Annotated in this window: 117 protein-coding genes, 1 tRNA gene and 1 pseudogene (1 of these 119 only partly in view); 44 read left to right on the top strand and 75 right to left on the bottom strand. The window is 60.0% G+C overall.

All coding sequences use genetic code 11. The features are described from left to right. The 4 genes from ACLH0H_RS16655 to sctC all read right to left on the bottom strand — a co-directional run. Positions 1-270: the 5' portion of a transglycosylase SLT domain-containing protein gene (locus ACLH0H_RS16655; protein ID WP_411378832.1), read on the bottom strand. It extends 192 nt beyond the left edge of the window; only the first 270 of its 462 coding nucleotides appear in the window; it begins with the start codon at positions 268-270; its stop codon lies off the left edge, out of view. Continuing rightward, the gene (locus tag ACLH0H_RS16650) at positions 263-661 is read right to left on the bottom strand and encodes a winged helix-turn-helix domain-containing protein (protein ID WP_411382426.1); all 399 of its coding nucleotides are present in this window, start codon (positions 659-661) and stop codon (positions 263-265) included. The genes ACLH0H_RS16655 and ACLH0H_RS16650 overlap by 8 nt, the downstream gene beginning before the upstream one ends. A 155-nt stretch (positions 662-816) precedes the next feature. Beyond that, a complete protein-coding gene (locus ACLH0H_RS16645; protein WP_411378831.1) occupies positions 817-1041 on the bottom strand; it encodes a FliM/FliN family flagellar motor switch protein in 225 nt (74 codons plus the stop codon). 15 nt (positions 1042-1056) lie between these two features. Continuing rightward, entirely contained in the window at positions 1057-2496 is a 1440-nt protein-coding gene (gene sctC, locus ACLH0H_RS16640; RefSeq protein WP_411382425.1) for a type III secretion system outer membrane ring subunit SctC, read from the bottom strand. 273 nt (positions 2497-2769) lie between these two features. On the opposite strand from sctC, the gene ACLH0H_RS16635 reads away from it, so the two are divergent. From ACLH0H_RS16635 to cobA, 5 genes are all read left to right on the top strand, one after another. Further along, entirely contained in the window at positions 2770-3996 is a 1227-nt protein-coding gene (locus tag ACLH0H_RS16635; RefSeq protein ID WP_411378830.1) for a CmpA/NrtA family ABC transporter substrate-binding protein, read from the top strand. 13 nt (positions 3997-4009) lie between these two features. Then, positions 4010-4585 (top strand): ANTAR domain-containing response regulator, encoded by a 576-nt coding sequence (locus ACLH0H_RS16630; RefSeq protein ID WP_411378829.1) that lies wholly within the window; start codon positions 4010-4012, stop codon positions 4583-4585. Between the two features lie 243 nt (positions 4586-4828). Next, positions 4829-6040: a nitrate/nitrite transporter gene (locus ACLH0H_RS16625; protein ID WP_076949498.1), complete on the top strand. Its 1212-nt coding sequence runs from the start codon at positions 4829-4831 to the stop codon at positions 6038-6040. Beyond that, positions 6040-7710: a protein kinase domain-containing protein gene (locus ACLH0H_RS16620; protein WP_411378828.1), complete on the top strand. Its 1671-nt coding sequence runs from the start codon at positions 6040-6042 to the stop codon at positions 7708-7710. The genes ACLH0H_RS16625 and ACLH0H_RS16620 overlap by 1 nt, the downstream gene beginning before the upstream one ends. Before the next feature lie 26 nt (positions 7711-7736). Continuing rightward, positions 7737-8480, top strand: coding sequence for a uroporphyrinogen-III C-methyltransferase (gene cobA, locus ACLH0H_RS16615; protein ID WP_411378827.1), 744 nt, complete (start codon positions 7737-7739; stop codon positions 8478-8480). Between the two features lie 246 nt (positions 8481-8726). On the opposite strand, the gene ACLH0H_RS16610 is transcribed toward cobA, so the two are convergent. From ACLH0H_RS16610 to ppsA, 8 genes are all read right to left on the bottom strand, one after another. Further along, positions 8727-9707 (bottom strand): OmpA family protein, encoded by a 981-nt coding sequence (locus ACLH0H_RS16610; RefSeq protein WP_411378826.1) that lies wholly within the window; start codon positions 9705-9707, stop codon positions 8727-8729. A gap of 107 nt (positions 9708-9814) precedes the next feature. Then, entirely contained in the window at positions 9815-10405 is a 591-nt protein-coding gene (sigX, locus tag ACLH0H_RS16605) for an RNA polymerase sigma factor SigX (protein WP_076949502.1), read from the bottom strand. 85 nt (positions 10406-10490) lie between these two features. Then, on the bottom strand, positions 10491-11315 hold the full coding sequence (locus tag ACLH0H_RS16600) for a mechanosensitive ion channel family protein (protein ID WP_411378825.1): 825 nt from the start codon (positions 11313-11315) through the stop codon (positions 10491-10493). Positions 11316-11317: 2 nt separating this feature from the next. Next, a complete protein-coding gene (locus tag ACLH0H_RS16595; RefSeq protein ID WP_025854229.1) occupies positions 11318-11563 on the bottom strand; it encodes a hypothetical protein in 246 nt (81 codons plus the stop codon). Between the two features lie 86 nt (positions 11564-11649). Then, positions 11650-12645: a zinc transporter ZntB gene (locus ACLH0H_RS16590; RefSeq protein ID WP_411378824.1), complete on the bottom strand. Its 996-nt coding sequence runs from the start codon at positions 12643-12645 to the stop codon at positions 11650-11652. A 13-nt stretch (positions 12646-12658) separates the two neighbouring features. Continuing rightward, the gene (gene rraA / locus ACLH0H_RS16585; RefSeq protein WP_010208490.1) at positions 12659-13150 is read right to left on the bottom strand and encodes a ribonuclease E activity regulator RraA; all 492 of its coding nucleotides are present in this window, start codon (positions 13148-13150) and stop codon (positions 12659-12661) included. A gap of 188 nt (positions 13151-13338) precedes the next feature. Beyond that, positions 13339-14328 (bottom strand): alpha/beta fold hydrolase, encoded by a 990-nt coding sequence (locus ACLH0H_RS16580; RefSeq protein ID WP_411378823.1) that lies wholly within the window; start codon positions 14326-14328, stop codon positions 13339-13341. A gap of 106 nt (positions 14329-14434) precedes the next feature. Continuing rightward, entirely contained in the window at positions 14435-16810 is a 2376-nt protein-coding gene (gene ppsA / locus ACLH0H_RS16575; RefSeq protein ID WP_411378822.1) for a phosphoenolpyruvate synthase, read from the bottom strand. Between the two features lie 178 nt (positions 16811-16988). Here ppsA and ACLH0H_RS16570 point away from each other — a divergent pair, with 178 nt between their 5' ends. After that, positions 16989-17807, top strand: coding sequence for a pyruvate, water dikinase regulatory protein (locus ACLH0H_RS16570; protein WP_076949507.1), 819 nt, complete (start codon positions 16989-16991; stop codon positions 17805-17807). A 109-nt stretch (positions 17808-17916) separates the two neighbouring features. Here the strand turns inward: ACLH0H_RS16570 and ACLH0H_RS16565 are convergent, their stop codons facing one another. Next, on the bottom strand, positions 17917-19341 hold the full coding sequence (locus ACLH0H_RS16565; protein ID WP_411378821.1) for a PLP-dependent aminotransferase family protein: 1425 nt from the start codon (positions 19339-19341) through the stop codon (positions 17917-17919). Positions 19342-19501: 160 nt separating this feature from the next. Here ACLH0H_RS16565 and ACLH0H_RS16560 point away from each other — a divergent pair, with 160 nt between their 5' ends. The 5 genes from ACLH0H_RS16560 to ACLH0H_RS16540 are packed head-to-tail and all read left to right on the top strand — an operon-like array spanning position 19502 to position 24985. Then, a complete protein-coding gene (locus ACLH0H_RS16560; RefSeq protein WP_186693456.1) occupies positions 19502-20395 on the top strand; it encodes a DMT family transporter in 894 nt (297 codons plus the stop codon). A 35-nt stretch (positions 20396-20430) separates the two neighbouring features. After that, entirely contained in the window at positions 20431-22293 is a 1863-nt protein-coding gene (gene moeB, locus ACLH0H_RS16555; RefSeq protein WP_411378820.1) for a molybdopterin-synthase adenylyltransferase MoeB, read from the top strand. 16 nt (positions 22294-22309) lie between these two features. Next, positions 22310-23224 (top strand): PLP-dependent cysteine synthase family protein, encoded by a 915-nt coding sequence (locus ACLH0H_RS16550; RefSeq protein WP_411378819.1) that lies wholly within the window; start codon positions 22310-22312, stop codon positions 23222-23224. A gap of 37 nt (positions 23225-23261) precedes the next feature. Then, positions 23262-24254, top strand: a complete 993-nt coding sequence (locus ACLH0H_RS16545) for a serine O-acetyltransferase (protein ID WP_076949512.1) — start codon at positions 23262-23264, stop codon at positions 24252-24254. A gap of 2 nt (positions 24255-24256) precedes the next feature. Continuing rightward, entirely contained in the window at positions 24257-24985 is a 729-nt protein-coding gene (locus ACLH0H_RS16540) for an alanyl-tRNA editing protein (RefSeq protein ID WP_411378818.1), read from the top strand. Between the two features lie 156 nt (positions 24986-25141). Here the strand turns inward: ACLH0H_RS16540 and prpD are convergent, their stop codons facing one another. The 6 genes from prpD to ACLH0H_RS16510 all read right to left on the bottom strand — a co-directional run bounded on the left by prpD (position 25142) and on the right by ACLH0H_RS16510 (position 33704). Beyond that, positions 25142-26626, bottom strand: coding sequence for a 2-methylcitrate dehydratase (gene prpD / locus ACLH0H_RS16535; RefSeq protein WP_411378817.1), 1485 nt, complete (start codon positions 26624-26626; stop codon positions 25142-25144). Between the two features lie 212 nt (positions 26627-26838). Beyond that, the gene (gene prpF, locus ACLH0H_RS16530) at positions 26839-28029 is read right to left on the bottom strand and encodes a 2-methylaconitate cis-trans isomerase PrpF (RefSeq protein WP_411378816.1); all 1191 of its coding nucleotides are present in this window, start codon (positions 28027-28029) and stop codon (positions 26839-26841) included. A 9-nt stretch (positions 28030-28038) separates the two neighbouring features. Further along, the gene (gene acnD / locus ACLH0H_RS16525) at positions 28039-30633 is read right to left on the bottom strand and encodes a Fe/S-dependent 2-methylisocitrate dehydratase AcnD (protein WP_411378815.1); all 2595 of its coding nucleotides are present in this window, start codon (positions 30631-30633) and stop codon (positions 28039-28041) included. Positions 30634-30840: 207 nt separating this feature from the next. Continuing rightward, positions 30841-31968 (bottom strand): 2-methylcitrate synthase, encoded by a 1128-nt coding sequence (prpC, locus tag ACLH0H_RS16520; RefSeq protein WP_076949517.1) that lies wholly within the window; start codon positions 31966-31968, stop codon positions 30841-30843. Positions 31969-32100: 132 nt separating this feature from the next. After that, the gene (prpB, locus tag ACLH0H_RS16515) at positions 32101-32994 is read right to left on the bottom strand and encodes a methylisocitrate lyase (protein ID WP_186693330.1); all 894 of its coding nucleotides are present in this window, start codon (positions 32992-32994) and stop codon (positions 32101-32103) included. Then, the gene (locus tag ACLH0H_RS16510; RefSeq protein ID WP_076949519.1) at positions 32991-33704 is read right to left on the bottom strand and encodes a GntR family transcriptional regulator; all 714 of its coding nucleotides are present in this window, start codon (positions 33702-33704) and stop codon (positions 32991-32993) included. Before ACLH0H_RS16510 ends, prpB begins: the two co-directional genes overlap by 4 nt. 271 nt (positions 33705-33975) lie before the next feature. Here ACLH0H_RS16510 and ACLH0H_RS16505 point away from each other — a divergent pair, with 271 nt between their 5' ends. From ACLH0H_RS16505 to ACLH0H_RS16480, 6 genes are all read left to right on the top strand, one after another. Further along, a complete protein-coding gene (locus ACLH0H_RS16505) occupies positions 33976-34509 on the top strand; it encodes an ATP-dependent zinc protease (RefSeq protein ID WP_076949520.1) in 534 nt (177 codons plus the stop codon). 5 nt (positions 34510-34514) lie between these two features. Beyond that, the gene (locus ACLH0H_RS16500) at positions 34515-36044 is read left to right on the top strand and encodes an inactive transglutaminase family protein (RefSeq protein ID WP_076949521.1); all 1530 of its coding nucleotides are present in this window, start codon (positions 34515-34517) and stop codon (positions 36042-36044) included. Beyond that, on the top strand, positions 36044-37030 hold the full coding sequence (locus tag ACLH0H_RS16495; RefSeq protein WP_411378814.1) for an alpha-L-glutamate ligase-like protein: 987 nt from the start codon (positions 36044-36046) through the stop codon (positions 37028-37030). The genes ACLH0H_RS16500 and ACLH0H_RS16495 overlap by 1 nt, the downstream gene beginning before the upstream one ends. 192 nt (positions 37031-37222) lie before the next feature. Then, positions 37223-38566, top strand: a complete 1344-nt coding sequence (pabB, locus tag ACLH0H_RS16490) for an aminodeoxychorismate synthase component I (protein WP_411378813.1) — start codon at positions 37223-37225, stop codon at positions 38564-38566. Positions 38567-38794: 228 nt separating this feature from the next. Continuing rightward, positions 38795-39097: a type II toxin-antitoxin system HigB family toxin gene (locus ACLH0H_RS16485; RefSeq protein WP_411382424.1), complete on the top strand. Its 303-nt coding sequence runs from the start codon at positions 38795-38797 to the stop codon at positions 39095-39097. Continuing rightward, positions 39097-39453, top strand: a complete 357-nt coding sequence (locus tag ACLH0H_RS16480; protein ID WP_076949525.1) for a type II toxin-antitoxin system HigA family antitoxin — start codon at positions 39097-39099, stop codon at positions 39451-39453. Before ACLH0H_RS16485 ends, ACLH0H_RS16480 begins: the two co-directional genes overlap by 1 nt. Positions 39454-39583: 130 nt before the next feature. On the opposite strand, the gene thrH is transcribed toward ACLH0H_RS16480, so the two are convergent. Beyond that, positions 39584-40201, bottom strand: coding sequence for a bifunctional phosphoserine phosphatase/homoserine phosphotransferase ThrH (thrH, locus tag ACLH0H_RS16475; RefSeq protein WP_411378812.1), 618 nt, complete (start codon positions 40199-40201; stop codon positions 39584-39586). A gap of 154 nt (positions 40202-40355) precedes the next feature. On the opposite strand from thrH, the gene ACLH0H_RS16470 reads away from it, so the two are divergent. The 3 genes from ACLH0H_RS16470 (at position 40356) to ACLH0H_RS16460 (ending at position 43844) form a co-directional block, all read left to right on the top strand. After that, positions 40356-41090, top strand: coding sequence for a phosphoadenylyl-sulfate reductase (locus ACLH0H_RS16470; protein ID WP_076949527.1), 735 nt, complete (start codon positions 40356-40358; stop codon positions 41088-41090). 481 nt (positions 41091-41571) lie between these two features. Beyond that, positions 41572-43101 (top strand): NCS1 family nucleobase:cation symporter-1, encoded by a 1530-nt coding sequence (locus ACLH0H_RS16465; protein WP_411378811.1) that lies wholly within the window; start codon positions 41572-41574, stop codon positions 43099-43101. A gap of 14 nt (positions 43102-43115) precedes the next feature. After that, on the top strand, positions 43116-43844 hold the full coding sequence (locus ACLH0H_RS16460) for an aspartate/glutamate racemase family protein (RefSeq protein ID WP_411378810.1): 729 nt from the start codon (positions 43116-43118) through the stop codon (positions 43842-43844). Between the two features lie 97 nt (positions 43845-43941). Here ACLH0H_RS16460 and ACLH0H_RS16455 read toward each other — a convergent pair whose 3' ends face one another. Continuing rightward, a complete protein-coding gene (locus ACLH0H_RS16455; RefSeq protein ID WP_411378809.1) occupies positions 43942-44865 on the bottom strand; it encodes a LysR substrate-binding domain-containing protein in 924 nt (307 codons plus the stop codon). Between the two features lie 126 nt (positions 44866-44991). Here ACLH0H_RS16455 and ACLH0H_RS16450 point away from each other — a divergent pair, with 126 nt between their 5' ends. After that, on the top strand, positions 44992-45738 hold the full coding sequence (locus tag ACLH0H_RS16450; RefSeq protein ID WP_076949531.1) for a 3-oxoacyl-ACP reductase family protein: 747 nt from the start codon (positions 44992-44994) through the stop codon (positions 45736-45738). Positions 45739-45869: 131 nt separating this feature from the next. Here ACLH0H_RS16450 and ACLH0H_RS16445 read toward each other — a convergent pair whose 3' ends face one another. Further along, the gene (locus ACLH0H_RS16445; protein ID WP_411378808.1) at positions 45870-46562 is read right to left on the bottom strand and encodes an HAD-IA family hydrolase; all 693 of its coding nucleotides are present in this window, start codon (positions 46560-46562) and stop codon (positions 45870-45872) included. 244 nt (positions 46563-46806) lie between these two features. On the opposite strand from ACLH0H_RS16445, the gene ACLH0H_RS16440 reads away from it, so the two are divergent. Beyond that, positions 46807-47133, top strand: a complete 327-nt coding sequence (locus ACLH0H_RS16440) for a helix-turn-helix domain-containing protein (RefSeq protein WP_411378807.1) — start codon at positions 46807-46809, stop codon at positions 47131-47133. 87 nt (positions 47134-47220) lie between these two features. Next, entirely contained in the window at positions 47221-47799 is a 579-nt protein-coding gene (locus tag ACLH0H_RS16435) for a DUF4337 domain-containing protein (protein WP_411378806.1), read from the top strand. 212 nt (positions 47800-48011) lie between these two features. On the opposite strand, the gene ACLH0H_RS16430 is transcribed toward ACLH0H_RS16435, so the two are convergent. Next, positions 48012-48380, bottom strand: a complete 369-nt coding sequence (locus tag ACLH0H_RS16430; RefSeq protein ID WP_411378805.1) for a hypothetical protein — start codon at positions 48378-48380, stop codon at positions 48012-48014. 751 nt (positions 48381-49131) lie between these two features. On the opposite strand from ACLH0H_RS16430, the gene ACLH0H_RS16425 reads away from it, so the two are divergent. The 3 genes from ACLH0H_RS16425 (at position 49132) to ACLH0H_RS16415 (ending at position 51399) form a co-directional block, all read left to right on the top strand. Continuing rightward, positions 49132-49347, top strand: a complete 216-nt coding sequence (locus ACLH0H_RS16425) for a hypothetical protein (protein ID WP_411378804.1) — start codon at positions 49132-49134, stop codon at positions 49345-49347. A gap of 762 nt (positions 49348-50109) precedes the next feature. Beyond that, positions 50110-50406, top strand: a complete 297-nt coding sequence (locus ACLH0H_RS16420) for a hypothetical protein (protein ID WP_411378803.1) — start codon at positions 50110-50112, stop codon at positions 50404-50406. A gap of 69 nt (positions 50407-50475) precedes the next feature. Next, on the top strand, positions 50476-51399 hold the full coding sequence (locus tag ACLH0H_RS16415; protein WP_411378802.1) for a hypothetical protein: 924 nt from the start codon (positions 50476-50478) through the stop codon (positions 51397-51399). 64 nt (positions 51400-51463) lie between these two features. Here the strand turns inward: ACLH0H_RS16415 and ACLH0H_RS16410 are convergent. From ACLH0H_RS16410 to ACLH0H_RS16295, 24 genes and pseudogenes are all read right to left on the bottom strand, one after another. Then, positions 51464-52440: pseudogene (locus tag ACLH0H_RS16410) on the bottom strand (hypothetical protein). Beyond that, complete coding sequence (locus tag ACLH0H_RS16405; RefSeq protein WP_411378801.1) at positions 52413-53117, bottom strand: hypothetical protein; 705 nt, start codon at positions 53115-53117, stop codon at positions 52413-52415. Before ACLH0H_RS16405 ends, ACLH0H_RS16410 begins: the two are co-directional and overlap by 28 nt. Next, positions 53114-53671 (bottom strand): DNA-binding protein, encoded by a 558-nt coding sequence (locus ACLH0H_RS16400; RefSeq protein WP_411378800.1) that lies wholly within the window; start codon positions 53669-53671, stop codon positions 53114-53116. Before ACLH0H_RS16400 ends, ACLH0H_RS16405 begins: the two co-directional genes overlap by 4 nt. Beyond that, a complete protein-coding gene (locus tag ACLH0H_RS16395; RefSeq protein ID WP_411378799.1) occupies positions 53668-54591 on the bottom strand; it encodes a hypothetical protein in 924 nt (307 codons plus the stop codon). The genes ACLH0H_RS16400 and ACLH0H_RS16395 overlap by 4 nt, the downstream gene beginning before the upstream one ends. Next, positions 54591-55115: a phage tail protein gene (locus ACLH0H_RS16390; protein WP_411378798.1), complete on the bottom strand. Its 525-nt coding sequence runs from the start codon at positions 55113-55115 to the stop codon at positions 54591-54593. The genes ACLH0H_RS16395 and ACLH0H_RS16390 overlap by 1 nt, the downstream gene beginning before the upstream one ends. A gap of 10 nt (positions 55116-55125) precedes the next feature. Further along, the gene (locus tag ACLH0H_RS16385) at positions 55126-57234 is read right to left on the bottom strand and encodes a phage tail protein (RefSeq protein WP_411378797.1); all 2109 of its coding nucleotides are present in this window, start codon (positions 57232-57234) and stop codon (positions 55126-55128) included. An 8-nt stretch (positions 57235-57242) separates the two neighbouring features. After that, positions 57243-57767, bottom strand: a complete 525-nt coding sequence (locus ACLH0H_RS16380) for a phage tail protein (protein WP_411378796.1) — start codon at positions 57765-57767, stop codon at positions 57243-57245. Further along, entirely contained in the window at positions 57760-58935 is a 1176-nt protein-coding gene (locus ACLH0H_RS16375; RefSeq protein ID WP_411378795.1) for a baseplate J/gp47 family protein, read from the bottom strand. The genes ACLH0H_RS16380 and ACLH0H_RS16375 overlap by 8 nt, the downstream gene beginning before the upstream one ends. After that, positions 58932-59249, bottom strand: coding sequence for a DUF2590 family protein (locus ACLH0H_RS16370; RefSeq protein ID WP_411378794.1), 318 nt, complete (start codon positions 59247-59249; stop codon positions 58932-58934). Before ACLH0H_RS16370 ends, ACLH0H_RS16375 begins: the two co-directional genes overlap by 4 nt. Next, positions 59246-61231 (bottom strand): phage tail tape measure protein, encoded by a 1986-nt coding sequence (locus ACLH0H_RS16365; protein ID WP_411378793.1) that lies wholly within the window; start codon positions 61229-61231, stop codon positions 59246-59248. The genes ACLH0H_RS16370 and ACLH0H_RS16365 overlap by 4 nt, the downstream gene beginning before the upstream one ends. Before the next feature lie 7 nt (positions 61232-61238). Then, positions 61239-61379, bottom strand: a complete 141-nt coding sequence (locus tag ACLH0H_RS16360; protein WP_191626188.1) for a DUF6890 family protein — start codon at positions 61377-61379, stop codon at positions 61239-61241. Between the two features lie 23 nt (positions 61380-61402). Further along, the gene (locus ACLH0H_RS16355; RefSeq protein ID WP_093543004.1) at positions 61403-61696 is read right to left on the bottom strand and encodes a putative phage tail assembly chaperone; all 294 of its coding nucleotides are present in this window, start codon (positions 61694-61696) and stop codon (positions 61403-61405) included. A gap of 42 nt (positions 61697-61738) precedes the next feature. After that, positions 61739-62194 carry a lysis system i-spanin subunit Rz gene (locus ACLH0H_RS16350; RefSeq protein ID WP_411378792.1) on the bottom strand — a complete coding sequence of 152 codons (456 nt, stop codon included), beginning with the start codon at positions 62192-62194 and terminating at the stop codon, positions 61739-61741. Then, entirely contained in the window at positions 62194-62724 is a 531-nt protein-coding gene (locus tag ACLH0H_RS16345) for a lysozyme (RefSeq protein ID WP_411378791.1), read from the bottom strand. The genes ACLH0H_RS16350 and ACLH0H_RS16345 overlap by 1 nt, the downstream gene beginning before the upstream one ends. Continuing rightward, positions 62721-63017, bottom strand: coding sequence for a hypothetical protein (locus tag ACLH0H_RS16340; protein WP_065909425.1), 297 nt, complete (start codon positions 63015-63017; stop codon positions 62721-62723). Before ACLH0H_RS16340 ends, ACLH0H_RS16345 begins: the two co-directional genes overlap by 4 nt. Then, positions 63014-63226, bottom strand: a complete 213-nt coding sequence (locus ACLH0H_RS16335; protein ID WP_411378790.1) for a TraR/DksA C4-type zinc finger protein — start codon at positions 63224-63226, stop codon at positions 63014-63016. Before ACLH0H_RS16335 ends, ACLH0H_RS16340 begins: the two co-directional genes overlap by 4 nt. Next, entirely contained in the window at positions 63226-63675 is a 450-nt protein-coding gene (locus tag ACLH0H_RS16330; protein ID WP_411378789.1) for a phage protein, read from the bottom strand. Before ACLH0H_RS16330 ends, ACLH0H_RS16335 begins: the two co-directional genes overlap by 1 nt. A 6-nt stretch (positions 63676-63681) precedes the next feature. After that, positions 63682-64797, bottom strand: a complete 1116-nt coding sequence (locus ACLH0H_RS16325) for a DUF2586 domain-containing protein (RefSeq protein WP_411378788.1) — start codon at positions 64795-64797, stop codon at positions 63682-63684. A gap of 11 nt (positions 64798-64808) precedes the next feature. Beyond that, positions 64809-65489 (bottom strand): virion morphogenesis protein, encoded by a 681-nt coding sequence (locus ACLH0H_RS16320; protein ID WP_411378787.1) that lies wholly within the window; start codon positions 65487-65489, stop codon positions 64809-64811. Continuing rightward, positions 65479-65925 carry a phage tail protein gene (locus tag ACLH0H_RS16315; protein ID WP_411378786.1) on the bottom strand — a complete coding sequence of 149 codons (447 nt, stop codon included), beginning with the start codon at positions 65923-65925 and terminating at the stop codon, positions 65479-65481. The genes ACLH0H_RS16320 and ACLH0H_RS16315 overlap by 11 nt, the downstream gene beginning before the upstream one ends. Beyond that, positions 65922-66383, bottom strand: coding sequence for a head completion/stabilization protein (locus ACLH0H_RS16310; protein ID WP_411378785.1), 462 nt, complete (start codon positions 66381-66383; stop codon positions 65922-65924). The genes ACLH0H_RS16315 and ACLH0H_RS16310 overlap by 4 nt, the downstream gene beginning before the upstream one ends. Positions 66384-66479: 96 nt before the next feature. Then, positions 66480-67205 carry a phage terminase small subunit gene (gene gpM, locus ACLH0H_RS16305; protein ID WP_411378784.1) on the bottom strand — a complete coding sequence of 242 codons (726 nt, stop codon included), beginning with the start codon at positions 67203-67205 and terminating at the stop codon, positions 66480-66482. Then, entirely contained in the window at positions 67202-68221 is a 1020-nt protein-coding gene (locus tag ACLH0H_RS16300) for a phage major capsid protein, P2 family (protein ID WP_411378783.1), read from the bottom strand. Before ACLH0H_RS16300 ends, gpM begins: the two co-directional genes overlap by 4 nt. A gap of 1 nt (position 68222) precedes the next feature. Then, the gene (locus ACLH0H_RS16295; RefSeq protein WP_411378782.1) at positions 68223-69143 is read right to left on the bottom strand and encodes a GPO family capsid scaffolding protein; all 921 of its coding nucleotides are present in this window, start codon (positions 69141-69143) and stop codon (positions 68223-68225) included. 160 nt (positions 69144-69303) lie between these two features. On the opposite strand from ACLH0H_RS16295, the gene ACLH0H_RS16290 reads away from it, so the two are divergent. From ACLH0H_RS16290 to ACLH0H_RS16280, 3 genes are all read left to right on the top strand, one after another. Then, positions 69304-71361, top strand: a complete 2058-nt coding sequence (locus ACLH0H_RS16290) for a terminase large subunit domain-containing protein (protein ID WP_411378781.1) — start codon at positions 69304-69306, stop codon at positions 71359-71361. Next, positions 71273-72142, top strand: coding sequence for a phage portal protein (locus ACLH0H_RS16285; RefSeq protein WP_411382423.1), 870 nt, complete (start codon positions 71273-71275; stop codon positions 72140-72142). Before ACLH0H_RS16290 ends, ACLH0H_RS16285 begins: the two co-directional genes overlap by 89 nt. A gap of 74 nt (positions 72143-72216) precedes the next feature. Further along, positions 72217-72474 (top strand): ogr/Delta-like zinc finger family protein, encoded by a 258-nt coding sequence (locus ACLH0H_RS16280; RefSeq protein WP_083221499.1) that lies wholly within the window; start codon positions 72217-72219, stop codon positions 72472-72474. 38 nt (positions 72475-72512) lie between these two features. On the opposite strand, the gene ACLH0H_RS16275 is transcribed toward ACLH0H_RS16280, so the two are convergent. Then, the gene (locus tag ACLH0H_RS16275) at positions 72513-72698 is read right to left on the bottom strand and encodes a hypothetical protein (RefSeq protein WP_411378780.1); all 186 of its coding nucleotides are present in this window, start codon (positions 72696-72698) and stop codon (positions 72513-72515) included. 75 nt (positions 72699-72773) lie between these two features. Continuing rightward, positions 72774-73124, bottom strand: coding sequence for a helix-turn-helix domain-containing protein (locus tag ACLH0H_RS16270; RefSeq protein WP_411378779.1), 351 nt, complete (start codon positions 73122-73124; stop codon positions 72774-72776). A gap of 84 nt (positions 73125-73208) precedes the next feature. On the opposite strand from ACLH0H_RS16270, the gene ACLH0H_RS16265 reads away from it, so the two are divergent. The 8 genes from ACLH0H_RS16265 (at position 73209) to ACLH0H_RS16230 (ending at position 79481) form a co-directional block, all read left to right on the top strand. Next, complete coding sequence (locus ACLH0H_RS16265; RefSeq protein ID WP_411378778.1) at positions 73209-73421, top strand: DNA-binding protein; 213 nt, start codon at positions 73209-73211, stop codon at positions 73419-73421. 29 nt (positions 73422-73450) lie between these two features. Then, the gene (locus ACLH0H_RS16260) at positions 73451-73930 is read left to right on the top strand and encodes a YmfL family putative regulatory protein (protein WP_411382422.1); all 480 of its coding nucleotides are present in this window, start codon (positions 73451-73453) and stop codon (positions 73928-73930) included. Then, positions 73927-74292, top strand: coding sequence for a hypothetical protein (locus ACLH0H_RS16255; protein ID WP_411378777.1), 366 nt, complete (start codon positions 73927-73929; stop codon positions 74290-74292). The genes ACLH0H_RS16260 and ACLH0H_RS16255 overlap by 4 nt, the downstream gene beginning before the upstream one ends. Positions 74293-74366: 74 nt before the next feature. Continuing rightward, positions 74367-74600: a hypothetical protein gene (locus tag ACLH0H_RS16250; protein WP_032895725.1), complete on the top strand. Its 234-nt coding sequence runs from the start codon at positions 74367-74369 to the stop codon at positions 74598-74600. 3 nt (positions 74601-74603) lie between these two features. Next, the gene (locus tag ACLH0H_RS16245) at positions 74604-77402 is read left to right on the top strand and encodes a toprim domain-containing protein (protein ID WP_411378776.1); all 2799 of its coding nucleotides are present in this window, start codon (positions 74604-74606) and stop codon (positions 77400-77402) included. A gap of 15 nt (positions 77403-77417) precedes the next feature. Continuing rightward, positions 77418-77711, top strand: coding sequence for a hypothetical protein (locus ACLH0H_RS16240; protein WP_411378775.1), 294 nt, complete (start codon positions 77418-77420; stop codon positions 77709-77711). Between the two features lie 67 nt (positions 77712-77778). Beyond that, positions 77779-78027, top strand: a complete 249-nt coding sequence (locus tag ACLH0H_RS16235) for a hypothetical protein (RefSeq protein ID WP_411378774.1) — start codon at positions 77779-77781, stop codon at positions 78025-78027. 269 nt (positions 78028-78296) lie between these two features. After that, positions 78297-79481, top strand: a complete 1185-nt coding sequence (locus ACLH0H_RS16230) for an Arm DNA-binding domain-containing protein (protein ID WP_411378773.1) — start codon at positions 78297-78299, stop codon at positions 79479-79481. Here ACLH0H_RS16230 and ACLH0H_RS16225 read toward each other — a convergent pair. The 4 genes from ACLH0H_RS16225 to ACLH0H_RS16210 form a co-directional block, all read right to left on the bottom strand. Continuing rightward, complete coding sequence (locus ACLH0H_RS16225; RefSeq protein WP_411378772.1) at positions 79465-79704, bottom strand: hypothetical protein; 240 nt, start codon at positions 79702-79704, stop codon at positions 79465-79467. The genes ACLH0H_RS16230 and ACLH0H_RS16225 overlap by 17 nt on opposite strands. A gap of 2 nt (positions 79705-79706) precedes the next feature. Continuing rightward, a complete protein-coding gene (locus ACLH0H_RS16220; RefSeq protein WP_411378771.1) occupies positions 79707-79997 on the bottom strand; it encodes a hypothetical protein in 291 nt (96 codons plus the stop codon). Positions 79998-80157: 160 nt separating this feature from the next. Next, positions 80158-80394, bottom strand: a complete 237-nt coding sequence (locus tag ACLH0H_RS16215; RefSeq protein WP_411378770.1) for a hypothetical protein — start codon at positions 80392-80394, stop codon at positions 80158-80160. Between the two features lie 788 nt (positions 80395-81182). Continuing rightward, positions 81183-81272: transfer RNA gene (locus ACLH0H_RS16210), tRNA-Ser, on the bottom strand. A 333-nt stretch (positions 81273-81605) separates the two neighbouring features. Here ACLH0H_RS16210 and ACLH0H_RS16205 point away from each other — a divergent pair. The 3 genes from ACLH0H_RS16205 to ACLH0H_RS16195 all read left to right on the top strand — a co-directional run bounded on the left by ACLH0H_RS16205 (position 81606) and on the right by ACLH0H_RS16195 (position 84427). Then, complete coding sequence (locus ACLH0H_RS16205) at positions 81606-82298, top strand: crotonase/enoyl-CoA hydratase family protein (protein ID WP_411378769.1); 693 nt, start codon at positions 81606-81608, stop codon at positions 82296-82298. Positions 82299-82512: 214 nt separating this feature from the next. Then, a complete protein-coding gene (locus ACLH0H_RS16200) occupies positions 82513-83235 on the top strand; it encodes a 1-acylglycerol-3-phosphate O-acyltransferase (protein ID WP_411382421.1) in 723 nt (240 codons plus the stop codon). Positions 83236-83455: 220 nt separating this feature from the next. Continuing rightward, complete coding sequence (locus ACLH0H_RS16195; protein WP_076949539.1) at positions 83456-84427, top strand: magnesium and cobalt transport protein CorA; 972 nt, start codon at positions 83456-83458, stop codon at positions 84425-84427. Here the strand turns inward: ACLH0H_RS16195 and ACLH0H_RS16190 are convergent. Beyond that, positions 84424-85149, bottom strand: a complete 726-nt coding sequence (locus ACLH0H_RS16190) for an amidotransferase (protein ID WP_411378768.1) — start codon at positions 85147-85149, stop codon at positions 84424-84426. The genes ACLH0H_RS16195 and ACLH0H_RS16190 overlap by 4 nt on opposite strands. A gap of 695 nt (positions 85150-85844) precedes the next feature. On the opposite strand from ACLH0H_RS16190, the gene ACLH0H_RS16185 reads away from it, so the two are divergent. Beyond that, entirely contained in the window at positions 85845-86651 is an 807-nt protein-coding gene (locus tag ACLH0H_RS16185; protein ID WP_411378767.1) for a c-type cytochrome, read from the top strand. 131 nt (positions 86652-86782) lie between these two features. On the opposite strand, the gene ACLH0H_RS16180 is transcribed toward ACLH0H_RS16185, so the two are convergent. The 14 genes from ACLH0H_RS16180 to ACLH0H_RS16115 form a co-directional block, all read right to left on the bottom strand. Continuing rightward, complete coding sequence (locus tag ACLH0H_RS16180) at positions 86783-87586, bottom strand: transglutaminase family protein (RefSeq protein WP_411378766.1); 804 nt, start codon at positions 87584-87586, stop codon at positions 86783-86785. Next, the gene (locus ACLH0H_RS16175) at positions 87583-88533 is read right to left on the bottom strand and encodes an alpha-E domain-containing protein (protein ID WP_076949543.1); all 951 of its coding nucleotides are present in this window, start codon (positions 88531-88533) and stop codon (positions 87583-87585) included. The genes ACLH0H_RS16180 and ACLH0H_RS16175 overlap by 4 nt, the downstream gene beginning before the upstream one ends. A 4-nt stretch (positions 88534-88537) precedes the next feature. Further along, positions 88538-89947 (bottom strand): circularly permuted type 2 ATP-grasp protein, encoded by a 1410-nt coding sequence (locus tag ACLH0H_RS16170; protein ID WP_411378765.1) that lies wholly within the window; start codon positions 89945-89947, stop codon positions 88538-88540. A 459-nt stretch (positions 89948-90406) separates the two neighbouring features. After that, positions 90407-90748 carry a ribonuclease E inhibitor RraB gene (locus ACLH0H_RS16165; RefSeq protein WP_010208429.1) on the bottom strand — a complete coding sequence of 114 codons (342 nt, stop codon included), beginning with the start codon at positions 90746-90748 and terminating at the stop codon, positions 90407-90409. 214 nt (positions 90749-90962) lie between these two features. Beyond that, positions 90963-91223: a hypothetical protein gene (locus ACLH0H_RS16160; RefSeq protein ID WP_076949546.1), complete on the bottom strand. Its 261-nt coding sequence runs from the start codon at positions 91221-91223 to the stop codon at positions 90963-90965. A gap of 79 nt (positions 91224-91302) precedes the next feature. After that, complete coding sequence (locus tag ACLH0H_RS16155; protein ID WP_411378764.1) at positions 91303-91908, bottom strand: START domain-containing protein; 606 nt, start codon at positions 91906-91908, stop codon at positions 91303-91305. 41 nt (positions 91909-91949) lie between these two features. Then, positions 91950-92204: a YkgJ family cysteine cluster protein gene (locus ACLH0H_RS16150; RefSeq protein WP_411378763.1), complete on the bottom strand. Its 255-nt coding sequence runs from the start codon at positions 92202-92204 to the stop codon at positions 91950-91952. 162 nt (positions 92205-92366) lie between these two features. Next, positions 92367-92843, bottom strand: coding sequence for a translation initiation factor 2 (locus tag ACLH0H_RS16145; protein ID WP_411378762.1), 477 nt, complete (start codon positions 92841-92843; stop codon positions 92367-92369). Between the two features lie 108 nt (positions 92844-92951). Beyond that, positions 92952-94400 (bottom strand): PLP-dependent aminotransferase family protein, encoded by a 1449-nt coding sequence (locus tag ACLH0H_RS16140; protein ID WP_411378761.1) that lies wholly within the window; start codon positions 94398-94400, stop codon positions 92952-92954. Positions 94401-94681: 281 nt separating this feature from the next. Beyond that, entirely contained in the window at positions 94682-95497 is an 816-nt protein-coding gene (locus ACLH0H_RS16135; protein WP_411378760.1) for an OmpA family protein, read from the bottom strand. Next, positions 95494-95856: a DUF4398 domain-containing protein gene (locus ACLH0H_RS16130; RefSeq protein ID WP_076949552.1), complete on the bottom strand. Its 363-nt coding sequence runs from the start codon at positions 95854-95856 to the stop codon at positions 95494-95496. The genes ACLH0H_RS16135 and ACLH0H_RS16130 overlap by 4 nt, the downstream gene beginning before the upstream one ends. Before the next feature lie 9 nt (positions 95857-95865). After that, positions 95866-96681 (bottom strand): substrate-binding periplasmic protein, encoded by an 816-nt coding sequence (locus tag ACLH0H_RS16125; RefSeq protein ID WP_411378759.1) that lies wholly within the window; start codon positions 96679-96681, stop codon positions 95866-95868. Positions 96682-96757: 76 nt separating this feature from the next. After that, a complete protein-coding gene (locus tag ACLH0H_RS16120) occupies positions 96758-97687 on the bottom strand; it encodes an electron transfer flavoprotein subunit alpha/FixB family protein (protein ID WP_411378758.1) in 930 nt (309 codons plus the stop codon). 2 nt (positions 97688-97689) lie between these two features. Further along, positions 97690-98439, bottom strand: a complete 750-nt coding sequence (locus ACLH0H_RS16115; RefSeq protein ID WP_076949555.1) for an electron transfer flavoprotein subunit beta/FixA family protein — start codon at positions 98437-98439, stop codon at positions 97690-97692. Positions 98440-98956: 517 nt separating this feature from the next. On the opposite strand from ACLH0H_RS16115, the gene ACLH0H_RS16110 reads away from it, so the two are divergent. Further along, on the top strand, positions 98957-100621 hold the full coding sequence (locus tag ACLH0H_RS16110) for an electron transfer flavoprotein-ubiquinone oxidoreductase (RefSeq protein ID WP_411378757.1): 1665 nt from the start codon (positions 98957-98959) through the stop codon (positions 100619-100621). Between the two features lie 130 nt (positions 100622-100751). Here ACLH0H_RS16110 and ACLH0H_RS16105 read toward each other — a convergent pair whose 3' ends face one another. Continuing rightward, positions 100752-101645 carry an AraC family transcriptional regulator N-terminal domain-containing protein gene (locus ACLH0H_RS16105; RefSeq protein ID WP_411378756.1) on the bottom strand — a complete coding sequence of 298 codons (894 nt, stop codon included), beginning with the start codon at positions 101643-101645 and terminating at the stop codon, positions 100752-100754. Between the two features lie 181 nt (positions 101646-101826). Here ACLH0H_RS16105 and ACLH0H_RS16100 point away from each other — a divergent pair, with 181 nt between their 5' ends. Beyond that, positions 101827-102879: an NAD(P)-dependent alcohol dehydrogenase gene (locus ACLH0H_RS16100; RefSeq protein WP_411378755.1), complete on the top strand. Its 1053-nt coding sequence runs from the start codon at positions 101827-101829 to the stop codon at positions 102877-102879. On the opposite strand, the gene ACLH0H_RS16095 is transcribed toward ACLH0H_RS16100, so the two are convergent. From ACLH0H_RS16095 to ACLH0H_RS16070, 6 genes are all read right to left on the bottom strand, one after another. Next, positions 102880-103683, bottom strand: a complete 804-nt coding sequence (locus tag ACLH0H_RS16095) for an IclR family transcriptional regulator (protein WP_411378754.1) — start codon at positions 103681-103683, stop codon at positions 102880-102882. A 138-nt stretch (positions 103684-103821) separates the two neighbouring features. Next, entirely contained in the window at positions 103822-104787 is a 966-nt protein-coding gene (gene araH / locus ACLH0H_RS16090) for an L-arabinose ABC transporter permease AraH (RefSeq protein WP_411378753.1), read from the bottom strand. A 17-nt stretch (positions 104788-104804) separates the two neighbouring features. Next, a complete protein-coding gene (gene araG / locus ACLH0H_RS16085; protein WP_411378752.1) occupies positions 104805-106304 on the bottom strand; it encodes an L-arabinose ABC transporter ATP-binding protein AraG in 1500 nt (499 codons plus the stop codon). Beyond that, a complete protein-coding gene (locus ACLH0H_RS16080; protein ID WP_186693382.1) occupies positions 106301-107281 on the bottom strand; it encodes a substrate-binding domain-containing protein in 981 nt (326 codons plus the stop codon). The genes araG and ACLH0H_RS16080 overlap by 4 nt, the downstream gene beginning before the upstream one ends. Positions 107282-107316: 35 nt before the next feature. Beyond that, positions 107317-108138 (bottom strand): SDR family oxidoreductase, encoded by an 822-nt coding sequence (locus ACLH0H_RS16075; protein WP_411378751.1) that lies wholly within the window; start codon positions 108136-108138, stop codon positions 107317-107319. A 251-nt stretch (positions 108139-108389) separates the two neighbouring features. Beyond that, a complete protein-coding gene (locus tag ACLH0H_RS16070) occupies positions 108390-108869 on the bottom strand; it encodes a GNAT family N-acetyltransferase (protein ID WP_076949985.1) in 480 nt (159 codons plus the stop codon). Between the two features lie 190 nt (positions 108870-109059). Between ACLH0H_RS16070 and ACLH0H_RS16065 the strand changes: the two genes are divergently transcribed. Continuing rightward, on the top strand, positions 109060-110256 hold the full coding sequence (locus ACLH0H_RS16065) for an MFS transporter (RefSeq protein WP_411378750.1): 1197 nt from the start codon (positions 109060-109062) through the stop codon (positions 110254-110256). Positions 110257-110273 lie beyond the last annotated feature (17 nt).

Here is a 110273-nt window from a genome sequence, read left to right as displayed (position 1 = left end):
ATTGATCAAGCGCTCTTCGGTGATCCCCTGCTTGAGCAGGCGCGGCAGGTGGATGCTGTTGATCTGCATCAGACCAATGTCTCGAGTGCCGTTGCGGTTGGCGTGATTTATCGCTTGCGCGCGATAACCCGACTCCACGGCGGCAATCGCTTGCAGCAACTCCGGCTCGATATTGAAGCGACTCGCGGCGCTTTCCCAGCAATAGGCCAGTGCCTGGTGACTGACCATCAGCGCACTCAACGCCAGGCCCTTGCTCCAGAACCTAGCCACAATTTACTGAGCCCTGGCTGACTTGCCCGCAGACCGAACACACATATTCCCTGGGGGCATGGACGGCTTTATTGACCGTACACGTGAAGCGGTACCCCTGGCCGTAGATCGTCTTGATAAACCCCTTGTCGACGCCAAGCTGCTTGCGCAACGAGTAGATACAGCGCGTCAGCGATTCTTCGGCGACCTCCCCCTGTGGCCAGGCAAGCTCAAGCAAGCGATCCTTGGTCATCAACGCCCCACCGGAAACCAGCAGCAGCCGCAACACCTGCCACTCCTTGGGCGGTAGCTGGACGTCCGAACCCTCGCCCGTCAGGCGACCATGGTCATGCAAGGTCCAGCGTCCAAAAACCAGGGAAGTCGTCGTTACTCCATCATCCATGACGGCCATCATTACCTCGGCATCCGACTACTGACATTGAAGTCCTCGTTTCCATCACTGGCTTATGGGCCCATGTCACCACTATAAAAAACCGCCTCACCGCTCACGTTAGGAAAAAGCCCATACATGCGGCGGTTTCGGGAGCCGCGCTGTAAGACGTTTCGCTATTCACCTCCACCAGGCAGCCACGCCTGATACACCTCCTGCAACTCAACCCCCAGCCGGTCCTCCAATTGCACCAGCTCGCCCAAGGCCAGTAATTGCCCGTTTACCCGAACTTCCACGCAATGGATTATCTCCGGCGCCAGCGGCAACACCTTTCCGGGCGCAAAGGCTGCCAGGCGCCTACGGCTGATCAGTTGTTCCTGTAGAAGAATTTCCAGATGCATGGGTTAACGCCTTGTTTACGGTGGGAGATCGTGTTCCGGACGTACAAACGCACGTTGCACTCGCTCGTATTGCGCAGCCGTCAAGGGTGGCGGCCCTGCGTCCTGGTCCTGTCCCTTCAATTCGCTGCCCACCGCCCTGGCCTGGATCACAAACAGACGCACCTGAGCCGGACGTCCAGCCCCCCGTCCTTCAGGCTCCCGTGGAAACGCGCCCAGCCATAGGCGCCTGCCTTGCGGTACACGCACCACGCTGTTGATGCCCACTCGCCCCACCGCCGCGCTTTTTTCGCGACGCCCCGCCTCGGTTATCTGGCGGCCTTCTTCAACCTCAAGGCGCATCTCGACCTGGTTGGCCTCGACAAAACGCGGCAGTACGCTGACCTGGGTGCCATAACGCACCGGTTTCCAGTCAGCCTGGTCGCCTTCGGGCGGTGGCAGATAGAACGTGTGGTTATCCTGGAAAACTGCAGGCACATTTTCCTGGGTGAGGATGACCGGCAAGGTCGTCACCCTCGCGCGCCGACGACGCTCCAATGCGCCAACCCTGGCCATAAGGTGCCTGTCATCCAGGGGGGGCAGGATTCGCGTGGTCGACATCTGCCTGTCCCCATCCCCGTCCAGGCCCAGTTTTTTCAGTTCGTCGCGCTCCACATCCACCAGCCACAACGAGATCTCGATCGCTCGCTTGGGTAGGTCGAGTTCCGCCACCAGTTTCTGGACGAAATTCACCTGCGCCGGCTTGCCCTTGATCAGCAGGCTGTTGCTATCCGGATAGGCGATCACGCCAAGGCTCTTGTCGGCCAGCAGCCCCTTGTGTTCACTGGCCAGCAGGGCCTCGATCATCGAGGCCATCCCGGGTACGGTGACCGACCTGTCGCTTGTGCCGTACTGGCGATCCCCCACGTCGGTGTTGAGCACCTGGACGATGCCGAAAGCCTGCGCCCCGACCCGCAAGTCGGCCCGTTGGCGGTCCATCAACTGGGCCAGGCGCAGCACCTGGTCGACATAGTTGGGTGGGCCGGACACATAGAATGTTCGTCCGCCGCTTTCACGCAGCGGGTAGCGCGACTCGTCGAGGCCCGAGCGGCGCATGAGGGCGCGCAGCCTGTCGACGCTTATATGCCGCAAGGTCACTGCGGAGCTTTTCGCCTCGCCCGCGCCATACACATAGAGCGCTTGCCCGTCGCTGTACCAGATCAACCCTTGTTGCAACGTGAGCGCCTCCAGGGCCTGCTGCGGCGCATCGAAGTCGAGCGCAACGCTGAGTCGCTTGCGTGCTACTTCGCGGCTGACAACGATGGACAGGCCCAGTGGCTCCGAGAGTGCGGTAAACACGGTATGCAGGCTTTCGTCCTGTGCCACGTACAGCTCGCCCCAGGCAAGCGCACTTCCCGACACCAGCGCGGCAAACAGCGCAACAAGGAAAAGCCGGCGGCACGGCCAGAGACTGGGCATCGTTGCAAGAAAGTCGGCGTGCACCGTGGGGTTTCCTGGGCGGTCGAGCAATGAGAGTGCGGCCATACTGAAAGGCCGCCCGGTTTCAATCTTGATGGAAAGTTGACGGCCATCCAGGCCTTGCCATCCGTGGCATGTGCCTTGCTATGAACTCTGTATCAGAGCACGCGCCAACGGCGGAGCGGGCTACGGACAAAGGCGTCGTTACCCGCATTGGCTTGCAGCGCCATCTGAGGGAACGACGCTTTTTTTTGAAAGAAAAGGTAGGTGTTGATGAACGATTCGGTTGGCAACAGCCCGATGAACGACCCGCTGGCCTGGGTCAACGGCAGTGACGCCCCGGAAAAGAGCAGCCTGGACCTTGGCTTCATGGCCTTGAGCGACTGCGCCTCGATAGTAGTGGCCGCCACCCAGGGCTTCGCGCAATTCCATGGCCTGACCTTGAACCTCAAGCGCCAGTCGTCATGGGCCAACCTGCGCGACAAACTGGTCAGTGGCGAACTGGATGCCGCCCACAGCCTGTACGGGCTGATCTATGCCGTGCATCTGGGCATCGGCGGCGTCGCGCCCATCGACATGGCCGTACTGATGGGGCTCAACCAGAACGGCCAGAGCATCAACCTGTCGCACGGTCTGCAGCAACAAGGGGTGATCACTCCTGAAGCACTGGACCGCCACGTGCACCAAAGCCGAACAAAACTGACCTTCGCCCAGACCTTTCCCACAGGCACCCACGCCATGTGGCTGTATTACTGGCTCGCAAGCCAGGGTATCCACCCGCTGCAGGATGTGGACAGCGTGGTGGTTCCGCCACCGCAAATGATTGCGCACCTGCAAGCCGGGCGCATCGACGGGTTTTGCGTCGGCGAACCCTGGAGCGCCAGCGCGGTGCGGCAAAACCAGGGCTTTACCTTGGCGACGACCCAAGCGATCTGGCCCAACCATCCAGAGAAGGTACTCGGCTGCACCCAGGCGTTCGTGGACCAATACCCCAACACCGCGCGGATACTGGTGATGGCCATCCTGGAAGCCAGTCGGTTTATCGAGCAAAGCCGCGAAAACCGCCGCTCCACTGCGCAGTTGCTCAGTGGCCGCGAGTACCTCGACGCCCCGCTCGACTGCATCGAGCCGCGCCTGCTGGGCGCCTACGACGACGGCCTGGGCAACCAGTGGCAGGACCCGCACGCCCTGCGCTTTTTTGCCGGTGGCGAGGTGAACCTGCCCTACCTGTCCGACGGCATGTGGTTCATGACCCAGTTTCGGCGCTGGGGCCTCTTGCGCGAAGACCCGGACTATCTCGACGTTGCGCGCCAAGTGCAGCAATTGACGTTGTATCGCCAGGCAGCCGACGCGTTGGGTATTGCGGCCATAAACCAGAACATGCGCAGCAGCCAGTTGATCGACGGCAAGACTTGGGACGGTTCCGACCCTGCCGGTTATGCCCGAAGCTTTCGCCTGCACGCCCTGGCCGATACCACTCACCGCCAAGCCTGGCGCTGACAGGAGGACCTCCATGCTGCGAATCCTGCTGATCAATGACACCCCGCGCAAGGTCGGCCGCCTGCGCACGGCACTGGTCGAGGCGGGCTTTGAGGTGATCGATGAGTCCGGCTTGATCATTGACCTGCCCGCACGCGTCGAAACGGTGCGCCCGGACGTGATCCTGATCGATACCGAGTCACCGGGGCGCGATGTGATGGAGCAAGTGGTCCTGGTCAGCCGCGACCAACCCCGGCCCATCGTGATGTTCACCGATGAGCACGACCCGGACGTAATGCGCCAGGCGATCAAATCCGGGGTCAGCGCCTACATCGTCGAAGGCATCCAGGCCCAGCGCCTGCAACCGATCCTGGATGTGGCCATGGCCCGTTTCGAAAGCGACCAGGCCTTGCGCGCCCAGCTTCAGGCCCGAGACCAGCAACTGGCCGAGCGCAAGCGCATCGAGCTGGCCAAGGGCATGCTGATGAAGATGAAAGTCTGCAACGAAGAAGAGGCCTACACCCTGATGCGCCGCCAGGCCATGAGCCGCCAGCAGAAACTGATTCAGGTGGCGGAGCAGATTATCGCCATGAGCGAATTGCTCGGCTGATGATCGTTCCCACGCTCCCGCGTGGGAATGCCGCCTCGGACGCTCCGCGTCCCGCCCTCCACGTTATTGGCTCAGCTTTTGCTAAGTAAACATCACAGGTAGCCAACGGCGGTTGCCCCTCCACGACAAAGACGTCGCACACCCGGTTTGCCCTCGCGAACCCGGTGGCGGCGTTTTTTCGTTTTGGCCCCAGTCAGTGGGGCCCCAGGCCTTCTTACAAGACCCCAACCGTTGAGGTGCGTGATGAAATCAAGCTTCTGGAAATCCGGGCACACCCCGACCCTGTTTGCCGCGTTCCTGTATTTCGACCTGAGCTTCATGGTCTGGTACCTGCTGGGCCCGCTGGCGATACAAATCGCCGCCGATCTGCACCTGACCACTCAGCAGCGCGGGTTGATGGTGGCGACGCCTATCCTCGCCGGTGCGATATTGCGCTTCCTGATGGGCATGCTGGCCGACAAGCTGTCGCCCAAGACCGCTGGGCTGATCGGCCAGGTGATCGTGATTTGCGCGCTGTTCGGCGCCTGGAAACTGGGGATTCACACTTACGAGCAAGCCTTGCTGCTGGGCCTGTTCCTCGGCATGGCCGGCGCATCGTTTGCCGTCGCGCTGCCGTTGGCCTCCCAGTGGTATCCGGCTGAACACCAGGGCAAGGCGATGGGCATCGCCGGCGCGGGGAACTCCGGCACTGTGTTCGCCGCGTTGCTGGCGCCTGTATTGGCGGCCGCATTCGGTTGGAGCAACGTGTTCGGCTTTGCGCTGATCCCGCTGGTGCTGACCCTGATCGTGTTTGCCTGGCTGGCGCGCAATGCCCCTGAACGGCCAAAAGCCAAATCCATGGCCGACTATTTCAAAGCCTTGGGCGACCGTGACAGCTGGTGGTTCATGCTCTTCTACAGCGTGACCTTCGGCGGCTTCATCGGCTTGGCGAGCGCCCTGCCCGGTTACTTCAACGACCAGTACGGCCTGAGCCCGGTGACCGCCGGTTATTACACCGCCGCCTGTGTGTTCGGCGGCAGCCTGATGCGTCCCCTGGGCGGCGCGCTGGCGGACCGCTTTGGTGGGATCCGTACCTTGCTGGGCATGTACAGCGTGGCAGCGATCTGCATCGCGGCGGTGGGTTTCAACCTGCCGAGTTCATACGCCGCGCTGGCCTTGTTCGTCTGCACCATGCTCGGCCTGGGTGCCGGCAATGGCGCGGTATTCCAACTGGTGCCCCAGCGTTTCCGTCGCGAAATCGGCGTGATGACCGGCCTGATCGGCATGGCCGGCGGTATTGGCGGCTTCGCCCTGGCGGCGGGTATGGGCGCGATCAAGCAAAGCACCGGCAGCTATCAAATGGCGCTCTGGCTGTTTGCCAGCCTTTGCGTGCTGGCCTGGTTCGGCCTGCATGGCGTGAAGCGTCGCTGGAGAACCACCTGGGGCTCGGCTGCCGTGACGGCTGCGCGGGTCTGATGAGCCTGCAACTGAGCGTCGCCCAGGCCAGCGCCATCGGCCCGCGCACGGAAAACCAGGACGCGCTGCGGGTCGTCACCCCCGTGGCCGAACTGGCGGCGAGCAAAGGTTACCTGTGCGCCATGGCGGACGGCGTGAGCCAGTGCGCCGACGGTGGCCTGGCTGCGCGCTCGACCTTGCAGGCCCTGGCCCTGGACTACTACGCCACGCCGCAAACCTGGGGCGTGGCCCAGGCCCTGGAACGTTTGCTGCTGGCACAAAATCGCTGGCTGCAGGCCAATGGCGGTGGTCAACCGTTGCTCACTACCCTTAGCGCGCTGGTGTTTCGTGGCCAGCGTTTTACCCTGGCGCATGTCGGCGATTGCCGCGCTTATCGCTGGTTCGACGACCAATTGCAGCGCATCAGTGAAGACCACGTGTGGGAGCAACCGGGCATGCAGCATGTGCTCAAGCGCGCCCTCGGCCTGGACCAGCACCTGGTGGTGGATTTTCTCGATGGCCAATTGCGCGAAGGCGAATGTTTTCTGCTGCTCAGTGACGGTGTGTGGGCGACCCTTGGCGACCGCAGTATCCGTGGGATTTTGCGCGAACAAACGGACTTGGCGCTGGCGGTCAACACGCTGGTAAGCGCCGCACACCTGGCCGGCAGCCAGGACAATGCAAGCGCCCTGCTCATACGCGTCGACACCCTCGGCGCCGCCACGCTCGGCGATGCGTTGGTGCAACTGCAACAATGGCCCTTGCCACCGCTGCTCAAAGCCGGGCAGCACTTTGAAGGCTGGCAGGTGGAAAGCGTTCTGGCGCAAAGCCGGCAATCGTTACTGTACCGGGTGCGGGACGCCCAGCAGCAACCCTGGCTGCTGAAAACCCTGCCGTTGAGCCACGACGACGACCGCGAAGCCGGCCAGGCATTGCTGTCGGAGGAATGGTTTCTACGCCGGGTTGCCGGGCGGGCGTTTCCTGAAGTGCATGTGGGCAGCGGTCGCCAGCATTTGTACTACGTGATGCGTGAGTATGCAGGCCAGACCCTGGCCGAACTGTTCGAGCGTGAAGGTCCGTTGTCCCTGGCGCAATGGCAGTCGGTGGCCGAACGCTTGCTAAGGGCGGTGGGCATGCTGCATCGGCGGCAGATTCTGCACCGCGATATCAAGCCGGAAAACCTGTTGCTGGGCGACGATGGCGAATTGCGGGTGCTGGATTTCGGCCTGGCGTACTGCCCAGGCCTGTCGCAGGACCACGATCATGAGCTGCCGGGCACACCAAGTTTTATCGCACCCGAGGCGTTCAATGGCGACCGTCCTACGGCCCAGCAGGATTTATACAGCGTCGGCGTCACCCTGTATTACCTGCTGACAGGGCATTTCCCCTACGGTGAAATCGAGGCTTTCCAACGGCCAAGGTTCACCCAACCTGTCAGCGCCAGCCGTTATCGCCCCGATCTGCCGGACTGGCTGCCCCTCAGCCTGGAGCGCGCCTTGGCCGCCCAGCCTGGGCATCGCTATGAGACCGCCGAAGAATGGCTGCTTGTGCTTGAACAGGCTGACCGGCAGGAGCTGAGCGTGCGCCCCAGGCCACTGCTGGAGCGTGAACCCCTGAAGGTCTGGCGCGCGCTGGGGCTGTTCTCGATGCTGATCAACCTGGTGCTGTTGTACTCACTTTTTCACAGCTGACGTCATCCCTGGACGAGGAAAAACCCATGAACGCAAAAGTCTGGCTGGTAGGCGCAGGCCCCGGCGACCCGGAGCTGCTGACCCTCAAGGCTGTACGCGCCCTGCACGAAGCCGACGTGGTGCTGATCGACGACCTGGTCAACCCGGCAGTGCTGGAACACTGCGTTGAAGCGCGGGTGATCACCGTGGGTAAACGCGGCGGCTGTCGCTCGACCCCGCAGGATTTTATCCACCGCTTGATGCTGCGTTATGCGCGCCAGGGCAAGTGCGTGGTGCGCCTCAAAGGCGGAGATCCATGCATTTTCGGGCGTGGTGGCGAAGAGGCCATGTGGTTGCGCGAACGGGGCGTCGAGGTGGAGTTGGTCAACGGGATTACGGCGGGGCTGGCAGGGGCTACTAATTGCGCTGTGCCGCTGACCCTGCGCGGGGTAAGTCGTGGCGTGACGCTGGTCACGGCGCATACCCAGGACGACAGCAGCCTGAATTGGCGCGCCCTGGCAGAGGGCGGGACCACCCTGGTGGTGTATATGGGCGTGGCGAAACTGGAGGAAATTCGCCAGCAATTGCTGGACGGAGGGATGGCAGCGGACATGCCGGTGGCGATGATCGAAAATGCATCGCTGCCCCAGCAGAGGGAATGCCGTAGCGAGCTGTCGCGCCTGTACGAAGATGCGCAGGCGTTTGCCTTGAAAAGCCCGGCCATCCTGGTGATCGGCCGCGTCGCCGCACCTGGACAGGTCGCCTGCCTGGCGCAAGCCGCGAGCGCCTGAGGCACAGCGACTTTCACAGGCTGCCCAGGCGGCGTTCCCACGCTCCGCGTGGGAACGCCGCCTGGGACGCTTCGCGTCCCGCCATGGGTACAGGTGACGCAGAGCGTCACGGGATGCATTACCACGCGGAGCGTGGGAACGATCGATCGGCGCAATGCCACACACCAATCAATGCATGCACCTTGAGGCAAATTACAGACGAAAAAAAGCCCGGCCTGAGCCGGGCTTTTTTCTACTACTCAGTTATTACTGAGCTTGAGCTTCAACCGACGCTTCTACGCGACGGTTAACAGCACGACCAGCTTCAGTTGCGTTGTCAGCAACTGGGCGGGATTCGCCGTAACCTACAGCAGTTACACGGCTAGGAGCCACGCCGTCTTTAACCAGGACTTGCTTAACAGCGTCAGCACGACGCTGGGACAGCTTCTGGTTGTAAGCGTCTGGACCTACGGAGTCAGTGTGACCAGCCACTTCTACGTTGGTGGACGGGTACTGAGCCATGAAGTCGGCCAGGTTTTTCACGTCGCCGTAGCTGTTAGGCTTAACAACGGCCTTGTCGAAGTCGAACTTAACGTCCAGCTCAACACGTACAACCTGAGCAACTGGAGCTTCTGGCTCTGGAGTTGGCTCTGGAGCTGGTGCTGGGGTAGGAGCTGGAGCAGCTGCGCCAGCGTTACCGCCGAAGTTCACGCCCAGGCCGACCAGTGCGGAGTAGTCCCACTTGCCGTTGTCCAGACCGTAGTCAGCTTCAACACCGGCACGAGCGTACAGGTTGTTGGTGAAGTAGTACTTCACGCCAGTACCGACGGTAGCGAAGGTAGTGTGGTCGCGACCGCTGTGGCCGTCAGCCAGCACGTTGGTACGGCTCTGGTGACCGAAACCGCCTTCTACGTATGGACGCAGGCTGTCTACGCCAGCTTGACCGAAGTGATACTGGGCAACGAGGCTGCCGGTATCGCCTTTGATCTTCTGGTTACCAGTACCGTCGTTCGAACGGGTGTGGTTGGTTTTGTCGTAGGACAGGTTCAAGGACAGGTCGTCGGTCAGGAAGTAACCGATGCGAGCGCCAGGATTGAAGCCGTCTTCGATGTGCTTGACGCTATCGTTGTACTGCTTCTTGTAGAACAGCTCGCCTTCAACTGCGCCTTGGCCTTGTGCCAGAACGCCGAAAGAAGTAGCGGCAATAAGAGAACCAATGGCCAAGCCCAAGGTGTTTTTCAGTTTCATCCGTTAAATCCCCATCTGGTGATTGTAAAGCAGTCCCACAAACCGGGGGACAACTCGGCGACAAGTCTAACAGAACTTGCCTACACGTAAGAGATATTTGCCACGCACTAAGTTTCAGTCTCGCCCGCAAATTTCTCACGTAATTTATCTAGAGCACGCTTGTAGCGCATTTTTGTAGCACTCAAACCCATGTGCATGATGTCAGCGATTTCCTGAAATTCCAGCTCTGCGACAAAACGTAGCACCAGAATCTCGCGGTCAATCGGGTTCACATACACCAGCCAGCGATCGAGCCCGCCCTTGTCCTCGGGTGCCGGCGCCTTTTCTTCAGACGCCTCCTCAAGGGGGTCCAGACTCAAAGCATCCATCAAGCGACGCTTTCGCCGTTCCTTGCGATACTGCGTGATGCACTCGTTGTACGTGATGCTGTAGAGCCAGGTCTTGAACTTCGATTTGCCCTCGAAGTTCTTCAGGCCGTACAACACCTTGAGCATCACTTCCTGACAGACATCGTCCGCATCTCTATCGTTCCCTAAATACCTTGAACAAACGTTGAACAGAGTGCGTTGATACCTGCGCATCAATTCTTCGTACGCGCGAGTGACGTGAAACAGCTCCGTGTGTGCGCGCGCGACCAACTCCTCATCAGAGAGCTCACGGGGGTCATAGCGCGTGGACAGCGTTTGGGCTTTATTCAAAACAAGTCGTGCCGACAGTCAGGTCAATGTCCGCCACAGCCCGGTCAGCCGGGCTCGCGGCGGCGTACATTAGCAGGGTGCCGGGTTAGCGGCTACTGACCTGCTGCTCGAGGAGAATCCGATTGGACAGCGACACCAGCTCGCCGTCATCGGTCAGCACCGTCGTCTTGACCGTGCCGATCTCCTCGATTTGCCCTTCGACCTCGCCCACACGCACCTGCTGGCCCACCTGGTACAACTCACGCACATAGATTCCCGCAAGAATCTGACCGGCAATTTCCCGGCTTCCCAAGCCCATGGCCAGCGCAACTGCCAGACCAACGGTAATCAAAACGATCACAATCACATGGTTGAGCAGGTCAGTCTTGACCTCCAACTGGCTGATCGCGACCGAAATACTGATGATAATGACCAGCCCCTGGGCAATACGTCCCAGGCCGGCGGCATAGTCCAGCCCCACGCCTTCGGCGGCGCCACGCACCAGGCCATTGGCCAGTTGCGCCAGCAAAACACCTACCAGCAGTACCAGCGCGCCGCCGAAAACTTTCGGCAAATACAGCGCCAGCATGTCGAGCGTAGCTGAAACTCGCTCAAGTCCAAGGGATTGAGCCGCCGAAACCAGGAAAATCAGCAAAACAAACCAGTAGACGATCTTGCCGATCAATGTCGAGATCGGCACTTGCAGCCCGACCCGCCCCAGCAGTTTGGTCAGGCCGGTGCCTGCCATCAAACGGTCAAGGCCCAGCTTGGCCAGCAATTTGGACAGCAGGGTGTCGAGCAGCTTGGCCACGACAAAGCCCAGCAGCACCAGTACCAGGGCACCAAACAGGTTGGGGATGAAATTCGCCACCTTGGTCCACAATGCGGTCATCGCGGTGACCAGGCTCTGGGTCCAGAGATCAAGTTCCATATTCAATCAGCCTTATCAGCAGTGCGAGCAAGAGGTTTACGACGCGAAACAGGCGATACGTGGGCTGAACCGTTGTTCAGGGCCATCATCAGCGCCGGCACCCAGCGGCCGAGCAGACCGAACAGGTCTCCCGCCCCCACCTGACGGTTGGCGGTTTTCAATACGCGGCCCAGGCACGCATCGTCGTCGCGGTTGGACGGCGAAGCATTGAGCATGTCACGCAAAGACTGTTCGAACGGATCGTGCATAAAGACCTCTCGCAAGTGATTTAAAAGACGAGGGTAAAATTCTTCGGGTCACATGGTGCCCTTCCTACGTTCAGCTCATATTCAGCTCAAACCCAGCGCAATCGTCGAAACAGCCACCATTGTCCAAGCGCCACCGAGACCATCAACAGACACGCAATCATGAATCCATAGGGGCTGGCGGAGAACGGAATGCCACCCACATTTATACCCAGCAGACCGGTGAGAAAGCTCATCGGCAGGAAGATCCCGGTGATGATCCCGAAGCGGTACATGGTGCGGTTCATGCGCACGCTCAAGCGCCGGTCTTCGGCCTCAAGCACAAGCCCCACGCGCTCTCGGGTCAGTTCGAGCTCTTCCAGGTAGCGGGTCAGGCTGTTGTTCAATTCGTTCCAGTAGTCGGCATCGTCGTCACAGAACCAGGGCAATTTGATGCGCGTGAGTTGGGCAAAAATATCGCGCTGCGGGGCGAGGAATCGCTTCAGCCCGGCCGCTCGTCGACGGATCTGCAGAATGCTGCCGTGTTCCGGAGTGTACCGTTCGTCGGTATCGAGTTTTTCTTCTTCGGCGTCGACGATTTCAGACAGGTCGGAGACCAGATCCTGCACTTTATTGGTCAGGTACTGCGCCATATAAAGGATGAGTTCAGACGCGGTTTTGGGCCCCTTGCCGTCTGCCAGTTGCACCAGCAACTCATCGGTGGCGCGCAACGGGCGCAACCGCAGGGAGATCACACGGCTGGCCGCGGCGAAGATGCGCACGGAAACCATGTCTTCCGGTTCTGCTCCCGGGTTGAGGTTGACCCCGCGCAGAAACAGCAGCAACTGCGACTCCGGCAACGGCAACAGACGCGGCCGGGTGTTCTCCTCCAGCAACAGGTCGCAGGCGAACTCGCTCAACCCGCTGGATTTGCGCAACCAGGTCTGGGTTTGCGGGTGGCTGCGATCCCAATGCAGCCAAAGGCTCTCATGGGGTTGCAGTTGCAATTCATCGAGTTCAGTCCGGGCAATCGAACGCGCGCCGCCTTTACCGTCCAGCACCAGGGCATGCACCAGCCCCCATTGCGCGTTTTCTTCCTCGAACATCCTCACCCCTGTCTTATTCAGGCATTTTCAACGGGCTTGGCGAGACGATCACGCCATTGTTGTCGGCGTAGATGTACTCACCTGGCCGGAACGTCACGCCGGCAAAGGTGACCACTACGTTCAGGTCGCCGATACCCCGTTTGTCGGTTTTCATTGGGTGGCTGGCCAGGGCCTGCACCCCCAGGTCGGTCTGGGCGATCACGTCGACGTCACGGATGCAGCCGTAGATCACCAGCCCTTCCCAACCGTTTTTCGCGGCTTTCTCGGCGATCATGTCACCCAGCAGCGCGCGGCGCAGGGAGCCACCGCCGTCGACCACCAGCACTTTGCCGGCGCCAGGCTGGTCGGCCTGCTCCTTGACCAGGGAATTATCTTCGAAGCATTTGATGGTGACGATTTCGCCACCGAAGGAATCCCGGCCGCCGAAATTGCTGAACATCGGCTCCAGCACCTGCACAAGATCCGGGTAGGCGTCGCACAGGTCGGGGGTCACGTAATGGTTCATTGAAAAATTCCTTTCTGTCAAAGAGGTGTCTTTCGAAAGAAGCGCCCGCCAGGGCAGGTGCGAAACATCCCATCCGCTGCGCCGCAACGCAAGAGCGACGAAGCGACTGAATATGACCAGAAGCGTTTAACGCGTCATAGCTTAGCCGCAACCACACAGGAGCGAAACGCCCCTGGTAGAGCGCTGCCTCAAACCCTGGCCAACACCTCGGCCGGCGTGCCGAACAGCGGTGTGAGCGGATCTTTGAGCCACTGCGCCACCAATGGCCACACCTCAGCCTGGGCAGCTTTGCTGACGAGCATTTCAACGTGCCCGAAATCCCCGGTGAAGCCCTGTTGGCGACCCAGGCACAGGTATTGGCGATGGGCGGAACCCACCTGCTCGAACAATTTGCGACACGCCCAGTCGGGGTCTTGATGATCGCCGGCGGCACTGACGGCCAACAGCGGTACCTCGACCTCTGCCAAGCCCTTCCACCAATCATGCTTACCTTCGCCAAAGCGGCCAAAGAGGCCATTCCAGCGCATCGCTTCGATCAACACGCCTGCCGGTTCGTCCTCCGGGCCGCGCTTGAAACGCGAGCCGGACAGCTCGCCGAAACGTTTCAACAGCAAGCGCCCCGTCCATTCCACCGGTGGCAGTTTCAACGGCCAATGGGTGCGGCTAACCTGACAGCCAAACAGCGCCACGGAAGCCACCGCCGGCGCGCCGAGGTGCCGCCCACCCAGGGCTGCGGCCAAACTTATGCCGCCCAGGGAATGGCCGATCCAGTGTGGAACCTGCGCACTTTGTTCGCGCACAAACGCGCCAATGGCCGGCAAATCATAACGAGCATAATCGGCCACACGGTTGCGGACGTAGTCATGATTACGCTTGGACAGGCCATGACCGCGCATTTCCGGGATCCATACATCAAACCCCAGGCGCGCCAGGTAAGCCCCCAGGCCGATGCCCTTGGGTGAGTACCAGAAGCGCCGATTGGAAAAGCTGCCATGCAACAGGATAACCGGGATGCCGCGGTTTTCCGGCACATCGGCCAGGCCCAGACGGGTAACCGCCAGCTCGACGGTGCCGTCGGGGCTGTTGCCGGGTTTGAGGCGGTACACATCTTCACTCAGGTCGCCACGACGTTCAGCGCTGATCAGGGCGACGGGAAACAGGTTGCTGCTGCTTTGCATAATGCTCTTGCACAAAAAAGGGCGGCGTCCGCGAGGATTCCCGCCCTGTACAGATAAGAATGCCGGCCACCCTCAATGGGTGGCCGGCACTTTTGACGTAGCGGCTTTACGCGGACGCTTGGCCTTCCGCCAGGAAGAACCAGGTTTCCAGCACGGAATCGGGGTTCAGCGAGACGCTTTCGATGCCCTGTTCCATCAGCCATTTGGCCAGGTCCGGGTGATCGGAAGGGCCTTGGCCACAGATACCGATGTACTTGCCGGCCTTGTTACAGGCCTGGATGGCGTTGGCCAGCAGCTTCTTGACCGCCGGATTTCGCTCGTCGAACAGGTGCGCGATGATCCCTGAGTCGCGGTCCAGGCCCAGGGTCAGCTGGGTCAGGTCGTTGGAGCCGATGGAGAAACCGTCGAAGAACTCCAGGAACTCTTCGGCCAGGATCGCGTTGGACGGCAATTCGCACATCATGATGACGCGCAGACCGTTTTCGCCACGGGACAGGCCGTTTTCCGCCAGCAGGTCGACGACCTGGCTCGCTTCGCCCAGGGTGCGCACGAACGGCACCATGATCTCGACGTTGGTCAGGCCCATCTCGTTGCGCACGCGCTTGAGGGCGCGGCACTCGAGTTCGAAGCAGTCACGGAACGCTTCGCTGATGTAGCGCGAGGCGCCACGGAAGCCCAGCATCGGGTTTTCTTCTTCCGGCTCGTAGAGCTTGCCGCCGATCAGGTTGGCGTATTCGTTGGACTTGAAGTCCGACAGGCGCACGATGACCTTTTTCGGGTAGAACGCCGCCGCCAGGGTGCTGATGCCTTCCACCAGCTTCTCCACGTAGAAGCCCACCGGGTCGTTGTAGCCGGCGATGCGCTTATCGACGCTTTCCTTGATGTCCAGCGGCAGGCCGTCGTAGTTCAACAGGGCCTTGGGGTGCACCCCGATCATGCGGTTGATGATGAACTCCAGGCGGGCCAGGCCCACGCCGGCGTTCGGCAACTGTGCGAAGTCAAAGGCGCGGTCCGGGTTGCCGACGTTCATCATGATCTTGAACGGCAGGTCGGGCATCGCGTCGATGGAGTTTTGCTTGATGTCGAAGCCCAGCTCACCTTCAAAGATGAAACCGGTATCACCTTCGGCGCAGGACACCGTCACGCCCTGGCCGTCCTTGAGCAGTTGGGTGGCATTGCCGCAGCCCACCACCGCAGGAATCCCCAGTTCACGGGCGATGATCGCCGCGTGGCAGGTACGCCCGCCACGGTTGGTGACGATGGCGCTGGCGCGTTTCATCACCGGCTCCCAGTCCGGGTCGGTCATGTCGGAAACCAGTACGTCGCCTGGCTGGACCTTGTCCATTTCCGACACGTCCTTGATGATCCGCACCTTGCCCGCGCCGATGCGCTGGCCGATGGCACGGCCTTCCACCAGCACGGTACCGGTCTCTTTCAGCAGGTAGCGTTCCATGACGTTGGCCGAGGTGCGGCTTTTAACCGTCTCCGGACGGGCCTGCACGATGTACAGCTTGCCGTCGTCACCGTCCTTGGCCCATTCGATGTCCATCGGGCACTTGTAGTGCTTTTCGATGATCATCGCTTGCTTGGCCAGTTCGCTGACTTCCGCGTCGCTCAGGCAGAAACGCGCGCGCTCGGCCTTGTCGACCTCGACGGTCTTGACCGAGCGACCGGCCTTGGCCTCGTCGCCGTAGATCATCTTGATCGCCTTGCTGCCCAGGTTGCGGCGCAGGATGGCCGGGCGGCCGGCTTCAAGGGTGTGCTTGTGGACGTAGAATTCGTCCGGGTTGACCGCGCCTTGTACGACGGTTTCGCCTAAGCCGTAGGCGCCGGTGATAAACACCACGTCACGGAATCCCGATTCGGTGTCGAGGGTGAACATCACGCCGGCGGTGCCGGTTTCCGAACGCACCATGCGCTGCACACCGGCGGACAGGGCCACCAGCTTGTGGTCGAACCCTTGGTGTACGCGGTAGGAAATCGCGCGGTCATTGAACAGCGAGGCGAATACTTCCTTGGCCGCGCGGATCACGTTTTCCACGCCGCGGATGTTCAGGAAGGTTTCTTGCTGGCCGGCGAAGGAGGCGTCCGGCAAGTCTTCGGCGGTGGCCGAGGAACGCACGGCGACCGCCATGTCCGGGTTGCCGGCCGACAGGGTTGCGAAGGCGGTACGGATTTCTGCGTTGAGCTTTTCGGGGAACTCGGCTTCCATGATCCATTGACGGATCTGGGCGCCGGTTTTGGCCAGGGCATTGACGTCATCGACGTCCAGGGCATCCAGCGCAGCGTGGATCTGGTCGTTGAGGCCGCTCAGCTCGAGGAAGTCACGGTAAGCCTGGGCCGTGGTGGCGAAACCACCGGGCACCGACACACCAGCGCCTGCAAGATTACTGATCATCTCGCCGAGGGATGCGTTCTTGCCCCCTACGTGCTCTACATCATGGACGCCGAGCTTATCGAGGGAAACTACGTACTCTACCAAGGTGATCTCTCCACTTTCTATGTTGGAAAAGCTCAGGACGCCGGCTGCTCAGTAGGAGCTTACGCCAGCGCTTGTGGCCTGGACCTGGAAAATAAGTGAGAATGCGGCCCACTGCGGGACGGCAAAATCGCGCCTATCATATCCAAGATTCGCCATCAGCTTAAGGCCCAGGGCTCAAATGAAACGATCTGCTTTCTTTATCTCCGACGGCACCGGCATCACAGCCGAAACATTGGGTCAAAGCCTGCTCGCGCAGTTCGAAAACATTACTTTCGCCAAATTCACGCGGCCCTATATCGACAGCGTGGATAAAGCGCGGGCCATGGTACAACAAATCAATCTAGCGGCTGAAAAAGACGGCTTCCGGCCGATCATTTTCGACACCATCGTCAACCAGGACATTCGTGAGATTCTCGCAACCTCGAATGGTTTCATGATTGATATCTTCTCGACCTTCCTGGCGCCGCTGGAACAAGAGTTGAGCGAGCACTCCTCGTATTCGGTCGGGAAGTCCCATTCCATCGGCCACAACTCCAATTATATGGAGCGTATCGAGGCGGTGAACTTCGCCCTCGACAACGACGACGGCGCCCGCACCCACTACTACGACAAGGCCGACCTGATCCTGGTGGGCGTGTCCCGCTGCGGCAAGACCCCGACGTGCCTGTACATGGCCATGCAATTCGGCATCCGCGCGGCCAACTACCCGCTGACCGAAGACGACATGGAGCACCTGACGCTGCCCGCCGCCCTGCGCGCGCACTCCAACAAGCTGTTCGGCCTGACCATCGACCCCGACCGGCTGACCGCGATCCGTAACGAACGCAAGCCCAACAGCCGCTACTCCAGCTATGCGCAGTGTGAGTTCGAAGTACGAGAAGTAGAAAATCTATTCCGTCGCGAGAATATTGCGCACATTAATTCCACGCATTTTTCGGTGGAAGAGATTTCGGCGAAGATTTTGGTGGAGAAAGGGGTCGAGCGCAGGTTCAAGTAGTTGTGTTGTTAGAACTGGCCCCATCGCAGGCAAGCCAGCTCCCACACTTGAGGGTGTTCACAAATCAAATGTGGGAGCTGGCTTGCCTGCGATGAACGATAACGCGGTCTCACAAGTGAAACCGCCCCCCGCCCTGCCCCAGCGCCGTCGCCAGCGCATCAAACCCCGCCCGCAATAGCTGATCATCCCCCGAGGTGTTGCAGATACTTGCCCGAATAAACTGCGGCACCGCCGTCTGCCCCACGGCGAACGCCTCGGCGGTGGCGATCAGGTAGTTGTTCTGCTTGAGCTCCGCCTCTATTTCCGACGCACGCCACGGCTCCGGCACTTCGATCCAGAAATGCGGGCTGTTGGGATGGGTGCGGTATGCCAGGCCGGCCAGGAGGTCGCGCACCAAGTCTTTGCGGCGGCTGATCTCGTTGATCTGCTGGCGCAGCAGGTATTGCGCCGTGCCGTTTTCGATCCACTGCGTGGCCAACTCAAGGGTGACCGGCGTGGCCATCCAGCAGGTCGAACGCAAGGCCGCCGATATGCGGCTGACCAGCGCCGGCGGCGCATGCACATAGCCCACACGCAGACCGGCCGACACCGCTTTGCTCAGGCTGCTGATCAAAATCGTACGCTCAGGGGCGAAATGGCTAAGGGGCGGCGGCCGGTCTTCGACCAATACACCGTGGGCTTCGTCTTCAAGAATCAGCAGGTTGTGTTCGCGGCACACTTTGGCCAACGCTTCGCGCCGTGCCACCGAGAGCACCGCCGTCGTCGGGTTCTGGATGGTCGGCGTGCAATACAGCGCTGAAATACGGTGATTACGACAGACTTCGTCCAACGCACCCGGCAGCAAGCCTTCCTCGTCCATTTCCAGGCCGATCAGCCGGATACCCAGCATGCGCGCGGCGGTAATCAACCCGGGATACGTCAACTGTTCAGTGACCACCGTATCGCCCGCCCGCAACAGCGCCATCATCGAGCACAGCAAACCATGCTGTCCGCCATTGACGCAGATGACTTGCTCGGGGATCGGATGAAAATCACGCTGCACCAGCCATTGCGCGCCGGCTTCACGGTAGCGCGGCAGGCCGGCGTCCGGGGTGTAGGCGCTGATGTCCTGGAGGAACTTGGCGTTGCTCGACAGGGTTTGGAAGCTCTGGGCCAGAAACACCGTCTCCTGCCCCGGAATATGCATGTTGCGGCTCATGTCGAAGTACTGGCGCGGCTCTTCGCTGAAGTTGCGAAACCCTTCATCACGCTGGCGCTCCATCCCACGCTTGCGCACGAACGTGCCGTCACCTACCCGAGCCACAACCAGCCCCAAGCGTTCCAGCTCTCCGTAGGCTCGACTGATAGTGCCGATGGTGACGCCAAGATTGTCGGAAAGCACCCGATGGGGCGGCAGTTTTCGTCCCGGTTCAATCAAGCCCTCAAGGATGCCCCGTTCCATGACATCGGACAGGCGCTTGTACTTCACGCCCTGCCCGCTGGACAACCCCTCACGCATAATTGACACCATGTCAATATTTGTTTTGACAGTCATCTTTGGCCCTAATAGTGTGCTTTTACGGGTTCAATCGCCGAATTTTACAACTCATTACAAGCTCAATATAGAGTTCAATTCAGGCCCAGGGAAGCAATAAACGATGCCAATGTCCGCCGTTCTCGAAAATTCAGCCAAGACAAAAACTCAAAAACAGTGGCTGGCCGGCCTGGTTACCAGCGTGATGTTCCTGATCGTTTGCCTGAGCTGGGGCACCACCTGGCTGGGGATCAAGATTGCCGTGGAGAGCGTGCCGCCGCTGACGTCCGCCGGCCTGCGCTTCCTGATCGCCTTTCCGCTGTTCCTGTGTTTTGCGATGGTGCGTCGCGAGCCAATCCTGTTTCCGCGTGAGAGTCGCTGGTTCTTCGTGTTCGTGACCCTGTCCTACTTCAGCGTTCCCTATTACCTGCTCAACTACGGCGAGATGCATGTCTCGTCCGGTCTTACCGCCCTGCTGTTCAGTTGCATGCCGGTATTCATCCTGATTTTTTCCGCGCTGTTCCTGCGCGAACGCATCTACTTTTCCCAGGTGGTCGGTATCGGTATCGGTTTCGGCAGCCTCTACATGATCATCAAGAGCCAGGGCCTGCACCTGGACCATGCCGAGTTCTTCGGTGTATTGGCGATCCTGACGGCCGCGATCATGCATGCCCTGTGCTACGTGATCACCAAGCAGAAAGGCAGCGCCATCAGCGTGATCACCTACAACACTCTGCCCATCGGCATCGCCGGTTTGATGCTGTTCGTCGCCGGGCTGTGGTTCGAAGCCCCCACCTTCGCAGATATCACCCTGCGCTCCTGGAGCGCACTGGTCTACCTGGGGCTGGTGGCCTCGGTGGGCGGGTTCATCGTGTATTTCATGCTGCTCAAGCGTTTGAGCCCGATCATCCTGTCGTTCGTGTTCATCATCTTCCCGGTGTTCGCGGTGATCATTGGAGCCTGGTACGAAGGCCTATCGATTTCCCGCGACCTGATGCTGTACTCGGCCATCCTGCTGGCCGGTTTTGCGATCACCAAGTTGCCGGTTGAAAAACTCCTGGCCAAGAAAAATTGACCCTTCCGACTATCCAACAGCAACGCGAGAGAAACATGGACGTGCTCCGCCCTACCGCCCTGGAACAGATCTACACCCACGCCAGCCGCAGTTACCCCGAGGAATGCTGTGGTTTCGTCTTCGCCGACGGCAGTGTGTACCTGGGCAGCAATATCCAGAATGAGCTGCACCGCAAGAACCCGCAGATGTACCCGCGCAGCGCGGCCAACGGCTACACCTTCTCGGTGGCCGACACCCTGCTGCTGAACAAGGCGTTTCGCAGCGACAACCCGGTGGTGGTGATCTACCACTCCCATCCGGATGTCGGTGCTTACTTCAGCGACGAAGACCAGGACAAGGCGCTGTTCATGGGCGAACCGATCTACCCCGTCAGCTACCTGGTCGTCGACGTCCGCCAGGGCCAGGCCCTCGGCGCCAAGCTGTTTGCCTGGGATGGCAAGCATTTCGCCCTTAAACCTTTCAACGACCTGCACACGGAGTTGTCCATGAACGCTGTTTCTTTCCCCGACATTCTGGTTCGTGTGGCCAAGCTGCCGGAATCGACCCTCGAGGGCGCCGGATCGACATTGCGCGAAGTCATTGAAAACCTCTGCACCGGCCACCCGCAACTGCGCCCGCATCTGTTCCACGAACACAACAACCAGCTCAAGGAACACTTCCTGTTTACCGCCGGGGAAGAGCTGGTTGATGCCGATGAACCACTGGCGGAAAACGCCCGGATCGAAGTGCTGCTGGCCACGTCTGGCGGCATGGATGTCGACAGCCTGAGCAATGAAGAAGTACAGCGCTACGTGCGCCACATCACCCTGCCGGGCGTCGGTCGCGAAGGCCAGTTGAACCTGAAGAAAGCCAAGGTGCTGATCATCGGCACCGGCGGCCTGGGGTCGCCGATCAGCCTCTACCTGGCGGCGGCCGGCATTGGCACCCTGGGGCTGGTGGACTTCGATGTGGTGGAAAGCAGCAACCTGCAACGCCAGATCGTGCATGGCAACAGCACGTTGGGCATGCCGAAAGTCGAATCCGCCAAACGGCGACTGCAAGACCTCAACCGCCATATCCAGATCAACGCCCACAACACGGCATTAAATGCCGACAACGCCCTGGAACTGGTGGGCGCCTACGACCTGGTGATCGATGGCACCGACAATTTCGCCACTCGCTACCTGGTCAACGATGCCTGCGTGCAACAGGGCAAGCCCCTGGTGTACGGCGCCATCTACCGCTTCGATGGGCAGATCAGCGTGCTCAACTATAAAGGTGGCCCGTGCTACCGGTGCCTGTTCCCCAGCGCGCCGCCCGCCGAACTGGCACCCAACTGCAGCGCCGGTGGCGTGATCGGCGTGTTGCCCGGCGTGGTCGGGATGATCCAGGCGACCGAAGCCATCAAGCTGTTGATCGGCATCGGCGAACCGTTGTCCGGCCGCCTGATGCGCTTCGATGCGCTGGCCATGAAGTTCAGCGAGATCCGCTTCAAGCGTCGCGCCGATTGCCCGTGCTGTTCGGACTTGCGCCACAGCGAAGCCCCCGGGCCCGCGGTCTGCGCGGATGCCCTGCCCGCCCAACCGTCCCTGGCCGAAGAGCGCTACATCAAGCCACGAGTACTCAAGCAGGTACTTGAACACCCAAGCAGCGCCGACGTGCTGCTGGACGTGCGCGACGCCAGCGAACTGGAGGTGTGCAAGTTGCCGGGCGTGGTGCATATCCCCCTGGCCGAACTGGACGGGCAACTTGACCGCCTCTGCCGGGACAACACTCACTACCTGATCTGCTACGCCGGGACCCGCGCCGAGCAGGCCGCCAGCACCTTGCTGGCGGCCGGTTTCGCCAACACCAAAGTCCTGCAGGGCGGCATGAAGCATTGGGTTCGCGACGTCGAACCCGACATGCCGTTGTATTGAGCCGAGGATTCAAGTGATGTTGCATAACTCCATTCTCGACGTAATCGGCCACACGCCTATCGTGCGCCTGGCGCAGTTTTCAGAAGACCTCGGCATTGAGGTCTACGCCAAGCTGGAATCGCTCAACCCCGGCGGCAGCCACAAGGCGCGCATCGCCTTGGGCATGATCCTCGATGCCGAGCGCCGTGGCGTGCTGATCCGTGATTCCGGGCAAACCATCATCGAGCCCAGCGGCGGTAACACCGGCATCGGCCTGGTGATGGCCGGCAATGTGCTGGGCTACAAGGTCGTGCTGGTGATCCCCGACAACTACAGCCCGGAAAAACAGAAGCTGCTGCGCCTGTACGGCGCCAAGGTGGTGCTGTCGGACAGCCGCCTGGGCAATAATTCCCACGGCGAAAAGTGCATGGAACTGCAGCTGGAAAACCCCAGCTACGTGATGCTCAACCAACAACGCAACGGCGCCAACCCACAGACCCATCGCGATACCACCGCGCCGGAAATCCTGCGCGATTTCGGTGCTTTGCGCGCTGACTACTTCGTCAGCGGCATCGGCACCGGCGGACACATCACCGGCATCGGCGAAACCCTCAAGGCCGCCTGGCCGCATTTGCGCGTGATGGGCGTGGAGCCGGAAGAATGCGACCTGCTCAAGGACCAGCACGCGCCGCATCATATCCAGGGCCTGTCGATCGGCCTGATCCCGAGCATCCTGAACCTGGCGGTGATCGACGGCATGCTCAAGGTTTCACGCCAGGACTGCATCGACATGATGAAACGCATCATGCGTACCGACGCCATCAGCCTGGGACTGTCTTCCGCCGCCAACATGGCGGCCATCGCCCAACTCGCCCCCGAACTGCCGCCCGAAACGGTGGTGCTGACCATGGTTTACGACAATGCCGACAGCTACCTGCCCAGTTTCGAATAACCGGTTTTCCAACCATCCAGAACGCGGGGGTGCCTCCATGGGCGGCTTTATCGACATGCAACAGCTGCACGATGAGTTGCTTACCCACCTCATCAAGACCCTCACGCCTGAACAAATGAAACAGTTGGAACCGCACCTCGCATCGCTGATCCAGAATGCCGCCCAGGCGGTGGCCGAGGACCTGATCGCCTATGCCTACCGCGATCCGGCCTCCCGCGGGCGCGGCGAACTGATCCTGGAGTCCTATGCTTCGTTCAAGGCGGTGCTGTATTACCGCCTGGCGCATCAGGTGTGGCATTTTCCGGACCAGACCAACGGCGTGTTTTCTCGCATCGCCCTCAAGCTCAGCAACCAGGGCAAGGTGCTGTCCGGCGCCGAGATCCATCCGGCGGCGCGTATCGGTCGGCGCTTCGTCCTCGACCACGGCTACGGCACGGTGATCGGCGAAACCTGCGAGATCGGCAACGACTGCTACATCCTCTGCGGCGTCACCCTGGGCGCCCGCGGCATCGCCAACAACCCCGATGGCAAGCGCCACCCGCGCCTGGGCAACAACGTCGAGGTCGGCTCCGGGGCTCGCGTGCTGGGCTATGTGCTGATTGGCGACAACGTGTTTATCAGCCCCTCGTGCGTGATTACCCAAGACGTGCCCGCCGGCACCAAAGTGAAGGTGGTGAACCAGATCCAGCTGCAAAAAAATGATGAGTCGGACAGCAGCAATTACCTCGGTGCCTTCGCCCTGGACGAGCGGCTGCACGTGGTTGGCGAGATCAATGCCAGCCACAAGGTCACGGTGCTGGACGCCGACTTCCACCCTCTGCAAGGGCTGATGCTGGAACCGACGGCGAAAGAGCGTCACCACCTGCAATTTCGCCTGCACCGTGTCGAGTCGGGTCACCACTTGCCGCGCCTGCCGCTGAACCTGAAAGTCTGCGGCCCGGAATTTGAAATCACCCTGCTCTCTCCCCCTGGCTTGAGCGCAATGGTGCGCTCCCTGCTGCAAGCCAGCCCACTGATCGTCGGAGGTTGAACATGTCTGTGCATACCATGGAAACCCTGGCGCTGTTCGACAGCGCGCCCTACCAGAATGCCTTCAGCGCCCGGGTGATTGCCGTCAGCGAACACGGCGTGGCCCTGGAGCACACGCTGTTCTATCCCACCGGCGGCGGGCAACCGGGCGATACCGGGCACCTCACATTGGCCGACGGTACGCGCGTCGGCGTGACCGGCACGGTGCGCGACCCGGTGCTGCGCTCGATCATCTGGCACCAGGTGGAACACTGTCCCGAGCAGTTGAAGGCTGGGGTGCAAGTGGACGCCAGCCTCGACTGGGACCGGCGCTACCAGCACATGAAAATGCACACCTGCCTGCACCTGCTGTGCTCGATCATCGACGCACCGGTTACGGGATGCAGCATCAGCGCCGACAAAGGCCGCCTGGATTTCGACCTGCCGGAAATGACCCTGGATAAAGACAGCATCACTCGCGATCTCAATGCGCTGATCGAACAGGCGCACGCGGTGAAAACCTTGTCGATGCCAGCGTCGGAATACGCCACCTTGCTGCAGATCACACGCACCCAGGCGGTGGCGCCGCCGGTGGTTCAAGGCTCGGTGCGGGTGATTGAAATCGCCGGTATTGATATCCAGCCGTGTGGGGGTACCCATGTGATCAATACCGAGGAAATCGGCCGGGTGTTCTGCGAGAAGATCGAGAAGAAGAGCAAGCATAACCGCCGGGTGATTTTGCGGTTTGAGTGAGCCTTGCAGGTACTGACAATGAAGATCCAATGTGGGAGCGGGCTTGCTCGCGAAGGCGGTGGGTCAGTTGATAAATGTATTGACTGACACTACGCCTTCGCGAGCAAGCCCGCTCCCACATTGATTGGGTTTTCCCACATCAATAGGTGGTGCCAGTCAGATGACGAACAGGTCCATGAACCGATTCACGGGCGTGGCCTCAAGCCGTGCCTGGTCCTTACACAACGCAAAAATCTGCTCACTGCGCTGCGCGGTAAACCGCGTCGCCAGGTTGGCCTTGAACTTGTCTTCGAGCAACGCAATACCCTCCACTCTGCGGCGGCGATGGCCAATCGGGTATTCCACCGCCACCTGCTCGGTACAGCTGCCGTCCGCGAAGAACACCTGCACTGCGTTGGCGATGGAGCGTTTGTCGGCCTCCAGGTATTCGCGGCTGTAGCGTGGGTCTTCGACGATGACCATTTTATCGCGCAATTGATCGATGATCGGGTGCGCCGCATGGAATTCATCTTCGTACTGCTCCGCCACCAGGTTGCCGAACGCAAGCGGCACGGCGGTCATGTATTGCAGGCAGTGGTCGCGGTCTGCCGCGTTGGCCAATGGGCCGACCTTGGAAATGATGCGAATCGCCGACTCATGGGTGGTGATGACGATGCGCTCGATTTCATGCAGGCGACCTTTTACCAACGGGTGCAACGTCACCGCCGCTTCGCAGGCGGTTTGCGCGTGGAACTCGGCAGGGAAGCTGATCTTGAACAGCACGTTTTCCATCACATAAGTGCCGTAGGGCTGGGACAGGCTGAACGCGCGCTGGTCCTGCGGCTTGAGCGCCAGATCGTTGTTGGTGTGGCTGAACAGCACATCGTAAAAGCCCCACTGCGGCGCGCTCAGCACACCCGGAATGCCCATCTCGCCGCGTAGCGCGATATCCGCCAGGCGCACGCCCCGGCTCGACGCATCCCCCGCCGCCCAGGATTTGCGCGAACCGGCATTCGGCGCGTGCCGATAGGTGCGTAATGCCTGGCCATCGACAAACGCATGGGACAAGGCCGCGAGCAGCTGTTCACGGTTGGCGCCCATCAACTTGGCGGTAACGGCGGTGGAGGCCACCTTGACCAGCAGCACATGGTCGAGGCCGACGCGGTTGAACGAATTTTCCAGGGCAAGCACACCCTGGATTTCGTGGGCCATGATCATCGCGTCCAGCACCGTGCGTACCGTCAGCGGCGCTTCGCCATGGGCGACGCGCTTTTGCGACAGGTGATCGGCCACCGCGAGGATGCCGCCGAGGTTATCCGAGGGATGACCCCATTCGGCGGCGAGCCAGGTGTCGTTGTAGTCGAGCCAACGCACGATGCAGCCGATGTCCCACGCCGCCTTGACCGGGTCCAACCGAAAGGAGGTACCCGGCACCCGCGCGCCGAACGGCACCACCGTGCCCTCGACAAGCGGCCCCAGGTGCTTGGTGCACTCGGGAAAGCGCAGGGCAAGCAGGCCACAACCGAGGGTATCCATCAGGCAGTTGCGGGCGGTGTCGAGTGCGGCCTGGGAATCGATGCGGTAAGTGAGGACGTAGTCAGCAATGTCTTGCAGGACCTGGTCGTAGTCGGGGCGGTTGTTGAGGTCGACGTTGGCGCTCATGGTGGTACTCCAAAAAATGGGTTGGGGTTGTTCCATCCTCAGGGTCAGGGTTGATCGCCGCAGGTCTGATGGCCTGCTTATAAGTTGTGCACTCCGCTGTTTCCCTGTGGGAGCGGGCTTGCTCGCGAAGGCGGTGGGTCAGGTAACACATCTGTGACTGACACCCCGCCTTCGCGAGCAAGCCCGCTCCCACATTTGGTCCGTGCGGGATTTTAGAAAGCGTCGCCGGGGATGCGTACGAAACCTTCCATCAATACTCGTGCGCTGCGGCTCATGATGGCTTTTTTCACCACCCACTCGCCGTTCACCTGGGTGGCCTCGGCGCCGACGCGCAGGGTGCCGGAGGGATGCCCGAAACGCACGGCGTTACGCTCTACACCGCCCGCCGCGAGGTTGACCAAGGTCCCGGAAATCGCCGCCGCCGTGCCGATCGCTACCGCCGCCGTGCCCATCATGGCGTGGTGCAGCTTGCCCATGGACAGCGCCCGAACCAACAGGTCCACATCGGCGGCCTTGACCGGCTTGCCGCTGGATGCCACGTAATCCGCAGGCTTGGCCACAAACGCCACTTTCGGCGTGTGCTGGCGCTGGGCGGCTTCGTCGAGGTGCTTGATCAGCCCCATGCGTAAAGCGCCATGGGCCCGCACGGTTTCGAACATGGCCAGGGCCTTGGGGTCGCTGTTGATCGCACCTTGCAGCTCGGTGCCGGTGTAGCCGAGGTCCTGGGCATTGATGAAGATCGTCGGGATACCGGCATTGATCAGCGTCGCCTTGAAAGTGCCGACACCCGGTACTTCCAGCTCATCCACCAGGTTGCCGGTGGGAAACATCGAGCCACCGCCGCCCTCTTCTTCCGCCGCCGGGTCCATGAATTCAAGCTGCACTTCGGCGGCCGGGAAGGTCACGCCGTCCAGCTCGAAATCGCCGGTTTCCTGCACCGCGCCGTCGGTGATCGGCACGTGGGCAATGATGGTCTTGCCGATGTTGGCCTGCCACACCCGCACCACAGCCACGCCGTCATAGGGCACGCGCGCGGCGTCGACCAGCCCCGCGCTGATCGCGAACGCGCCGACCGCCGCCGACAGGTTGCCGCAGTTGCCGCTCCAGTCGACGAAGGGCTTGTCGATGGAGACTTGGCCAAACAGGTAATCCACGTCGTGGCCGGCGCGGGTGCTCTTGGCGAGGATCACGGTTTTGCTGGTGCTCGACGTGGCGCCGCCCATGCCGTCGATCTGCTTGTCGTAGGGATCGGGGCTGCCGATTACCCGCAGCAGCAGGGCGTCGCGCGCGGCCCCCGGTACCTGCGCCGCTTCGGGCAGGTCCTTGAGGCTGAAAAATACACCCTTGCTGGTGCCGCCACGCATATAGGTGGCGGGGATCTTGATTTGCGCTACGTGTGCCATGGTTACCTCTCAGGCGGTCGCCGCCGATTCCAGGAAGTCCTGGGCAAAACGCTGCAACACGCCGCCCGCCTCGTAGATCGACACTTCTTCGGCAGTGTCCAGGCGGCAGGTCACCGGCACTTCGACACGTTCGCCATTCTTGCGGTTGATCACCAATGTCAGGGTGGCACGCGGGGTGCGCTCGCCGATCACGTCATAGGTTTCGCTGCCGTCGATCTGCAAGGTCTTGCGATCGGTGCCCGGCAGAAACTCCAGCGGCAACACGCCCATGCCCACCAGGTTGGTGCGGTGGATCCGCTCGAAGCCTTCGGCGGCAATCGCTTCGACACCGGCCAGGCGCACGCCCTTGGCCGCCCAGTCGCGGGACGAGCCCTGGCCGTAGTCGGCGCCGGCAATGATGATCAGTGGCTGCTTGCGCTCCATGTAGGTTTCGATGGCCTCCCACATGCGCGTGACCTGGCCTTCCGGCTCGATGCGCGCCAGGGAGCCCTGCTTGACCTTGCCGTTTTCCACCACCATTTCGTTGAACAGTTTCGGGTTGGCAAAGGTCGCGCGCTGGGCGGTCAGATGGTCGCCACGGTGGGTCGCATAGGAGTTGAAATCGACCTCCGGCAAGCCCATTTTCGCCAGGTATTCGCCGGCGGCGCTGTCGAGCATGATCGCGTTGGACGGCGACAGGTGATCAGTGGTGATGTTGTCCGGCAGCACCGCCAGCGGGCGCATGCCCTTGAGCGGACGCGCACCGGCCAGCGCGCCTTCCCAGTACGGCGGGCGGCGGATGTAGGTGCTCTGCGGGCGCCAGTCGTACAGCGGCGCGACTTTGGGGCCGGTGTCTTCGTGGATCGCGAACATCGGGATATACACCGCGCGAAACTGCTCCGGCTTGACCGAGGCCTTGACCACGGCGTCGATCTCTTCGTCGCTGGGCCAGATGTCCTTCAGGCGGATCTCGTTGCCGTCGGCGTCGAGGCCAAGCACGTCCTTTTCGATGTCGAAACGGATGGTGCCGGCAATCGCGTAGGCCACCACCAACGGCGGCGACGCGAGGAAGGCTTGCTTGGCGTACGGGTGAATCCGCCCGTCGAAGTTGCGGTTGCCCGAGAGCACGGCGGTGGCGTACAGGTCGCGGTCGATGATTTCCTGCTGGATCGCCGGGTCCAGCGCGCCGGACATGCCGTTGCAGGTGGTGCAGGCAAACGCGACCACGCCAAAGCCGAGTTTTTCCAGGTCATGGCCCAGGCCGGCTTCTTCCAGGTACATCGCCACGGTTTTCGAGCCCGGCGCCAGGGACGATTTGACCCACGGCTTGCGCGCCAGCCCCAGTTTGTTCGCGTTGCGCGCCAGCAGCCCTGCGGCAATCACGTTGCGTGGGTTGCTGGTGTTGGTGCAACTGGTGATGGCGGCGATGATCACCGCGCCGTCGGGCATTTGCCCCGGCACGTCATCCCACTGGCCGCTGATGCCTTTGGACGCCAGGTCGCGGGTGGCGACGCGCGCGTGCGGGTTGCTCGGGCCTGCCATGTTGCGCACGACGCTGGACAGGTCGAAGGTGAGGCCGCGCTCGTATTGCGCGCCCTTGAGGTCATCGGCCCACAGCCCGGTGTGGCGTGCGTATTGTTCGACCAGGGCGACTTGTTCGTCTTCGCGGCCGGTGAGCTTGAGGTAGGCGATGGTTTGCGCATCGATATAAAACATCGCCGCCGTGGCGCCGTATTCCGGGGCCATGTTGGAGATGGTCGCGCGGTCGCCGAGGGTCAATGCCGAAGCCCCCTCACCGAAAAATTCCAGCCACGCGCCGACGACTTTCTGCTGGCGCAAGAACTCGGTCAGCGCCAGCACCATATCCGTGGCCGTGATGCCCGGTTGCAGCTTGCCGGTAAGCTCCACGCCGACACTTTCCGGCAGGCGCATCCACGAGGCGCGGCCGAGCATCACGCTCTCGGCTTCCAGGCCGCCGACGCCAATGGCGATCACGCCCAAGGCATCCACGTGCGGGGTATGGCTGTCGGTGCCGACGCAGGTATCCGGGAATGCCACGCCGTCGCGTACCTGAATCACCGGGGACATTTTCTCCAGGTTGATCTGGTGCATGATGCCGTTGCCTGGCGGGATCACATCGACGTTCTTGAAGGCCTTCTTGGTCCACTCGATAAAGTGGAAGCGGTCTTCGTTGCGACGGTCTTCGATGGCGCGGTTCTTTTCGAACGCGTCCGGGTCGAAACCACCGGCTTCGACGGCCAGAGAATGGTCGACGATCAATTGGGTCGGCACCACCGGGTTGACCTGCGCCGGGTCGCCGCCTTGCAAGGCGATGGCATCGCGCAGGCCGGCGAGGTCGACCAGCGCTGTCTGGCCGAGGATGTCGTGGCAAACCACGCGCGCCGGGAACCAGGGAAAGTCGAGGTCGCGCTTGCGTTCGATCAGTTGGCTCAAGGATGCGTCGAGGGTGGCCGGGTCGCAGCGACGCACCAGGTTTTCGGCGAGTACGCGGGAGGTGTAGGGCAAGGTGGCGTAGGCGCCGGGGGTGATGGCTTCGACCGCCGCGCGGGCGTCGAAGTAATCCAGGCGGCTGCCGGGGAGCGGTTTGCGAAATTCAGTGTTCATCGTCGGGACTCGGTCACGGTGGTTAGACGGCACGAACCTGTGGCACTCGGCTGGATGAATGCAGCCCCTGTGGGAGCCGGGCTTGCCCGCGATAGCGATGTAACTGCCGACAGATGTGTTGAATGTCAGTCAGTCATCGCGGGCAAGCCCGGCTCCCACAGGGATTTGGTTCCAACCATGAAAACCGGTGTCTCAGGTTCATCCCATTCAGCGACGTTCGATTGGCACGAACTTGCGCTGTTCTACGCCGGTGTACTCGGCGCTTGGACGGATGATGCGGTTGTTGGCGCGCTGTTCGAACACGTGCGCGGCCCAGCCAGTGAGGCGCGAGCATACGAAGATCGGGGTGAACAGCTTGGTCGGGATGCCCATGAAGTGGTACGCCGAGGCATGGTAGAAATCAGCGTTGGGGAACAGCTTCTTCTGCTCCCACATGGTCTTGTCGATGGCTTCGGAAACCGCGAACAGCACCTTATCGCCCACTTCATCGGCGAGCTTTTTCGACCAGCCTTTGATCACCTCATTGCGCGGGTCGCTGTCTTTGTAGATCGCGTGGCCGAAGCCCATGATCTTGTCCTTGCGCGCGAGCATGCCGAGGGTGCCTTCGACGGCTTCTTCAGCCGAACCGAAACGCTCGATCATTTCCATCGCCGCTTCGTTGGCGCCGCCATGCAGCGGGCCGCGCAGGGAGCCGATGGCGGCGGTGACGCAGGAATACAGGTCCGACAGGGTCGACGCACACACCCGCGCGGTGAAGGTGGAGGCGTTGAATTCGTGCTCGGCGTAGAGGATCAGCGATACGTTCATGACCTTCTCATGCAGCTCGCTCGGCTTCTTGCCGTGCAGCAGGTGCAGGAAGTGAGCGCCGATGGAAGGTTCGTCGGTCACGCAATCGATACGCTGGCCGTCGTGGCTGAAGCGGTACCAGTAGCACATGATCGCCGGGAACGCGGCAAGCAGGCGGTCGGTGACATCGCGCTGCACGCTGAAGTCTTTCTCGGGTTCGATATTGCCCAGGAACGAGCAACCGGTGCGCATCACGTCCATCGGGTGGGCGTCGGCGGGGATGCGTTCCAGCACTTCTTTCAGCGCCTGTGGCAGGTCGCGCAGCTTGCCCAGCTTCTTGCTGTAGTCCGCCAGCTCGGCCTGGGTCGGCAACTCGCCGTACAGCAGCAGGTAGGCGACTTCTTCGAACTGCGCATCGGCGGCCAGTTCGCGCACGTCGTAGCCGCGATAGGTCAGGCCGGCACCGGCCTGGCCCACGGTGGACAGCGCAGTCTGCCCGGCAACCTGGCCACGCAGGCCGGCGCCACTCAATACTTTTGCTTCAGCCATGGTTTTCTCCAATTTTGTAGTTGTTCAGGGAGCCACCTGTGGGAGCGGGCTTGCCCGCGATGACTGACTGCCAGCCAACATTGCTATCGACTGACACACCGCTATCGCGGGCAAGCCCGCTCCCACAGGGGGTTATTTCTTTGCCGCGAACAATGCGTCGAGCTTCTGCTCGAAGGTGTGGTAGTCGATGCGATCGTAAAGCTCCATGCGGGTTTGCATGGTGTCGATCACGTTTTGCTGGGTGCCGTCGCGACGGATCGCGGTGTAGACGTTTTCGGCCGCCTTGTTCATGGCGCGGAAGGCCGAGAGCGGGTACAGCACGATGGAAACATCGGCAGATTTCAACTGTTCGGTGGTGAACAGCGGCGTGGCGCCGAATTCAGTGATATTGGCCAGGATCGGTGCTTTCACGCGGGAGGCGAACAGCTTGTACATCTCCAACTCAGTAATCGCCTCCGGGAACACCATGTCGGCGCCGGCCTCGATGCACGCAGCGGCCCTTTCCAGCGCGGACTCCAGGCCTTCGACGGCCAGGGCATCGGTGCGCGCCATGATCACGAAGCTGTCATCGGTGCGTGCGTCCACGGCGGCCTTGATGCGGTCGACCATTTCCTGCTGCGACACGATTTCCTTGTTGGGGCGATGACCGCAGCGTTTGGCGCCGACCTGGTCTTCGATATGGATGGCCGCCGCGCCGAACTTGATCATCGACTTGACGGTACGCGCCACGTTGAACGCCGAGGAACCGAAACCGGTGTCTACATCCACCAGCAGCGGCAGGTCGCACACGTCGGTGATGCGGCGTACGTCAGTCAATACGTCATCCAGGCCGGTGATGCCCAGGTCCGGCACGCCCAGGGAGCCGGCGGCCACGCCGCCACCGGACAGGTAGATCGCCTTGAAACCGGCGCGCTTGGCCAGCAAGGCGTGGTTGGCATTGATCGCGCCGACGACCTGCAAGGGCTGCTCGCTGGCGACCGCGTCACGGAAACGCTGGCCTGGGGTGCTGTTGTTGTAATGACTCATGACTCACCTCGTGATGAAGGAGCGCCGCCTGGGAAGTGACGGGCAATGTTGCGTTTGGAAGCGCCGATATGCCGGCGCATCAACAGTTCGGCCAGTTCACCGTCACGATCGGCAATCGCGTCGAGAATGCGGTGATGCTCGGCAAAGGCCTGGCGTGGACGATTGGGCGTAGCGGAGAACTGGATGCGGTACATGCGCACCAATTGATACAGCTCGCCGCAGAGCATCTGGGTCAGGGTGCGGTTGCCGGCGCCTTGGATGATCCGGTAATGAAAGTCGAAGTCGCCTTCCTGCTGGTAGTAGCCGAGGCCGGCCTGGAACGCTTCGTCGCGTTCGTGGGTGTGCAGCACCTGGCGCAGTTCTTCGATTTGCGCGTCGGTCATGCGTTCAGCGGCCAGGCGGCACGCCATGCCTTCGAGGGACTCGCGGATTTCATAGAGTTCGACCAGCTCGGCGTGGCTCAACGAAACCACTCGCGCACCGACGTGAGGCACGCGGACCAACAGGCGCTGGCCTTCCAGGCGGTGGATCGCTTCGCGCAACGGGCCGCGACTGATGCCATAGGTGCGCGCCAGTTCCGGCTCGGAGATCTTGCTGCCGGGGGCGATCTCACCCTTGACGATCGCAGCCTGGATCCGCCTGAAGACGTTCTCGGACATGGTCTGAGAATCGTCGTGCGCCATCCCTGGGGATTCCAGCTGGTCCAGCATATTGTCGACACCTTTAAAAGCAATGCCGCAAAAACTAGCCAATAACCCCCTATTAGTCAAAGAATAAATCCACATTGTCGACAATCGTCTAATAACGTTTGCTGCGTGCGTCAGCGGCATGGCCGCCTGCCAGCGCTGGCGCCAAAAAAGCATCATGTTAGAATGCCGCCGCATTTGCCTGACATCGCTAGATGAAACGGCGCACGAAGGAGCTTGCGCAGTAATGCCGGTCGCCTTGAATCACACATCGCACTGCACCGCATCAGGATCTATGAGACTCAAGCCCCTCCCCCTGTTTTGTCTACTATTGCTGCCTGGCCTTGGCGCTGCCGCCGAGAAGACCGTGTATGGCCTCAACGAATATGCCCAGTTGGCCGGGATTGACCTGGAAGTCGCCGCCAAACTGGACACCGGCGCCAAGACCGCGTCCCTCAGCGCCCGTGATATCAAGCGCTTCAAGCGCAACGGCGAATCCTGGGTGCGCTTCTACCTGGCCATTGACACCGCCCATTCCCACCCCATCGAACGCCCCCTGGCGCGCGTGAGCAAGATCAAGCGCCGCGCCGGCGACTACGACCCCGATGAGGACAAGAACTACACCGCCCGTCCGGTGATTGCCCTGGATATCTGCATGGGCACTGCTTTACGCAGCATCGAAGTGAACTTGACTGACCGCAGCGCCTTCCAATACCCGCTGCTGATCGGCTCCGAAGCGTTGAAACGCTTTGATGCGCTGGTCGACCCCAGTCTTAAATACGCAGCAGGCAAACCTGCCTGTGTCGCCGACGCTCATACCGCCGAGTAACTCCCATGCGCTCTCTCACTATGCACCTGAAAATCCTGATCGCCGTCCTGGTGGCACTGGGCATTTCGATCACGGCCTATCAGATTTTCGCGCTGGGCATCCCGGTCACCGAAGACGCGATGGAAGACCTGTGGAACATCGACGCCAAAGTCGAGTTCGTCGCCAACGCCAAGGACCCGGTCAAGGTGCAGATGTTCGTGCCGCCATTGAACCGCGACTACGTCAGCCTCAATGAAAGTTTCATTTCCAACAACTACGGGGTCAGCGTCAACCGCCTCGACGGCAATCGCAAGGTCACTTGGTCGGCACGCCGCGCCAAGGGCACGCAAACCCTGTATTACCGCCTGGTGTTGACCAAGCGCGAGGGCGAGAAGAGCAAGGTCAAGGGCCCGATCTTCCGTGACAGCATCGCCGTGGAAGGCCCGGAAAAAATCGCCGCCGAAGCCTTGCTCGCGCCGATCCGCCAGCACTCGGCCGATGTCGAGACCTTTATCAGCGAAGCCATCAAACGCACCAACAACCTCAACGACGACAACGTCAAGCTGCTGCTGGCCGGCGACACGTCCACCGCGCACAAGGCCAAGATCATCGAGTTGGTGCTGTCCATCGGCCATGTCCCGGTGGAGCGCGTGCACACCCTGCGCCTGGAGGCGAACCAGCCGCAAACCCCGGAACTCTGGCTGCGCAGCTTCAATGGCAATGACTGGCTGTATTTCAACCCCGAAACCGGTGAGCAAGGCCTGCCCGCCGACCGCCTGCTGTGGTGGATCGGCGATGAAAACCTGATCACCGTCGACGGCGGCAAGAAAGCCACTGTCACCTTCAGCCTCGACAACAGCCGCATGAACGCCCTGCGCCTGGCCAAGCTGACGGATGAGAGCACCGACTCCAACTTCCTCGGCTACTCGCTGTACAACCTGCCGCTGCAAACCCAGCAAACGTTCATGATCATGGTGATGATCCCGATCGGCGTGCTGGTGATCCTGATCCTGCGCAACCTGATTGGCCTGCAGACGTTGGGCACGTTCACCCCGGTACTGGTGGCGCTGGCGTTCCGCGAAACCCAACTGGGCTTCGGCATCGCGTTGTTCACCATCATTACGGCGCTGGGGCTGTCGTTGCGCTCCTACCTGGAGCATCTGAAGCTGCAGATGCTGCCGAGGCTGTCGGTGGTGCTGACGTTCGTGGTGGTGCTGATCGCGGCGATCAGCCTGTTCAGCCACAAGCTGGGCCTGGAGCGCGGCTTGTCGGTGGCGCTGTTCCCGATGGTGATCCTGACCATGACCATCGAACGCCTGTCGATCACCTGGGAAGAACGCGGCGCCACCCATGCGCTGAAAGTGGCGGTGGGTACGCTGTTCGCCGCGTCCCTGGCGCACCTGATCATGAGCGTGCCGGAGCTGGTGTATTTCGTGTTTACCTTCCCGGCGATCCTGTTGATTCTGGTGGGCTTTATGCTGGCCATGGGTCGCTATCGCGGTTACCGCCTGACCGAGCTGGTGCGTTTCAAGGCCTTCTTGAAGGCTGACCAGTAATGTTCGGCCTCTGGAAGACCTGGAAAGCCCTGGAAGCGCGGGGAATCATGGGCATCAACCGTCGTAATGCCGACTACGTGCTCAAGTACAACAAGCGCAGCCTGTACCCGATCGTGGATGACAAGATCATCACCAAGGAACGGGCGATTGCCGCCGGCATCCACGTGCCGGAGATGTACGGGGTGATCTCCACCGAGAAGGAAATCGACAAGCTCGACGCGATCATTGGCGGGCGCAGCGACTTCGTGATCAAGCCGGCCCAAGGCGCCGGCGGTGACGGCATCCTGGTGGTGGCGGATCGTTTCGAGGGGCGCTATCGCACGGTGTCCGGCAAGATCATCAGCCATGAAGAGATCGAGCATCAGATCTCCAGCATCCTCACCGGCCTGTATTCCCTGGGCGGTCACCGCGACCGCGCGCTGATCGAGTACCGCGTGGTGCCCGACCAGATCTTCAAGAGCATCAGCTACGAAGGCGTGCCGGATATCCGCATCATCGTATTGATGGGCTACCCGGTGATGGCGATGCTGCGGTTGCCGACGCGTCAGTCCGGCGGCAAGGCCAACCTGCACCAGGGCGCCATCGGCGTCGGTGTCGACTTGGCCACCGGCCTGACCCTGCGCGGCACCTGGCTGAACAACATCATCACCAAACACCCCGACACCACCAATGCGGTGGATGGCGTGCAGTTGCCCAACTGGGACGGTTTCATGAAGCTTGCGGCCGGTTGCTATGAACTGTGCGGGTTGGGCTATATCGGCGTGGACATGGTGCTGGACCAGGAGAAAGGCCCGCTGATCCTGGAGCTGAATGCGCGGCCGGGGCTGAATATCCAGATTGCCAACGACTGCGGCTTGACCTTGCGCACCCATGCGGTGGAGGCGCGGCTGGAAGCGCTGAAGACAGCCGGTGTGACGGAAACGCCGGAAGAGCGGGTGGAGTTCGTGCAGGAAATGTTTGGGCATATTCCGCCGGTTGAAGGCTGAACATTGATCCAATGTGGGAGCGGGCTTGCTCGCGAATGCGGAGTGTCAGTCAGTACATTTGTTACTGACCCACCGTTTTCGCGAGCAAGCCCGCTCCCACATTCAGAGCTCCACATTTTAAACCGTGCTAGGACCAAAGCTTCGGGGGGACTACAATCTTCTCCCCCCACGCCAACAGCTGATCCACCCCGCATGTCGACCTGCTCCCTACACCCGCTGCCCTACCGGGCCAACCCCGCCGAGTACTTTGCGGCGATTCGCCATGCGCCCGGCGCGGTGCTGCTGGACAGCGGCCGGCCGGTTGCCGAGCGCGGGCGGTATGACCTGCTCAGCGCCTGGCCACAGGCGACGTTGACGGTTTCACCCGACGAAAGCGGCCATGATTTCCTGCAACGCTTGCGCAAAAACCTCAAGCAACTGGGTGAAGCGGTTCTACCGCAGGGTTATGAGCTGCCGTTTGCCGGGGGCTTGATCGGCTACCTGAGCTACGATTTCGGCCGACACCTGGAACAGATGCCGCACTTGGCCGCGGACGACCTGCACCTGCCGGATGCGCGCTTTGGACTGTATGCCTGGGCGTTGATCAGCGACCATCAGGCGCAGACCACCCAGTTGGTGTTTCATCCAACACTGGCGGACAGCGAGCGGCAGCGCCTGATTGCCTTGTTCAGCCAGCCAGTCGCCGAGTCAACGGCAAGCTTCAAACTCCACGGTCCCATGGCCGCGGACCTCACCGCCGAGGCTTACCGCCAGGCCATCGCGCGCATCCACGCCTACATCCAGGCCGGCGACTGCTACCAGGTCAACTTCGCCCAGCGCTTTCGCGCGCCGTGCAGCGGTGATCCCTGGGCGGCTTATTGCGCCCTGCGCGAAGCCTGCCCGACGCCCTTTTCCGGCTTCCAGAGCCTGCCGGACGACGGCGCGGTGCTGAGCCTGTCGCCCGAGCGTTTCGTTCATATCAGCGAACGCCGCGTCGAAACCCGCCCGATCAAAGGCACCCGTCCCCGTGGCTTGACGCCTGAAGAAGACGCCGCCAACGCCGCCGAACTGCTGGCCAGCCCCAAGGACCGCGCCGAAAACCTGATGATCGTCGACCTGCTGCGCAACGACCTCGGCCGCACCTGCCGCACCGGCTCGGTGAGCGTGCCGGAACTGTTCAGCCTGGAAAGCTACCCCAACGTGCACCACTTGGTGAGCAGCGTCATCGGCCAATTGGCCGACGGCAAAGACGCCCTCGACCTGATCGCCGGCAGTTTCCCCGGAGGCTCCATCACCGGCGCGCCGAAGATCCGCGCGATGCAGATCATCGACGAACTGGAGCCGACCCGACGCGGCTTGTATTGCGGTTCGCTGCTGTACCTGGACGTGCGCGGGGAGATGGACAGCTCCATCGCCATTCGCAGTTTGCTGGTGAAGGATGGGCAGGTGTGCTGCTGGGGCGGCGGCGGGATTGTCGCCGATTCACAGTGGGAGGCGGAGTATCAGGAGTCGCTGACGAAGGTGCGGGTGTTGTTACAAACTTTGGAAAGTCTGTAGCGCTCAGCCCGCCTTGGGCTTGGACGTAGTGCCACACAGCAGGACAAGATCTGAATCAGAACGACTGTGGACGGGAGCATGACCCGGGCGATAGCGTCCAACTCCGACCGCCCACCAGCCGTTTGTGAGGGATCACATGAAGCGTCTGCTTACTCGTCAGAATTTATTTCCGAGATTGCATCTCAACCCAAGCACACCTATCATCTCCCAAATTGGGAGGTCACAGCAATGCGAATAATCGCTCTGTCTACCCTACGAATATTCTGGGAGAGCCATCCGGCCTATTTAGATGCCAAAATGCCACTAGTCGAGCTTTATCGCCATCTGGAAAAGGCCGATTACCCGTCACCGCAATTGCTCAAGGCAGAGCTGAGAGCGGCAAGCATTCTCAAAGGTAGCCGGGTTGTGTTCAACGTGGGCGGCAATAAATATCGAGTGATCATGGCGATCAACTATCAGCGACAGCTTGGGTTCATACGTTTCGTGGGGACTCATGCGCAGTATGATCAGATCAACGCGGAGACCGTGTGATGAACATCAAACCTATACATTCCCATGAGGATCTAGCCGCGGCGCTTGCGCGTGTGGAACAGCTATGGGGAGCGCAAATCGGCTCACCCGAGGGGGACGAGCTGGAGATCCTCGCCATTCTCATCGAGAAGTACGAGGCCGAGCATTATCCAATGCCACCTTCTGATCCCGTGGAGGCGATTAAATTTCGGATGGAACAACTGGGCATGACTGCCCGTGATCTGGAGCCTTTTATCGGCACCAGTGGGAGGGTTTCAGAAGTGCTGAACCATAAGCGCAAGTTGAGTCTGTCGATGATCAAGCGTTTGCATGAAGGCTTGCGCATTCCTTATGAGAGCTTGCTGGCAGGAGTGTAGCGCGAAGATGTGCAGTGCCTGTACGGGCCCCTTCGCGAGCAAGCCCGCTCCCACATTTTTTGATGTTTGAATACCGTTTAATGTGAGAGCTGGCTTGCCTGCGAAGAGGCCATCAGCCGCGCGGAATGACCTACAGGCTCAACTGCCGATTCGACGCCTTGATGAACTCTTTTTTCAAATCCTCGAATGTATGCACCGCCGGGAATTGCGGGAACTCACGAATCACATTCTCGGGTGCGTGAAACAGGATCCCACGGTCGGCCTCGCCGAGCATGGTGGTGTCGTTGTAGGAATCGCCGGCGGCGATCACGCGGTAGTACAGGCTCTTGAAGGCCAGTACCGACTGGCGCTTGGGGTCTTTCTGGCGCAGTTGGTAACTGACCACGCGGTCGGTTTGATCAGTGATCAGGCGGTGGCACAGCAGGGTCGGGAAACCCAGTTGGCGCATCAGCGGCTGGGAGAATTCATAGAAGGTGTCCGACAGGATTACCACCTGGAAGCGCTCGCGCAGCCAGTTGACGAACTCGATGGCGCCGTCCAGCGGCTTGAGGGTGGCGATGACTGCCTGGATGTCGGCGAGCTTGAGCCCATGCTCATCGAGGATACGCAGGCGCTGCTGCATCAGCACGTCGTAGTCGGGAATGTCCCGGGTGGTGGCCCGCAGGGATTCAATACCGGTTTTTTCGGCGAAGGCGATCCAGATTTCCGGGACCAGTACCCCTTCCAGGTCGAGACAGGCAATTTCCACAAGACACTCCCGTTTTAGATGTTGTTTGGTTGAGCGAGCAAAAGAACTGCCGAACTCTAGCGATTCAAGCTCGCCGCCGCAACGCAGGGCGGTTTTTGATACCATCACCCCCCTAGAGAGCGCTCAGCGCCACTGACCTGTAGGAACCGTCCTGATGAACCAAGCCTTCGACGTCGTTGAACTCGCCACGACTTACGCCAACAAATCCGCCCAGGATATTCTCAAGCTGGCGTTCAGCCAGTTCGGTGATGACCTGTGGATTTCCTTCAGCGGCGCCGAGGACGTGGTGCTGGTAGACATGGCCTGGAAGCTGAACAAGAACGTCAAGGTATTCAGCCTCGACACCGGCCGCCTGCACCCGGAGACCTACCGGTTCATCGAGCAGGTGCGCGACTTCTACAAGATCGACATCGAACTGATCTCGCCGGACCAGAGCAAGCTGGAACCCTTCGTCAAGGAGAAAGGCCTGTTCAGCTTCTACCGCGATGGCCACGGCGAATGCTGCGGCATCCGCAAGATCGAGCCGCTGCGCCGCAAACTCTCCGGCGTGAAAGCCTGGGCCACCGGCCAACGCCGCGACCAGAGCCCGGGGACCCGCAGCCAGGTCGCCGTGCTGGAAATCGACACGGCCTTCTCGACGCCGGAACGTACCTTATACAAGTTCAACCCGCTGGCGCAGATGACCAGCGAGGAAGTCTGGGGTTACATCCGCATGCTGGAGCTGCCGTATAACAGCCTGCATGAGCGTGGGTTTATCAGCATTGGTTGCGAGCCGTGCACGCGACCGGTGTTGCCGAACCAGCATGAGCGCGAGGGGCGGTGGTGGTGGGAAGAGGCTACGCAGAAGGAGTGCGGGCTGCATGCGGGGAATATTATCAGTAAGGCCTGAGGGTTGATGCGGTAAAAAATGTGAAAACAATGTGGGAGCCGGGCTTGCCCGCGATGGCGGCGGGTCAGTCGACTTTTTCGTGACTGACACTCCGCCATCGCGGGCAAGCCCGGCTCCCACATTTGTTTTGTGTTGCCGCTCAACCTGTACACACAAATGTAACCATCGGTGCCATTTATGTGTGCAATTCTGCTTGAAACGCACCAAAACGTAACACTTCTCTCCTTGCATTTTTTGCTCTTCTGAATCACCCCCTTTCCTGATAAAAATAAATAGCTGTTCAAACGGTCAATTTATATTGCTTTTAATTCAGTCATTTATTTGAATAACCAGCAAAAACGAAATTAGCCCGGGTTTTCCTAGATCTAAAGCTGGCACGCATGTGGCTTAAGGTGGAATACGCTTTGTATACAATAAATACAAAACATACATACACTTTGCCATCCGCGGCCTGGCTGCAGATGTGCTGGAGCCTGCCGGAATGCGTACAACCCTTACGAATGACGTCGCACTGGATCTGCCCTCCTCCACCCTGAGCCCCCAAGCCGCCAGCCCCGGCCCGCTGGTGCTCAGCCCGCGCCTGCACAACAAGGATCTGGCGCCCACCAAGGTAGAAGGCCGGCGCTGGGGGCGCTACAGCATCTTTGCGTTGTGGACCAATGACGTGCACAACATCGCCAACTACTCGTTTGCCATTGGCCTGTATGCATTGGGCCTGGGCGGCTGGCAAATCCTGTTGTCCCTCGGGATCGGCGCGGCGCTGGTGTACTTCTTCATGAACCTGTCGGGCTATATGGGGCAAAAGACCGGCGTGCCGTTCCCGGTGATCAGCCGCATCAGTTTCGGCATTCATGGCGCGCAGATTCCAGCGCTGATCCGTGCGGTCATCGCGATTGCCTGGTTCGGTATCCAGACCTACCTGGCTTCGGTGGTTTTTCGCGTATTACTGACGGCGATTCATCCAGGCTTTGCCGACTATGACCACAACTCGATCCTCGGCCTGTCGTCCCTCGGCTGGGCCTGTTTTGTGGTGATCTGGCTGGTGCAACTGGTGATCCTGGCCTACGGCATGGAGATGGTGCGGCGCTACGAAGGCTTCGCCGGCCCGGTGATCCTGCTCACCGTGGCGTCGTTGGCCGGTTGGATGTATTTCCAGGCCGGCGGCAACATCGCCTGGTCGATCCGCGCCCCCCTCAGCGGTGGCGAGATGTGGCGCAACATCTTTGCGGGGGGTGCGCTGTGGTTGTCGATTTACGGCACGCTGATCCTCAACTTCTGCGACTTCGCCCGCTCCTCGCCGTGCCGCAAGACCATTCAGGTCGGTAACTTCTGGGGCCTGCCGGTGAATATCCTGGTGTTTGCCGCGATCACCGTGCTGCTGTGCGGCGGGCAATTCCAGCTCAATGGCCGGGTGATCGAAAGTCCGACCGAAATCATTGCCGCCATCCCCAACACTTTCTTCCTGGTACTGGGCTGCCTGGCGTTCCTGATCGTCACCGTGGCGGTGAACATCATGGCCAACTTCGTCGCCCCGGCCTTCGTGCTGAGCAACCTGGCGCCCAAGTACCTGAACTTCCGCCGCGCCGGTTTGATCAGCGCCGCCGTAGCCGTGCTGATCCTGCCGTGGAACCTCTATAACAGCCCGCTGGTGATTGTGTATTTCCTGTCCGGCCTGGGCGCGCTGCTGGGGCCGTTGTACGGGGTGATCATGGTCGATTACTGGTTGATTCGTAAAAGCCGGATCGATGTGCCGCAGTTGTACAGCGAAGACCCGAACGGCATTTATTACTACAGCCGCGGGGTCAATCTGCGTGCGGTGGCGGCCTTCATTCCTGCGGCGCTGATCGCTATTTTGCTGGCCCTGTTGCCTGGGTTCGCCAGCGTCTCGCCCTTTTCCTGGTTGTTTGGCGCCGGTATTGCAGGGCTGCTGTACGGGCTGATTGCCAAGCGCCAGTCGTTCTACGCCGATGTCAGCGGCGAAAGCATTGCAGTCGATAACGTCAGTCATTAATCAAAGGACACTCCATGCGTATCCTCGTGGTCAACGTCAACACCACCGAATCCATCACTGAAACCATCGCCCAGCAGGCACGCGCCGTGGCCGCACCGGGCACCGAGATCGTCGGGCTCACGCCTTACTTTGGCGCGGAGTCGGTGGAGGGCAATTTCGAAAGCTACCTGGCCGCCATCGCCGTGATGGACCGGGTGATGGCTTACGACCAACCGTTTGATGCGGTAATCCAGGCCGGCTACGGCGAGCACGGCCGCGAGGGCCTGCAGGAATTATTGAACGTGCCGGTGGTGGACATCACCGAGGCGGCCGCCAGCACCGCGATGTTCCTGGGGCATGCCTATTCGGTGGTGACCACCCTGGACCGGACGGTGCCGTTGATTGAAGACCGCCTGAAACTCGCTGGCCTGTACCAGCGTTGCGCGTCGGTGCGCGCCAGTGGGATGGCGGTGCTGGAGCTGGAAGACAATCCGCTGGCTGCGATGGAGGCCATCGTGCGCCAGGCGGAACTGGCCATCAGCGAGGACAAGGCCGAGGTGATCTGCCTGGGTTGTGGCGGCATGGCCGGGCTGGATGAGCAGATTCGTCGGCGCACCGGGGTACCGGTGGTGGATGGGGTGACGGCGGCGGTGACGATTGCCGAGGCGCTGGTGCGGCTGGGGTTGTCGACCTCTAAAGTCAGGACTTATGCGATGCCGAGGCCGAAGAAGGTGATCGGCTGGCCTGGTAAGTTCGGCCACTGAGATCAAATGTGGGAGGGGGCTTGCTCCCGAAGATGGCGGGTCAGTAATAAATAGGCTGACTGACACGACGCCTTCGGGAGCAAGCCCCCTCCCACATTTAGATTGCACTGAAGCGCTGGCTCAACTGATGCTCGGCAAACTGCTCGATGATGAAATCCACAAACGCTCGGGTCTTGCCAGGCAGCAGTTTGTGTTCGGCGTAGTAAATGGAGATGTTGCCGTCGTCGACGTACCAGTCGGGCAGCACCCGCACCACCGCGCCGCTGTCGAGGAACGGCACGGCCATGGGCATGCTCACCAGGGCAATGCCCAGGCCCTGGGCGCTGGCGCAGCAGGCGGCTTCGGAATCGCTCATGGTCATGCCTGGCTTGAGCATCAAGGGCCTGTGTTCACGCTCGGCACTGGTCAACTGCCAGGAGCGGATGCGCCCGGTTTGTGGCGAGCGGATCAGGATGCCCAGGCAGCGCGCCAGATCCTCGGGGACCAATACCGGCGGGCGCTGCGCCAGATAATCCGGCGAGGCCACCAATACTCGGTGCGCCGGCGTGAGCTTACGGGCCACGACGCCCTGGGGCAGCTCAAAGCCACCGCCGATGGCCGCATCGAAGCCTTGGCCGATCAGGTCGACCTGACGGTTATCGAAATGCCAGTCCGGGCTGATATCTGGAAAATGGCGCATGAACTTCCCCAGCAGCGGCACCACATACCGATTGCCAAACACCGTGCCCATGCTGACCTTGAGCGTGCCCACCGGCCGCCCTTCGGCGCTGGCCAGGTTGGCGACGGCGTTCTGGATGGTGGTGAGGCTGGCGCTGACTTCTTCAAGAAACCGTTTGCCGGCCTCGGTCAGCGTCAGCCGCCGGGTGCTGCGCTGGAACAGACGTACGCCCAGACGCGCTTCCAGCTTGGCGACGCTTTTTCCTACCGCTGCCGGAGTGAGGCTCAGATGTCGCGCCGCCTCGGCAAAGCTGCCCCCTTCGGCGCTGCGCACAAAGCATTCGATACTGCCAAAGCTTTCCATAACGACCCGTTCTAAACTTTTGGTTTACACAGACTATAGCAATCACGGTCTACCTGAGGGGGCCTGTGAGGTTGATACTCGGTTTCAACAACAAGGCAACCTGCCTTGCACCACTTGGAGATCGACATGACCACACACAACCTCAGCGGCAAAGTTGCCCTGATTCAAGGCGGCTCCCGCGGCATCGGCGCCGCCATCGTCAAGCGCCTCGCAGCACAAGGTGCGGCGGTTGCCTTTACCTACGTCAGCTCGGCCGCCAAGGCGGAAGAACTGCAGAACAGCGTGATTCGCGACGGCGGCAAGGCCCTGGCGATTCACGCCGACAGCGCCAATGCCGACGCAATCCGCAACGCGGTCAACGCCACTGTCGAGGCCTTCGGGCGCTTGGATATCCTGGTCAACAACGCTGGCGTGCTGGCCATCGCGCCGTTGGACGACTTCAAGCTGGAGGATTTCGACCAGACCCTGGCGATCAACGTCCGCAGTGTGTTCATCGCCACCCAGGAAGCGGCCAGGCATATGGGTGAAGGTGGCAGGGTGATCAATATCGGCAGCACCAACGCCGAACGCATGCCGTTTGGCGGCGGCGGGCCGTATGCGATGAGCAAGGCGGCGCTGGTGGGATTGACCAAAGGCTTGGCGCGAGACCTGGGACCTCGGGGCATCACTATCAATAATGTGCAGCCAGGACCGGTCGATACCGATATGAACCCGGCGAACAGTGAGTTTGCCGAGAGTCTGATGGGGTTGATGGCGGTGGGGCGGTATGGGCAGGTGGAGGAAATTGCGAGTTTTGTGGCTTACCTGGCGGGGCCGGAAGCTGGGTATATCACTGGGGCGAGTTTGACTATTGATGGTGGGTTCAGCGCCTGAGATTTCTGGGACATTGCAAGAGCGAATGTGGGAGCTGGCTTGCCTGCGATAGCGAGTGTCAGTCATTGGATATGGCGACTGATACATCGCATTCGCAGGCAAGCCAGCTCCCACATTTGAGCCCTGTGTATTCAGGGACGGGGGGGTAGGCCGTAGGCTGGCAGGTCGAAGTCGGCGAGTTTGCGGATGATCTGGTCTGCGTGGTGGTATTTGCTGTCGGCCATGGCCTCGTCGGGTACGGCGATGGCGGTCATGTGAGCCGCTTTGGCGGCGGTGACGCCGAAGGGCGAGTCTTCGAAGACCAGGCAATCCTCGGGTGCAACGCCCAGGCGGCGCGCGGCGGTGAGGAAGATGTCCGGCGCGGGTTTGGCGGCGCCAACTTCCGGGTCGTCAGCGGTGACGATGGTATCGAACAGACCAAACCATTCGCGGTGCAACGTGGTCTTGTGGCCGAACGAGTTACGCGAGGAACTGGTGCCCACGGCAATCGGGATATTGTGCGCCTTCAAGTGACGTACCAACGCTTCGGCGCCTGGCATGCCCAAAGCCTTGGGGAAGCGCTCGCTCATCAGCGGTTCGCGGATCTCGAGAAACTCGGCCGGGGTGATCGGCAAGTCCAGCGCCTTGACCACGTAGTCGGCCAGATCCTGGGCGCCACGACCGATGATGTGCTGCTTAATGCTCCAGTCGTAGGTACGGCCGTAACGCTCAGCGATGATTTTTGTGACTTCGGTGTAGATGCCTTCCGTATCCAGCAACAACCCGTCCATATCGAAAATCACGGCCTTGATCGGACCGACTGCAGTACGCGATGGTGCATTCATCACTACAAAACCCTGGGAAGAGGACTAAAAGGATTCAGCACAATAACGGGCCACGTCAGGTGCAAGCAACCTGCGCGCAAGCATCGACGCTTACACACGGCAACACCTCTGCCAGATGGGGCCGGAGCGGCCAGCTAATATTTAGCCACAGCCCCCTGGTTAAAGTATTCCTGAAAAAGCCGGAAAATCCTTTTAAAAGCCTAATAAATATATAAGTCTGCAATAAGCCTATACAGGAAAAAACATGGTCGATGCCTCCCCCCATATACAGGTCATCAACGACGCCGCAGGCAAACCTGTGTTCGTGGTGATTCCTTATCGGCAATATCTCTCACAGCAAAGCAAAGGCCACCTTATTCCGGGCGGGGTAGTCGACCTGATTATCGAGGGTCTGACGCCCATTCGAGCCTGGCGTGAATACCTGAACCTGACGCAGCAAGCGGCAGCCGAACGACTGGGCATTTCGCAGTCGGCATTTGCCCAGCAGGAGTCGGTGAAGAAGCCCCGCCGAGCGACCCGGGCAAGGATCGCCAAGGCGTTTGGCATCGACGTCAGGCAATTGGAGCTGTAAGACGGGCTGATCCGACGTTACGTACAGGCTTGAGACAGCTTTGCTGGTGAAAAATCAGACTCCCTCAGTCCCTTCATAGACGCCCCCATGTCCGAAGCCTTCGAAGTCCCCAGCCCCCACGAAAAACACCTCGAACACACCACCGAACATGCCCATGGCCGCGGCGACAATTTCGCCAGCCGCATCGCCGTGATGACCGCCCTCATGGCCACCCTCGGCGCCATGCTCAGCTACCAGGCCGGCTCCAGCGAAAGCGAAGCGGCGATGGACAAGAACAACGCCGCCATCTTCAAGACCGAAGCCGCCAACCAATGGAATTATTACCAGGCCAAATCCAGCCGGCAAAACCTCGCGGAATTGGCCACTCACATCCCCGGCGTGGACGCCGCGCACTATAAGGATGAGATTGAACGCTACAAGAGCCAGAAGGAAGACGTGCGCAAGCAGGCGGAGAGGCTTGAAGCCACATCAAGGCAATGGGATGAAAAGTCCGAGCAGGCCTTGCACCAGCACCATCGCTGGGCCCAGGCGATGACCGCCATCCAGATCGCGATTTCGTTGGCGGCGATTACGTTGCTGACCAGAAGGGAGTGGCTCAAGCGCCTGTCCTATACGGCAGCGGGCGCTGCGGTGCTACTGGGTAGCCTGGCCTGGCTGCACATCTGAAATTCCGCCGCCAAAGATGGAAGGATATACACACAACGTTCCAAAGCTGGCGCCCCTTCCCTGTGGCGAGCGGGCTTGCCCCGCGTTGGGCTGCGCAGCGGCCCCAAAACCAGACACCGGGGAATGTCTGATACTCCGCATTCGTCTTCCTTGGGGCTGCTGCGCAGCCCAGCGCGGGGCAAGCCCGCTCACTACAAAAGACTTCAACTGACTCAGGCCTGATTCGCCGCCCGGCTATGGTGGAAGTACAGATAAGCCAACCCAACCGGCGCAATGAAAATCGCCATGCTCCAGCACAGTGCCATGGTGAACAGCTTGACGGTCAGCATCATGATCGCGTTCACAAAGAACACGTTATTGCCAAAAATGTACCCCATGATGCTTTCGTAAACGAAGCGCGCGTAGGGGTAAAGCAGACTGCTGACCACACAAAAGAAAAGCGTGCCCAGCGGGAACACACCGGTCTTCGATTGGGTCAGCGCGGTAAAGATCAGCACGGGAAAAATCAGCCCGAACAGGAAATTGCGAATGTAGTACTGGGCAGAAAGCCCGCCGAATGTCTTGCGAAGCACCGGGTGCATTTAGATCCCTCTGAATGGCTATTGGAAAGGCGGCGACCTTAGCAAGTCCTGGAATTCATCGCCAGTGTTTATGAGCGCTTTGCCATCACCTCTCGCACAGTGCTGTTTTTAAGAGCCTAAAAACACAAAACCCCTGAAAACTTCAACGTTTTCAGGGGTTTAGTCGTTTCAAATTTGGCGGTGAAGGAGAGATTCGAAACTACCCGCAAAGTGACTTTCATTATGCAAGTGCCCGGATTACGGGGGCTGCAGCGATGCTGGATCTCCAAAAAATCGCCATTCTCAGTCCCATGGCGGTCCCATGGGCTTTGCACCAAGTTAGTGCGCGACGGTTGGAAGGGGGTGAAAAACGGCATTCCGCACGATTTATGTTGAGGCATGGGAAAAAGGTAATATTGGTAATACGCTCGCTGAAACCAGATAAAACCCTTTAATTTCAATAAGTTAATAGATATTAAGAAAGGTAATAATTTGGTAATTTATAGGTTAGGTCATTACCTTTTCATCGGGTAATTCCTGACGGGCCCAATCCCCAGTAAAACCAGGCACTTGGGCAAATATTACCTTTGCCATTACCAAATATTACCCATTAGGGTAATGCGTCAAATCCACGAAACACGCGGCCTGTGGAGGGTTTCATACCGTCCCTAACCAAAATTACCTTTTTCCCAGGCCTGGTTCCAAAATAGCCATCTGTATGGCGAGTCCTGCAGCATGGGCTAGTCTGAACGTTCACGATAGGAAGCTTCATATGGCACATGAATATTCGCTCTCGGATTTGCTCGAAAAGATGTATGAAAATCAGTTGGCACTGGAAGCAGCTGTGATGGAACTCACGCTGCGCCTGGAACAACAAGGCTCAGTAGAAGTCGGTGAAAACGTGCGTGGCGCCTTAGAAGCAATCGGTGAGAACGCGGGCCATATCAAGCAAGGTTTGGCACGCCTGAGAAAGTCAGGAGCCGGTTAAGGAGTCGAGACGAATTGTGAAATACCCCAATATCGACGAAACCCACACGTTTCGCGGCTTACGACGGCTTTCGAGCTCATCGAAGGCCGTGACGGACGACGAGAAAAAGATCTATCTCGTTTTGGAAAATAACCGTATTCCTATATTTTTCTCTCTGCCCATCAATGAAACCGGGGCCTCCAGCCCTGCCCCGTCCGTGGCCCTCTGCTGTACCGCCCTGCAACCGCGCTGCACTTCTCTTCAAAATTTTGCAATCTGTGAAACTGCCGCCCGCCCCTAGAGTGCCCCTGCCCGCCTGGGCTGCCGGCGCGTTTGCACTACATCTGGGTTTGCACAAAAAAAGGACACAAACCCCGTCGGCGGGAGGGGGATAAGTGCTTTTTCAGCCTTTTTTTATTGCCAGCCTTGATTTGAGCCGTAGCTAGCCCTGCCCTTCGTCGGATCCCTATATCGGTGGGAGCGCAACCCAATATACTGTTTGCATATACAGTATGTGGCGAGTGATAGCGATGAATGCAGCCAACCTTTCCCAAGCGTGGACCTTAGAAACGTGGATGTCATGTTTGCGAGATCAAACGTCGCTCTTGAGCCACCCAGGTGCCCACTACAAAACCCTCTTGCTACAGGCCCACGAGTTACATAGAGAGGCATTGATTGATCGAGAGGTACTCTGCGACTTGTTGGAGCTGGCAGACAGCGCGCTGGCTTATGCCGTGGAAGAATTGCTGGAAGAGTCGGGCAACATTTAGACGGGAGGCATCCATGCACATGCTGGTCACACCTATGCGGTGTAAGGGCGTCCCTCTGAGCCCCCAAGAAAGGCGGCGGTATCCGGCTATAAAGGGAGATGTCCACGTTAACGCAGAGATCTCCCACGAGCTGGGGCGCAGCTCCAATGTCGCAACGTTGAATAAAGGAATGCCGCTTGAGCCCAGCCCTTTACCTCAACTATTAGACGCGACGCTTTCTGGGATGGCACCGACAGGTTTTGTATTGAGCGGGATCGAGTATATCGACGGATGTGCTTATGCGCAGTCCTGGTGGTGCCGACAGGGATAAAAAAGGTTTACGGCAGTTTCAATTGTGTTTGACTATGGTACGAGCTCATCCCCCCGTAGGAAAAAAGACATGGATATGCAGGGTAAATACTTTCTAGGTACGTCTTTGCACGAGGCGTCCCCAAAGCTGGAGATCTCAGAGGAAGAATATACCGGGCTGGTTAATGCTCGACAAACATTAACCGCCGCATTGAACATCGAAGAAACTTACGACCTAGTCCTTGGAAACTTCTTAGACCTTGAAAAAGAAGTCTTACTGCTCACGCTTAATAAAATTGTAGACCATAGATTTGACTACAAAAAAGCATATGACGTACTTTCCTCCATAAACCGAAAGTTTACAAATTTTGTACTTTCCGCGAAAAACTATACAGAGCTGATAGATAGCATGGCGTCAAAAGCTAACAATAGGAGCGGGGGGACAAAGGAAGCAGTTAAAGCGATTAGGGAAAAGCACTACGGTGACAACCTAAACTACCGATTCATGGAAAAACTAAGGAATCACCTCAGCCACTTTGGTGGGGCTGTTCATTCCGTGCATAACCCAGACAAATGGGTTATGGATGAAAACAAGAAAGCTAAAAATTTAGTTTATAACATAAGCATATACGCCCTTAAAGCAAGCCTTGCCGCTAACGGCGAATTTAATAAGCAGGTACTGAACGAACTTCCCGACAAAGTCGATCTAAAAAAAGCTGCTAGATCCTATATGGGCGCTGTGAGCAGCATTCAAGTAGCAGTGCGCGCTTTGACAAAGACCGCAACGGAGGAAGCAAGAGCTTTAATAGAGAGCAACTTGGACAAATACAAGAGTGAAAACGATGGGAATGTCTTTTTAGTAGGCGCCTTCAGTAATAAAGCATATGAAACCAACGAAGATCCAACAATGTTATTTCTTGAGTGGGATGACGTAAGAATAGAATTAATGAAGACAAATCAGTCTATCAGCAACATGGAAAGGCGACATATCACAAGCGCGATCGATATAGATTAATAGATTCATCAAACATTTAATACTATGCGCAAAGTCGAAAACAATAATTGTTTTGCAGAGTTGATTACGCTGAACCCGTTATGGGCTTGGTCTTTCCGCTTAATGCAGCCGCTTTAAGGGCATAAGAGGAAAACTCTGTAGCATTCTCGGGTGGGGGGGTTGGTCCATGCGTATGGCTGGCCAGTTGGACGTTCATTTGCTGCACCAGGTCAAGCAAGTCACACAACACCTGCAGCACATTCACCCCTTCGGATCCCAACCAGGTCTTAGGCGCGACGAGCCTCTGGCTGACTGCCGCCACGCTTTTACGCAGTCCCTGAATCCGCTCCTCCATGTCCCCTCCGACCGTGGCGTTATGCTTCTGCCCCACCACCAGGTTCAAATCCCGCCCGGTTGCCTGATGCAAGTCATCCACCGCCGCCAGGCTCGCAGAGCCGCCCGCAGCAGTTTCAACGCGCCCAACGCCTCTATCTTCTTGATACCACCCACCGACTCGGTTGAATGGTCGTCCACCGTTCTGGTGTGGCTCTGGAAGCTCTCGATGTTCTGCATCGCCTCTACTTCCCGCTCGATCGCCTTGTCTTGGATCTTGCCGTCTGTTTGGCGCAGCCAGTTTCCGTCGGCATCGACGCGCTGCTGGCAGGCTTCGCTGTGCTGCCACACCTGGTCACCCTTCGGCACCCGGGGCAGACTCAGGCCGTGCGGCAGGATCTGCGTGATAAAGGGCTTATGCGGTAGGCCGTAAGCAAAGCTGACCACCACGGTAGTGCCCTCCTCCGGGAAGCCGAACATCCCCGCCTCTTGCCCACCCATCGGCGCCGGCAATGGCAGGCCGGTCAGGATCGGCAGCGCGGGATCCGGCTCACCATCAGGCAGCAGTACTTCCACGTCGACGCCAAAGCGCGGCCGGAAGTCGTCGCACAGCCCAGGCGCTGCAGGTGCGTCGGGCACGGCCACCACCCGGCCAAAGCGTGGCAGGTGGTAACCGCCGGTCAGTTCAGGGAATTGCCGCTCTACGCTGCGACGGATTGCGTCGTCCATTTGATCGCCATTTGATTGCCGGCAAGGGTCACGCTGGTGATCCTCTCGCCCTGGTTGATGGTTGCACCTGGGCGCAGTCCTGGGAGGGCCGCGATCATTGCGCTCTGGTTGCCCTGGTAGCCGTCGAACAGTTCGACGGGCAGTTCCAGCGGCGGGCGGATGCCAAAGAAGCTGTCAGCCCAGCTGCCCACAAACACGTCACCGTCGCCCTGCTGCTGCCAGATGAAGTCGGGGATGCTGAACACGCTGGCCAGGCTATCCATGGCCAGGTAGCCGGCGGCCAGGCTGTAGAAGAACGGCGCTTTGACCTTGGCGTAGGCCTTGTCGGGCACACGAAAGCGCAGACCAGTCTTGCCGCTGACCTCGGCCAGCACGCCATGCAGGTCGACGTGGCGCAAGTTCAGCGGCATGGGCTGGGACAGGATTGCCGCCAGTTCGCGACAGATCAGGATCTGCTGCACGCTGTTGATCGCCGTCGACCGCTCGACAAAGCCTATGAAGTGGCGCTGCAGCGGGCCGTCGTTGTAGCCGACATCGAGCATTACCAGGCCTTTGACCGGGGCACCCGCCTGGATGGTGAAGGTCGCCCGGCCGGGGCTTTTGATGTCCAGCCGAACTTCATCCTTGATCAGCGGGTAAAGCTGGCCGCTGATCGTCAGTACCTTGTGCAATTTCATGGGGTCGGGGCCAGCCAGTCATCGACCTTTTTCAAGGTCCGTTCAAAGCCACTCAGTTCCTCGGGATTGCCTGTGCCGTCACCACCGCCACCAGCGGCGCCAGCGGCGCCGCCGACGGCCGAACCTGGGCCGGACTGCGTTGTAACCTTGTTGCCGGCGCGACGGTTCTCCACCCGCTCTGGGTTGGACAGTTTCTCCGATAGGGTGAACTGCACCAGCCAGGCGTTGAGGGAGTCGTCTTCCCGGGCGCTCACACCGTCGGAAAACTGCACCTCACGGATCCCGAATGCCGCGGCGGTGTCGTTGACGATGCGGTACATCTTGAGCTGGCCACCGCCGGCCGTAGCCTCGGCCAGGCGCATAAGGTTACGCAGTTGCACCTGGTCAACAAACGGGATCATCAGGGAGACCGTCAGGGTTTTGGGCTTGAACCCCTTATGCGCGGTCTGGCTGTTGCTGGTCTGCCCCGAAAGATCGTCGCTTTCGATGCGCAGGTTGGCCGTGATTTTCAGGCGTTTGCCAAGGATCTGTTGGCCGTCGAGTAATAGCGTCATAGGCCGACCAACTCCCGAACAAAGCTCAAACCATCCAGCGACCCCACCAGAAGCACGCCGGCGCATAGCACCCATTCATGACCTGGTGCATCGCCCTGCAGTAAAGCGCGGCGTAATTCGTTGTTGTCGCCTGGGCCCAGGATCCGCGCGCGCATGCTGTGATCGGCGTTGCCACCGGCCAGCAGGGCTTTCAGGCCGTTCAGTTGCTTGTCGCGGTCCTGCTGCTGGGCAGCTTTACGGCCAGCGAGTGCGGCCAAGTCGCCCATGGGCGAGCTGTCGGCCGCGTAGCTCTCCAGGACGGCGATCTGGCCGGCCATCGATTGCTTGGCCGCTTTGACCAGAGTGCAACGCTCCAGGGGCAGCGCAGACCAGCGCGGCAAAGGTCCGGCGCTGGGGATCTCCCACTTTTCAGTCTCCAGCCGCGACAGGTTCCGCGCTCGTCGTTCGGCCCGCACCAGGTCAGGGATCGGCAATAGCGCATTGAAGCGCGCCAGGGTTTCGGCGAACTGATCCAGGCGCGTGCCCAGGAAAATCAGCGACAACGCGTACTGAGGGCCCGCCGGTCGGCCGTTGTCGCTGGCGTCGACCAGTTTGGCGGCCAGCTGCTGCAGCAAGTTCGGCGCAGACAGAAACCGCTGATGGCCACGGCCCTGTCCTACCCCGCTTTGAAATGGCGTCACGACCAGGCACGCCGGCGCCTCTCCCATTTGGCCGGCCAGTGCGGCCCGGCCGGCCTCAATAGCGCCCTTGGCTGCGTCACCCACTGGCCCGGGGTTGGTGCTGGTCATGCCATCGAGGCCGGCCAAGCGTTGGCTGGTGTTGGCCAGCTCGCTACTCGCCAGCGCCTGGGCCGCCGCCAGGTTGCCCATCCACTGGGTGGACTGCTCGGGCCAGCTCATAGTCACGGAATCCCAAGCCATCAAATATTTTCCACGCCAGTGACGGTGTCTTGAATGGCCTGGGATGCACCCACGGCAATTTCCCGAGCTTTCGACGTATCTCCAGCTTCGATCAAGTCCAGGATTTGTTGCTTGATCAGAAGCCTGGTTTCTCTGATGAAGTAGATCGCATTATCAAACTGGTCAGCTTTGAACAGAATCTCATCAGCCGCCTCACGGGCAGAGCGTCCCGCAATTGCCCACGCGGCCACGGTTCTGGGGATGGCATCGTCTGGATATCCAGCTCGCTTGAAGTTGGCGGCCTCCGCTGATGCCATTTGATATTCCGATGCGCGCAAGGGATCGCCGACCATCTTTAAACGAGCAACATCCGCGGCGTTATCAACTATCGAGCAAAGTCTCTGGCCATAGCTATGCCGATACTGCGGGAACGTCACAGCCAATTGGTCCTGGGTGGGCTCGCTTTTAAACAGAACCACACCTTCGGCCGGCTCATAGCCTTCATCTACCGCCCAAATAGCGCCGGTCAAATTTGCTGCATACATAGCCAAACTCCTAAATCTGATAACCACAGACGTGCATTCGCCCTTCCGGATTGACCGTATCAGGGCCGTACCAATACACCGTCTGAGGGGTGATGATCGGGACATTCCAAGGCCCAGCAGCAATGTAGCCATCAACCGGCGCCTGATTACTGGCTGCAAAGATGTTCAAGTAACAAGCACCCAGCCCGGACGGATCTGCAGCGACCGATCGCTCCGCGTAAAAATTGCCGCCGCCGTTGCTACCGATGACACCTCTGGCAGTTCTGGCAATTGGCGGGATCAAGGAACCCAAGGGGACGGCCGTGTAATTGGCGGGGGGGTAAACGTTTGTGAAAACCAGCTGGGGACGCAGCGAGATATCACCGCCCTGCTGGATAAATGGCACGACGACCGATGACGCATCCAGCCGAAAACAGCCCGCAAGGGTTCGGTATGTTGTGGCAGAGACCGCTGGCGCAACCGAACTCGTCGACGCAACCAGGTATGGGTGATCGGAGACGCACACCCACAGGTAGTACCAGGTGCTGGCAGTCCAAGCGCCGGTATCAAGCTTGTTTTCACCAATGCCCGCACCGGTAGTCAGCGTTAAATCCGAGCCAACAATTAACTTTGGCCGAGAGTCCGTCGCCCGTTTCAGCACGAGTTCCCCTGCGCGCACCCTGATCTGAGTGTTACTGACACTGGCGATCTGAATGTCCTGCTGGAGGCGTTGAGGACATGCCTGCTCGGCCAAGTTGAGGTTGTCTGAATGCCAGATTTTCCCGCTTTCACCCCATAGCAGGTCAGCATTCCAATCCATAGCCAGCCGCCTTGCCACACGGTTGCCCCAATGGAATCCAATCGCAGGGGCGTGAGAAAGGTCTAGATGCTCGTCCAGGTTCCCTTGGGCCTCGCGAATTTCTATTGCTACATCACTGTAGGTGCTGCCGATAGAAGGTGATGCAAGGCTGGGTCGTTGCTGGGACATGGTGCCGACTTTCAACGCGTCGGTGATGCCGAAGCCATCAACCGTGGTCGGTGTAGACCCGCGAAGCACCTGCCCGCGTTCATTGATCTCAACTTTGAAATAGTTGCCTGGCCGGCTATCAATATGAAGTTCATCGTAGAGGCTGCGCACGGCTACCGAGGATGCCAGCACCTCTTTGTCATTTGTCTGGGGATCGTCGGTCTTTGCATTCGGCAGGTTGCCGAGACCAACATCGGCCTTTGTTGTGGCCCTGGCACGTAGGAACTCGTAGTTGCCGGTCCGAGCTGCAAAATGAGCCACCAGTGGCCCAGTAATCGGCTCGATTGATCGGCGATCAATCAAAGCCCCGGAGCTTTGAACGTCCGCAATAGCCACGCAGTAGTGCTGCACACCTGCGCTATCGACGTAGTCGGTCTTGGCCGCGCCGAACACCACCTGCCAACGGGGAACCAAATCGTTCAACTCCCGCTGCAGCGCAACGTCCAACCAGACGGTATTTGGCAGCGCGGGTGGGACAACGGCCAACGCCGTCGAGCGCAGCAGGCGGATGCCCTCAACGTATGCCGTGCCCGGTTTGAGTTGGTACGCGCTGCCGACCTTTTCCAATTGCAGTGAGCCGCCGAAGAAACAGGCCCGGCCGTACACATCACGATTGCTCTGGCGCTCGCGCTCATCGATGCCGGCCAGGCGAACGGTGAAGTCATGCTGCCACGTACTTGCGTCGATGGTGATACCGGTCAAAGCCAATGCACCGTCGAAGGCCAGCAAAAAGTTGCGGGTCAGGTTGTTGCCGATCTGCAGTGGCGGGATGTTGCGGCGTTTCTGCTGCAAAGGCACATACGCTACGGCGAACAGCACGCCCTCAATTGTTTCAAGACCGATCCAGTTGAAGTCCCAGTCTCCGACATCCGATCCGATTTGAGCGCTATACACCACCTGATTGGGATTCACATAGCCCGCGTGGTTGGCAGGAATGTCGTAGACATTAACGATCTGCCCCGCTGGAGGCTTCGGCGCGGCCCGATCGACCGGTGTGTTGGGGTTCAGCCCTGGCACATTGGCAAAAATGAATCGGCTGACTTTCAGCCCTGCATTGTCGGCATGTCGCTGGGCAATCAGGCTTTCACCTGCAAGGGTAATAACGGCTCCCATGAGGGCTCCTAAAGGCTAGCGACCAGCGTTTGCTGATCGTCATGAAAGTGAACAAAGGCGATCTGCACCGGAATCGGTGTGATGGTGGAAAAGTCATAGCGCCTGCAGGTGCGGCCGTACTGCTGGATCAGCACGCGCAGCAGTTCAGGGTTTTGGGACAGCTGGGAGTCGGAGAAACGCAGCAACACCACGTCCCAATCCCGATCGGGCTGACGCTCCTCGATCTCGACGTAACCGACGCCCAGTCGCACCAGGATGCGTTTCATGCCGGCGGTGCTCCCGGCGTCCACGGCATTGATAAAGGCGTGCTTGACGCGAAGCCGATACAAACCCTCGGGCTCACCTTTGAAGCGGGTGATATCGCGCTGCCAGGCCAATAGATCCAGCACGGTGATGTGGCAGGTGTCGGCGTCCATCTGTAGCAACGGCCAGCGCAACCAGCCCTCGACCTTTTCCCACCAGGACTGGGCCGCTGCCTTGAGCTTGGCCAGCTCGGTACCATCGAGCCAGAACGGCAGATCGATCTTAATCATGCAGCACCACCTCCAAGCTCTGGATCCGCGGAATGTTCAGCTCGCTGATGATGTCGGCCGTGGCAAAGCGCAGTGACTCAATGCCGGGGAACTGCTGGTGAAGCTCCTCGCCCAGTCGGCTGAACGAGAAACGCGACTGGGGATAGGTCAGGGTTGGCTGGTAGTCCGTGGCGGTGCTGTCACGGAACGCGGCACGTACGAATAGCGCCGCGTTGTCCTTGAGGGTTTCGCGTTGCTCGGCGGTCAGCGTCGAGCGCGGCCAAATCTCAAGCTGCACCAGATGCTGCGTTTCGGGCATGACCATCACCAACAAATCGTCGCCGTGGCCATGGTTGCCCTGGTCGCGGATATGCGCGTTGATTTGCTCCAGGTACGTTGCCGCCGGCACGTCCGCTTCAAACAGCACGTAGGCATTGGCGCTGCCCGGGCCACGTGGCGCGCCGTGTTCGAAGTAAACGCCATCCGGGCGCACGCCTGGAAAGGCCGAGATCATGGCGCGGTACACCGCGTCGGTGTGCCACTGGTTGACCGCCGAGAACTGGTTGCGGGTGCGCAAACGCAGCTCATCGTTGGGCTCAGGATCTGCACCTGGTGTGGTCAACCAACCGTCGCTGTTCACCACCTGGGCAATGCCCGGTACCGGAACCGGCAGGATCGCGTAATAACCCGGGGCCAGGTTGAAACCGGCGCCGGTTTCGACCGCCTCGACCGGGATCTGCAGCTGCATGAGCCCATCGGCGAAGATACCCACCGCCGTGGTCACCACCTGGTAGATATGGCCGTTGATCGATGCGGACTGCACTAATGTCCCGGCCGGCACTTCCAGGGCGCCGCCGGCGGCTTCGCGGGTGAACAGCAAAAAGCCCTTGGCCTTTGTCGCACCCTTACGCTCGACGTTCACGGCCCAAGCCAGCATGTCGAGCCAGGCGTCTGCAGCGGTTTTAACGAAAAAATTTGGCAGCACCGTGGCCACGAAAAAATCCAGGATCCACAACACCGGTTTGGTCACCAGCGCGCGCACCACGCGCCAGAACGGCGAATAGGCGCTGGTGTTGCTCAACTTGCTGTCCTGGGCGGCCACTTCCTTTTCCCACGCCTGTAGGAGCCCTGCCTCGGTCGTGGGAATGCCGGCGTCGGCCAGCGCCTGCTTGAAATCTACGTCACTCACAAATCCACCTCGATATCGCCGAATTTCAGGGTTGTCGCCGTGACCAGGTACTGGCCTGGCTGCAGCTGCGTGATCTGCGCAGTGCCCGGTACCAATCGCTCGTCGGCCTCCACCAACAGTTCCAACTGCTGGATGCAGTCGCGTTGCTTGAGCCGATCGCGCTCGGCCACCAGCGTGACCAGCAGGCCGCTGTCGCGGATCATGTGGGCGATGTCCTGGGCGATGCTGGCCCGGTCATCGATCAGCAGCGGCTGACGCGACAGGTCCAGCACCAGGTCGTTGCCGGCAATCAGCAGATCGATGTACTCGCTCATCCGCCCACCGACATGGCAACCATGTTTTCCATCTCCAGGGACGTCATAGGCTTGCTGTTGTGGATCTCGACTTTCTCCACGTGCATGCCTTTGTTCTGGCTGCTGTTGTTGTTCTGGATGCTGGTCAGCAGCCCGCCCTGGGGTACGGCGTTAGGCCGCACCGGCGACAAACTTGGAATGGCCGCGTTGATGGTCTGCTGGGCCCGCTGCGCCGCTGCCGCGTTGTCCTGGGTGTTCACGCCGATGTCGGTACCGGGCAGCTCTGGCATGGCGCCAAAGCGGGTTTCAATGTCGACGCCGGGGATCTTGTTCAGCATCTCGATCAGGCTGTTGATCGCCGTATGAAAGATCGCGACGATGCCGTCCCAAGCGGCCTTGGCCATTCCGGACCAGCCGCCCATCGATGCGAACCAATCCGACAGCGCGGTCAGTTGGTCGCTGACCCACTTGAACGCCTCGCTGTTCATCAGCGCGGCCGTCCACTCGTCCCAGTACACGACGGCTGCGATCACAGCCGCGATCAGGGCCATAACGCCAATCACGACCCACACCACCGGGTTGGCCAGCAGTGCCGCGTTGACCAGCCAGATCGCGCCCTGCCACAACATCATCACGCCGCGAACCAGGCCAAGCACGGCGGTCAAGCCGTAAACCACGGTGATATAGGTCAGCATGATCAGCTTTTGCATTAAGAACACGGCGGTGGTCCGAAGGCTGATCATCTGCACCACTTTCCAGACGGTCACCATGGCCAGCCAGGCCATACGGCCGGCGCCGACCGCGAAGGTTAGAAAGGACATGACAGCGATCAGGGCCAGGATCGTCAGCGTGACGATGCCGATCACTCGGGTGATGTTGGGGAACATCTGCGTCCAGCGAGTCATGGTGCCGGCAATGCCCGATAGCTTGGCCATCAGCGGCGTCAGGATCGGGATCAGTGCCTGGCCGAAGGCAATGCGCAGCGCTTCGACTGCAGCGCCAAACTGCTGCCACGGATCGACCATGGCCATGGCCATGTTCTGCGCGTCCTCCAGGCCGCGCACCTTGCCCAGCTTGTCCATGCCGTTACGCAGGCGATCGGTATCCTTGGCCAGGGAGCTGATCACCTGAGCGCCCTCCCCGCCGAACGCTTCCATCAGCTTGGCGCTGGCCGACGCGCTGGTCAGATCGCCCAGTTTGCCCTGCAGTTTGTCCATGATCTGCAGCATGGGCAGTGCTTTGCCGTTGGCGTCGGTGAACCTCAGCCCCATTTTTTCGGACGCAGCTCCCAGGTTTTCGAAAAACGCCTTATAGCGCCCGCCGGCGTCGCCGCCTTCCATGGTGCTGCTCAGCGAGCCGATCACTGCGAACTGCTCGGCGATATCGACGCCGGCAGCGGTGGCGATCGAGCCCACTTCCTTGAACGCGTCCTTGAGCTGGGCGCCGTCAGTGCGGAACAGCTGCACGGCTAGGGCGGTTTGTCCGCCGAGCTTTTCAACCCATTCGCCCTTGCCCATGGCGTCGGCCTGGCCCTTGAACAGGTTGTACATGGTGCCCACGTAGGCGCCCATGGTCTCGGCGTCGGATTTGGTGGCCTTGGCCAACAGGTTGCTGGTGTTGGTGAAGGTCGCCAGCTGGCTGCCCGTCAGGCCCTTGATGGCGCCCTCAATGCTGTAGGCCGACGCGACAAATTCCCGGGCGTTCTCACCATAGTTCACCGAGAACTCCAGGGCCTTCTGATTCAAAGCCGTCAGCGCATCTTCGGCCACACCCAGGGATTTGACCTCGCCCAGGGCGCGGTTCATCTCTAGCGCGGGCTGCAGTGATTCGTTGATGCCGACGAAAGCACCCGTCACACCGGCCAGCCCCATACCCATGGTCTTGATGTTCTTTTCGCTTTGCTCGGTCAGCTCGGAAAAGCCCATCTTCACCTTGCCCAGGGGCGCGGTGACCTTGTCGGTCAGGGCCAGGATGAAGTCCAGGCGGGCGCTACGATCGGCCATGTGGTTCCTATCCGTTCAACGCATGGGCTATACCGTTTGCCACGGCGAACTCCATGCGTTTCCAGTGTTCGTCTTCCAGCCACTTGGCCATGCCCATGTTTTCAATACTGGGCTCGGCACCTGGTAGCCATCGGGTGGTCAGGGCCAATAACTGGCCCAGGCCGTCTTCGGTCAGGCGGTCAGCGTGCTCAAGGGCTTTTTTACGATGATCTCGACGTCAGGTGCGTACTCCTCGAGGAGCGCGCCGGCGATTTGCATGGTCATCACTGGGTTGGCCAAGATCTCGCGCAAGCCTGCCTTTTCGGCGGGCAATACGGTGCTGCTCAGCAGGTTGAAGGACGGCGCGACCTTGTTGTTGGCGGTCATGGCGTTGAAGTACTTGGTCACGTCCTGGGGCGTCAGGGTGAAGGTGAATTCCTTGTCGCCGACTTCCAGGGTGATGTCGCGGGCTTGGATCTGGCTCATGTTTGTGTCCGTTTCGATGGTTGGTTTAAGGGATGTTTCAGGTCAGCGCAGGCACACCTGGTGCACGTAGTCCTGCAGGCCCAGGATCATTTGCCTACTGAGGGCGAGTTGATCTCTGAGGGTGAAATAATCCGGTCGAGCGTCTGTTGCGAGTTCGGCGGTGGTTGCAGCAGCCATGCCGCCGGCGGGGGTCTTTTCGGCGCCGGCGGCGTTGCAGGTGGCGTTGACATGCAGCCGCTGACGGCGATTGCCGACAGACAAGCGCAGCTCAAGGTTTGAAGCGCGTTCATGGTCCAGCTCCAGGGTTCGTTTAAGATCGATCGCGTCACGGTCGGCCAGCATTTCTCCGCTGATGCGAGCGGCTTCACGCAGCCCCGCCACTTCGAACAGGGCGTTGTCACGTTCCTCGCGGGCGGTGTCGCGCTGCCCCTGCAAGATGTCGAAGCCAAAAAACGCCACCAGGCACAGCACCAGGGGAAACAGGATCTCGCGCAGCATCACAAGCCCTCCGCGCACATCGCCGCTTCTGCACGCCGGCGAGCGTGTAACCCCGGCACAAAGCGCTTGCGGCCTTGGGCGTCGGTGACTGACGACCACACCGGTCTGCCGTCGGGGCCCCAGGCGAGTGCCTTGCAGCCTTCGGCGATCCTGCCGGCATTAATCAGGCCCACCGCGCGACTGGCGCAGGTGCTGGGTACGCCGAAGTTGTGGCCATGGCTGCTCAGGGCGTCGAACGTCTTCTGCCCGATCGCCGGATTGGTCAGGCAGTCAGCCAGCGCCAGTTGGCCTTTCTCGACCACCAGCTGCTCCACCTCGGCGCAGCGCGCCGGCGACCAGTAGTCACCCACAATCAACGGGTACGGGCTGGTGTAGCGGGTGATGCCCTTGCACACGGTCGGCAGGCCACGGGCCAGACGGTCGGCGTAGACGACGTTCTGGCCCTCGCCTTCCCAATTGCCCAGGAAGGCGAGCAAAGGCGCGCTGGCAAGCACCAGGACGCCGGCGGCGATCTTGTTCCGCAGGCTCATGGGAACAAGATCCGCAACAACGCCGGCCCGACCATTTGCGCGACCACGCCCAGCACCGTCAGCACTGCCAGCATTCGGGTGACCTTGGTACCAATGTCGGACACGGTGGCAGTCAGCTCGCGCTGGCCGTCGTTCAGATCCGAGAGCTGCACAGCCATGTGTTCGAACTCACCTTCCAGCCGCGTGACGCGGGTCGGCACGGTTTCGTGACGTTCTTCCAAGTCGCTGACGCGGTGTTCAAGCACAGCGAAGCGGCTTTCCAGGGTGCCTTTGGGCTTGGCGCGTGCGGTCATCGGCGCTGTCCTTGCTCAGTAAGGGATTGGCACGGCACGCAGCGGATGATTCCGCCCAGGGCCTGGCGCTTTTCCGGTATCGGCATATCGCAGTCTTTGCAGTGGGTCAGGCTTGGCCCGCTCGGCCGTGCTGCAGCAAGTGCGGCCGCGATCGCAGCGTCACGCTGACGTTGTTCCAAGGCTTGGGCGCGATCGAACGGGCAAACCATTAGCGCAGGCCCTCGATCTCTGTAGCAGCCAGGTACGGCACGCCGTTGACGCGGATGAAATCCGGGCTGGTGACGTCAAACGGCACCTTATGCTTGGACTTCTCGCCGCCTTTGGGGTCGACGCTCAGCAGGCTGGAAACCTTCAACTTGCAGCCGAAGGCCTCAATGCGCAGCTCTTCGTCGCCGGCCTTGGCAAAGAACACCGAGTCGAAGGGCCCCAACTGGCGGAAGCTGCCGGCAGTGCGGGCGGCCTCGATCAGCAGGTTGAAGTTGCTGGTGTCGAATTCGAATTCACCGCTGCACGACACATCGCCGTCGACGTGCCCGTTGGGCACGCCACGGGATTGCGCCACGGCGGTATTGTCGGTGACGTCCAGGGTGCAGCTTTCAACATGGATCTGCAGGTCGCCCAGGTTGATGTCGAAGTTTTTACCGCCAATACGGGACATAGGGGATTACTCCGAATCGTCGTTGGAAAGGTCCAGGGCGATATTCGCCGTGAGGTCTTTCGGGCAATTGAGGGGCTTGATCTTGATGTACACCTCGACCTTGGTTTTGGTGTGCCACACCAGCTGGATATCACCGTCTTTCGGGGACTCGATCTCGCCGGGGAACACCTGGCCAGCGAAGGTGGTGGACTTGGCCATCACGCGCAGCGGCTTCATGAAGGCGCTGATCGCGGCCGCCATGCTGTTGGGCGTGTTGTTCAAACGCCGATCGGCAACGCGCAGGATCAGGAGCGGGCGCACCTGGCGAGCGGCCTTGTCGGCCAAACGCAGGTACTCAACCACTTGGAAGTCGCTCGCCGGCGCATCGAGCATGTTGCCGTCGCCCCAGAACACGCCCGGGTAGTCGGGGTAGGTCTGCGAGACCGAGAAACGGGCTTTATCTAGCTCCGCGCGAATGGCCGATGGCAAAGGCACACCGTCTTTGTCTTTGGGCACGCTGCCCAGGGCCAACACGGCGCCGCTGGCCACGCGCATGGGGCTGTCAGCAATGCTGACCGCTGCATTGGCCAGACGCCCAGCCAGCACGCCAAGGTCATTGCCATGCAGTTGCGGTACGACCAGGACACGCGGCGCCGCCAGGTCTTTGGTGATCGCTTTTTGCTGGGTCAGGTAGTCGGCCCAAGTCTGTTCGGCGGTGATGCCGGCGGTGCTGGCCATCACGAAGACACGACGGCCGTAGGTGTTGCTGATAGCGATCGCGGCGTCATGCATGGCCGACAGTTCCGCTGCAGTCGTCACCGGTTCGGTGACCACCACGGCTTCCACTGAAAACCCCTGTTGCTGCGCCTTTTCCAGGGCAACCAGCCAGTCGCCATCGGCAGCGATCGGCGCGGCCAGACACGCCCAGCGATCGCCGCCATTGGCCTTGGCCGCCGCAACCTGGGCTTTCAGGTCGCTAGGCGGGAGCCCCAGTGCGCCGTCCAGGTCGCTGTCGGTGTTCAGGGCGATCAGGCTACCGACGTTTTTAGCGCCAGGGCCGATGAACAGGAAATAGCGCTCGATCTCGGTCACGGCGCCCTGGCCGAGGTTGAGATTGTTAACGCTGACTTTGCCAAGTGCCATGCAGTGCCTCGTTATTTGGGGGAGTTGAGGATTTGTGCCAGCACCTGGTTAACCAGCAGGCTGGTATCCCGGTCGGTGCTGACGCCGAGGAACTGGCGCTTTGGCAGGGTTATTTCCCAGCTTTGCGCGCCGGTGCCCTCGGCTTTTTCGTCGGACAGGATGCGTATCAGCAGGCCCGCCTTGGCGTAGTTCACGTGTTCCTGGATCCAAGCCACGGACGGACGGGTCAGGCTCTTTTTGCCCTTCTGGCGCACCTTGAAACCCAGGCGGCGCAAGCGCTTTGCTTGCTTGTCCGTCGCGGCCAGGCCTTCAGGCACCTTGTTCCACCGTCGCATCTGCGCTGCTGTGCGGCGCTCACTGACACCGTGGTGTTGCTGCGCGGCGACCCACGCGGTCAAGCCGTTACGCCATCCCAGGGTTGCGGAATCGGGGCTCACGCTGGTGACCTGGAGCAACTTGCCCAGGCCGGCTTCCATCTTCTTTTTGCCCTTGCCGTCGCCCTTGCGCGTTTCGAAGGCCGAACCGTCCAGGTTGCGCTGCTCGCGGATCCGCTTACGGCTCATGGTCCGCACGCGCTTGGTGACGTTGTTCAGCAAACGCCGGCGCAATTGCGGGGGCAGGCTCAGCAGGGCCAGTTGCTCGCGAACGCCCAGGTGGCCCCGTACGTCCAGCTCGAAAGTGCTACGCGCCACCGCCGCGGACCTCGCCGTGTTCAGCGGTCCACAGGTCGAAGTCGACCAAGCCCCACGTTTTGCCGAAGGCCTTGACCTTGCCGTTGGGGTCTTCGGCAAGGTGCTGCGCCTCGACAAACTCCAGGGTCAGTTCCAGGTCCGCTTCGTCCGGGGTGATCTGGTCGACGGCGAAGGTCGGCGCCGGCAGATCGTCGTCCCGATCGGGATCGTTGGATTCCAGCCAGCCGCCCAGCAGCGCCATAAGCAGCGCCGGATTACCGTTGAACCGCTCGATCACGAACACCGCGCGGTAGCGCATATCGCCCATGTGCAGGCCCTGGGTGGTGTCCTTCCAGATCAGGTCCAGGTTCACCTGTTCGGCCCAGCTGTCGATCTGCTCGGGCAGCACCAGGTCGAGGCCGATCAGGTACGAGGTCAGGGCGCGGAGCTTGTTCATAGCAGCGCCGCCGTGATGCGGCCACGACCCTGCAGCGAGCGAACGGCCTGTTGGCTGAAGGCCAAGAAGGTTTCCGGGCGATCGGGCAGTTCCTTGCCCAGGTTCTCGGCGCTCTCGCGGCGGATGATGGTCACGAACTGGGGCAGCAGGCTGGCTTTGGCTCTGCAGTAAACGGCGCGCTTGTACGTCGCTGCTTGAAAGGTGCGCTCCGGTAGAACCCTGGTGTCTGCAGACTCAACGCTTGACACTCCAAGGCCCTGCCATCGCGCTTTTAACTTGGCCAGGTCACGGTTGACCTCGGTCATCGCCGTGGTCAACTCAGCGGTCAGCAGTTCCACCAGGTATTCCGCCGGCAGGCGATAGCCCTTCTGGAACTCGGCCACGTCGAGGTTCGGCCAAAAGCCGTCGTTCTCGATCGCCAGTTCCACCAGCGTGGTGGGTTTACCTGAAAAGCTCATGCTGACCGCTCAAATAGGGCGGGGAGCCTGTTTTCAGTGGGACGGTCCATAAATGGGCGGCTCACTTCCACAGGTCCCCGCTGGGGGGGTAGTCGGTTATTCGGTAGCCGGGGTAGCGGCCGCTTGTTTTGCCAGGGCCCTGCGGACCTTTTCGATACGGGTGTCGTTGCCGGCCTGGGCGTACAGCTCCGTTGAGCGCTCCAGGTGCTTGAGTGCGACCTCAAACTGCCCTGCCTCCATGGCGCGCATACCGATCAACTTGTGGTACTTGCTCGGGATCTGCTCCGTCAGTTGCCATTCACCGTCAACCAGGGGCAGCAGGTCAGAGAGGTAAGGCTCTGGGCTGCGGTTGGCTTTGTATTCGGCGTAGGCCCACTCACACACGGCGTCGGCGACAAAGGTCTGGATGTCGCGGCGCTTAAAGCGCTCCGGCATCTGCTGGCCCTGCTCGATAAGGAAGTCGGCCAGCTCCAAGGCGTCATCGAACTGGGCGGTGTCGAACAGCCAGACCAATACCTGCACCGCCACGCGATTTGGGAAGTTCAGCCCCGACTCGCAGTAGCGCTGCACGTATTCCTGGTACTTGGGCAGCAGCTCTTCGCGCTTGAGTGCCTGGCGTCCGGCCAGGCCATTGATCGCACTGATGCGCGCCAGGTCCTGGTCCAATGCCGCTTCCTGCAGCAGCAGGTGCTTGCGTGCATTGGCGGGGCTACTCAGGGCTTCCGCCGGCGAGTAAGGAAGCGCTGCGGAGACGGCAGCCGCCACAACGGCAGCGCCTCCCATGGCGATGGTGCGGCGCTTATGCGCCAGGGCCAGACTCACGCAACCAGCTCCACGTTCTCGGTCATGGCGAACTTTTCCAGCTGTTCGATCACATAACCTTCGTTGCGGCTGTTGTAGTCCTCGACGCGGGAGCGCTTCGGATTGTCGATGGTCTGCTTACGCCAGCTGGAGTCCTGGAAGTAGATCGACAAGTTGTCCCAACTGGTCACGACCACGCCGTTGACCGGGAAGAACGGAACGCTAAAGCTCGGCAAGCCGCCATAGGTGGCGATCACCTGGGCTTCTTCGATGCGCTCTTTTTCGGTCGGGGTGTCGCCCTGCTTCGAATACAGCTTGGCCTTGTCAGCAGCCAGCAGGTCGGTACCGATGATCGCAATCAGGTCACCGGCATCGCGCAGGCGCTCGTCCACCAGTTGTTTCGTGTCGTGCACCAGGGCATCGAGGTTGGCATAGTCGCCACCGGCGCCGAGGGTGACCTTACCGGCAACTTTGCCTTCCTTGAGAACCTGGGCCGGGATCTGCTCGCGGGCCTGTTGCAGCCAACCTTTGTTGACGTCCTGCAGCATTGGATACTGGGCAATGTCGGTCTGCACTGCAGCGTGGGTGCCGTGGAAGCCAACCATAATGCGGTCCAGCGCGATCTGCTTTTGCACAGCAGCGGAATAGCGCTGATGGAAATCAGGGAACTTGGCCCAAGCGTCGATCTTGGCGTACGGCAAGCCCACATCGGATTCGGTGGAAGACAACTCATAGGTGGACTGATCCAGCGACGACGCGTCTTTGGCTTCGCGATCGGTGGTCTTGGTGTTGGTGCGGCCAGTGACCGGACCCGAAACGCCGATGAAGACCTTCTGACCCTTGATCTCGGTCACCGGAATGACGTTGATACGCCCCAAGAAGTCGGACTTGGCCGTAATGGCGTCGTTCAGCTCCTGGGCAATGGTCGGATCGACGCTGAACATCTTGGTGGCCAGGTCGACGCCATAGCTTTCCGCAATGGCGACCTGCAGTTCTGCGAACATTTGGGCGCCAAAGGCGCTCAGGGAGTAGGCCATGTTAGAGCACCCGCTTTTTGACGGTGGTTACCGGACCGGGATTGCGCGGCAACTGGCGACCGGTTGAGTTGTTCTGCAGGGCGCTGAACTGCTTCTGCAGCGCATCCAGCTTGGCAAGTACGGACTGGTTGCCTTTGCCGTTGCGGCGGAATTCGCGCTCTTGCTCGGCGGTGGCCACGATGTCGTCCACGGCCGTGCTGACGTCGTCGATCAGGTCTTGATCGGGTTCAGGCGCATCGGCGGCCGCAGGCTCAATGACGGCTTGGAGGCCGGCAGCGACAACCAGCAGCTGCGCCACCAGGGCCGTCAAAGCCGTTGCTGTAGCTTCATCCATTGGGGGTTTGCTCTCTGTGTTGGGTGGAGTGGTTTCGGTGGGCAGCACTTCCGTGGCGAAACGCTTGAAAAAGCCGGTCAGGGCATTGATCAATCCGGTTTCGGCGGTGGGTTGGCTGTCGTCCTGCAGGCGGCCGAGTTCGACCGAGGCGGCGTAATAGGAAGCGCGGGTGTTCTGGTGCGAGAAATACAGTTCCTGGGTGCCGACGCTGGCCGGCTGGTCAGTAACGCCCATGCCTGTCAGGTAGGCTTTACCTTTGCCACGGAAGTCCGGGGTGATCTCAATGCTGGTGAACAGCTTCTGGCCCTGGTCATTTAGGTACAGCAGGCGGTCGTTGGGCTTCAACTGCGCTTCCAACGCCACTTCGCCCGGCTCCAGGTCTTCGGCTTCTTCCACCAGGCGAACCGCGTAAACGGTGCCGTGGGAGCCTGGCCAGCGTTCGTGGTCGCACCAGATCACCGCCGTGTAGAACGACGGCTTGTAGGTTTCAGCGATATCGCGCAGTTCCTGGGGAAGGATCACGCGCCCATCAACGGTGGCTCCGCTGGTGGCGACACGTTTCCAGAACGATACAAGGGAACGGGGCATGGATTTGACTGCGCTCAATCACTGAATGAGCCGCCAAGATAGGGAGCCGTCAGCCCTCAAACAAACGGTTCAAATGCGCGTTTCTCCTATATTTGAGATATAGGCGGATCACGGAATTTAACCCCGCGTTTCTAGCGTTTTCGCCGCATAGACTGCGGCCATGTACTACTCGACCGAAGTTAAAGAAGCCGCCAAACGCCTGTTTCTGCGCCGCTGTAAGGCAAAGGAAATTCAGGCGCAGCTCAACCTGCCCAACATCCGGATCGTCTACTACTGGATCCGCCAGGGCGGTTGGGAAGACATGCTGTCGGACGAAGAACCGCTGACGGCCGTCGGCCGGCGGATCACCCTGCTCCTGGACAAAGTGGGCAGCCTGTCCAAAGACGATCTCAACGAACTGGACCGCCTGACCATCGTTCGTGAACGCCTGCTGAAACAAGCGGCCAAGCCCGCACCGGTGGCGGCATCGAACGGCGACGACCTGGGCGAGCCCCAGGAACCACGCAAGCGATCGCGTGGCGAACGCTCCAGCCGTGGCGAGGGTGGCGAGAGGAAAAAGGAAAAGAAGGCCAAGAACGACATCAGCGGTCTGACCGAAGTCGACTTCCTGGATAAGTTCATCAGCAAGATGTACCGCTATCAGCAGGAGCTGTTTGCCGCCAAGCAAAACCCGCTGACCAGCCGGATCCGCAACATCCTCAAAAGCCGCCAGGTAGGCCTGACCTACTACTTCGCCGGCGAAGCGTTTATGGACGCGGTGCTGACTGGCGACAACCAGGTGTTCCTGTCGGCCAGCCGTTCGCAGTCGGAGATTTTCCGCAGCTACATCATCCAGTTTGCCAAACAGTGGTTCGATATCGAGCTGACCGGCAACCCGATCATGCTCAGCAACGGCGCCGAGCTGCGCTTCCTGTCGACCAACAGCAGCACCGCCCAGGGCTACCACGGCCATGTGTACGTGGATGAGTACTTCTGGATCCGCGACTTCGAAAAGCTCAGCACCGTGGCCAGCGCCATGGGTACCCACAAGAAATGGCGCAAAACCTACTTCTCGACGCCCAGCGCGGTGTCGCACCAGGCATACCCGTTCTGGTCGGGTGAGGAGTTCCGCAACAGCAAACGCGGCAAGAAAGCCGGCGGCACCTGGCCCACAGAGGCGTCCTACACCCAGGGCGCGCTGTGCCCCGACGGCCAATGGCGTAAGACCATCACCATCCAGGACGCGATCGATGGCGGGTGCGATCTGTTCGATCTGGAGCAACTGCAGCTGGAGTACGACGAAGACAAATTCCAGCAGCTGTTCTATTGCAAGTTCATCGATAGCAGCCAGAGCGCGTTCGGCCTCAAGGATCTGGAGCGCTGCTACTCCGACCTGTCGTTGTGGGAGGACTACAACCCGGAGCTGGATCGTCCTTTCGGCAACAGTCCAGTGTGGCTTGGCTACGATCCGAGCCGCACCCGCGACGACGCCACGTGCGTGGTGGTCGCCCCGCCGCTGGAACCCGGGGCGAAATTCCGCATCTTGGAAAAGCACAGCTGGCGGGGGCATTCGTTCAACTACCAGGCCGCCCAGGTCAAAAAGCTGACCGAGCGTTTCAACGTGCAACACATCGGCATTGATATCACCGGCGTGGGCTATGGCGTGTTCGACCTGGTGCGCGATTTCTACCCTAAAGCCACACCGATCCACTACAGCCTTGAGACCAAGAACCTGCTGGTACTCAAAGCCCAGGACACCATCCAGGGCAGCCGCATCGAATGGGACGCCGGGTGGACCGACATCGCCCAGGCGTTCCTGACCATCAAGCGCGGCACTACCACCAGCGGGCAAGTGACCTACAGCGCTTCGCGCACCGACGCCACCGGCCACGCCGATATCGCCTGGTCGATCATGCACGCTCTGTTCAATGAACCCCTCAACACCAACAAGCGGCGCCGTAGCCGCTACGTCACGAGCGGAACCAATGCCCAAGCCACGACACAAAAAGCCCAAAAACAGCCCACAGGCGCGACAGCCGCAGCCCATGCGGGCGTTCACCTTCGGGGAACCCGAACAGGTGCTGTCCGGCAACATCGGCGAGTACCTGGGGGTATTTCTCAGCGACGACGGCGTGATCTACAAACCGCCGGTGTCACGGGCGGGCCTGGCCAAGCTGCTACGCGCCAACGCGCATCACGGCGCCATTCCCAAGTTCAAACGCAACCTGCTGCTGCGTGAGTTCATCCCGTCAGAGGGCTGCAGCACGCAAACCATGGGCCGTGCCAGCCTCGACTACATGGTGTTTGGCGAAGCGTATTTCTATCGCGATACCAACGCCTTCGGTGAAGTGCTGGAGATGCAGCATCTGCCGGCCATCAATATGCGGGTGAAGGTCGACGGCGGGTTCCGGATGCTGTTGCCCGATAGCAAATTCATGGACTTCGACCAGGACGAAATCGAACACGTCCTGGACTACGACGTGGAACAGAACATCTACGGCGTGCCTGATTACTTGGGCGGCCTGCAAGCGCTGTTGCTCAACGAAGCCGCAACGCTGTTCCGCCGGCGCTACTACAGCAACGGCGCGCACGCGGGTTACATCTTCTACACCAACGACCCGGACCTGACCGAGGAAGACGAAGACAACCTGCGCGCGCAGATCAGTGCGAGCAAGGGCGTGGGCAACTTCCGCTCAATGTTCGTCAACATCCCCAACGGCAAGGAAAACGCGATCCAGATCATCCCCGTGGGGGACTTCCAGGCCAAGGACGAGCTGGAGAAGGTGAAGAACATCACCCGTAACGATGTGATCGCTGCTTGGCGAATGAACCCAGCCCTTGCAGGGATCATCCCTGAGAACAATGGAGGGTTTGGGGACATCGAGAAGATCGATCGCGTGTACACCAGCAACGAGATCAGACCGATTTGTCAACTGTTCAACCAAGTGAATGACAGCCTTCGGAGTGACAGACATATCAATTGGCGAGAGCCTGATAAAGCAGGGGAACAAGGCACCTAAAAGTTCAAAGATAGAGAAAAATACTGCACCACATGAGAACATAGTGGCAATTTGCTGCACCCTGGGGAGGGGACATGAGAGTTACTTGTAAATGCGGACACAAGGGTCGGATTGCATCACGCGAGGTGCTATCTGCGGACTTCGCGAAACTGTATTGCCAGTGCCTGGACGCCAAGTGCGGGCACAGTTGGGTCGCGAATCTCACGTTCTCCCACACTCTCAGCCCTTCCGCACAGACGTTTGACCGATTGCTGATTGACCGGCTTAGAGACATGCCACGGGCCCAGCAGCGAGAGCTGTTTGAAAAGCTCGGCTCCCAGGCAGTTGCCTAATGCAAACCGCCGACAACTATATGCCGGCGGCGCGGGAATCAGCCTTCGTCGGACTGATCCGGATTGCTTATCAACGCCTCTATCAGCCTCCGCAGTTGCTCCTGATCCCGATGGCTCAACTGCCGATAGAAGCCGATCAGGCGACGTTCAATAAGCGAAAGCTCAAGTCGCGCAGAAGCTGCAATTTCAACGTAACCGGCTTCGGCGTTTGTGCGATCCAACATGCTTACCACTCCATAAAATGCATTGCTGATGCACATATATGGGGGCTAGTTGAAGGCATCGCAGGAACAGCGTGGTCAGCTCACACCCTTGGCAGCATCGTCTGCCAAGGCTTTAACAAAGCGCCGGATGGCTTTTTGGTCCTCCTCCGGAATGCTGCGGTACTGCTGAACAATGCTGTGCTCAACCTCATTCAGCGAATCGAAGGCCAGAGTGCTCCGTCGACCGGTGAGGATATAGGGCACGTCGAATTCGAACTGAACCGTCACCTTACTCAGGTACGACGCTGTGGCATCACTAGAGCCCGCCTCATAGTTTGCTTGCGTCCTCTTTGCAATCCCAAGTGCTTCCGCGACCTGGTTTTGTGTCATGCCGCACCGCTTCCGTTCTTCTTGCAGCCGAGAACCGATCTCTTCAGAAAGATGCACTTTTTTTCATCCTTACTATTTACAAGTGCACCTAAGTGCATCATTGTGCATCTCACACCACATGAAATTGCACGGATCTGCACTATGCCGAACTCAAGCGTCACCGAGCAAGCCCGCCAACAGGCGCGGGAAGCTTTAGAAAAGCGGGGCCAGTCAGCGAAAGACTTCGCGATCCAACACCAACTCAACCCAAGCACCGTCTATGCGGTATTAAGCGGCCAAAGCAGGTGTCGTCGAGGGGAGGCACATCGTGCTGCAGTCCTCCTTGGGATCAAAGACGGTGTAATTGCACAGTAATGGCCAGCGTACTGAGGGAACAGCAGAAGATGGAAAGCCAAGTTCTAAAAACACGAAGGGAAGTCGTTAGTGCAATTATTTGCACCTTTGAAGGTGGGCGCGAGTGCGCCGCTGCGCGGATCGGCCTGCCGCTCAAGAAGTTTGATAACCACGCGTATGAGAACAACAACTGCCGTCCATTAACGGACACGCAGATTTTCCTACTGGAGCAAGTCACCGGCACTCAGCATTTTCCCAACTACGTGGCGGCTATGTATGGCGGGATGTTTGTGCCCGTGGCTCACCCCGACGACCTCGACAACGTAGAAATGTATGCACGAGCTATGCAGAGTTCTGCCAAGCAGGGGACGGTCGACCAAGCCATTGCCCAGGCGCTTGAAGACGGTGTGATCAACGACTCCGAAGCCGAGTTGATTCAGAACGCTCATACGCTGCACTTGGCTGCGCGGACTGCAGAAGTCTACGCCGCGATCGATCTGTATCGCGCTAAATCGGGGAAAGCCAGATGAATGCTCAAGACACCCCCCTCGACTACCAGGAGTGCATGCAGAACGCGGCACTGGCATTTCTGGAGCGTCACCAAGCCGAACACCTGGGCGATCTTTCGACGCTTCTCAACCGAACCGTCAGCCATCTGGTGGCCAGCCTCAACGTAACGGAATCGGTTGCAATCAAACTGACCTCACTTGCTCACATCGAGCTGGTGGAAATTTCCTTTCGCCAGCGCGTCGATTTGGACTACAGCACCGACACCGTTGTGGTGATCAAGGATCCAATCAAAGGGCTTTGCTGGTCCGTGCCAGTCAGCCTCATCTATGAACGCATCCTGAACACACCTGACAACGTGCGTTTTCGCTCCGCAATCTCGTAACCCCTAACCCAACCAATCGCCGGCCCCACGTCCCGTGGGTTTGGGTGAGCTGCGCCCGAAATCGAGGTTTAACGATGGCAAACGCCGTAATTGTCACCACCCAACTGCCACCGGCCGAGGCCGAAGCGTTGCTGGCCAACCTGCGTGAACAGTATCGCTTGAGCCTCAACGAACACTGGTACGCCGACCAGTTCCGCCTTGTCGCGGACGGCCTGCGCCACGGCGCCATTCTCGCCCACGTTCCGGTAATGGCTGCGCAAAAACGCCTTATGGCAGCCCTGTCCCACAGCCTCAAAGCAGTGAAGTAACCCATGAAAGAAGATCTTCGCCACGACGTGTTGCAACGCCTCCAGTCCGACTTCGGCCTGAAGCACCGCACAGGCACCGACTACATGCGCGGCGGCACCTGCCCTAAATGCAAGAAAAAGGAGCTCTATTCCCGGTTTGATACGCCATGGATGGTGATATGTGGTCGGCCTGAAAAATGTGGCCACACCTTGCACGTGAAAGAGCTGTACGACGATCTGTTTGAAGACTGGAGCAAACGTGCACCAGCAACAGACCAACACCCGAACGCCACCGCACGCGCTTATCTTGAGTTTGCCCGGGGCTTTCGCTATGAGCTGATCCAGGGTTGGTTCACCCAGGAAACGTTCTACTCCGCTGAACACAACGCCGGCAGCGCAACCGTGCGCTTCACCCTGGAGAAAGGCGGCTGGTGGGAACGCTTGATCGATCAGCCGCACCGCTTCGGCAAGATGAAAGCCCGCTTCAAATCAAAAGACAGCTACCGCGGCGTCTGGTGGTGCCCGCCCTGCGTCGACCTGCTTGAAGCCAAGGAAATCTGGATTGTCGAAGGGATCTTCGACGCCATCGCTCTGGTGCACAACGACATCGCAGCCGTATCGGCGATGTCTTCCAACGCGTTTCCCGGCGACTCGCTCAAGGCACTCATTAAAACCCGCGAAGGTGGGAAGCTGCCCAAACTGGTTTGGGCTTTGGACAACGAGCCGAGTGCTAACGCCTACACCCGGCGCTGGGTACGTGAGGCCCGTGCACTGGGCTTCGTCTGCGAGTCAGCACAGATCCCGCAACGCGACGGCCGCAAGTCTGACTGGAACGATCTACACCAGCGCTGGAACTTCATTCAGGACGAAACCAAACGTGCGGACCAGATTGCCACTGACCTTAAGCAAGCGCGCCACCAGGGCGCCCTGCTGCTGGCCGAGAGCGCGGCGGAAAAAGCATTGCTCATGTACGACTGGCACAAGCGCGGTGAATTTCACTTGGGGTTTGGGAGCCGCCTGTATTGGTTCAAGCTGGACATGGAGAAATTCAATCGAGCCATGTCCGACATCGAGGACAGCGAGAACCACGACGACCAACTGCTGAACCAGGCGCAACAACGCGAAAAAGCGCTGCAGCAATCCGGCAGCGTCGTGGAGATCGCCAACTGCTATCCCCAGGCGCTGTATTTCCAACGCAACGAAGTAACAGACGAGTCCTGGTATTACATGCGCGTGGACTTCCCCCACGACTCCGAGAGCGTGAAGAACACCTTCACCAGTGGCCAGCTGTCCGCCGCAAGCGAATTCAAAAAGCGCCTGCTCGGTATGGCAGCTGGTGCGATGTTCACGGGCAGTGGCCAACAGCTCGACAAGCTCATGAAAGATCAGCTGTTCGGCATTAAAACCGTTTCGACGATCGACTACGTGGGCTATAGCAAGGAATACGCCTGTTACGTCTACGGCGATATCGCGATCAAGGACGGCACCACCTACAAGGTCAACAGCGAAGACTATTTCGAGTTCGGCAAGCTGCGCCTAAAAACGCTGCAGAAAGGCGTCCCGATCAAGCTGCAGCGCGAAGCAAAGGGCTTTGACGAGAAGTGGGTGCAACTGCTGTGGACCTGCTTCGGCGCCCAGGGCTTCGTCGCGTTGGTGTTCTTCTTTGGCTCGCTTTACTGCGAACAGATTCGCGCCCGCTATCAGTCCTTCCCTTTCCTGGAAGCAACCGGTGAGGCCGGCGCCGGCAAAACCACCCTGCTGAACCTGCTTTGGAAACTACTCGGCCGCGAAGGCTATGAAGGCTTCGACCCGATGAAATCCACCAAGGCTGGACGCTCTCGCCTCATGGGCCAGGTCTCCGGCATGCCGGTGGTGTTTCTGGAAGCTGATCGCCACGGCGATGATCGGGTCCATGCCAAGACCTTCGAATGGGACGAACTGAAGGACTTCTACGGCGGCGGCACCCTGGCCACCAAAGGCGTCAAAACGGCAGGTAATGAGACGTACGAACCGCCATTTCGGGGAACGATCGCTATCAGCCAGAACGCGGCCGTGGTCGCGCACGAAGCGATCATGACCCGAATTGTGAAGCTGCACTTTGTACGCCCAACCGTCACGCCGGAAAGCCGCGCTGCAGCTGATCAACTCAACGCCTTGGATGGCGGCACCCTCAGCCACTTCCTGCTGCGGGCCGTGAGCAAAGAATCCGCAGTGCTTGAGCTTTTCGCCCAGCGCATGCCGGAACATGAATCGAAACTGCGTCGGTTGCACACCCATTGCTTCGCCTGCGGTAAGGCCTATGCCAGTGACCAGGGCAATTGCCACAGCTGCGGCTATGACCTACGCGGCTACATCCGCGTCGAGCGGATCAGCAAAAACCACGCGCAAATGCTGTCGCTGCTCGACAGTATCCGCCTGGTCTTGAAATTGAGTGACCCTCAAGTCGCCGCGACCCAGCGCCAGATCGTGAGGATGGCCATCGAGCGCCAGGCCTCGATCAGCTCCGACCATGCGGCCGTTGCCGAGTTTTGGGAGGTTTACGACTACCTCGAATCCTTGAGCGAGGACCCGGTGGTCGACCACAGCACTGATCCCGCAGTGATCGCCATCAACCTCAACGAGTTTTGCGAGCGTGCCGCCGAACACAAACAGAAGTTGGCCGACGTGGCCACGTTGCGCGACCTGCTTAAGGAATCTCGCTCCCATAAGTTTTTGGACAGCAACAAGGCCGTTCACAGCGCCGTGCGCGCTGCATTTAACAGCCGCAACCCATGTTCACAACCCCGGCCGACCACAGTGAAGTGCTGGACATTCAAGGCGTAAAGGAGAGCAAGACCGATGCAGATCCAAGTGTTTATGGGCAACGCCGGCGACGGTGGAACCAGCAAGCTACAGGCCGTGCAGGACCGCCTGGACTTCGTGGGTGAAATCGCGCCGATCATCCAGGCAGGTGCGTATGGCGAGGATGGTTTGCTGCAGATCCTGGAAGTTCGGGCAGCCGGTGGCCAGCGCGAAATCCTGGTGGACGACTGCAGCAGGCAGCAAATTTTAAGAGTATTGGAGTGGCAATCATGTCTTGAGCATGAGCCACGTTTTGACGGCCTGGTGATCCACCTGGCCCGCAAGGACTGACCATTTAAAAAAGCAGTGTCGAGGAGTTGCAGCTCCCCGACACCCAACCACCACCGAGGACTAAACCATGCAAGCACAGACCCAAAGCAGCAGCGGCACGCAGGCTACCACACCGGCACAGCACCTGGTGGCCACCGCGATTATCGGCGCGGCCGTCATCGGCTACCTGGTACACAAAACCCCCGAATCAAGAACCCGTCTCGAAAGCCTCAGCCAGATGGCCAACACCCTGGGCGAGTTAAGCGAAACGGATGCGGCCGTGGTCGCCCAACTGCTCGCCAAGCCAGCAACACGGGGCGTATCACGCAATGTCTAAGCGTCCTGCAGCAACACCCGCGCGGCGCTTTCCCTGGAACATCGATTACACCAGCGTGTGCGATCAATGCGGCAAGTGGCGTGCTCACGGCGACCACGTGAAATGCAGCCGGCAGCGCCAGCTGCAGAACGCTCATCTGCGCAACCAAAAGCCTAAACGGTAAGCCGCGTCCACCAGAAGATGCGCTACCAGATACTTGGCCCGGAAACGGGCCTTTTTGTTTCCGATCGTCAGACTGTCGTTACACGAGCACAGCGTTAGGGGTTTACATGAGTGGGGTCGAAGCTCGCGGTAATTCCGTGAGAATCTATTTTCAATACAACGGCGAAAAATGCCGCGAATCGATACCAGGGGGTAACAAACCGGCCACGGTGGCCCAGGCAAAGCGCTTGCTCGCCATCATCGAATACGAGATCGACTCCGGTACTTTTGATTACGCACGCCATTTCCCCAACTCGGCCAGGCTGGTGGAAAACACCTTCGGTCACTACCTGGACCTGTGGTTGCGGATTAAGGCCAACAGTGTGGCCGCGTCAAGTTATCGCGGCTACGCCAACAAGGCCGAGGTGCATGTGCGGCCACGCTGGGGCAAGGTGCAAATCAACGCGATCGATCATCTGGACCTGCAGGAGTGGATTCAGGGCACGCTCTCCAAAACCCTTAAAAACAAGACCATTCGCGACATCATCAGCAACGTGCGCCAGGTGTTCCGGCTCTATCGCACCCGAATGAAAGTCGCCCACGACCCCACTGAAGGTTTGATGGTGCGCCTCCCGGATCCCGAAGCACCGGACCCGTTCACCCGGGCGGAAATCAAACAGATCCTGGAAACCCCAACCACCCGCACCTATGAGCTGCTGATGGTGCAGTTCATGTTGTGGGCTGGGCCCCGCGTGTCTGAAACCATCGCCTTGGCCTGGGAGGACGTCGACCTGGAGCAAGGCACCGTGACCTTTCGCCGGTCGAAGGTGCGCGGTGCCTATCGCGTCACCAAAACCCGACGCTCAATGCGCAAGGTTCGCCTATTGGCACCGGCTTGGGACGCCTTGCGCAAGCTTGATGCTCTGACTCGAAAGCGAAAATCAGAAACCGTGGAGATCGTTGAACGGGACAATAAAACGGTGCGTAAGCACACCCTGCATTTCGTCTTTTTAAACACCAAAAGCGGACTGCCGCATGCCAACGACTTTGTCGTGCGTGACCGTTTCTTTAAGGCGCATTTGCTGGCGGCCGGGGTACGCTATCGTGGGCCTGGCCAGTGCCGGCATACCTATGCCAGCCAGTTGCTGACCACAGGCATTGCTTCAATCGATTGGATCGCCGAACAAATGGGACACACCAACGGCAACATGATCCGTCAGCACTATGGGACATGGATCAACGAGGACGGGCCGGACGTGGTAGGGATGCTACAACTGGCCTTGAAGCTTTCGCCCCTCACAGCTCCACATTAAAGCCGCGTAGCCCAATCCCATCGGCAAAGCGCCCTACGGCCGTCAGGCTGGTCCAAGTGCGCAGCGCCTCACGGCGCGAGCGTACCGCCAACCAGCGACTGCCAGAGCCGCCTAGGCGGATAGCCAGCGTCCACTTCTCATCTTGTCGGCTGACCAGCGTATCGCGTACCGCGCCGCCCTCCGCCAGGGCGCGCAGTGCTTCTTCGTGAATTCCGTTGTTCATGATTAACCGTGCCTCCTGACTCGATTGGTAAAGTCGCTGACCTGCGTGGGCGTCAGGCAATTCAACTTACCGAAGGTCGCAAGGTGCTGGATCATTGCTTCCTGACTGCCGGGTTCATGAGCGACCATGCGCCGGCATGTCTTGTCCAAGATCAACGCGGCCAACTCCGGGTTTTCGACCCTCGTGGCGTCGAAGGCCTGTGCGATGGCGATGGCCAGTTCGCCCAGGTCCGGGTCCTCCCGCTGAAGCGCCTTTAGCGCATTCATCTGCCGCGCGGTGATGGGTAGCGACACGTCTCTATTCCTTCGCAAGCACGCTCAAACCAAGCGCAGCGGTAATGGTAGACCAGCCTGCCGGAGTCTGGTTTCCAGCGGGCGCAAAAAAGCCCGCCGGAGCGGGCCTTGATGTGGGGGGCTATTAAACATAAGCGGCGTTATTGGTAATGCCGCGAACTCACTCAGCGATCGGCACGAGCTTCAGCGCGGTCACAGGTTTAGGGTCGGTCCTGGTCACGATCAGCGCCTCAACAGTGCCCGCCGCTCGGCCGTTGTAATAAAACGTCCCGTCGCGAATTTCTCCTGCCTCCCAGGCGTCGGGCCCCTCGTAATACACACCTTTACGGACGACACCCAGCAGGTCGACGTCGTAATAAAGCTCATAGCTCAGTTCAGGATCAAACTGCATTGTCATTGCCTACTCCAGGTTTCCGTTTCATTCGCACCAGAATGGCCTGAGACGATTCAATGTTCGCCACGCGAATCGCGGGATTCGAACATAAGCGGCGATATCAGGAAATATTTAGTGCAATTGGGAGTAAGCGCTCTCTTCTTTCTTCCATCTACCAACCAGCATAATTTCTGTACGTTTCTTTGAAGTGCTTCGTTCAACCCAACGTTTGGAGGACCACGCCTGCACACCCGACAAAGCATGTCATCGGTCACCCGCTCCATGAACTCGGTTTCGTTCGCGTTAGCAAGGTAAGGGAGGTTGCATGCCAAACACATACGACATACTAATTTAGGGCACATACCGTTTCCTCCCTGAATGCGTTTATAGAGAAAGATTGACCGCGAGATCTCTACAGCTTTCAAAAAAAAAAACACAAGATTCAAACAAGCGATTTATTGGCTAACGCCACCGCCACCCCTCACTCTCCACCCAAGATGTCGAATAGCTGCCCAGCAACCGATATCAGCGCCACAGGCTTCGCTGCCCCGTTCATGCTCGTCTGTTTCGCCTAACCGACACCGCCATTCCGATGCCTGGAACTTCTTCCAAAACTGGTAAGCGCCAGCTTCCTTGCGGAAGCTCAGTCGGCACCGCATTCCACGTCTCGGCGGGCTGCTAGGCAACAACGTTTTTCGCACCAAGACAGGGCGCCAGTCCCATGGTGGTCCCATGGGGCTATTTTTTGGACGCCAAAAACCACAAACCCCCGACTTTCTCTAGGAAAATCAGGGGTTTGAGTTTTCGAAATTTGGCGGTGAAGGAGAGATTCGAACTCTCGATACAATTTCTTGTATACACACTTTCCAGGCGTGCTCCTTAAGCCACTCGGACACTTCACCGTATCTCGTCAAACCAGTTCAGTCTGTCGAGGCGCGCTAATGTAGTCGAAAGCCTTTCTGATGGCAAAGGTTTTTTTCAGAATATTCATGCGGTTAGCCGGTTAAAGCGTTCGGCTCCCGGCCAGGGGCGGTGATTGTGCCATTCTCAGGCATCGACTATGCGCGTCTGGGCCGGCAGTTGCGCCCTGCCCCAAGCATTTTCACAGCCTGCACGGAGCAAAAGCCTGACTGGCCAGTCAGTCATAGCGCTTTACCGGGGCGGGCGTGGTGGGTAACGTCTGCTGCATGCACTTCTAAAAGCCTTCTATAACAAATCCTACAAGGAACCGCGTCATGAGTGAGTTGATTGCCTACCACCTCGAAGACGGTATTGCGACCCTGACCCTGAGCAACGGCAAGGTGAACGCCATTTCTCCCGCGGTGGTCAGCGCGTTTAATGAAGCGCTGGATCAGGCAGAGAAAGACCGGGCGGTAGTGGTGATCACTGGTACGCCGGGGATTCTGTCGGGTGGTTATGACTTGAAGGTGATGACCGCCGGGCCCAAGGAAGCCATCGGCCTGGTGACGTCTGGCTCGACGTTGGCGCGTCGACTGTTATCGCACCCATTCCCGGTGATTGTGGCGTGCCCTGGGCATGCGGTAGCCAAGGGCGCGTTCTTGCTGTTGTCGGCCGATTATCGGATTGGTGTGGAAGGCCCGTTCAGCATTGGGCTCAATGAGGTGGCGATCGGCATGACCATGCACCACGCCGGTATCGAGCTGGCGCGGGATCGCCTGCGCAAGTCGGCGTTTCATCGTTCGGTCATCAATGCCGAGATGTTTGACCCGCAAGGTGCGTTGCAAGCCGGCTTCCTCGATAAGGTGGTGGCGCCCGAGGAATTGCAGGCAGCAGCGCTGGAAGCGGCGCGTCAGTTGAAGAAACTGAATATGAACGCTCACAAGCACACGAAGTTGAAGGTGCGTAAGGCGCTGCTGGAAGCCTTGGACGAAGCAATCATCCAGGACCAGAGCCATAACCTGATCTGAGTTGCCTACCCCTGCTGCACCAAAGCCCGGCCTTAAGTCGGGCTTTTTCTTACAACCAAACCTGAAATATCTCTAGCCGCTCTAGCCCGCACTTGCGGGAACATATTGAAACATGTGCTTAAACATCGCCTATCTCCTACCTCCTCAGGGGCAATTGCCGAATTCAGTGCACGTCCGTACACTGCGCCACCTTTTGTCCGGATAGGCCGTGTCGATGCTTTTTCTGTTGCGTATGTCGTTGATGGGCCTGCACTTTATGATCGCCGGTGTACTGGGCGTGCTGATCGGCCTGTGCCGACCGTTCAATCCGGATAATAGCCGTCTGTGTGCCCGCCTCTACGCGCTGCCGGCGATGCGGCTGTTGGGGCTGAATGTGAAGGCCGAAGTCGACTCGCTACGCAACAAACCAGGTCCCTGCGTGGTCATCGCGAATCATCAGTCCAACTATGACCTGTTTGTGTTGGGCAACGTGGTGCCCCATCGCACCGTGTGCATCGCCAAGAAGAGCCTGAAATGGGTGCCGCTGTTCGGGCAGTTGTTCTGGCTGGCGGGCAATGTGCTGATTGACCGGGGCAATGCGCATAAGGCACGCCGTGCGATGCTCACCACCACCCACACGTTGCAAAACAAGGACACGTCGATCTGGGTGTTCCCCGAAGGCACGCGCAACCTCGGCAAGGGTTTGCTGCCGTTCAAGAAAGGCGCGTTCCATATGGCGATTGCGGCGGGAGTGCCGATCGTGCAGGTGTGTGTCAGCAATTACGTGACCCACATGCAGCTCAATCGCTGGAACAGCGGTGATGTGCTCATACGCTCGTTGCCGCCGATTCCTACAACGGGCCTGACCTCGGATGACATCCCTCAACTGATGCAAACCTGTCAGACACAGATGCAAACCTGTATCGCGCAGTTGGACCGTGAGGTCCGGTCTGCCTGAAACGATTGTTCCCACGCTCCGCGTGGTAACACAGCCTGGGACGCTCCGCGTCCCGTCATGCGCATGCGCTCTCAGGACTTGCGCAAGTGACGCGGAGCGTCACGGGAGGCATTCCCACGCGGAGCGCGGGAACGATCAAGCGCGGGAACAATCAACAACGGAACGCCATTCAAGCTAAGCTGCCCAACACCTGTCCTCCCCCTTAGAAGCGATCAGCACCATGGGTAGAGTTGTTGCGGCCGCCGTCTACAGCGCCGGTAAGAAAGTCACCGATATCACCCTCGACGAAGGGGCGGCCTGGGCCGCCAAACCCGGCCACTTTGTGTGGATCGGCCTGGAAGAGCCCGACGCCCAGGAGCTGAACAACCTGCAACGCCAGTTCAACCTGCACGAACTGGCGATTGAAGACGCAATGGAAAAGCACAGCCGGCCGAAGCTTGAAACCTTCGGCGACGCGCTGTTTATCGTCACCTACTCACCGGTGCGCGAGAACGGCAAGCTGGAGTTTATCGAAACCCATATCTTTGCCGGCAACGGCTACATCATCACCGCGCGCAACGGTCACTCAGCGTCCTACGGTTTTGTGCGCCAGCGCTGTGAGGCGCGGCCGCTTCTGCTGGAGCATGGGGAAGATTTCGTACTCTATGCGCTGCTGGATTTCGTCACCGAGAACTACCAGCCGGTGAGCGAAGCGATCCATGCCGAGATCGATGAGCTGGAGCGTAACGTGCTGTGCAGTTCGCTGAGCGAACGCGACATCCAGAAGATCCACGGTCTGCGTCGCGACGTACTGCGCCTCAAGCGTTATGTGGCGCCGATGGTGGAGATCAGCCAGGAGCTGCAGAAGCTGAGCTTCCCGTTTATCGACAAGAACATGCGCCCGTACTTCCGTGACGTACAGATCCACGTGACGCGGCAGATGGAAGACCTCACCACCCTGCGCGATATCGCCAGCCAGACCATCGAGATCGGTGTGTTACTGGAGGCTTCGCGCCAGAGCGTGGTGCAGCGCAAGTTCGCCGCTTGGGCGGCGATCCTGGCGTTCCCCACCGCCGTGGCGGGGATTTATGGGATGAATTTCCAGAACATGCCCGAGCTGCAATGGCATTACGGCTATTTTGCGGTGCTCGGGTTTATCGCGACGGGTTGCACCGCCCTATGGGGCAGTTTCAAGCGTTCAGGTTGGCTTTAAACATGGGCCTCTGGCTTGTGGGCCACGAAACGCATCATCCACTCCGCCACGGTTGCGCCGTGGTGGTCGCGCTCAAGGCTGGCCACGCCGTTTGTGTAGACCTTCTCGCCCAGAGTTGTCTGAAGAATCTCCAGCAGTTCGCGGGAATAGTCGTGGACAAACTCGGGGTGGCCCTGGAAGCACAGCACCTGATCGCCGATGTGGTACGCGGCGAACGGGCAAAATTCGCTGGACGCGATGACCGTGGCGTTTGCTGGCAGCGAGGTCACCTGGTCCTGGTGGCTGATCAGTAGCGTCAGTTCCGGCACCTCGGGGCTCATCCACGGCGCCTTGGCATCAAGCGAGTAATCGTGGATGCCCATGCCCCAGCCTTTGCTCGCGCGTTCGGCCTTGCCGCCGAGCAGCAACGCCAACAGCTGATGGCCGAAGCAGATGCCCAGCAACTTGTCGCCGCGCTCATAGCGCTTGAGCAGATAGGTCTTTAGGGTCTGGATCCACGGGTCCGTACCGAAGGAGTCGGCCTTGCTGCCGGTCACCAGGTACGCGTCAAACACCTCACCTTCCGGTGGATATTCACCCTGCACCACGTTGTACACGACAAACTCAGCGGCAATTGGCTGCTTGGCGAACAGGCGCTTGAACATCTGCCCGTACCCTTGGTATTGATCGATCAAGCCTGGACGCAGGATATCGGTTTCCAGGATACAGACGCGTAGCGACATAAAAAATACCTGACACGGTGATGGGAATATTGCACACCCCAGAGCCTGCCTTGAAACACCCCTTCAAGGCAAGCCCCGCGCTCCTTAAGGCCTGATTGACACGGTTTCAATGGCGGATGCGCTCGTTGATTTGACCTCCACGCTCGGACGAACGGTAGCCACCTAAGCTAATTAGCGGATTAATCGTTTTAGCTGTCTAGCCAAGGCATTGGCGCCAATATGGCGATATGCCTCATGCCGTTTTAAGCTCAAAATCTGCTTAGCTGATATGAAATGAGTCTAAGCCACGCAGAACGAGGGCTCTAAGGTTCAATCAGTAGGAGGTTGCTGCCGGGTTTTGCTGGAGCAACGGTAAGAAAAGCGACACGTCATCTCGCCATACTGGAAATAACACCGGCACGTATTTGACGCTCAGGAATAACAACAAAAGGCAGTCAGCCATGTTCAAACATTCGAAAGTACGCCAGGCGGGACTTATTCTGTTCGCCACCACACTGATTCTGATCTTGCCCAATTTGACCAAGGTCATTGGGTGACGCCTCACCCCTCACATTCCGTGCCTGCACAGCGCCAGGTATGCAGCTTTTGGCAGCACCTGCCCGGACATTGCGCATAGCGGTCCTGCAGGGGCTGTCTTTTTACGCGCCGATTTCGGCTATCGTGAACGCAATCGCCACTAATACCGGGCCTCCCTCTTGAAATGCTTTCTCGTTTTTCTCGGCTTGCTGATCGCCCTGCCCGTTTCGGCGGCGCAGTTAACCCTCGAACTCGACCACGCCAGCAAGACCTGGCAAACCGAGGACCTGCTCAAACATCCACAAGCACAAACGGTGCAAATCGTTGATGACGTTTCCTACAAGCGCACCATGACCTATCAGGCCGTGCCGCTGGCCGTACTTTTACAGGGATTAACCGCTGAGAGCCACCTGCAGGCCGTTGCCCTTGATGGTTTCGCCGCCGAACTCACGGCAGCACCGCTGCTGCAACAACACGGCGCTCGCGCCTGGCTGGCGGTGGAAGATCCTGCTCAGCCATGGCCTGCGCTGGCAGACGGCAAACCGAGTGCCGGGCCGTTCTACCTGGTGTGGACCGACCCGCAAGCGGGGCATATCAGCCCTGAGCAGTGGCCATTCCAGATCGCCCGCATCAAGCAATTGAAGACAGTGGCCGAGCGCTTTCCAGCATTATTGCCCGACCCAAAGTTGTCGGCCGATGATCCGATCAACCAGGGGTTCGCGCTGTTTCAAAAAAACTGCTTGGCCTGTCACCGCCTCAATGGCGCCGGCGATGCGCAGGTAGGACCGGACCTCAATATCCCCTACAGCCCCACCGAATATTTCGGCGGCGACTTCCTCAAGCGTTACATCCGTGACCCGCAAAGTGTGCGGCATTGGCCACAGGCCAAGATGCCAGCGTTCACAGCCAGTGTGTTGCCGGACGATGAGCTGGAGTTGCTGGTGGGATATCTGAAGCACATGGCCGGGCGTAAACAACAACCGTGACCCCACCACAAATCCCCTGTGGGAGCGGGCTTGCTCGCGAAAGCGGTGTATCAGTCGCCAGGTGTGTTGAATGACACACCGAATTCGCGAGCAAGCCCGCTCCCACATTTAGACCTGCTGCGCTCTGGAGATTATTGCTGTTGCACTGAAACCACCGGCGTAGGCGCCACAGACACCTTGGCATGCATCTGCTCATGCCCACCGCCACGGCGCATGCCGCGTACCGGGCAGGCATCGAGGTAATCCAACCCCACCGCCAGTTTCAAATGCCGCTCCGGCCGCGCAAGCTGGTTGGTCACGTCAAAGCTGTACCAGGCGTCATCCAGCCAGGCTTCGGCCCAGGCGTGACTGGCCAGGTGCGTGCTGTCCTCGGTGTACAAATAACCCGACACATACCGCGCCGGAATGCCCAGGCTGCGCGCGCAGGCCAGGAACGCATGGGTGTGGTCCTGACACACGCCCGCACGGGCGGCGAAGGCCTGGGCGGCGCAGGTGTCGACTTCGGTTGCGCCGGGCGTGTAGACCATCACCTGGTTGAGCGCATGCATCAGATCGATCAGCGCGGTGCGGTCGCGACGCTGATGACAATTGCCGGCGGCAAAACCGCGCAGAGCGTCGTCGGGCTCGGTCAAGCGGGTGCAACGCAGGAACGGAAACGCCGATTGGCTCTCGTGTTCGGCCTCGCGCAATTCGTCGATATCCACCTGGCCACGGGCGCCGATGACGATGGCGTCGTGGGGCTCGTCCAAGGTCAGCACATGCAGGATATTGCCGAACGGGTCCACCTGGGCGCGCACCGGGCGTGGCAGGTCAAGCTGCCAGCTGAGTACATGCTGGCGCTCGCTGTCGTGGGGCGTCAGGCGCAAGTACTGGATGCTGGCGCGCACCTGGTCTTTATAGTGATAGGTGGTTTCGTGGCTGATGGAGAGTCTCATGCGGCCTCCAGGTAAGATGCGTAGATGGCGTCGCCCAACTGGCGGACCAAGGGGATAAAGTCGGTCAGCCAGGCATGCAGGCCTTCCTCGAGGATTTCATCGATGGCGGTGAAGCGCAGGCGCGCGTCCATTTCGGCGGCCAGGCGCTGGGCCGGTCGACCGTTTAGGCCAGGCAGGCTGGCAAGAATCTGGTCGATCTCTTCACTGCAGGCACGCAGTGAGCGCGGTACGTCGGCGCGCAACAGCAACAACTCCGCCACTTGCCGGGCGCCGGGGGCATCGCGGTAGATCTCGGTGTAGGCCTCGAAAGAGGACAACGCGCGCAGCAAGGCGCTCCATTGGTAGTAGGCGTGGGCGGTGCCATCGGTGACGGCTTCGGCACGATCGCCAGCCATTTCGTAACGCGCATCCAGCAGGCGCAAGGTGTTATCGGCGCGTTCGATAAAGGTGCCCAGGCGAATAAACCGGAACGCGTCGTTGCGCATGATGGTGCCGTAGGTGGCGCCGCGAAACAGATGGGAACGTTCCTTGACCCACTCGCAAAACCGGCTCATGCCATAACGGCTAAGCCCTTGCTGAGCAATGTCACGAATATCCAGCCAGGTCGCGTTGATGTTTTCCCACATGTCGGCAGTAATTCGCCCACGCACCGCGTGGGCGCTGGACCGCGCAGCGCCCAGACAACTGTAGATACTGGCGGGGTTGGCGGCATCCAGGGCGAAAAAATGCAACAGGCGTTCGGCGTGCAACTCCCCGTGGCGTTCGTGGTAATCCTCCAGGGTGCCGGTGATCAACAGCGGCATGGCCAGTTCATGCAGGCCATCGCCCCGCCCATCCTGGGGCATCAGCGACAGCGAATAGCTGACATCGAGCATGCGCGCCAGGTTTTCCGCGCGTTCCAGGTAGCGCGACATCCAGTACAAATCCGAGGCAGTTCTACTCAGCATGGCATCAGTCCTCGACCACCCAGGTGTCTTTGGTGCCGCCACCCTGGGATGAGTTGACCACCAGCGAGCCCTCGCGCAACGCCACGCGGGTCAAGCCGCCTGGCACCACACGGGTTTCCTTGCCGGACAGTACAAACGGGCGCAGGTCGATATGGCGCGGCGCAATGCCGTTTTCGACAAAGGTCGGGCAGGTGGATAAACACAGGGTTGGCTGGGCGATATAAGCGTGGGGCTTGGCCTTGATTCGCGTGCGGAACGCTTCGATTTCCGCCGCCGTGGATGCCGGCCCTACGAGCATGCCGTAGCCGCCGGAACCTTGGGTTTCCTTCACGACCAGGTCCGGCAGGTTGGCCAGGACGTGTGACAGCTCGTCAGGCTTGCGGCATTGGAAGGTCGGAACGTTCTTCAAGACAGGTTCTTCATTCAGGTAAAAACGGATCATCTCGGTGACGAAGGGATACACCGACTTGTCATCCGCCACCCCGGTACCGATGGCGTTGGCCAGCACTACATTGCCGCAGCGATACGCCGCGAGCAGGCCGGGCACGCCGAGCATGGAGTCGGGGTTAAAAGCCAGCGGATCGAGGAACGCATCGTCGAGACGCCGGTAGATCACGTCCACGGCCTGCGGGCCGTCGGTGGTGCGCATGAACACGCGGTCGTCGCGCACGAACAGGTCAGCGCCTTCCACCAGTTCCACGCCCATCTCCCGGGCGAGAAACGCATGCTCGAAAAATGCGCTGTTAAAGCGACCCGGGGTCAGTACGACCACGCTGGGGTTATCCAGCGGGCTGGAGCTTTTCAGGGTGTCGAGCAGCAGGTTGGGGTAGTGATCGATGGGCGCAATGCGTTGAGCGGCGAACAGTTCGGGGAACAGGCGCATCATCATCTTGCGGTCTTCGAGCATGTAGCTGACGCCGCTGGGCGTACGCAGGTTGTCTTCCAGCACGTAGTACGTGCCGTCGCCATCGCGTACGAGGTCCACTCCGGAAACGTGGGAATACAGATCGCGGTGCAGGTTCAAGCCCTGCATGGCCAGTTGGTATTGTTCGTTGGCCAGCACCTGTTCCGCAGGAATGATCCCGGCCTTGATGATGCGTTGTTCATGGTAGAGGTCGGCGAGAAACATGTTCAGCGCCTTGACCCGCTGGATGCAGCCACGCTCGACCACTCGCCATTCGCTGGCGGGGATGCTGCGCGGGATGGTGTCGAAGGGAATCAGGCGCTCGGTGCCCTGCTCGTCACCGTAGAGGGTGAAGGTGATGCCGGCGCGGTGGAACAGCAAATCGGCTTCGCGCCGGCGCTGGGCCAGCAGCTCGGCGGGGGTGTCGGCCAACCAACGGGCGAACTCGCGATAATGAGGCCGGACCTGCCCTGCCCCATCGTACATTTCATCGTAATAAGTGCGGATCATGCCGTACTCCTTGTCACCCGGACGCAAGAACCATCGCAAGGCCCGTGCCAGCGGCATAAACACTTAAAAATCAGTGAGTTGAATAACCAACGAGATCTGGTCGCACCGTCCTGGTGCGCAGAATGCCCGGTGTACTGCCCCACGCTTCATCGCAATGCGGGCTTTGACTATCAACAGCATAGCCAGAGTTGATTTCGCTGCCCGGCCAAGCCTGCGGATAATCACCACCATCTACTGAACAGGACGCGTCCTACAGCTAAACCTTTTGCGTCATCGGTAACGTAGTGCTTCGTGTACCGACCGACCTCCCGGTCTTCCCTTTCGGCCACCCTGCTCGGGTGGCCTTTTTTTTTGGTGCAAAAAAGGGCGACGCTAGTTCCGTAAATTTTCCGGCGCCACAAACAAAATCGGCCGACCCAAAGGCCAGCCGATACGCTGTGTTTCTCATACTACTGGCTGCTACATGGGTAACCCACGCACCTCCTGCTTCACGCCCCATCCTTCGATGATCCCGCCCAGCGGCTCGACCACCGCCCCAAAGTCTTGCTCGAAGTCTCCTATGCCGTCGTAGGTTGCAGACATGATTTTGCTCAGCTCCAGGTACCAGGCACCATCGTCGCGCGCACTGACCTGGGCATTCAGGGATTCCCCACGAAACTCACCCGCAGCCCTGCGCGCCCGTTCTTCATCCGGGAAAATGGCGTAGAACTCGATGGGGTGAAAACGCGAGAAATCGAAGCCGCCTTCTTTCATGCGGCGCAGAACATTGGTGCTGATGTCTTCTTGATAGGCTGTGCTCATGAAAAGTGCTCCTCGAATTGATGGATAGACTTTCCGTGCTCCCCTGGCCCGCGCCGTACCGGCGCGGGAGCTACGGCAAATAAAAGCACCGCAGGAAAACAAGCATGTAGCTGACAAGACCAGACCTTTAGCGATTCATTCGCTGATCTCAGTTGCAGAGTAGCGCGAAGCTACCACCTCCACCAGAGGCGCTTGAAGGGCATACAGGAAATGTTCAGGCGGCGGGTTCGACCTTGAGGTCTTTGATACCATTTTGATCATGCAGGCTCTTGACCGTGGGATCGGGCACACGATCGGCAAGATCATTGAGGTCCAGCTTTTCCAACACCGGCGACACACGCACCCGCACCAATTGTGCGGCTTCTTCCAGCGTCGGCTCATGCTCGCAATCGAATTGCTCGACTACCGGCTCACCACGGTCATTGATGAAAGAAATATTCCACTTCGGCATCGGTGCCTCCTCGATAAAACCCATGTGTGGGCTCACATCTATCTGGACCTTGAGGGTTCGGCAAACGTTCCGCTCAAGGCTGAAGGCACCGGATTAACCGCGGTTATTTTTCAGCGTGATCTTTCAAGGCTTTCAAGGTGTTGAACGGCGCCTCCACCACGAACTTGTTGGCCAGCCATGACGGCACGCTGCCACCTGGCTCGGTGTGCACCTGATAGGTCACTTCCGTCTGATCGGCGCCCTTGGGGACCAGCTTCCAGAAACCCTCCACCTGAGCGACACGCACATAGCCTTTTTCTTCGGGCTTGTAGGTGGGCACGCCCTGCAAGGTGCGGGTGACGCTGCCGTCGGCATTTTTGGTGGTGGTGACATGGGTGTACGAGTCACGATCGGTCACCGGGAACGGCGCCTTGAACTGCGTATAGGTCCAGGCCTCGTCGCCTTTCCTGTCGACCAGTTTCTGGGATTTGCATTCGTGGATCCAGGCGCAGGCACCCGCCACGTCTTCCTGCAAGGCAATGATCCTGGCCACAGGCGCCTTGATCAGGGCCACACCGCGATACGCCTTGTATTTGGAACCGGCCACTTCACTCAGGGACACCTTGATACCGTCTTCGTCCTTGGCGACTTGCCAATCTTCAGCCTGGGCAGCAGCCGCAAACACCAGCGTAAAACCGCACAGCACAGCCATTCGTTTCAGCGAACCCATGGGTGTATTCCTTATTGTTGAAGTTCGGGTAGTAAAGCCCATCACGCCGCCGTCATCTGCTCCCACCAGCCGATCAACCGGATCGCATCGGCCTGGTCGGTACCGCAGACCTCGATATCCGCCTTGAACTCGCCGCACACTGCCGGCCGCTCGGGCTGCCCGAACAGCTGGCACAGCTGTTCGACCGACAGGTGCAGGCAGCGAACGCCAGCCGGTTTGCCCTGGGGCATGCCCGGCAGAGGCGAGCTGATGGAGGGGGCGATGCAGCAAGCGCCACAGCCTTCACGGCAATTCATGATCAGCAGGTTCTCGACGACTCAATGGGGATGGCCGGGCTAGAGTACGCCCTTAAACAGCCGTTTTAAAATGACCTAACAGAGGTTTTTCGCCGAAATCAAAAGTGACCGGCCAGTCTCCGACACATGGTCGTGGGCCTGCGTCACCTTTGCCGGAAACGTTTATTGCTTGAACTCGAATTCCAGCGCTGCACCTTCCACATCACGCCGTTCTTCGTTGCGCAATTGCAGCTTCATCTCATTGCTCAGCAGACGGCCGTTGATCTGGAATGCGCTGTTGTCAGTGGGCTTTTCGCCAAACATGGGCGGCAGCAGAGGCACGCTCTTGGGCTTAGGCATGGTACCCACTGGCTCCAGATGCCTGACCATGTCCGACGGCAGCGACAGATCCAACTGTGCCGGTGGCAATTGGGTCTGCGCTACTTCACGGGACGACTTGGACTTACGGGCCGCCCGTTTCTTGGCTTTGGCGGTTTGCTTCTTCAAGACCGGCGCCTTGTTGGCGGGGGCCGTTTTTTTCGCGGCGCTCTGTTCAGAGGCGGGCTGGGAATCGCTCGCAGGTGGTGCAGCCAGCGCTGCGCCGACGTTGCACAGGCCTAACAAGCCAATCACCAGAACAGCGCGAAAAATAGAGGTCATATTGCCTACAGCATTTACGGCAGATGCCCATATGCTCGCTTGTTGTGCACGCCATGACAAGCGCAGTGATCAGCGTGCTATAGGAATTTTCTCTTCGGCGCCCCCGAATTACCCCTCAAGCGCAGCCGCCGCCGTTTCCTGGCAGAGCTGGCTGGCCAGCATCCCCAGGGTCATCAGCGCGCGCTCAGCCTCGCGATTCCACGGTGTGCCGCAGTTGAGGCGAATGCAGTGGTTGAACTGCTCGGTGTTACTGAAGATCAACCCCGGCGCTATGCTGATGCCCTGTTGCAGTGCGCGTACGTGCAGTTCCTGGGTATTGACCCGTCCGGGCAAACTGACCCACAGGATAAAGCCGCCGGTCGGACGGGTCATCTGCGTGCCTTCCGGGAAATATTGCTGCACCGCCAGCTGGAAAGCGCTGAGGTTCTTGCGGTATTCCTGGCGGATATAGCGCAAGTGCCGGTCGTAGCCGCCGTTTTCCAGGTAAGCCGCGACGCCCATCTGGGTGACGCTGCACGCCGAATGGGTGCTGAACATCTGCAGGCGCTGGATCTCCTGCTGGTACTTGCCGGCGATCATCCAGCCGATGCGCACGCCTGGGGACAATGTCTTGGAAAAGCTTGAGCAATAGATGACCCGGTCCAGACGGTCATAGGCTTTCAGGGCCTTGGTACGGCCGAGTTCGAACATCAACTCGCCGTAGATATCGTCCTCGACAACCTGGATATCGAAATCCGAGGCCAGGCGCAGCAACTGTTTCTGCCGCTCCTCGGGCATGGTGCCACCGAGCGGATTGCTCAGGCGCGTGGTCAGCACCAGCGCCTTGATCGACCATTGGTTGGCCGCCAGTTGCAGGGCTTCCAGGCTCATGCCGGTGGACGGGTCGCTGGGAATCTCGATGACCTTCAGGCCCAGCAGGTCGGCCAACTGCAGCAGGCCGTAATAGGTTGGCGACTCTGCGGCAATCAGGTCGCCGGGCCGCGTCAACACCCGCAGCGACATCTGCAATGCATCGACACAACCGTGGGTGATCACTACTTCGGAGGGGTCCACCACCACGCCCGCATCGCGCATGCGGATCGCCACCTGGCGGCGCAGCGGTTCAAAACCGGGGCTGAACATGTAGCTGAACGCCCGTGGGCTCTGGAAACGCGTGACCTTGGCCAATTGCTGGTGCAGCGCACGCACCGGCAAGTAGTCCACGCTGGGCACGGCGGCGCCCAACGGGAATACACCTTCGCGGCGCGATTCGCCCAAAACCTGCTGGATGATGCTGCTGCGAGTGACCAACCCGGGGCGCTCGACCCGTGCGATGTCCGGGGTCGGCGCGGTGAGCGCGGGCGTCTGGTGCACGTAATAGCCGGACTGCGGCCGCGCCCGGATCAGCCCCTGGTCTTCGAGGTTGGCGTAGGCCTGCAACACCGTCGCGTGGCTCACGTTCAACTGGGAGCTCATCTTGCGCACCGAAGGCACGCGCTCGCCCGGTTGATAGACACCGCGTCGGATATCTTCAGCCAGTTGCTGGGCGATACGTTGGTAAAGCAACAGATTGGTCATGACGCAGCACTCGATTCCACGGGTATTTTATTTTTGTGTGAAACATACCAGCACAGTTTAGAAGTGTACGGGAACAGTTGCCACAATAGTCGAGCGCGGGCGGGAGTGACAGTAAAAACTGTAACGCTGCAAAGAATGGCTTATTGATAGTTTTGGGTGTATGCATAATCAATGTGGGAGCGGGCTTGCTCGCGAAAGCGGTGGTTCAGTTGGAGTATCCTTGACTGACACACCGCTTTCGCGAGCAAGCCCGCTCCCACAGTTTGATCTCCAGCGGGTTCTTAGCGAGCGGCGCCCAGTTGGCCTTTTTCGTCAGAGAACACAATTTCCACGCGACGGTTCTGTGCCCTGCCTCGTTCAGACGCGTTGGCATCTACCGGGTACTGGTCGCCATAACCTTCGACCTGAATGCGTTTTTCGTCGATCCCCAGGTCCTCCAGCACATCCGCCACCGACTGCGCGCGGTCACGGGACAGTTTGAGGTTTTCGCGCTCACCGCCAGTATTGTCGGCATACCCCTCGATGCGCACCACGCGCTTGGGGTTGAGCTGCAGGAACTGTACGATTTTCAGCACGGTGCGGTTGGCCGAGTTTTTCAGCTCCGCTTCGCCCGTATCGAACAGCACGTCGCCCAGGGTCATCACCAGGCCGCGATCGGTCTGGGTTGTGGTCAGGCTGGCGATCTGCTCCTCGAGCCACTTGCCCTGCTGCTGCACACTGATCAGCTTGCTTTCACGCAGGGCCAGTTGCAGGCGCTGGCGTTCCAGTTCGAGCTTGGCGCCGCGCTCTTCGTTGAGCGCCTGCTCGGTGTGTTCACGGGCGATGGCACTGTAGCGCTGGCTCAGGTAGGCGTAATGCACCACGTCCGCGCCGCTGCCCCAGTAGCTGGACAAGCGGTCAGCGCGGGCCAGGGACTCACCGGCGCGGATCACATCCTTGGGGGCAATGCGCAACACGTTGGCGTCTTCCTTGACCTTCTGGAAGTCGCTGCCCGCCTGCTGCAGGGCCTGCTCGCCACTGGGATGGCTGGCGCAACCGCCCAGCACCGCACTGCCCAGCAGCACGACACAACCCAAACCACGGATCATCGGGCTCATTGTGCTTCCCCCAACTGCAATTGCTTGCGCAGGCGCGTGATGCGAGTGTTGAGCACGTTGAGTTGTTCCTGGCTCTTGCGGGTCAGCACTTGGGCTTCGGCCAGGCGCGCATCCAGCTCGGCTTGTTCGGCCTGCATGCGCGCGTCCTTGTAGGACTGGTCGGCCATGTCGGCCTGGGCCTGGGCGAATTTGTCCGCGGCCAGTTTCAGTTCAGGTGAATCGTCCTTGCTGGCACCCACCGCGCCGGCTTGTTCCAAGGCTTGCTGGGTGAGGCGCATTTGTTCATTCGGCGCAGGATCGGCTGCACATCCCGCCAGAGCGACAACGGCGAGGGCCGCGAAAAGAGGTCGAAGAGTCACTGAAAATTCCTACTTTGTTTGGGTGCCGACGGGCTGCTGCAATTGTGCTTTCCAGCGCTCCAGATTGCGCTGCAGCGCGGTTTGCGCCACACCGGACGTCTGCAATTCTGTCATCTTTTTAGCGAGCTGTCCGCGCAACCACGGATCATTGCAGGCCGAGTTGTGGGAAATCGCCAGGTACAGGCCCGGCTGATCGATGGGCACGTCGCGGGCGATCAGGTCATTGCTCATGCCCAAGGTCTGTGCCATGGCCATGCCGGAATACCGCCCGGCCAACACATAGTCCACCTCCCCCAGCAATAGTTTCTGAAACGCCGGGGTCAAGCTGGGAAAGCGCTGCAACGTCAGTTGCTGGCCGGCGAAGGCTTCAAATTCGCGGGTCAGGCGCGCGCGCTCCGACAGCGCGCCCTTAAGGCCATGCAGATCGGCAGCCGTGGCGTAGACCAGCGTCGAATCCTTGCGCGTCCAGACGAGATAATCGGTTTGCACCAGCGCCGGGTGGATGTAGTCGAGGGTTTCCAGCTCGCCGACGGTCAGCGGTGCATCGGCGAGGATATCCATGCGCCCAGTGCGCACTTCTTCCAAGGCCAGGGAGCGCTTGCCGCCGTAGAGCAGGTCGATTTTCAACCCCAGATCCTTGGCCACCTGCTGTAACACATCGGCGGTGGCGCCGATCAAGTGCGTGGGGTCTTGCGGGTCGCGCCAGAGCAAGGGCGGTGCGTCCGGGCTGCCAGTGATCACCAGGCGCTCGCATTTACCGGCCGCCAGCGACAGCGCCGGCAGCAGCGTCAGGCCCAGCAGCAAGGTCAAGGGACGCAATTCCATAGCAAGGTGCTCCAACAAAAATCCAAAAAAAAACCCGGTCACAAGGACCGGGCTCTTTATAAGTGAAGCGACTGGATTAGACCAGCTTCTCCAACTCGGGTACGGCTTCGAACAAGTCCGCCACCAGGCCGTAATCCGCCACCTGGAAGATCGGTGCTTCTTCGTCCTTGTTGATCGCAACGATCACCTTGGAGTCTTTCATGCCGGCCAAATGCTGGATCGCGCCGGAGATACCGACCGCAATGTAGAGCTGTGGCGCGACGATCTTGCCGGTCTGGCCGACCTGCATGTCGTTGGGGACGAAGCCTGCGTCGACCGCCGCGCGGGAAGCGCCGACCGCCGCGCCCAGCTTGTCGGCCAGGGCGTACAGGTGCTTGAAGTTGTCACCGTTCTGCATGCCACGGCCGCCCGAAACGACGATCTTGGCAGCGGTCAGCTCAGGACGGTCCGACTTAGCCAGCTCCTCGCCAACAAAGCTGGAGGTGCCAGCGTCGTGGGCGGCAGCGACGGCTTCAACGGTAGCCGAGCCACCTTCGGCGGCAACCGGGTCGAAACCGGTGGCGCGCACGGTGATGACCTTGACCGAAGCATTGGACTGTACGGTAGCGATGGCATTACCGGCATAGATCGGGCGCTTGAAGGTGTCGGCACTTTCCACCGAGATGATCTCGGAGATCTGGTCAACGTCCAACTGCGCGGCGACGCGTGGCAGGATGTTTTTGCCGTTGGAGGTGGCGGCCGCCAGGATGTGGCTGTAGCCCTTGCCCAGCTCGGCTACCAGCGGTGCAACGTTTTCCGGCAACTGATGCGCGTAAGCGGCATTGTCAGCGTTCAGGACTTTGCTGACACCGGCGATTTTCGCGGCGGCTTCAGCCACCGGGCCAGCGCCCTGACCTGCAACCAGCACGTGAATGTCGCCGCCGATTTTTGCAGCGGCAGCCACGGTGTTCAGCGTGGCCGGAGCCAGCACCTTGTTGTCGTGTTCAGCGATTACGAGGATAGCCATGATCAGATCACCTTCGCTTCGTTTTTCAGTTTCTCGACCAGTTCAGCCACCGACTTGACCTTGATGCCTGCGCTGCGAGCAGCCGGCGCTTCAACCTTGACGGTCTTGTTGGTGGAGGCGGTGGAAACGCCCAAAGCTTCTGGAGTCAGCGACTCAAGCGGCTTCTTCTTGGCTTTCATAATGTTTGGCAGGGACGCGTAGCGCGGCTCGTTCAAACGCAGGTCCGTGGTGACGATGGCCGGCAGTTTCAACGAAACGGTCTGTGCGCCGCCGTCGATTTCGCGAGTGACCGCAACCGTGTCGCCGCTCACTTCCACCTTGGAAGCGAAGGTGCCCTGGCCGTAACCGGTCAGTGCAGCCAGCATCTGGCCGGTCTGGTTGTTGTCGCTGTCGATGGCCTGTTTGCCAAGGATCACCAGCTGCGGCTGTTCCTTGTCGACAACCGCCTTGAGCAACTTGGCCACGGCCAGGGAGGTCAGGTCTTCAGCGGATTCAACCAGGATGGCGCGGTCGGCGCCCAATGCCAGGGCGGTACGCAGCTGCTCTTGAGCAGTGGTCGGGCCGATGGACACCACGACGATTTCAGTCGCCACGCCTTTCTCTTTCAGGCGTACGGCTTCTTCCACGGCGATTTCGCAGAAAGGGTTCATCGACATCTTGACGTTAGCGAGATCGACGCCGGAATTGTCCGCCTTGACGCGAACTTTCACGTTGTAATCGACAACGCGTTTGACAGCTACAAGAACCTTCATGGATTCCTCGTTACTCTCCGGTGAAAAGAAAGTCGCCTAGGCGAACCTGGCGGTTGATGCTCATCGGCACACAAGGGCACCTCCAAAAACCTCGGCGAGTGACACAGCGCAGGGCAGATGACCGTTCGTCAGTAGTGACCGAGAGGTCATTCGTTATCGCAGCGTGTAAACTGCGCGCCATTGCCAGCGCGCGCAGCACCCGCCTTGCTTTTGGACGTGCTCTTGAAACCTGCAGTCTGCCTACGGTAAGCGCAAAACCGACCGTATATTGACCGGAACGCCTATTCTGGTCAATACGGCAAAATAGCCAGTCATAAGCCGCACCACTTTGATTTACCTAGCCTGCGGGCAATTCAAACAAACGTTTGTATTGGACGCTGGCAGTGGTGTAGATATAATGCGCCACCTAGAGAGAAAGGTGAGTCATCCCCTGCTATTTGGCACAGTGATGATGGACCCGACACCGAACCTCCACCCATTAGAAAAAGCCTGTTGAGCCTTGAGTAGGAGATAGCCTGTGGAACGCGAATACATGGAATTCGACGTGGTCATCGTCGGCGCTGGCCCGGCTGGCCTGTCCGCCGCCTGCCGGCTGAAGCAGAAGGCCGCCGAAGCTGGTAAGGAAATCAGCGTCTGCGTGGTCGAGAAAGGCTCCGAAGTCGGCGCGCATATCCTCTCCGGTGCCGTGTTCGAACCACGCGCCTTGAACGAACTGTTCCCGGACTGGAAAGCCCTCGGCGCCCCGCTCAACACCCCCGTGGTGCGCGATGACATCTATGTACTGCGCAGCAGCGATGCGTCCACCAAGGTGCCTGACTTCTTTGTGCCCAAGACCATGCACAACGAAGGCAACTACATTATCTCCCTGGGGAACCTGTGCCGCTGGCTGGCCCAGCAGGCCGAGAACCTGGGTGTGGAAGTCTACCCAGGCTTCGCCGCCCAGGAAGCGCTGTTCGACGAGAACGGTGTGGTGCGCGGAATCATCACCGGCGACCTCGGCGTCGACCGTGAAGGCAAGCCCAAAGAAGGCGTCTACACCCCTGGCATGGAACTGCGCGGCAAATACACGCTGTTTGCCGAAGGTTGCCGTGGCCATATCGGCAAGCAACTGATCAAGCGCTTCAACCTGGACAGCGACGCCGACACCCAGCATTACGGCATCGGCCTCAAGGAAATCTGGGAAATCGACCCCGCCAAGCATCAACCAGGCCTAGTTGTGCACACCGCCGGCTGGCCGCTGGATATCATGGGCAACGAGAACACCGGTGGCTCGTTCCTTTATCACCTGGAAAACAACCAGGTGGTCGTGGGCCTGATCGTCGACCTGTCCTACGCCAACACCTTCCTGTCGCCGTTCGACGAGTTCCAGCGCCTCAAGCATCACCCGGTGCTGGCCCAATACCTGGAAGGCGGCAAGCGCATCAGCTACGGTGCCCGCGCCTTGGCCAAGGGCGGCATCAATTCGCTGCCGAAGATGGTGTTCAAAGGCGGCGCGTTGATCGGCTGCGACCTGGGCACCATGAACGTGGCCAAGATCAAGGGCAGCCATACCGCGATGAAGTCCGGCATGCTCGCGGCCGACGCCGTGGCCGAGCGCCTGTTGGCGCAGTCCGAAGGTGGCGACGAGTTGACCAACTACGTTGAGGGCTTCAAAGCCAGCTGGCTTTACGAAGAGCTGTTCGCCAGCCGTAACTTCGGCGCGGCGATGCACAAGTTCGGTCCGATCCTTGGCGCCGGCTTCAACTGGTTCGACCAGAACATCCTCGGCGGCAAGATGCCGTTCACCCTGCACGACACCAAGCCGGACTACGCCTGCCTCAAGCTGGCCAAGGACAGCAAGAAGATCGACTACCCCAAACCCGACGGCAAGCTGAGCTTCGACAAGCTGAGCTCGGTGTTCATCTCCGGTACCAACCACGAAGAAGAGCAACCGTGCCACTTGAAACTCAAGGACCCGAGCATCCCGATCGGCACCAACCTGCCGCTCTACGATGAACCGGCGCAACGCTACTGCCCGGCCGGCGTGTATGAAGTGGTGACCAAGGAAGACGGCGAGAAGCGCTTCCAGATCAACGCCCAGAACTGCGTGCACTGCAAGACTTGTGACATCAAGGACCCTTCGCAGAACATTACCTGGGTCACGCCGGAAGGCGCGGGTGGCCCGACTTATCCGAATATGTAACCCCCGCCACCGATCGTCCGATCGTTCCCACGCTCTGCGTGGGAACGCCTCTTGTGACGCTCCGCGTCACGGTTTTAAAAGCGGACGCGGAGCGTCCAGGGCTGCATTCCCACGCAGAGCGTGGGAACGATCAGGCAGCCCGCTCTTCACCAGGGTTGCGCTCGAAGTAGCGCTTGTATTCACGGCTGAACTGCGACGTACTCTGATACCCCACACTGTGCGCCGCCTGCGCCACGCCCATGCCTTCCACCAGCAGCAACTGCTGGGCCTTGAGCAGGCGCAGGCGCTTGAGGTATTGAACTGGCGATAACAGCGTGCAACGCTTGAAATGCTCATGAAACGTCGACGCACTCATGTGCGCATAACCGGCCAATGTCTCGATATTCAGCGGCTCGGCGTAATGGGCATGCAGGTGATTCAACGAGGTGGCAATCCGCGAAAACTGCCCCTGTTGCTCCACCAGTGCGCGCAGCACGTCGGCTTGCGGCCCGCGCAACGCAGTGAAGAGCAATTCGCGTACCCGCGCCGGGCCCAGGATCCGGCTTTCCAGCGGATCGTGCAGGCACTGCAACAGCCGCTCGACACAACCACGCATGGCATCATCGAGCACCACCGAACTCATCGACGCCAGGGTCTGCGCCGTCGGCGGTGGCCCGGCCTGGATGCCCATGGCCATCACCAACTCGCCCAGCACCACGCGATCAATCCCCACCGTCACGCCCAGCAGCGGGGCATCGGGCGCCATGGCAAAGGTCTCGCACTCGAACGGCACCGGCATTGCCTGGATCAGGTAATGCCCGGCGCCATACTCCAGCGTACGCGGGCCCAGGTAGGCGACTTTGCTGCCCTGGGCCACGAACATCAGGCTGGGCTCGTAGATCTGCGGCCCACGCGCCACGTCGCAACTGGCGCGCAGCACTTGCACACCGGGCAGGTGGGTGGGCGAAAAACCGTCGCGGGGCGTAAGCCCTTCTATCAAGGCAACCAGCGTGGCGTTGGCGTCGAGATGGCGGGTCAACATCATGGCAAAAAACTTCGCTGAAAAGGGATGAGAGCATCATCGCAGGTCCGGAGGCACAAAAATCCAAACACGGGGCGCTCCCGGACGAATAGGCATGAGACTCGGAGCAATCACCATGGCCCCACCCGGAGGCGGCACGGAAAATGGCCCACCTCACTGTTCACTGCTTTTGCGAGGTTTTTCCATGTACACCGCCATCGGTTACGCCGCCCAGTCGGCCACCACCCCCCTCGCCCCCATGTCGTTCCAGCGCCGCAGCCCGCGCGTCGATGACGTGGCGATCGAGATCCTCTACTGCGGCGTGTGCCACTCCGATATCCACCAGGCGCGCAACGAATGGGGCATCGCCGTGTACCCGCTGATGCCGGGCCACGAGATTGTCGGCAAGGTCACTGCCGTCGGCGCCAACGTTACCGCACACAAGGTCGGCGATCTGGTGGGCGTCGGCTGCATGGTCGATTCGTGCCGTCATTGCGACGCGTGCAAATCGGACCTGGAGCAATACTGCCTCGAAGGGCCGACCATGACCTATGCCACCCCGGACCGGGTCGACGGCAGCAACACCATGGGAGGTTATTCCGACAGCATCGTGGTCAGTGAACATTTCGTGGTGAAGATTCCGGCCGCGCTCGAGCTGGCCAGCGCCGCGCCGATCCTGTGCGCAGGCATCACCACCTACTCGCCGCTCAAGCATTACGGCGTGAAGGCCGGCGATAAGGTCGGGGTTCTGGGCATGGGCGGCCTGGGCCACATGGGCATCAAGTTCGCCAAGGCCATGGGCGCCGAAGTGACCCTGTTCACGCGCTCGGCGAGCAAGGCCGAGGAAGGCCGTCGCCAGGGTGCCGACCATGTGATCGTGTCCACCGACGCCGAACAGATGAAAGCCGCCGCCGGGCACTTCGACTTCCTACTGGACACCATCCCGGTGCAGCACGACCTGAACCCCTACCTCGATGTACTGCGCTTTGACGGCGTGCATATCCTGGTCGGGCTGATCGAGCCGGTGGACCCGCCCGTCAACGCCGCCAAGCTGGTGCTGGGCCGTAAAGTCCTGGCCGGCTCGCTGATCGGCGGCATTGCCGAAACCCAGGAAGTCCTGGATTTCTGCGCCGAGCATGGCATCACCTGCGATATTGAAATGCTCGACATCCGCCAGATCAATGAGGCCTACGCTCGCATGATCGCCGGTGATGTGAAGTACCGCTTCGTCATCGACATGGCGACCCTGAAGGCCTGATCAGGCCTTCGCGCCCAACTCCGCCGAGAGCCGTGCTGCGACCTGTTTGATCACAGGGATCAGCTCGGCCATTTTTTCCAGCGGCATGTAGGGCACGGTACTGGCGATGCTGATGCCGGCGACAATACGCCGGCTGGCATCGCGCACCGGTGCCGCCACGCAACGGATCGACGGTTCGTTGTCTTCCAGGTCGAACGCGTAACCACCCCCCACGTATTCACGCATGCGCTGCTCGAATTGTGCCCAGGATTGCTCCGGGTGCTGCGGCCACTGCAGGTTTTTGCCACCCTCCGGCAAGCTGGTTTCGTAGAGGCGCCGCCATTCCTCGGCCGAATCGTCCAGCAACATCGCTTTGCCAACCCCGGTGCGTGCCAACGGCATGCGATGACCGACCCGCGAACGCATTTCCGGGCCGTAGCGGCCAGGGTTCTTGTGCAGGTAAAGCACGTCATCGTATTCGCGGATGGCCAGGTGGATGGTGTCGCCGGTCAGCGCCGACAGTTCGTCCAGATACGGGATGGCCAGGGTCACCAACGGCAGTTCTTCGCGCGCCTGGAAACCCAGCTCGATCAACTTGGGCCCCAACAGGTAACCGACCTGCGGCACCACGCGCAGGTAACGCTCCTCCACCAGGCAACTGGCCAGGCGGTGGGTGGTGCTGCGGGTGGTGCCGATGCGCTTGGCGATCTCCTTGAGATCCCGCGCGCCGGCCGCCACCGCCTGCACCACGCCCAGGCCACGCAGCAGGGTCTGGGTGCCGGTGGGGGCAGCGTCTTTGGCGGGGGTGTGGGGGGTTTCCTGCATATCGGGCCTATTGGGGAAGTACGAAAACGGCGCCATTATGGCAAAAGGTCAACCTGAATACTGAGGAGATCCAACTGCGGAAGCCAGCTCCCACAAAAAAGCCAGCACACACACTTGCTGGTCTTCACATGACAGGACTCAGCGTTGCTTCATGCGGTCAATGATCACCGCCAGCAACAGGATCGAACCCCGGATCACATACTGGTAAAAGGTATCGATGTTCTTCAGGTTCATCGCATTCTCGATGATCGCCAGGATCAACACCCCGGCAATCACATGACGGATCATGCCGATGCCGCCACTCAACGACACCCCACCCAGCACGCAGGCCGAGATGACCGTCAGCTCGAAGCCCTGGCCAATCATCGGCTGGCCCGAGGTCATGCGCGAGGCGAGGATCACCCCGGCCAGGGCGCCGATCAAGCCGTGCACGGCAAAGATGATGATCTTGGTGCGGTCAACGTTTACCCCGGCCAGCAACGCCGCTTCCTGGTTGCCGCCAATGGCCATGGTGTTGCGCCCGTACGTGGTGTAGTTGAGCAACCAGCCGAAAAACACAAAGCACAGCACGGTGATGATGATCGGCACCGGCACGCCCAACAGTTGGCCATTACCGAATACGAAGAAGTCCTCGTTCATCACCCCCACCGCCTTGCCGTTGGAAAAGATGTAGGCCAGGCCGCGCACGATCTGCATGGTCGCCAACGTAGTAATCAACGCGTTGATGCGCAGCTTGGCGATCACGATGCCGTTGATCAGCCCCACCACCAGGCCCATGGCCAACGCGGCCGAAACGCCGAAAACCACGCTGTCGGTGTCGCGAATCACAATGCCAGCCACCACGCCGGCACAGGCAATCACTGAACCGACCGACAGGTCGAAGTGCCCCGACGCCAGGCAGAACAACATGGTGCACGCGGCAATGCCCACGGTGGAAATCGCCAGGCCCAGCCCGCGCATGTTCAGCGGTGAGAGGAAGTTGTCGATAAACAGCGCACTGAGCGCGAAAATCCCCAGGGCAGCCAACAGCATCACCCAATCATCGAGGAACTTGCGCTGGTTGAACGCCGGCCGCAAGCCCTTTGCAGTTTTTACCTCAGACATCATTCACCTCGAATTCTTCAAGCCCGCGAACGCGGGAGAGCCAGTTGCAACAGCTGTGCTTCATCCGCCTGGTCGCGCGTCACTTCGCCGGTCAGGGCGCCCTCGCTCATCACCAGGATACGGTCGGAAATGCCCATGACTTCCATCAGGTCGCTGGACACCACGATCACCGCAATACCGCTGGCCGCCAGGTTATGGATGATCTGGTAGATCTCCGACTTGGCGCCGATATCGATGCCACGAGTCGGCTCATCCAGCAGCAACACTTTCATCGGCATCGACAGCCAGCGACCGAGAATGGCCTTCTGCTGATTGCCGCCCGAGAGGTACATGATTTTCTGTTCGGCATTCGGCGTCTTGACTTTCATGGCGCTGATTTGCTGGTCGGCGTTGCGCTTTTCCCAGCCGTCGCGCAGCAACCAACCGAACGCGGAATGCGCACCGCGTGCGCTGATATTGATGTTCTCGGCCACACTGGACAGCGGGATGATGCCCTCCTTCTTGCGGTCTTCCGGGCACAGCAGCACGCCGGCGGCGATGGCGTCGCGGGGTGAGCGCAGCTGCAGGCTTTCGCCGCACAGCTCAAGCTGTCCTGCCGTAATGCGCGCCAATCCGCTCAGCAGCCGAAACAGCTCGGTGCGCCCCGCGCCCACCAGACCGAACAAGCCGAGAATCTCACCTTTATGGACCTGGAAACTGACCGGCTCACGCAGTCCCGGGCCGAGCAGCCCCTGGACTTTAAGCGCGACCGCGCCCTGCTCACGCGGCCGGTAGTCGTAGATATCCTGAATATCGCGACCCACCATGCACGTCACCAACTGGTCATGGGTCAGCGCGCTCATGTCTTCGAACGTGCGCACATAGCGCCCGTCCTTGAACACCGTGACGGCGTTGCAGATGCGGAACACCTCTTCCATGCGGTGCGACACGTAGAGCACCACTTTGCCCTCGTCGCGCAGGCGCGTGATGATCGCCATCAAGCGGTCGATCTCGCGCGCCGACAGGCTGCTGGTGGGTTCGTCGAAGGCGATCACATGGGCGCCCCGAGACAGCGCCTTGGCGATTTCCACCAGTTGACGCTGGCCGAGGGACAGCCGGCCAAGCTTTTCCTCGGGATCGATTTCATCCGCCAGGCCCTTAAGGCACACCAGTGCCTGCTTGCGCAACTGGCTGCGGTTGACCACGCCGAAGCGCGACGGCAAATGCCCGAGGAACAGGTTCTCGGCCACGGTCATCTCCGGTACCAAGTGCAGCTCCTGGTGGATCACCGCGACGCCGCTGGCGATGCTGTCAGCAGCGCACTTGAACGCCATAGTCTGCTCGCCGATCTGCAGCGAGCCACTGCTCGGGATGTAGGCCCCGCCGAGGATCTTCAGCAGGGTCGACTTGCCCGCGCCGTTCTCGCCCATCAACGCGTGCACCTCACGCGGCCGTGCTTCAAAGCTGATCTGCGCCAGGGCTTTCACACCGGGAAACTCCTTGCCGATGCCGTTGAAACGCAAGGCCGCGCCGGTCATTTCCACAACCCGATTTTGGTCAGCTCTTCCTGGAAGTTGGCGCGGGTGATCAGGGTCACTTCGTCCATGGCGGTGTACTTGGCGGGTTCCTTGCCGGTGGTGACCCACTCGTACATCGCCAGCGCCGTGTTGTAGCCCTCGATGTGCGGGCTGGGCAGCATCGAGCCGAAGAAGCCGCTGTCGGCTTTCTTCAGTTCGCCGATGGCGTCGGTGCCATTGATGCCGATGCCGATCACGTTGGCGGCCTTGAAGCCGGCGCTTTCGGTGGCGCGCACGCCGCCAAGCACGGTGTTGTCGTTCATGCCGCCGATGATCAGGTTTTTCGCGCCGCTGGGCAGTTTGACCAGGGCCGAGTTGGTGGCGTCCATGCTGCCGGGCACATCAAGGGTCTTGAGCGCGGCGGTAAGGATGTGGTCCTTGGGAATGCCGGCTTCTTCCAGGGATTTGATCGAGCCGTCGGTGCGCTTCTTGCCGGTGTCGAGTTCGTTGAAGGTATTGATCACCGCGTAGGTGTCCTTCCAATCCCAACCGCGTTTCTTCGCTTCGGCGGCCATGGCGGCGCCCTGCTTCTGGCCCACTTCAAACGCGGCCATGCCCAGGTACGGCACGTCTTCCATGAAGTTGCCCTTGGCGTCGACGAAGCGGTCATCCACCGCCATGACTTTCAAGCCGTTGACCTTCGCCTTGGCAACGATGGCCGGGCCGAGGGACACGTCCGGCGGGCAGATCACGAAGCCCTTGGCGCCGTTGGCGGCCAGGCTGTCGATGGCCGAAAGGGTTTTTTCGCCATCCGGCACGGCGATCTTGATCACGGTGAAGCCGTGTTCCTTGCCGGCTTTTTCGGCGAAGGCCCATTCGGTCTGGAACCAGGGTTCTTCGGCCTGCTTGACCAGAAAACCGATCTTCACTTCTTCAGCAAGTGCCACACCGCTGAATGCCATCGCCAGCGCCACTGCGCCTAGAGTCTTCTTGAACATGAGCTACCTCTTGTTGTTATTCAGAGCTGCAGGTTTTAGTCGTGGTACATCACAGACCGCCCGCCATCGATCATCAGGCAGGTGGCATTGATAAAGGGCGCCTCGTCGGTCGCCAGGAACAGTGCAGTCATCGCCACCTCGATCGGCTGGCCGATGCGCTTGGGCGGGTGCAGGTCGAACGCGCGCTGGCGCTCGGCCTGAGGGTCGGGGAAACCGTTCCAGTAGTCGACGTTGAGCTGGGTTTCGATATAGCCCGGCGCAATGGCATTCACGCGGATGCCTTTGGGCGCGTACTCGATGCCGAGGGCACGGGTGAGGCCGAGCAAACCGTGCTTGGCCACCGGATAAGGAAAACAGCCGGGGATGATGTGGCTGGAATGGGTGGAAGCGATGTTGATGATGTTGCCGATGCCCTGCTCGATCATGTGCGGCAACACCGCGCGGCAGCCGAACCAGGCACCGTCGAGGTCGATGGCGAAGCAGCGGCGCCAGTCTTCATCGCTCATTTGCAGCGGGTCGCGGAACACGTTGACGCCGGCGCAGTTGACCAGCACATCTACACGGCCAAAGCGCTCTATCGCGAGGTTGACCAGCGCCTGCCATTGCTCTTTGGACGTGATATCGACGGACTGCGCGTAGATATCGGCACCGCGTTCGCGCCAATGGGCGGCGACGCGCTCAACCTTCTCGGCCTGGATATCGGCAATGATCAATCGCGCCTGCTGGGCCTGGAAACACGCGACGATAGCCTCGCCAATGCCCTGGGCGGCGCCGGTGATGATCACGACCTTGCCTTTAAGCCGTTCACCGTAAGTGGGCTCGGGCACGGCGGGGAGTGACAACGGTTGTGCCTGCATCGCTTCACCTGTTTTATTTTTGGCAGTGAGTGCTGATGCAGGCGACTATAAACCCATCATTTGAAATATCTCAATATATAAATTTGCATCCCATATTGTGAGCATAAATTCTTCAAGGCAACGCATATCCCTTGTGGGAGCGGGCTTGCTCGCGAAGGCGGCGTATCAGTCGACCGATGTGTGGCTGACACACCGTATTCGCGAGCAAGCCCGCTCCCACAGGAGATTTTCACTGGTTTCAGGAATGTGCTTCAGCCGAGGGCAAAATCCCGCAGCGCATCGCCTTCCATGCGATAACGCACCCACTCCTCCTGCGGCTGGGCGCCGATGGATTTGTAGAAGGCAATCGCCGGCTCGTTCCAGTCGAGCACGCTCCACTCAAAACGCCCGCAACCGTTATCGAAGGCGATCTTCGCCAGGTGCCGCAGCAGCTTTTTCCCTGCCCCGCCACCGCGTTGCTCCGGGTTGATGTAGAGGTCTTCCAGGTATAGGCAGTTGCTGCCCAACCATGTGGAATAACTGAAAAAGAATACCGCGAACCCAATCGGCACACCGTCCCGCGAACAGATCAGGCCATGGGCGGTAGCGCCTTCGCCGAACAGGCTGCGCTCGATATCCACCACGCTGGCGATCACTTCATGCCGCGCCTTCTCGTACTCGGCCAGTTCAGTGATGAACGTCAGGATCTGCGCAGCATCGCTGGGCACGGCAGGGCGAATCTCGATGGTCATGGGCGAACCTTGGGCAATGTCAAAGCACACATATTAAGGCGCTTTTGTGACTGATTGCAGCGCAATTTCATCATGCCCAGGCGCGTCACTCCGTCAGTGGGTAACGCTGGCACCACCAACCACGCAACAATCCGCAGCAGCGCGCATGCTAAAAAGCCAGGCATCAGATCAACGACTTCCAGGCCGCCCCATGCATTCAAAATCCCCGGTGAGCACACACCTGTTCGCCCTGTTTTGCCTTGCCAGTTTTCTGCTGTCGCTGTCTTACGGCTCGACCTTTCTACTGTCGCTATTGATTCATACACGCGGTGGCAATGAGCACGATGCGGGCAGTGTGATTTCCACGGCGATGCTGAGCACCTTTGTGGCCGTGGTCGTCTCCGGCCATTTATCCGATGCGCTGGGCGCGGCGCGGGCGATTGCCGGCATGGGCCTGCTGTTGGTGGTGGCGTGCCTGGGCTTTGCGCTGACACCTGGGTTCGGCCAGGGGCTGATGGTGTTTGGCCTGGCCCTGGGCTTGGGTTGGGGCGTGTTCTACACCTTGGGGCCGATCATCGTGACCCTATTAGTGGAGCCGCGGCACCGCGCCAAGTACTTTGCGCTGCTGTCAGGCAGCATGATGAGCGGCATCGGTGCCGGCCCACTGCTGGGGCGGGCGGCAAGCGCGTTGGGCTTGCCGCTGACGACCGCCTTCCACATCGCCGCCGTTGCGAGCCTGGTCGCAGTGGTGATGTTCTGGCGCCTGGGCCCCCGTCTCAAGCAGCAAGGCAATGCACCGGTGGCGAAGATCTCCTGGGCGGCTACCCGCCAGGTACTGTCTTCCAAAGCCGCGTTCGCGGTCTTGATGGTGGGCCTGGGCGGCTGTGTATTCGGTGGACTGTCATCGTTCCAGACCAGCTACGCGGCGGCGCAGTCGTTGGACTATTCGTTGTTCTTCCTGGGCTTCCTGAGCGCGGCGATCAGCAGTCGTTTATTGATTGCCGGGTTTGTGGTCAAGCGAGATGCCTATATGACGGCGTGTGTGTTGTCGGGGCTGATGCTGGTCTCGGTGCTGATGTTTGCCTTCACGGTGTCGGGAACCTTCAGTTATCTGCTCGCGGCGATCACCCTGGGCGTGGGCTACGGCCTGACGTACTCGGTGATCAACGGGCTGGTGGCCAATGAAGCACCGGCCGGCACTACGTCCCAGGCGTTGCTGCTGTTCAGCTTGGCGTATTTCGTCGGCGTGTTCGGGTTCCCGCTGCTGGCGGGACACATCATCGTCGCTTATGGCCTGCCGTCACTGCTGCTGAGCCTGGTGGCAGTGGCAGTGTTCAACTGGTTGATCACCGTCGCACGGCTGATCTGGCGTCGGGCATCGACACATAAAATCTTACAGCTGCCATAGGACCGTTCGTCGCCACC

It is taken from the genome of Pseudomonas sp. MPB26 (genome assembly GCF_046605355.1).
Classification (GTDB): Bacteria; Pseudomonadota; Gammaproteobacteria; order Pseudomonadales; family Pseudomonadaceae; genus Aquipseudomonas; species Aquipseudomonas cedrina.
This window is presented reverse-complemented; position numbering and strand designations above follow the sequence as displayed.

What these genes read in the sequence shown, in the direction of transcription:
- ACLH0H_RS16590 (WP_411378824.1), bottom strand. Translation starts at nt 12,645, where the DNA reads ATGTTCGAGGAAGAAAACGCGCAATGGGGGCTGGTGCATGCCCTGGTG.
- ACLH0H_RS16480 (WP_076949525.1), top strand. Translation starts at nt 39,097, where the DNA reads ATGAACATCAAACCTATACATTCCCATGAGGATCTAGCCGCGGCGCTT.
- araG (WP_411378752.1), bottom strand. Translation starts at nt 106,304, where the DNA reads ATGACCGGCGCGGCCTTGCGTTTCAACGGCATCGGCAAGGAGTTTCCC.
- ACLH0H_RS16610 (WP_411378826.1), bottom strand. Translation starts at nt 9,707, where the DNA reads ATGAAACTGAAAAACACCTTGGGCTTGGCCATTGGTTCTCTTATTGCC.
- ACLH0H_RS16380 (WP_411378796.1), bottom strand. Translation starts at nt 57,767, where the DNA reads ATGATTAAGATCGATCTGCCGTTCTGGCTCGATGGTACCGAGCTGGCC.
- ACLH0H_RS16510 (WP_076949519.1), bottom strand. Translation starts at nt 33,704, where the DNA reads ATGCTGGACCAGCTGGAATCCCCAGGGATGGCGCACGACGATTCTCAG.
- ACLH0H_RS16200 (WP_411382421.1), top strand. Translation starts at nt 82,513, where the DNA reads ATGCTTTTTCTGTTGCGTATGTCGTTGATGGGCCTGCACTTTATGATC.
- ACLH0H_RS16310 (WP_411378785.1), bottom strand. Translation starts at nt 66,383, where the DNA reads ATGAGCTTTTCAGGTAAACCCACCACGCTGGTGGAACTGGCGATCGAG.
- ACLH0H_RS16165 (WP_010208429.1), bottom strand. Translation starts at nt 90,748, where the DNA reads ATGAGCACAGCCTATCAAGAAGACATCAGCACCAATGTTCTGCGCCGC.
- ACLH0H_RS16500 (WP_076949521.1), top strand. Translation starts at nt 34,515, where the DNA reads ATGCGCTCTCTCACTATGCACCTGAAAATCCTGATCGCCGTCCTGGTG.
- ACLH0H_RS16620 (WP_411378828.1), top strand. Translation starts at nt 6,040, where the DNA reads ATGAGCCTGCAACTGAGCGTCGCCCAGGCCAGCGCCATCGGCCCGCGC.
- ACLH0H_RS16630 (WP_411378829.1), top strand. Translation starts at nt 4,010, where the DNA reads ATGCTGCGAATCCTGCTGATCAATGACACCCCGCGCAAGGTCGGCCGC.
- ACLH0H_RS16580 (WP_411378823.1), bottom strand. Translation starts at nt 14,328, where the DNA reads ATGCAAAGCAGCAGCAACCTGTTTCCCGTCGCCCTGATCAGCGCTGAA.
- ACLH0H_RS16400 (WP_411378800.1), bottom strand. Translation starts at nt 53,671, where the DNA reads ATGACGCTATTACTCGACGGCCAACAGATCCTTGGCAAACGCCTGAAA.
- moeB (WP_411378820.1), top strand. Translation starts at nt 20,431, where the DNA reads ATGGACGTGCTCCGCCCTACCGCCCTGGAACAGATCTACACCCACGCC.
- ACLH0H_RS16440 (WP_411378807.1), top strand. Translation starts at nt 46,807, where the DNA reads ATGGTCGATGCCTCCCCCCATATACAGGTCATCAACGACGCCGCAGGC.
- ACLH0H_RS16190 (WP_411378768.1), bottom strand. Translation starts at nt 85,149, where the DNA reads ATGTCGCTACGCGTCTGTATCCTGGAAACCGATATCCTGCGTCCAGGC.
- ACLH0H_RS16465 (WP_411378811.1), top strand. Translation starts at nt 41,572, where the DNA reads ATGCGTACAACCCTTACGAATGACGTCGCACTGGATCTGCCCTCCTCC.
- ACLH0H_RS16140 (WP_411378761.1), bottom strand. Translation starts at nt 94,400, where the DNA reads ATGACCAATCTGTTGCTTTACCAACGTATCGCCCAGCAACTGGCTGAA.
- ACLH0H_RS16150 (WP_411378763.1), bottom strand. Translation starts at nt 92,204, where the DNA reads ATGAATTGCCGTGAAGGCTGTGGCGCTTGCTGCATCGCCCCCTCCATC.
- ACLH0H_RS16290 (WP_411378781.1), top strand. Translation starts at nt 69,304, where the DNA reads ATGTACTACTCGACCGAAGTTAAAGAAGCCGCCAAACGCCTGTTTCTG.
- ACLH0H_RS16260 (WP_411382422.1), top strand. Translation starts at nt 73,451, where the DNA reads ATGGAAAGCCAAGTTCTAAAAACACGAAGGGAAGTCGTTAGTGCAATT.
- ACLH0H_RS16385 (WP_411378797.1), bottom strand. Translation starts at nt 57,234, where the DNA reads ATGGGAGCCGTTATTACCCTTGCAGGTGAAAGCCTGATTGCCCAGCGA.
- sctC (WP_411382425.1), bottom strand. Translation starts at nt 2,496, where the DNA reads ATGCCCAGTCTCTGGCCGTGCCGCCGGCTTTTCCTTGTTGCGCTGTTT.
- acnD (WP_411378815.1), bottom strand. Translation starts at nt 30,633, where the DNA reads ATGAACACTGAATTTCGCAAACCGCTCCCCGGCAGCCGCCTGGATTAC.
- rraA (WP_010208490.1), bottom strand. Translation starts at nt 13,150, where the DNA reads ATGAACCATTACGTGACCCCCGACCTGTGCGACGCCTACCCGGATCTT.
- ACLH0H_RS16205 (WP_411378769.1), top strand. Translation starts at nt 81,606, where the DNA reads ATGAGTGAGTTGATTGCCTACCACCTCGAAGACGGTATTGCGACCCTG.
- ACLH0H_RS16435 (WP_411378806.1), top strand. Translation starts at nt 47,221, where the DNA reads ATGTCCGAAGCCTTCGAAGTCCCCAGCCCCCACGAAAAACACCTCGAA.
- ACLH0H_RS16325 (WP_411378788.1), bottom strand. Translation starts at nt 64,797, where the DNA reads ATGGCACTTGGCAAAGTCAGCGTTAACAATCTCAACCTCGGCCAGGGC.
- ACLH0H_RS16070 (WP_076949985.1), bottom strand. Translation starts at nt 108,869, where the DNA reads ATGACCATCGAGATTCGCCCTGCCGTGCCCAGCGATGCTGCGCAGATC.
- ACLH0H_RS16540 (WP_411378818.1), top strand. Translation starts at nt 24,257, where the DNA reads ATGTCTGTGCATACCATGGAAACCCTGGCGCTGTTCGACAGCGCGCCC.
- ACLH0H_RS16195 (WP_076949539.1), top strand. Translation starts at nt 83,456, where the DNA reads ATGGGTAGAGTTGTTGCGGCCGCCGTCTACAGCGCCGGTAAGAAAGTC.
- ACLH0H_RS16600 (WP_411378825.1), bottom strand. Translation starts at nt 11,315, where the DNA reads ATGGAACTTGATCTCTGGACCCAGAGCCTGGTCACCGCGATGACCGCA.
- ACLH0H_RS16495 (WP_411378814.1), top strand. Translation starts at nt 36,044, where the DNA reads ATGTTCGGCCTCTGGAAGACCTGGAAAGCCCTGGAAGCGCGGGGAATC.
- pabB (WP_411378813.1), top strand. Translation starts at nt 37,223, where the DNA reads ATGTCGACCTGCTCCCTACACCCGCTGCCCTACCGGGCCAACCCCGCC.
- ACLH0H_RS16300 (WP_411378783.1), bottom strand. Translation starts at nt 68,221, where the DNA reads ATGGCCTACTCCCTGAGCGCCTTTGGCGCCCAAATGTTCGCAGAACTG.
- ACLH0H_RS16625 (WP_076949498.1), top strand. Translation starts at nt 4,829, where the DNA reads ATGAAATCAAGCTTCTGGAAATCCGGGCACACCCCGACCCTGTTTGCC.
- ACLH0H_RS16095 (WP_411378754.1), bottom strand. Translation starts at nt 103,683, where the DNA reads ATGCAGGAAACCCCCCACACCCCCGCCAAAGACGCTGCCCCCACCGGC.
- prpF (WP_411378816.1), bottom strand. Translation starts at nt 28,029, where the DNA reads ATGGCACACGTAGCGCAAATCAAGATCCCCGCCACCTATATGCGTGGC.
- ACLH0H_RS16415 (WP_411378802.1), top strand. Translation starts at nt 50,476, where the DNA reads ATGGATATGCAGGGTAAATACTTTCTAGGTACGTCTTTGCACGAGGCG.
- prpB (WP_186693330.1), bottom strand. Translation starts at nt 32,994, where the DNA reads ATGAGTCATTACAACAACAGCACCCCAGGCCAGCGTTTCCGTGACGCG.
- ACLH0H_RS16315 (WP_411378786.1), bottom strand. Translation starts at nt 65,925, where the DNA reads ATGAACAAGCTCCGCGCCCTGACCTCGTACCTGATCGGCCTCGACCTG.
- araH (WP_411378753.1), bottom strand. Translation starts at nt 104,787, where the DNA reads ATGTCTGAGGTAAAAACTGCAAAGGGCTTGCGGCCGGCGTTCAACCAG.
- ACLH0H_RS16075 (WP_411378751.1), bottom strand. Translation starts at nt 108,138, where the DNA reads ATGCAGGCACAACCGTTGTCACTCCCCGCCGTGCCCGAGCCCACTTAC.
- ACLH0H_RS16175 (WP_076949543.1), bottom strand. Translation starts at nt 88,533, where the DNA reads ATGCTGAGTAGAACTGCCTCGGATTTGTACTGGATGTCGCGCTACCTG.
- ACLH0H_RS16120 (WP_411378758.1), bottom strand. Translation starts at nt 97,687, where the DNA reads ATGGCTATCCTCGTAATCGCTGAACACGACAACAAGGTGCTGGCTCCG.
- ACLH0H_RS16235 (WP_411378774.1), top strand. Translation starts at nt 77,779, where the DNA reads ATGCAAGCACAGACCCAAAGCAGCAGCGGCACGCAGGCTACCACACCG.
- ACLH0H_RS16505 (WP_076949520.1), top strand. Translation starts at nt 33,976, where the DNA reads ATGAGACTCAAGCCCCTCCCCCTGTTTTGTCTACTATTGCTGCCTGGC.
- ACLH0H_RS16430 (WP_411378805.1), bottom strand. Translation starts at nt 48,380, where the DNA reads ATGCACCCGGTGCTTCGCAAGACATTCGGCGGGCTTTCTGCCCAGTAC.
- ACLH0H_RS16080 (WP_186693382.1), bottom strand. Translation starts at nt 107,281, where the DNA reads ATGTTCAAGAAGACTCTAGGCGCAGTGGCGCTGGCGATGGCATTCAGC.
- ACLH0H_RS16145 (WP_411378762.1), bottom strand. Translation starts at nt 92,843, where the DNA reads ATGACCTCTATTTTTCGCGCTGTTCTGGTGATTGGCTTGTTAGGCCTG.
- ACLH0H_RS16355 (WP_093543004.1), bottom strand. Translation starts at nt 61,696, where the DNA reads ATGAGCCAGATCCAAGCCCGCGACATCACCCTGGAAGTCGGCGACAAG.
- ACLH0H_RS16445 (WP_411378808.1), bottom strand. Translation starts at nt 46,562, where the DNA reads ATGAATGCACCATCGCGTACTGCAGTCGGTCCGATCAAGGCCGTGATT.
- ACLH0H_RS16215 (WP_411378770.1), bottom strand. Translation starts at nt 80,394, where the DNA reads ATGACAATGCAGTTTGATCCTGAACTGAGCTATGAGCTTTATTACGAC.
- ACLH0H_RS16230 (WP_411378773.1), top strand. Translation starts at nt 78,297, where the DNA reads ATGAGTGGGGTCGAAGCTCGCGGTAATTCCGTGAGAATCTATTTTCAA.
- ACLH0H_RS16345 (WP_411378791.1), bottom strand. Translation starts at nt 62,724, where the DNA reads ATGAGCCTGCGGAACAAGATCGCCGCCGGCGTCCTGGTGCTTGCCAGC.
- ACLH0H_RS16455 (WP_411378809.1), bottom strand. Translation starts at nt 44,865, where the DNA reads ATGGAAAGCTTTGGCAGTATCGAATGCTTTGTGCGCAGCGCCGAAGGG.
- ACLH0H_RS16645 (WP_411378831.1), bottom strand. Translation starts at nt 1,041, where the DNA reads ATGCATCTGGAAATTCTTCTACAGGAACAACTGATCAGCCGTAGGCGC.
- ACLH0H_RS16340 (WP_065909425.1), bottom strand. Translation starts at nt 63,017, where the DNA reads ATGACCGCACGCGCCAAGCCCAAAGGCACCCTGGAAAGCCGCTTCGCT.
- ACLH0H_RS16365 (WP_411378793.1), bottom strand. Translation starts at nt 61,231, where the DNA reads ATGGCCGATCGTAGCGCCCGCCTGGACTTCATCCTGGCCCTGACCGAC.
- ACLH0H_RS16470 (WP_076949527.1), top strand. Translation starts at nt 40,356, where the DNA reads ATGAACCAAGCCTTCGACGTCGTTGAACTCGCCACGACTTACGCCAAC.
- ACLH0H_RS16335 (WP_411378790.1), bottom strand. Translation starts at nt 63,226, where the DNA reads ATGGTTTGCCCGTTCGATCGCGCCCAAGCCTTGGAACAACGTCAGCGT.
- ACLH0H_RS16065 (WP_411378750.1), top strand. Translation starts at nt 109,060, where the DNA reads ATGCATTCAAAATCCCCGGTGAGCACACACCTGTTCGCCCTGTTTTGC.
- ACLH0H_RS16240 (WP_411378775.1), top strand. Translation starts at nt 77,418, where the DNA reads ATGCAGATCCAAGTGTTTATGGGCAACGCCGGCGACGGTGGAACCAGC.
- ACLH0H_RS16650 (WP_411382426.1), bottom strand. Translation starts at nt 661, where the DNA reads ATGGCCGTCATGGATGATGGAGTAACGACGACTTCCCTGGTTTTTGGA.
- ACLH0H_RS16390 (WP_411378798.1), bottom strand. Translation starts at nt 55,115, where the DNA reads ATGTATGCAGCAAATTTGACCGGCGCTATTTGGGCGGTAGATGAAGGC.
- ACLH0H_RS16570 (WP_076949507.1), top strand. Translation starts at nt 16,989, where the DNA reads ATGAAACGATCTGCTTTCTTTATCTCCGACGGCACCGGCATCACAGCC.
- ACLH0H_RS16115 (WP_076949555.1), bottom strand. Translation starts at nt 98,439, where the DNA reads ATGAAGGTTCTTGTAGCTGTCAAACGCGTTGTCGATTACAACGTGAAA.
- ACLH0H_RS16100 (WP_411378755.1), top strand. Translation starts at nt 101,827, where the DNA reads ATGTACACCGCCATCGGTTACGCCGCCCAGTCGGCCACCACCCCCCTC.
- ACLH0H_RS16425 (WP_411378804.1), top strand. Translation starts at nt 49,132, where the DNA reads ATGGCACATGAATATTCGCTCTCGGATTTGCTCGAAAAGATGTATGAA.
- ACLH0H_RS16450 (WP_076949531.1), top strand. Translation starts at nt 44,992, where the DNA reads ATGACCACACACAACCTCAGCGGCAAAGTTGCCCTGATTCAAGGCGGC.
- ACLH0H_RS16330 (WP_411378789.1), bottom strand. Translation starts at nt 63,675, where the DNA reads ATGTCCCGTATTGGCGGTAAAAACTTCGACATCAACCTGGGCGACCTG.
- ACLH0H_RS16420 (WP_411378803.1), top strand. Translation starts at nt 50,110, where the DNA reads ATGCACATGCTGGTCACACCTATGCGGTGTAAGGGCGTCCCTCTGAGC.
- ACLH0H_RS16405 (WP_411378801.1), bottom strand. Translation starts at nt 53,117, where the DNA reads ATGAAATTGCACAAGGTACTGACGATCAGCGGCCAGCTTTACCCGCTG.
- prpC (WP_076949517.1), bottom strand. Translation starts at nt 31,968, where the DNA reads ATGGCTGAAGCAAAAGTATTGAGTGGCGCCGGCCTGCGTGGCCAGGTT.
- ACLH0H_RS16250 (WP_032895725.1), top strand. Translation starts at nt 74,367, where the DNA reads ATGGCAAACGCCGTAATTGTCACCACCCAACTGCCACCGGCCGAGGCC.
- ACLH0H_RS16550 (WP_411378819.1), top strand. Translation starts at nt 22,310, where the DNA reads ATGTTGCATAACTCCATTCTCGACGTAATCGGCCACACGCCTATCGTG.
- ACLH0H_RS16460 (WP_411378810.1), top strand. Translation starts at nt 43,116, where the DNA reads ATGCGTATCCTCGTGGTCAACGTCAACACCACCGAATCCATCACTGAA.
- ACLH0H_RS16595 (WP_025854229.1), bottom strand. Translation starts at nt 11,563, where the DNA reads ATGCACGATCCGTTCGAACAGTCTTTGCGTGACATGCTCAATGCTTCG.
- ACLH0H_RS16135 (WP_411378760.1), bottom strand. Translation starts at nt 95,497, where the DNA reads ATGAGCCCGATGATCCGTGGTTTGGGTTGTGTCGTGCTGCTGGGCAGT.
- ACLH0H_RS16155 (WP_411378764.1), bottom strand. Translation starts at nt 91,908, where the DNA reads ATGGGTTCGCTGAAACGAATGGCTGTGCTGTGCGGTTTTACGCTGGTG.
- ACLH0H_RS16170 (WP_411378765.1), bottom strand. Translation starts at nt 89,947, where the DNA reads ATGATCCGCACTTATTACGATGAAATGTACGATGGGGCAGGGCAGGTC.
- ACLH0H_RS16565 (WP_411378821.1), bottom strand. Translation starts at nt 19,341, where the DNA reads ATGACTGTCAAAACAAATATTGACATGGTGTCAATTATGCGTGAGGGG.
- ACLH0H_RS16635 (WP_411378830.1), top strand. Translation starts at nt 2,770, where the DNA reads ATGAACGATTCGGTTGGCAACAGCCCGATGAACGACCCGCTGGCCTGG.
- ACLH0H_RS16545 (WP_076949512.1), top strand. Translation starts at nt 23,262, where the DNA reads ATGGGCGGCTTTATCGACATGCAACAGCTGCACGATGAGTTGCTTACC.
- ACLH0H_RS16295 (WP_411378782.1), bottom strand. Translation starts at nt 69,143, where the DNA reads ATGCCCCGTTCCCTTGTATCGTTCTGGAAACGTGTCGCCACCAGCGGA.
- ACLH0H_RS16275 (WP_411378780.1), bottom strand. Translation starts at nt 72,698, where the DNA reads ATGTTGGATCGCACAAACGCCGAAGCCGGTTACGTTGAAATTGCAGCT.
- prpD (WP_411378817.1), bottom strand. Translation starts at nt 26,626, where the DNA reads ATGAGCGCCAACGTCGACCTCAACAACCGCCCCGACTACGACCAGGTC.
- ACLH0H_RS16245 (WP_411378776.1), top strand. Translation starts at nt 74,604, where the DNA reads ATGAAAGAAGATCTTCGCCACGACGTGTTGCAACGCCTCCAGTCCGAC.
- ACLH0H_RS16225 (WP_411378772.1), bottom strand. Translation starts at nt 79,704, where the DNA reads ATGAACAACGGAATTCACGAAGAAGCACTGCGCGCCCTGGCGGAGGGC.
- ACLH0H_RS16180 (WP_411378766.1), bottom strand. Translation starts at nt 87,586, where the DNA reads ATGAGACTCTCCATCAGCCACGAAACCACCTATCACTATAAAGACCAG.
- ACLH0H_RS16280 (WP_083221499.1), top strand. Translation starts at nt 72,217, where the DNA reads ATGAGAGTTACTTGTAAATGCGGACACAAGGGTCGGATTGCATCACGC.
- ACLH0H_RS16350 (WP_411378792.1), bottom strand. Translation starts at nt 62,194, where the DNA reads ATGCTGCGCGAGATCCTGTTTCCCCTGGTGCTGTGCCTGGTGGCGTTT.
- ACLH0H_RS16160 (WP_076949546.1), bottom strand. Translation starts at nt 91,223, where the DNA reads ATGGGTTTTATCGAGGAGGCACCGATGCCGAAGTGGAATATTTCTTTC.
- ACLH0H_RS16485 (WP_411382424.1), top strand. Translation starts at nt 38,795, where the DNA reads ATGCGAATAATCGCTCTGTCTACCCTACGAATATTCTGGGAGAGCCAT.
- ACLH0H_RS16395 (WP_411378799.1), bottom strand. Translation starts at nt 54,591, where the DNA reads ATGGCTTGGGATTCCGTGACTATGAGCTGGCCCGAGCAGTCCACCCAG.
- ACLH0H_RS16255 (WP_411378777.1), top strand. Translation starts at nt 73,927, where the DNA reads ATGAATGCTCAAGACACCCCCCTCGACTACCAGGAGTGCATGCAGAAC.
- cobA (WP_411378827.1), top strand. Translation starts at nt 7,737, where the DNA reads ATGAACGCAAAAGTCTGGCTGGTAGGCGCAGGCCCCGGCGACCCGGAG.
- ACLH0H_RS16125 (WP_411378759.1), bottom strand. Translation starts at nt 96,681, where the DNA reads ATGGAATTGCGTCCCTTGACCTTGCTGCTGGGCCTGACGCTGCTGCCG.
- ACLH0H_RS16265 (WP_411378778.1), top strand. Translation starts at nt 73,209, where the DNA reads ATGCCGAACTCAAGCGTCACCGAGCAAGCCCGCCAACAGGCGCGGGAA.
- ACLH0H_RS16370 (WP_411378794.1), bottom strand. Translation starts at nt 59,249, where the DNA reads ATGAGCGAGTACATCGATCTGCTGATTGCCGGCAACGACCTGGTGCTG.
- ACLH0H_RS16105 (WP_411378756.1), bottom strand. Translation starts at nt 101,645, where the DNA reads ATGATGTTGACCCGCCATCTCGACGCCAACGCCACGCTGGTTGCCTTG.